The sequence below is a fragment of the Ewingella americana ATCC 33852 genome (assembly GCF_000735345.1).
In the GTDB taxonomy this organism is placed as follows: domain Bacteria; phylum Pseudomonadota; class Gammaproteobacteria; order Enterobacterales; family Enterobacteriaceae; genus Ewingella; species Ewingella americana.
The window spans coordinates 1-115,343 of the sequence record NZ_JMPJ01000065.1 but is presented as its reverse complement, the minus strand read 5'-3'; the positions used below and the strand labels follow the sequence as shown (position 1 = coordinate 115,343).

At 54.0% G+C, this 115,343-nt stretch carries 93 protein-coding genes, 3 tRNA genes and 1 pseudogene (1 of these 97 running past the window's edge); 60 read left to right on the top strand and 37 right to left on the bottom strand.

What is annotated here, in order from left to right:
• The 4 genes in view from GEAM_RS14895 to GEAM_RS14880 are tightly spaced (at most 25 nt apart) and all read left to right on the top strand, a layout consistent with a single transcriptional unit that may run on beyond the window.
• Positions 1 to 829: the 3' portion of an MdtA/MuxA family multidrug efflux RND transporter periplasmic adaptor subunit gene (locus GEAM_RS14895; RefSeq protein WP_034792919.1), read on the top strand. The gene continues 479 nt to the left of window position 1, outside the view; the window shows 829 of its 1,308 coding nt (coding positions 480–1,308); its start codon lies beyond the left edge, outside the window; its stop codon occupies positions 827 to 829.
• Positions 826 to 4,053, top strand: coding sequence for an efflux RND transporter permease subunit (locus tag GEAM_RS14890; RefSeq protein WP_034792917.1), 3,228 nt, complete (start codon positions 826 to 828; stop codon positions 4,051 to 4,053). The genes GEAM_RS14895 and GEAM_RS14890 overlap by 4 nt, the downstream gene beginning before the upstream one ends.
• A complete protein-coding gene (locus tag GEAM_RS14885) occupies positions 4,054 to 7,182 on the top strand; it encodes an efflux RND transporter permease subunit (RefSeq protein ID WP_034792916.1) in 3,129 nt (1,042 codons plus the stop codon). It abuts the gene before it with no gap.
• A 25-nt stretch (positions 7,183 to 7,207) separates the two neighbouring features.
• Positions 7,208 to 8,614 (top strand): efflux transporter outer membrane subunit, encoded by a 1,407-nt coding sequence (locus GEAM_RS14880; protein ID WP_419471240.1) that lies wholly within the window; start codon positions 7,208 to 7,210, stop codon positions 8,612 to 8,614.
• Between the two features lie 64 nt (positions 8,615 to 8,678).
• Here GEAM_RS14880 and GEAM_RS14875 read toward each other — a convergent pair whose 3' ends face one another.
• The 4 genes from GEAM_RS14875 to GEAM_RS14860 all read right to left on the bottom strand — a co-directional run bounded on the left by GEAM_RS14875 (position 8,679) and on the right by GEAM_RS14860 (position 13,744).
• Positions 8,679 to 9,857, bottom strand: a complete 1,179-nt coding sequence (locus tag GEAM_RS14875; RefSeq protein WP_034792913.1) for a cytochrome c — start codon at positions 9,855 to 9,857, stop codon at positions 8,679 to 8,681.
• Positions 9,854 to 11,764, bottom strand: a complete 1,911-nt coding sequence (locus GEAM_RS14870) for an NAD(P)-binding protein (RefSeq protein ID WP_034792912.1) — start codon at positions 11,762 to 11,764, stop codon at positions 9,854 to 9,856. Before GEAM_RS14870 ends, GEAM_RS14875 begins: the two co-directional genes overlap by 4 nt.
• A gap of 183 nt (positions 11,765 to 11,947) precedes the next feature.
• The gene (locus GEAM_RS14865; protein WP_034792910.1) at positions 11,948 to 13,456 is read right to left on the bottom strand and encodes a KAP family P-loop NTPase fold protein; all 1,509 of its coding nucleotides are present in this window, start codon (positions 13,454 to 13,456) and stop codon (positions 11,948 to 11,950) included.
• A gap of 57 nt (positions 13,457 to 13,513) precedes the next feature.
• Positions 13,514 to 13,744, bottom strand: a complete 231-nt coding sequence (locus GEAM_RS14860; protein WP_034792906.1) for a helix-turn-helix domain-containing protein — start codon at positions 13,742 to 13,744, stop codon at positions 13,514 to 13,516.
• 121 nt (positions 13,745 to 13,865) lie between these two features.
• Between GEAM_RS14860 and GEAM_RS14855 the strand changes: the two genes are divergently transcribed.
• Complete coding sequence (locus GEAM_RS14855; RefSeq protein ID WP_051899552.1) at positions 13,866 to 14,186, top strand: helix-turn-helix domain-containing protein; 321 nt, start codon at positions 13,866 to 13,868, stop codon at positions 14,184 to 14,186.
• Between the two features lie 210 nt (positions 14,187 to 14,396).
• Positions 14,397 to 15,995, top strand: a complete 1,599-nt coding sequence (locus GEAM_RS14850) for a PTS transporter subunit EIIC (RefSeq protein ID WP_034792905.1) — start codon at positions 14,397 to 14,399, stop codon at positions 15,993 to 15,995.
• 51 nt (positions 15,996 to 16,046) lie between these two features.
• Here GEAM_RS14850 and GEAM_RS14845 read toward each other — a convergent pair whose 3' ends face one another.
• Entirely contained in the window at positions 16,047 to 16,799 is a 753-nt protein-coding gene (locus tag GEAM_RS14845) for a GntR family transcriptional regulator (protein ID WP_034792904.1), read from the bottom strand.
• A 144-nt stretch (positions 16,800 to 16,943) separates the two neighbouring features.
• Positions 16,944 to 18,683: an ABC transporter ATP-binding protein/permease gene (locus GEAM_RS14840; RefSeq protein ID WP_034793519.1), complete on the bottom strand. Its 1,740-nt coding sequence runs from the start codon at positions 18,681 to 18,683 to the stop codon at positions 16,944 to 16,946.
• 142 nt (positions 18,684 to 18,825) lie between these two features.
• Between GEAM_RS14840 and GEAM_RS14835 the strand changes: the two genes are divergently transcribed.
• A complete protein-coding gene (locus GEAM_RS14835) occupies positions 18,826 to 19,542 on the top strand; it encodes a tetratricopeptide repeat protein (protein ID WP_034792903.1) in 717 nt (238 codons plus the stop codon).
• On the opposite strand, the gene GEAM_RS14830 is transcribed toward GEAM_RS14835, so the two are convergent.
• The 3 genes from GEAM_RS14830 to GEAM_RS14820 all read right to left on the bottom strand — a co-directional run bounded on the left by GEAM_RS14830 (position 19,543) and on the right by GEAM_RS14820 (position 22,434).
• Positions 19,543 to 20,238 carry an EAL domain-containing protein gene (locus GEAM_RS14830; protein WP_034792902.1) on the bottom strand — a complete coding sequence of 232 codons (696 nt, stop codon included), beginning with the start codon at positions 20,236 to 20,238 and terminating at the stop codon, positions 19,543 to 19,545.
• 58 nt (positions 20,239 to 20,296) lie between these two features.
• Positions 20,297 to 20,887 (bottom strand): helix-turn-helix domain-containing protein, encoded by a 591-nt coding sequence (locus GEAM_RS14825; protein WP_034792900.1) that lies wholly within the window; start codon positions 20,885 to 20,887, stop codon positions 20,297 to 20,299.
• A 677-nt stretch (positions 20,888 to 21,564) separates the two neighbouring features.
• Positions 21,565 to 22,434, bottom strand: coding sequence for an MBL fold metallo-hydrolase (locus GEAM_RS14820; RefSeq protein ID WP_034792898.1), 870 nt, complete (start codon positions 22,432 to 22,434; stop codon positions 21,565 to 21,567).
• Positions 22,435 to 22,561: 127 nt separating this feature from the next.
• Between GEAM_RS14820 and GEAM_RS14815 the strand changes: the two genes are divergently transcribed.
• Positions 22,562 to 23,470: a LysR family transcriptional regulator gene (locus tag GEAM_RS14815; protein ID WP_034793516.1), complete on the top strand. Its 909-nt coding sequence runs from the start codon at positions 22,562 to 22,564 to the stop codon at positions 23,468 to 23,470.
• A gap of 319 nt (positions 23,471 to 23,789) precedes the next feature.
• A complete protein-coding gene (locus tag GEAM_RS14810) occupies positions 23,790 to 24,953 on the top strand; it encodes an MFS transporter (protein WP_034792896.1) in 1,164 nt (387 codons plus the stop codon).
• 58 nt (positions 24,954 to 25,011) lie between these two features.
• On the opposite strand, the gene GEAM_RS14805 is transcribed toward GEAM_RS14810, so the two are convergent.
• On the bottom strand, positions 25,012 to 25,845 hold the full coding sequence (locus GEAM_RS14805) for a ChaN family lipoprotein (RefSeq protein WP_034792894.1): 834 nt from the start codon (positions 25,843 to 25,845) through the stop codon (positions 25,012 to 25,014).
• Between the two features lie 89 nt (positions 25,846 to 25,934).
• A complete protein-coding gene (locus tag GEAM_RS14800) occupies positions 25,935 to 26,870 on the bottom strand; it encodes a LysR family transcriptional regulator (protein WP_034792892.1) in 936 nt (311 codons plus the stop codon).
• A gap of 130 nt (positions 26,871 to 27,000) precedes the next feature.
• Between GEAM_RS14800 and lysA the strand changes: the two genes are divergently transcribed.
• Positions 27,001 to 28,263 carry a diaminopimelate decarboxylase gene (gene lysA / locus GEAM_RS14795; protein ID WP_034792890.1) on the top strand — a complete coding sequence of 421 codons (1,263 nt, stop codon included), beginning with the start codon at positions 27,001 to 27,003 and terminating at the stop codon, positions 28,261 to 28,263.
• A 3-nt stretch (positions 28,264 to 28,266) separates the two neighbouring features.
• Here lysA and galR read toward each other — a convergent pair whose 3' ends face one another.
• Positions 28,267 to 29,271: an HTH-type transcriptional regulator GalR gene (gene galR / locus GEAM_RS14790; protein WP_034792888.1), complete on the bottom strand. Its 1,005-nt coding sequence runs from the start codon at positions 29,269 to 29,271 to the stop codon at positions 28,267 to 28,269.
• 922 nt (positions 29,272 to 30,193) lie between these two features.
• Here galR and GEAM_RS14785 point away from each other — a divergent pair.
• The 3 genes from GEAM_RS14785 (at position 30,194) to lplT (ending at position 36,246) form a co-directional block, all read left to right on the top strand.
• Complete coding sequence (locus GEAM_RS14785; protein ID WP_034792886.1) at positions 30,194 to 32,455, top strand: molybdopterin guanine dinucleotide-containing S/N-oxide reductase; 2,262 nt, start codon at positions 30,194 to 30,196, stop codon at positions 32,453 to 32,455.
• 420 nt (positions 32,456 to 32,875) lie between these two features.
• A complete protein-coding gene (aas, locus tag GEAM_RS14780; protein ID WP_034792884.1) occupies positions 32,876 to 35,041 on the top strand; it encodes a bifunctional acyl-ACP--phospholipid O-acyltransferase/long-chain-fatty-acid--ACP ligase in 2,166 nt (721 codons plus the stop codon).
• A complete protein-coding gene (lplT, locus tag GEAM_RS14775; protein WP_034792882.1) occupies positions 35,038 to 36,246 on the top strand; it encodes a lysophospholipid transporter LplT in 1,209 nt (402 codons plus the stop codon). The genes aas and lplT overlap by 4 nt, the downstream gene beginning before the upstream one ends.
• A gap of 60 nt (positions 36,247 to 36,306) precedes the next feature.
• Here the strand turns inward: lplT and GEAM_RS14770 are convergent, their stop codons facing one another.
• From GEAM_RS14770 to mutH, 3 genes are all read right to left on the bottom strand, one after another.
• Positions 36,307 to 37,347: an NADP(H)-dependent aldo-keto reductase gene (locus GEAM_RS14770; RefSeq protein ID WP_034792880.1), complete on the bottom strand. Its 1,041-nt coding sequence runs from the start codon at positions 37,345 to 37,347 to the stop codon at positions 36,307 to 36,309.
• A gap of 191 nt (positions 37,348 to 37,538) precedes the next feature.
• On the bottom strand, positions 37,539 to 37,757 hold the full coding sequence (locus tag GEAM_RS14765) for a YgdI/YgdR family lipoprotein (RefSeq protein ID WP_034792877.1): 219 nt from the start codon (positions 37,755 to 37,757) through the stop codon (positions 37,539 to 37,541).
• A 113-nt stretch (positions 37,758 to 37,870) separates the two neighbouring features.
• Positions 37,871 to 38,557 carry a DNA mismatch repair endonuclease MutH gene (mutH, locus tag GEAM_RS14760; RefSeq protein ID WP_034792875.1) on the bottom strand — a complete coding sequence of 229 codons (687 nt, stop codon included), beginning with the start codon at positions 38,555 to 38,557 and terminating at the stop codon, positions 37,871 to 37,873.
• Positions 38,558 to 39,251: 694 nt separating this feature from the next.
• Here mutH and rppH point away from each other — a divergent pair.
• The 12 genes from rppH to recD all read left to right on the top strand — a co-directional run bounded on the left by rppH (position 39,252) and on the right by recD (position 58,050).
• Positions 39,252 to 39,779, top strand: coding sequence for an RNA pyrophosphohydrolase (gene rppH, locus GEAM_RS14755; RefSeq protein WP_034792872.1), 528 nt, complete (start codon positions 39,252 to 39,254; stop codon positions 39,777 to 39,779).
• A gap of 11 nt (positions 39,780 to 39,790) precedes the next feature.
• On the top strand, positions 39,791 to 42,037 hold the full coding sequence (ptsP, locus tag GEAM_RS14750; RefSeq protein ID WP_034792869.1) for a phosphoenolpyruvate--protein phosphotransferase: 2,247 nt from the start codon (positions 39,791 to 39,793) through the stop codon (positions 42,035 to 42,037).
• A gap of 245 nt (positions 42,038 to 42,282) precedes the next feature.
• Positions 42,283 to 43,149: a prolipoprotein diacylglyceryl transferase gene (gene lgt / locus GEAM_RS14745; protein WP_034792866.1), complete on the top strand. Its 867-nt coding sequence runs from the start codon at positions 42,283 to 42,285 to the stop codon at positions 43,147 to 43,149.
• A 6-nt stretch (positions 43,150 to 43,155) separates the two neighbouring features.
• Positions 43,156 to 43,950 carry a thymidylate synthase gene (gene thyA, locus GEAM_RS14740; RefSeq protein ID WP_034792863.1) on the top strand — a complete coding sequence of 265 codons (795 nt, stop codon included), beginning with the start codon at positions 43,156 to 43,158 and terminating at the stop codon, positions 43,948 to 43,950.
• A 273-nt stretch (positions 43,951 to 44,223) separates the two neighbouring features.
• Positions 44,224 to 44,721 (top strand): prepilin peptidase-dependent protein, encoded by a 498-nt coding sequence (locus GEAM_RS14735; RefSeq protein WP_172468442.1) that lies wholly within the window; start codon positions 44,224 to 44,226, stop codon positions 44,719 to 44,721.
• A complete protein-coding gene (locus GEAM_RS14730) occupies positions 44,712 to 45,290 on the top strand; it encodes a prepilin peptidase-dependent protein (protein WP_034792860.1) in 579 nt (192 codons plus the stop codon). The genes GEAM_RS14735 and GEAM_RS14730 overlap by 10 nt, the downstream gene beginning before the upstream one ends.
• Positions 45,287 to 45,808: a YgdB family protein gene (locus tag GEAM_RS14725; protein WP_084674129.1), complete on the top strand. Its 522-nt coding sequence runs from the start codon at positions 45,287 to 45,289 to the stop codon at positions 45,806 to 45,808. The genes GEAM_RS14730 and GEAM_RS14725 overlap by 4 nt, the downstream gene beginning before the upstream one ends.
• Entirely contained in the window at positions 45,792 to 46,127 is a 336-nt protein-coding gene (locus GEAM_RS14720; RefSeq protein ID WP_034792857.1) for a prepilin-type N-terminal cleavage/methylation domain-containing protein, read from the top strand. The genes GEAM_RS14725 and GEAM_RS14720 overlap by 17 nt, the downstream gene beginning before the upstream one ends.
• A 114-nt stretch (positions 46,128 to 46,241) precedes the next feature.
• The gene (gene recC / locus GEAM_RS14715; protein WP_034792854.1) at positions 46,242 to 49,616 is read left to right on the top strand and encodes an exodeoxyribonuclease V subunit gamma; all 3,375 of its coding nucleotides are present in this window, start codon (positions 46,242 to 46,244) and stop codon (positions 49,614 to 49,616) included.
• Between the two features lie 42 nt (positions 49,617 to 49,658).
• Positions 49,659 to 52,547 carry a pitrilysin gene (gene ptrA, locus GEAM_RS14710; RefSeq protein WP_034792852.1) on the top strand — a complete coding sequence of 963 codons (2,889 nt, stop codon included), beginning with the start codon at positions 49,659 to 49,661 and terminating at the stop codon, positions 52,545 to 52,547.
• Complete coding sequence (gene recB, locus GEAM_RS14705; protein WP_034792849.1) at positions 52,544 to 56,128, top strand: exodeoxyribonuclease V subunit beta; 3,585 nt, start codon at positions 52,544 to 52,546, stop codon at positions 56,126 to 56,128. The genes ptrA and recB overlap by 4 nt, the downstream gene beginning before the upstream one ends.
• Positions 56,125 to 58,050 carry an exodeoxyribonuclease V subunit alpha gene (gene recD, locus GEAM_RS14700; RefSeq protein ID WP_051899535.1) on the top strand — a complete coding sequence of 642 codons (1,926 nt, stop codon included), beginning with the start codon at positions 56,125 to 56,127 and terminating at the stop codon, positions 58,048 to 58,050. Before recB ends, recD begins: the two co-directional genes overlap by 4 nt.
• Positions 58,051 to 58,148: 98 nt before the next feature.
• Here the strand turns inward: recD and argA are convergent, their stop codons facing one another.
• Entirely contained in the window at positions 58,149 to 59,474 is a 1,326-nt protein-coding gene (gene argA, locus GEAM_RS14695) for an amino-acid N-acetyltransferase (RefSeq protein ID WP_034792846.1), read from the bottom strand.
• Between the two features lie 229 nt (positions 59,475 to 59,703).
• On the opposite strand from argA, the gene amiC reads away from it, so the two are divergent.
• Complete coding sequence (amiC, locus tag GEAM_RS14690) at positions 59,704 to 60,954, top strand: N-acetylmuramoyl-L-alanine amidase AmiC (protein WP_034792844.1); 1,251 nt, start codon at positions 59,704 to 59,706, stop codon at positions 60,952 to 60,954.
• A 141-nt stretch (positions 60,955 to 61,095) separates the two neighbouring features.
• Here the strand turns inward: amiC and GEAM_RS14685 are convergent.
• From GEAM_RS14685 to GEAM_RS14675, 3 genes are all read right to left on the bottom strand, one after another.
• Positions 61,096 to 61,172, bottom strand: a tRNA-Met gene (locus GEAM_RS14685).
• Positions 61,173 to 61,220: 48 nt separating this feature from the next.
• Positions 61,221 to 61,297, bottom strand: a tRNA-Met gene (locus tag GEAM_RS14680).
• Between the two features lie 69 nt (positions 61,298 to 61,366).
• A tRNA-Met gene (locus tag GEAM_RS14675) sits at positions 61,367 to 61,443 on the bottom strand.
• Between the two features lie 222 nt (positions 61,444 to 61,665).
• On the opposite strand from GEAM_RS14675, the gene mltA reads away from it, so the two are divergent.
• On the top strand, positions 61,666 to 62,847 hold the full coding sequence (mltA, locus tag GEAM_RS14670) for a murein transglycosylase A (RefSeq protein ID WP_034792842.1): 1,182 nt from the start codon (positions 61,666 to 61,668) through the stop codon (positions 62,845 to 62,847).
• 127 nt (positions 62,848 to 62,974) lie between these two features.
• The gene (gene tcdA / locus GEAM_RS14665) at positions 62,975 to 63,790 is read left to right on the top strand and encodes a tRNA cyclic N6-threonylcarbamoyladenosine(37) synthase TcdA (RefSeq protein WP_034792840.1); all 816 of its coding nucleotides are present in this window, start codon (positions 62,975 to 62,977) and stop codon (positions 63,788 to 63,790) included.
• A gap of 28 nt (positions 63,791 to 63,818) precedes the next feature.
• Here tcdA and csdE read toward each other — a convergent pair whose 3' ends face one another.
• Positions 63,819 to 64,253 (bottom strand): cysteine desulfurase sulfur acceptor subunit CsdE, encoded by a 435-nt coding sequence (gene csdE, locus GEAM_RS14660; RefSeq protein WP_034792838.1) that lies wholly within the window; start codon positions 64,251 to 64,253, stop codon positions 63,819 to 63,821.
• A 34-nt stretch (positions 64,254 to 64,287) separates the two neighbouring features.
• Complete coding sequence (gene csdA / locus GEAM_RS14655; RefSeq protein WP_034792836.1) at positions 64,288 to 65,493, bottom strand: cysteine desulfurase CsdA; 1,206 nt, start codon at positions 65,491 to 65,493, stop codon at positions 64,288 to 64,290.
• 251 nt (positions 65,494 to 65,744) lie between these two features.
• Here csdA and GEAM_RS14650 point away from each other — a divergent pair, with 251 nt between their 5' ends.
• The 4 genes from GEAM_RS14650 (at position 65,745) to rlmM (ending at position 68,917) form a co-directional block, all read left to right on the top strand.
• Complete coding sequence (locus tag GEAM_RS14650) at positions 65,745 to 65,966, top strand: YgdI/YgdR family lipoprotein (protein WP_034792834.1); 222 nt, start codon at positions 65,745 to 65,747, stop codon at positions 65,964 to 65,966.
• A gap of 495 nt (positions 65,967 to 66,461) precedes the next feature.
• Positions 66,462 to 67,382 carry a transcriptional regulator GcvA gene (locus GEAM_RS14645; RefSeq protein WP_034792832.1) on the top strand — a complete coding sequence of 307 codons (921 nt, stop codon included), beginning with the start codon at positions 66,462 to 66,464 and terminating at the stop codon, positions 67,380 to 67,382.
• A 40-nt stretch (positions 67,383 to 67,422) separates the two neighbouring features.
• On the top strand, positions 67,423 to 67,818 hold the full coding sequence (locus GEAM_RS14640) for a DUF423 domain-containing protein (protein ID WP_034792830.1): 396 nt from the start codon (positions 67,423 to 67,425) through the stop codon (positions 67,816 to 67,818).
• Positions 67,811 to 68,917, top strand: a complete 1,107-nt coding sequence (rlmM, locus tag GEAM_RS14635) for a 23S rRNA (cytidine(2498)-2'-O)-methyltransferase RlmM (RefSeq protein ID WP_034792828.1) — start codon at positions 67,811 to 67,813, stop codon at positions 68,915 to 68,917. The genes GEAM_RS14640 and rlmM overlap by 8 nt, the downstream gene beginning before the upstream one ends.
• Positions 68,918 to 69,004: 87 nt before the next feature.
• On the opposite strand, the gene xni is transcribed toward rlmM, so the two are convergent.
• The 3 genes from xni to queF all read right to left on the bottom strand — a co-directional run bounded on the left by xni (position 69,005) and on the right by queF (position 72,291).
• Positions 69,005 to 69,760, bottom strand: coding sequence for a flap endonuclease Xni (gene xni, locus GEAM_RS14630; RefSeq protein WP_034792826.1), 756 nt, complete (start codon positions 69,758 to 69,760; stop codon positions 69,005 to 69,007).
• A gap of 77 nt (positions 69,761 to 69,837) precedes the next feature.
• Complete coding sequence (gene ppnN, locus GEAM_RS14625) at positions 69,838 to 71,202, bottom strand: nucleotide 5'-monophosphate nucleosidase PpnN (RefSeq protein ID WP_034792824.1); 1,365 nt, start codon at positions 71,200 to 71,202, stop codon at positions 69,838 to 69,840.
• Positions 71,203 to 71,445: 243 nt separating this feature from the next.
• Positions 71,446 to 72,291, bottom strand: coding sequence for an NADPH-dependent 7-cyano-7-deazaguanine reductase QueF (gene queF, locus GEAM_RS14620; protein ID WP_034792822.1), 846 nt, complete (start codon positions 72,289 to 72,291; stop codon positions 71,446 to 71,448).
• A gap of 93 nt (positions 72,292 to 72,384) precedes the next feature.
• On the opposite strand from queF, the gene syd reads away from it, so the two are divergent.
• Positions 72,385 to 72,936 (top strand): SecY-interacting protein, encoded by a 552-nt coding sequence (gene syd, locus GEAM_RS14615; RefSeq protein WP_034792819.1) that lies wholly within the window; start codon positions 72,385 to 72,387, stop codon positions 72,934 to 72,936.
• Positions 72,937 to 73,648: 712 nt separating this feature from the next.
• On the opposite strand, the gene GEAM_RS14610 is transcribed toward syd, so the two are convergent.
• Positions 73,649 to 74,887 carry an MFS transporter gene (locus tag GEAM_RS14610; protein WP_034793512.1) on the bottom strand — a complete coding sequence of 413 codons (1,239 nt, stop codon included), beginning with the start codon at positions 74,885 to 74,887 and terminating at the stop codon, positions 73,649 to 73,651.
• A 204-nt stretch (positions 74,888 to 75,091) separates the two neighbouring features.
• On the opposite strand from GEAM_RS14610, the gene GEAM_RS14605 reads away from it, so the two are divergent.
• The 3 genes from GEAM_RS14605 to GEAM_RS14595 are packed head-to-tail and all read left to right on the top strand — an operon-like array spanning position 75,092 to position 76,678.
• A complete protein-coding gene (locus GEAM_RS14605) occupies positions 75,092 to 75,415 on the top strand; it encodes a YqcC family protein (protein WP_034792816.1) in 324 nt (107 codons plus the stop codon).
• 1 nt (position 75,416) lies between these two features.
• The gene (gene truC / locus GEAM_RS14600) at positions 75,417 to 76,187 is read left to right on the top strand and encodes a tRNA pseudouridine(65) synthase TruC (protein WP_034792815.1); all 771 of its coding nucleotides are present in this window, start codon (positions 75,417 to 75,419) and stop codon (positions 76,185 to 76,187) included.
• Positions 76,188 to 76,228: 41 nt separating this feature from the next.
• The gene (locus GEAM_RS14595; protein ID WP_034792813.1) at positions 76,229 to 76,678 is read left to right on the top strand and encodes a flavodoxin; all 450 of its coding nucleotides are present in this window, start codon (positions 76,229 to 76,231) and stop codon (positions 76,676 to 76,678) included.
• An 87-nt stretch (positions 76,679 to 76,765) separates the two neighbouring features.
• On the opposite strand, the gene GEAM_RS14590 is transcribed toward GEAM_RS14595, so the two are convergent.
• The 4 genes from GEAM_RS14590 to map all read right to left on the bottom strand — a co-directional run bounded on the left by GEAM_RS14590 (position 76,766) and on the right by map (position 81,782).
• Positions 76,766 to 77,155, bottom strand: coding sequence for a DUF3461 family protein (locus tag GEAM_RS14590; RefSeq protein ID WP_034792811.1), 390 nt, complete (start codon positions 77,153 to 77,155; stop codon positions 76,766 to 76,768).
• Positions 77,156 to 77,314: 159 nt separating this feature from the next.
• Complete coding sequence (dapD, locus tag GEAM_RS14585; protein WP_034792809.1) at positions 77,315 to 78,139, bottom strand: 2,3,4,5-tetrahydropyridine-2,6-dicarboxylate N-succinyltransferase; 825 nt, start codon at positions 78,137 to 78,139, stop codon at positions 77,315 to 77,317.
• 48 nt (positions 78,140 to 78,187) lie between these two features.
• On the bottom strand, positions 78,188 to 80,893 hold the full coding sequence (glnD, locus tag GEAM_RS14580; protein WP_034792807.1) for a bifunctional uridylyltransferase/uridylyl-removing protein GlnD: 2,706 nt from the start codon (positions 80,891 to 80,893) through the stop codon (positions 78,188 to 78,190).
• Positions 80,894 to 80,984: 91 nt separating this feature from the next.
• Positions 80,985 to 81,782 (bottom strand): type I methionyl aminopeptidase, encoded by a 798-nt coding sequence (gene map / locus GEAM_RS14575; RefSeq protein WP_034792806.1) that lies wholly within the window; start codon positions 81,780 to 81,782, stop codon positions 80,985 to 80,987.
• 371 nt (positions 81,783 to 82,153) lie between these two features.
• Here map and rpsB point away from each other — a divergent pair, with 371 nt between their 5' ends.
• The 20 genes and pseudogenes from rpsB to tilS all read left to right on the top strand — a co-directional run bounded on the left by rpsB (position 82,154) and on the right by tilS (position 106,193).
• On the top strand, positions 82,154 to 82,879 hold the full coding sequence (rpsB, locus tag GEAM_RS14570) for a 30S ribosomal protein S2 (protein WP_013574193.1): 726 nt from the start codon (positions 82,154 to 82,156) through the stop codon (positions 82,877 to 82,879).
• Between the two features lie 274 nt (positions 82,880 to 83,153).
• A complete protein-coding gene (tsf, locus tag GEAM_RS14565) occupies positions 83,154 to 84,005 on the top strand; it encodes a translation elongation factor Ts (RefSeq protein ID WP_034792803.1) in 852 nt (283 codons plus the stop codon).
• A gap of 157 nt (positions 84,006 to 84,162) precedes the next feature.
• The gene (gene pyrH / locus GEAM_RS14560) at positions 84,163 to 84,894 is read left to right on the top strand and encodes a UMP kinase (protein WP_034792800.1); all 732 of its coding nucleotides are present in this window, start codon (positions 84,163 to 84,165) and stop codon (positions 84,892 to 84,894) included.
• 124 nt (positions 84,895 to 85,018) lie between these two features.
• Positions 85,019 to 85,576, top strand: coding sequence for a ribosome recycling factor (gene frr, locus GEAM_RS14555; RefSeq protein ID WP_034792796.1), 558 nt, complete (start codon positions 85,019 to 85,021; stop codon positions 85,574 to 85,576).
• A 159-nt stretch (positions 85,577 to 85,735) separates the two neighbouring features.
• Positions 85,736 to 86,932: a 1-deoxy-D-xylulose-5-phosphate reductoisomerase gene (gene ispC / locus GEAM_RS14550; protein ID WP_034792794.1), complete on the top strand. Its 1,197-nt coding sequence runs from the start codon at positions 85,736 to 85,738 to the stop codon at positions 86,930 to 86,932.
• 228 nt (positions 86,933 to 87,160) lie between these two features.
• A complete protein-coding gene (gene ispU / locus GEAM_RS14545) occupies positions 87,161 to 87,919 on the top strand; it encodes a (2E,6E)-farnesyl-diphosphate-specific ditrans,polycis-undecaprenyl-diphosphate synthase (protein WP_034792792.1) in 759 nt (252 codons plus the stop codon).
• 9 nt (positions 87,920 to 87,928) lie between these two features.
• A complete protein-coding gene (gene cdsA / locus GEAM_RS14540) occupies positions 87,929 to 88,777 on the top strand; it encodes a phosphatidate cytidylyltransferase (protein ID WP_034792790.1) in 849 nt (282 codons plus the stop codon).
• Between the two features lie 41 nt (positions 88,778 to 88,818).
• A complete protein-coding gene (gene rseP / locus GEAM_RS14535; RefSeq protein WP_034792788.1) occupies positions 88,819 to 90,174 on the top strand; it encodes a sigma E protease regulator RseP in 1,356 nt (451 codons plus the stop codon).
• Positions 90,175 to 90,210: 36 nt separating this feature from the next.
• Positions 90,211 to 92,637 carry an outer membrane protein assembly factor BamA gene (gene bamA / locus GEAM_RS14530; RefSeq protein ID WP_034792786.1) on the top strand — a complete coding sequence of 809 codons (2,427 nt, stop codon included), beginning with the start codon at positions 90,211 to 90,213 and terminating at the stop codon, positions 92,635 to 92,637.
• Positions 92,638 to 92,787: 150 nt separating this feature from the next.
• Complete coding sequence (gene skp, locus GEAM_RS14525; protein WP_034792784.1) at positions 92,788 to 93,285, top strand: molecular chaperone Skp; 498 nt, start codon at positions 92,788 to 92,790, stop codon at positions 93,283 to 93,285.
• 2 nt (positions 93,286 to 93,287) lie between these two features.
• Entirely contained in the window at positions 93,288 to 94,310 is a 1,023-nt protein-coding gene (gene lpxD, locus GEAM_RS14520) for a UDP-3-O-(3-hydroxymyristoyl)glucosamine N-acyltransferase (protein ID WP_034792781.1), read from the top strand.
• A 150-nt stretch (positions 94,311 to 94,460) separates the two neighbouring features.
• Positions 94,461 to 94,916 (top strand): 3-hydroxyacyl-ACP dehydratase FabZ, encoded by a 456-nt coding sequence (gene fabZ / locus GEAM_RS14515; RefSeq protein WP_034792780.1) that lies wholly within the window; start codon positions 94,461 to 94,463, stop codon positions 94,914 to 94,916.
• A 3-nt stretch (positions 94,917 to 94,919) separates the two neighbouring features.
• Positions 94,920 to 95,708: an acyl-ACP--UDP-N-acetylglucosamine O-acyltransferase gene (lpxA, locus tag GEAM_RS14510; protein WP_034792778.1), complete on the top strand. Its 789-nt coding sequence runs from the start codon at positions 94,920 to 94,922 to the stop codon at positions 95,706 to 95,708.
• Positions 95,709 to 95,757: 49 nt separating this feature from the next.
• Complete coding sequence (gene lpxB, locus GEAM_RS14505; RefSeq protein WP_034792776.1) at positions 95,758 to 96,906, top strand: lipid-A-disaccharide synthase; 1,149 nt, start codon at positions 95,758 to 95,760, stop codon at positions 96,904 to 96,906.
• A complete protein-coding gene (gene rnhB / locus GEAM_RS14500) occupies positions 96,903 to 97,496 on the top strand; it encodes a ribonuclease HII (protein WP_034792774.1) in 594 nt (197 codons plus the stop codon). The genes lpxB and rnhB overlap by 4 nt, the downstream gene beginning before the upstream one ends.
• 71 nt (positions 97,497 to 97,567) lie before the next feature.
• Positions 97,568 to 101,050 (top strand): DNA polymerase III subunit alpha, encoded by a 3,483-nt coding sequence (gene dnaE / locus GEAM_RS14495; protein WP_034792773.1) that lies wholly within the window; start codon positions 97,568 to 97,570, stop codon positions 101,048 to 101,050.
• 12 nt (positions 101,051 to 101,062) lie between these two features.
• Positions 101,063 to 102,021 (top strand): annotated as a pseudogene (gene accA / locus GEAM_RS23155) (acetyl-CoA carboxylase carboxyl transferase subunit alpha).
• A 187-nt stretch (positions 102,022 to 102,208) separates the two neighbouring features.
• Complete coding sequence (locus GEAM_RS14485; protein ID WP_034792771.1) at positions 102,209 to 104,353, top strand: lysine decarboxylase LdcC; 2,145 nt, start codon at positions 102,209 to 102,211, stop codon at positions 104,351 to 104,353.
• An 89-nt stretch (positions 104,354 to 104,442) separates the two neighbouring features.
• Positions 104,443 to 104,835 carry a VOC family protein gene (locus GEAM_RS14480; RefSeq protein WP_034792770.1) on the top strand — a complete coding sequence of 131 codons (393 nt, stop codon included), beginning with the start codon at positions 104,443 to 104,445 and terminating at the stop codon, positions 104,833 to 104,835.
• Between the two features lie 8 nt (positions 104,836 to 104,843).
• Positions 104,844 to 106,193 carry a tRNA lysidine(34) synthetase TilS gene (gene tilS, locus GEAM_RS14475; protein WP_034792767.1) on the top strand — a complete coding sequence of 450 codons (1,350 nt, stop codon included), beginning with the start codon at positions 104,844 to 104,846 and terminating at the stop codon, positions 106,191 to 106,193.
• Between the two features lie 59 nt (positions 106,194 to 106,252).
• On the opposite strand, the gene rof is transcribed toward tilS, so the two are convergent.
• Positions 106,253 to 106,513, bottom strand: coding sequence for a Rho-binding antiterminator (rof, locus tag GEAM_RS14470; protein ID WP_034792766.1), 261 nt, complete (start codon positions 106,511 to 106,513; stop codon positions 106,253 to 106,255).
• Positions 106,500 to 106,700, bottom strand: a complete 201-nt coding sequence (locus GEAM_RS14465) for a YaeP family protein (RefSeq protein WP_034792765.1) — start codon at positions 106,698 to 106,700, stop codon at positions 106,500 to 106,502. The genes rof and GEAM_RS14465 overlap by 14 nt, the downstream gene beginning before the upstream one ends.
• Positions 106,701 to 106,919: 219 nt before the next feature.
• Between GEAM_RS14465 and GEAM_RS14460 the strand changes: the two genes are divergently transcribed.
• From GEAM_RS14460 to nlpE, 3 genes are all read left to right on the top strand, one after another.
• A complete protein-coding gene (locus GEAM_RS14460) occupies positions 106,920 to 107,468 on the top strand; it encodes a YaeQ family protein (protein WP_034792764.1) in 549 nt (182 codons plus the stop codon).
• Positions 107,469 to 107,485: 17 nt separating this feature from the next.
• Complete coding sequence (arfB, locus tag GEAM_RS14455) at positions 107,486 to 107,902, top strand: alternative ribosome rescue aminoacyl-tRNA hydrolase ArfB (RefSeq protein WP_034792763.1); 417 nt, start codon at positions 107,486 to 107,488, stop codon at positions 107,900 to 107,902.
• Positions 107,903 to 107,964: 62 nt separating this feature from the next.
• Positions 107,965 to 108,642, top strand: coding sequence for an envelope stress response activation lipoprotein NlpE (nlpE, locus tag GEAM_RS14450; RefSeq protein WP_034792762.1), 678 nt, complete (start codon positions 107,965 to 107,967; stop codon positions 108,640 to 108,642).
• Positions 108,643 to 108,750: 108 nt separating this feature from the next.
• Here the strand turns inward: nlpE and proS are convergent, their stop codons facing one another.
• The 6 genes from proS to metN all read right to left on the bottom strand — a co-directional run bounded on the left by proS (position 108,751) and on the right by metN (position 114,409).
• Positions 108,751 to 110,469 carry a proline--tRNA ligase gene (proS, locus tag GEAM_RS14445; protein WP_034792761.1) on the bottom strand — a complete coding sequence of 573 codons (1,719 nt, stop codon included), beginning with the start codon at positions 110,467 to 110,469 and terminating at the stop codon, positions 108,751 to 108,753.
• Between the two features lie 120 nt (positions 110,470 to 110,589).
• Positions 110,590 to 111,297, bottom strand: a complete 708-nt coding sequence (tsaA, locus tag GEAM_RS14440) for a tRNA (N6-threonylcarbamoyladenosine(37)-N6)-methyltransferase TrmO (protein ID WP_034792760.1) — start codon at positions 111,295 to 111,297, stop codon at positions 110,590 to 110,592.
• Entirely contained in the window at positions 111,294 to 111,701 is a 408-nt protein-coding gene (gene rcsF, locus GEAM_RS14435) for an Rcs stress response system protein RcsF (RefSeq protein WP_034792758.1), read from the bottom strand. The genes tsaA and rcsF overlap by 4 nt, the downstream gene beginning before the upstream one ends.
• Positions 111,702 to 111,853: 152 nt before the next feature.
• Positions 111,854 to 112,669, bottom strand: coding sequence for a MetQ/NlpA family lipoprotein (locus GEAM_RS14430; RefSeq protein ID WP_034792756.1), 816 nt, complete (start codon positions 112,667 to 112,669; stop codon positions 111,854 to 111,856).
• 62 nt (positions 112,670 to 112,731) lie between these two features.
• Positions 112,732 to 113,385: a methionine ABC transporter permease MetI gene (locus GEAM_RS14425; protein WP_034792754.1), complete on the bottom strand. Its 654-nt coding sequence runs from the start codon at positions 113,383 to 113,385 to the stop codon at positions 112,732 to 112,734.
• Positions 113,378 to 114,409: a methionine ABC transporter ATP-binding protein MetN gene (gene metN, locus GEAM_RS14420; RefSeq protein WP_034792752.1), complete on the bottom strand. Its 1,032-nt coding sequence runs from the start codon at positions 114,407 to 114,409 to the stop codon at positions 113,378 to 113,380. Before metN ends, GEAM_RS14425 begins: the two co-directional genes overlap by 8 nt.
• 176 nt (positions 114,410 to 114,585) lie before the next feature.
• Between metN and gmhB the strand changes: the two genes are divergently transcribed.
• On the top strand, positions 114,586 to 115,152 hold the full coding sequence (gene gmhB, locus GEAM_RS14415) for a D-glycero-beta-D-manno-heptose 1,7-bisphosphate 7-phosphatase (protein ID WP_034792750.1): 567 nt from the start codon (positions 114,586 to 114,588) through the stop codon (positions 115,150 to 115,152).
• The last annotated feature ends 191 nt before the right edge of the window (positions 115,153 to 115,343 follow it).

Below are 115,343 nucleotides of genomic sequence, written 5' to 3'. Positions count from 1 at the left end.
CTACGCGCAAGACTCCTTAGCTCGACAAGATTTAGAGAGCCAAATGGCGACCGCAGGCCAGTACGCCGGCGCGGTGAAGGCCGATCAGGCGCAAATCGCCGCCGCCAAGCTCAATCTCGAATTCGCCAAAATCACCGCCCCGGTTAGCGGCCACGTCGGCCTGCGTCTGGTTGACCCGGGCAATATGGTCACCAGCGGCAGCACCACGGGCATCGTCACCATCACCCAAACTCAGCCGATTGCCGTCACCTTCAGCGTGCCGCAAAGCAATCTACAAACTCTGCTTAAAGCCCTGCGTGGCGGGCAGCAGCTGCCGACCACTGCTTTTGACCAAGACGGCAGCGAGGTGCTCGGGCAGGGTAAGTTGCAGTTCATCAGCAATGAAATCGACACCAGCACCGGCAGCATCAAGCTGAAAGCCCTGTTTGATAATCAGGACGAAAAGCTCTATCCGAATCAGTTTGTTAACGCGCGTCTGCAAGTCGGCACGCTGGAGAAAGCCACGGTTATTCCGGCGGCGGCCTTGCAGCTCAGTGGCAACGGTGACTTCGTCTATGTGGTGAAAGCCGACAACTCCGTCGAGCGCCGCGAAGTGAAAGCAGGCCCGGCCTTCGGCGACGACAAAGTGGCGATTCTGTCCGGCATTCAGCTCGGTGAGCAGGTGGTGACCACCGGTATTGATCACCTGAACAATGGCAGCAAGGTGCAGGTGGTGACCGCCAGCGCCGAGGATGAAGCCGCAGCCAGCAAGGCCGGAAGCTCAAAACAGCGCGCTGAACAAGGCGGTGTTGATAAGGCCACTACCGGCAAAGACAGCGGGTCGAAATGAATCCATCACGCCTCTTTATCCAAAGGCCGGTCGCTACCATCCTGCTGATGGTGGCGGTGATGCTGTCGGGCATTTTCGCCTACAACATGCTCTCTACCTCGGCCTTGCCGCAGGTGGATTACCCGACCATTCAGGTGACCACGCTCTACCCGGGCGCCAGTCCGGACGTGATGGCGTCGGGCATTACCGCGCCGCTTGAGCGCCAGCTTGGGCAAATGGCCGGGCTGAGCCAGATGTATTCCACCAGCGCCAGCGGCTCGTCGATTATTACTCTGAAGTTCTCGCTAGACCTCTCTCTCGACGTTGCCGAGCAGGAAGTGCAGGCGGCAATCAACGCGGCGGACAACCTGCTGCCGAAGGATTTGCCGAACCCGCCAACCTACAAAAAGGTTAACCCGGCTGACAGCGCCGTGCTGACCATGGCGGTGACCTCTGAGTCGCTGCCGCTGACCAAAGTGCAGGATCTGGTGAATACCCGTGTGGCGCTGAAGCTGTCGCAGATTTCCGGTGTCGGCATGGTGACGCTGGCCGGGGGCAATCAACCGGCGATTCGCGTGCAGGTCAATCCGCGCGCGCTGGCGGCTCACAACCTGACGCTGGAAGACATCAACACGCTGATTGGCAACAGTAATGTTAACGGCTCGAAGGGCGGTTTCGACGGCAAACACCACTCCATCACCATTGACGCCAACGACCAGCTGCGCACCGCGGCGGAGTACGGCAACCTGATTGTCACCTATCAAAACGGTGCGGCGCTGCGCCTGCGGGACATCGCCACGCTCTCCGAAGCGCCGGAAAACCAATATTTATCGGCTTGGGCCAACAAACAGCCAGCAATTATCATCAGCGTTCAGCGCCAGCCGGGGGCCAACGTGATTGCGGTGGTGGATGGCATCAAGCGCCAACTGCCGACTTTGCAGGCCGCGCTGCCGGACTCGGTCAAAGTCACCATTTTGTCCGACCGAACCCAGACCATTCGCGCTTCAATCAGCGACGTGCAGTTCGAGCTGATGCTCTCTATCGCGTTGGTGGTGATGGTCACCTTCCTGTTCCTGCGCAACGTGGCGGCCACGCTTATCCCGAGCGTCGCGGTGCCGCTGTCGCTGATTGGCACCTTTGGCGTGATGTACCTGTGCGGTTTTAGCCTCAATAACCTGTCGCTGATGGCGCTGACCGTCGCCACCGGCTTTGTTATCGATGACGCCATCGTGGTGGTGGAAAACATTACCCGGCGGCTGGAAGAGGGTGAAACGCCGATGCAGGCGGCGCTCAAAGGCTCGGCGCAAATCGGCTTCACCATTATCTCTCTGACCTTCTCTCTGATCGCGGTGCTGATCCCGCTGCTGTTTATGGGGGACGTGGTCGGGCGGCTGTTCCGCGAATTTGCTATCACGCTGGCGGTGTCGATATTGGTGTCGATGGTGGTCTCCTTGACCCTGACGCCAATGCTCTGCGCCTATTTGCTGCGCCACATTCCGGAAGAGAAACAGAGCCGTTTCTACCGCAAAGGCGGCCAAATTTTTGACCGACTGATTGCCGGTTACGACCGTCTGCTGATCGTGGTGTTGAACCATCAGCGCATCACTCTGCTGGTGGCGGCGGCGACTTTGGTGTTCACCGCGCTGCTCTATCTGGTGGTGCCGAAGGGCTTCTTCCCGTCGCAAGATACCGGCATGATCCAAGGCATCACTCAGGCGTCGCAGGATGTCTCTTTCGGCGAAATGGGGCGTCGCCAGCAGATGCTGACGGCGGCTATTTTGCAGGATCCGGCGGTGGACAGCGTCTCCTCCACCATTGGCGTGGACGGCAATAACACCAGCCTGAACAGCGGCCGTCTGCAAATTAACCTTAAATCCTTCGATCAGCGTGACGAGCGCGCTCCGGCGATTATTGCCCGCCTGAAGCAAGAAACCGCCTCAGTGCCGGGCATTTCGCTCTACATGCAGGCCTCGCAGGATTTGACCGTGGACGATCAGGTCACGCCAAGCCAGTACCAGTTCACCCTCGACGATGCCGACAGTGAAAATCTGGTGACCTGGACGCCGAAGCTGACCGAAAAACTCAGCCAACTGCCGGAATTCAGCGACGTGGTCAGCAACCTGCAAAATCAGGGGCAGGTGGCCTATGTCGAGCTGGACCGCGACGCCGCGGCGCGTTTCGGCATTACGGCGTCGGATGTCGACACCGCGCTGTATAACGCCTTCGGCCAGCGTCTGGTGTCCACCATCTTTACCCAGTCGAACCAGTACCGCGTGGTGCTGGAAGTTGCGCCGCAGTATCAGCAGTCTCCGGCGTCGTTCGACGACATCTATCTGGCGACCAGCAATACCAATTCGTCCTCGTCGGCCTCTACCGATGCCAATAGCACCACGACCACCAGCGCGTCGGGGTCGACCACCTCGGCGTCTGACACCGGCACTTCCACCAGCTCGGCCACGGGCATGGTGAAGCTGACTTCGATTGCCAAAATCCATATGCGCACCGGCGCGCTGTTGCAGGCGCGGTTAAACCAGTTCCCGACGGTGACGGTTTCCTTCAACGTCAAAGACGGCTATTCGCTGGAGCAGGCGCAGGCCGCCGTCAAGCAGAGCATGGCCGAGCTAAAGGTGCCGGACAGCATCACGTTGCGCTATCAGGGGGCCGCCGCCTCGTTTGAAAGCGCCACCGGCAACACCCTGTGGCTGATCCTCGCCGCGCTGCTGACCATGTACGTGGTGCTGGGCATTCTGTATGAAAGCTTTATTCACCCGGTGACCATCCTGTCGACGCTGCCGTCGGCGGCGGTGGGGGCGCTGCTTTCGCTGCTGTTTGCCGATACCGAGTTCAGCCTGATCGCGCTGATTGGCGTTATCTTGCTGATTGGTATCGTGAAAAAGAATGCCATTATGATGATCGACTTCGCGCTGGAGGCCGAAACCAAACACGGCATGTCGCCGCGTGAAGCAATTCATCAAGCCTGTTTGCTGCGATTCCGGCCGATTTTGATGACCACCATGGCGGCGCTGCTCGGCGCACTGCCGCTGATGCTCGCCAGTGGCTCCGGTGCTGAACTGCGCCAGCCGCTGGGCTTGGTGATTGTCGGCGGGCTGATTTTCAGCCAGGTGCTGACCCTGTTCTCCACGCCGGTGATTTACCTGATGTTTGACCGTCTGGCGACCCGCTGGAACCCGCGCCTGAAGCGCAAACGCGCCGCTAAGCTCAACCACCAGCAGGCTGGCGAATAGATGAATATCTCGCGCTTTTTCATCTTCCGGCCAGTCACCACGCTGCTGTTAACCAGCGCGGTGCTGCTGCTCGGGCTGCTGGGCTATCGCCTGCTGCCGGTGGCTCCGCTGCCGCAGTTAGACCTGCCGGTGATTCTGGTGAGCGCCAGCCTGCCGGGGGCCAGCCCTGAAACCATGGCGGCCACGGTAGCAACGCCGCTGGAGCGCGCGCTGGGGCAGATTGCGGGCGTCACTGAGATGACCTCCAGCAGCTCGCAGGGCACCACCAGCGTGGTGTTGCAGTTCGACCTCGACCGTGAAATCAACGGCGCGGCGCGCGACGTACAGGCGGCAATTAATGCCTCGCGGGCGCTGCTGCCGAGCAGCATGCCGTCGCTGCCGACCTACCGCAAAGCCAACCCGTCCGACGCGCCGATCATCATGCTCTCCCTGACCTCGGCCACGCGCAGTAAAGGCGAGCTGTATGACATCGCGTCCAGCCAGTTGCAGCAAAAAATCGCGCAGGTGAACGGCGTGGGGCAGGTTTCGATTGTCGGCTCGGCGCTTCCCGGCGTGCGTATTGACCTGCGCCCGGAGGCGATCAGCCATTACGGCATCTCGCTCGACACCATTCGCGCCGCCATCGCCAACAGCACCACCAACCTGCCGAAGGGCGTGCTGCAAGGCTCGAACCAGTCGTGGATGATTGAAGGCAACGGCCAGCAGAGCACGGCGGCGCAGTACAAAACCCTGATTGTGACTTACATTCAGGGTTCGGCCATTCGCCTGAGCGACGTCGCCAATGTCTATGATTCGGTTGAAGATAAGTACAACGTTGGCTACTACAACAGTACGCCGTCGGTGATGCTGGGCGTGACGCGGCAGGCTGGGGCCAACATGCTGGAAACTATTCAGGCGATTAAAAATGCTTTGCCGCAGATGGAAGAGAACCTGCCGGGCGACGTCGAACTGCACATCGCGCTGGACCGCTCAGGCACCATTTCCGGCTCGCTGCGCGCCACCGAAGTGACCCTGCTGGAAGCCACGGTGCTGGTGATCGCGGTGGTGTTCGTCTTCCTGCGCAACCTGCAGGCGGTGATCATTCCGGCGCTGGCGCTGCCCGTCTCGCTTATCGGCACCTGCTCGGTGATGTACCTGCTGGGCTACAGTCTGGATAATTTGTCGCTGATGGCGCTGATCATCGCTACCGGCTTTGTGGTGGATGACGCCATTGTGGTGCTGGAGAACATTACCCGGCATATCGAAGAGGGGCTGGGACCAGTGCGCGCGGCAATCAAAGGCGCGCAGGAAGTGAGCTTTACCGTGCTGTCGATGACCCTTTCGCTGGTGGCGGTGTTTATCCCGCTGTTGCTGATGGGCGGCATCCTCGGGCGGCTGTTCCGCGAATTCGCCGTCACCCTCACCGTCTCGCTGGTGATTTCGATGCTGGTTTCTCTCAGCCTGACCCCGATGCTGTGCGCCCGTTTTCTGCGACGTAAACCGGCGGTGGAAAAGCGCCAGCCGCGCATTTATCGCCTGATCGAGCGCTGGCTTAATCGCCTGCTGGCGGGCTATGCGGCGGCACTTGGCTGGGTGATGCGCCACCAGTTGATCACTATGTTCGGCCTGCTGCTGACCATTATGCTCAACTTCTACTTGTACACCGTGGTGGAGAAGGGCTTCTTCCCCGAGCAGGATACCGGCATGTTGATGGGCATGATGCGCGCGGATCAAAACACCTCATTCCAGACGATTCAGCCGAAGCTGCTGGAGTACAGCAAGATCATTCAAGACGATCCGGCGGTGGACGCGGTGATGAGTTCGGCGGGCAGCGGCGGCTTTGGTTCGCGCAACACCGCGCTGTTCTTCGTTCGCCTGAAAGACATTAAAGACCGCACCGCCACCGCCAGCCAAGTGGCAAACCGCCTGATGGCCAAAACCAGCAAACTGGCCGGGGCGCAGCTGTTTATGCAAGCCGCGCAGGACCTGCGAGTCGGCGCGCGCAGTGCTAACGCGCAGTACCAGTACAGCCTACAGGCTGATGACCTTTCGCTGCTGCGCGAGTGGGGGCCTAAGGTTAAAGCCGCGCTGGAGAAGCTGCCGCAGCTGACCGGTGTGGATTCCGACTCGCAAACCGGCGGGCAGGAAGTCTATCTGAACATTGACCGCGACAAGGCCACCCGGCTGGGGGTTAACGTCAAGATGATCGACACGCTGCTCAATAACGCCTTCAGCCAGCGGCAGATCGCCACCATCTACAAGACCCTCAACCAGTACCACGTGGTGATGAACCTGACGGACGACTACACCAGCAATCCTGACGTGCTGAACCAGCTGTATGTGGTCACGGACAGTGGCGCGCAGGTGCCGCTGTCGGCCTTCACTACGTTTAGTGGGGCCAATGCGCCGCTGTCGGTGGCGCATCAGGGGCAGTCGGCAACCACCACGCTGGCGTTTAACTTATCCGACGGCGTGGCGCTGGGCGATGCCCAACAGTTGATCAAAACTACTATGGCGAAAATCGGCCTGCCGGACACGGTTCAGGCCGGGTTTGCCGGCACGGCTCAGGCTTTCGACTCGTCGGTAAGCATGATGCCGTGGCTGATTCTGGCGGCGCTGGCGGCGGTGTATATCGTGCTCGGCATGCTCTATGAGAGTTACATTCATCCGCTGACCATTCTTTCCACGCTGCCCTCCGCCGGGCTGGGCGCGCTGCTGCTGATGCTGCTGACCAATACCCAACTGACGGTGATCGCGCTGATCGGCATCTTGCTGCTGATTGGGATTGTGAAGAAGAATGCGATCATGATGATCGACTTCGCGCTGGACGCCGAGCGACGCCTCGGGCTGACGCCGCAGCAGGCGATCACCCAAGCCTGCCTGATGCGTTTTCGCCCGATCCTGATGACCACGCTGGCGGCTTTCTTCGGTGCTTTGCCTTTGGCGCTGGGCAGCGGCGGTGACGCCGATCTGCGTAGCCCGCTAGGCTTGGCGATCGCCGGTGGTCTGGCCCTGAGTCAGATTCTGACCCTGTTCACCACGCCGGTGGTCTATCTCTACATGGACCGTTCGAGCCGCGCGACCCGCCGTTTATGGCATCGCCTGCGCCCGCACCATGAGCCATCGCCATCGGCAGGTTCACATGACTAATTCATTGAAAAGCGAAACGACTTTGATGACATTGCGTAATTCCGGCCCCACCGTTTTCCGTCTCGCCCCACTGGCGTTGGCTCTGCTGCTGGTGGGTTGTACCGTCGGGCCTGACTATCAGCGGCCTTCGGCTCCTCTCTCCTTGGAATTTAAAGAGGCTAAGGGCTGGACGGCGGCGATCCCGAAGGATAACCAAACCAAGGGAGACTGGTGGGCGGTGTATCAGGACCCTGAGCTGTCCTCTTTGCTGAGTCAGGTGCAGATTTCCAACCAGAACGTCGCTCAGTACGCCGCGCAGTATCGTCAGGCGCAGGCGCTGGTTTCTGAGGCGCGCGCTGGGCTGTTCCCGACCATTAGCGCCACTGGAGACAGCACGCGCAGCGGCACGGCGCAGGCGGTGACCAAGCAGCAGTCGGCCAAGCTCAGCGCCAGTTGGGAGCTGGATCTCTGGGGCAAACTGCGTCGCACCGAGGAGCAGGATCGGGCCAGCGCGCAGGCCAGCAAGGCCGAGCTGGCGAACGCCACGCTGAGCGCCCAGTCTGAGCTGGCGCAGGACTACTTCCAACTGCGGGTGATGGATGAGCAAATCGCGCTCTATCAGCGCAGCATTGCCGCCTACGAGCGCTACCTGACGGTGATCCAGAACCAGTATGAAGGCGGCAACACCTCGCGCGCCACGCTGGCTCAGGCACAAACTCAGCTGGAAAGCACCCGCGCCTCGGCGCTGGAAGCCCAGTGGCAGCGTGCCCAGTTGGAGCACGCCATCGCGGTGCTGATTGGCAAGCCTCCGGCACAGTTCACCCTGACCGCGCGGGAGATCAAATTCACCCTGCCGTCGATCCCGCCGGGCCTGCCGTCACAGCTGTTGCAGCGCCGTCCTGATATCGCCATTGCCGAGCGCAATATGGCCTCGGCCAATGCGGCGGTGGGTGTGGCGACTGCGGCCTACTACCCGGATCTGACCCTCAGCGCCAGCGGCGGTTTTGCCAGCGACGCCTTCCACAACTTGTTCTCCCTGCCGAACCGCGTCTGGTCGTTGGGGCCGGAACTGAGCCAGACGGTGCTCGATTTCGGCGCAACCAGCAGCCGCGTGGCGCAGGCCGAGGCGGCCTATGACGCGCAGGTGGCGGCCTATCGCCAGAGCGTGTTAGGGGCGTTGCAAGAGGTGGAAGATTATCTGGTCGAGCTGCGCACGCTGGATGCCCAGACGCTGGCCCAGCAGCGCGCCGCCGATGCTGCCAAGGAGTCGGCGCGAGTGACTTACAACCAGTATCAGGCGGGGATGATCGACTATCTCGACGTCGCCACCACCGAGAACACCAGCCTCAGCCAGCAGCAGAACGTTCTGTCACTGCTCAGCACCCAGATGGTGACCAGCGTTAAGCTGATTGCCGCGCTGGGTGGCGGCTGGAATGGCGATGTAGGCCAGTAACGGGCTAGATTCAGCCAAAGAAAAGGCCAGCACTGAGCTGGCCTTTTTGCTTTTATTACTCGGCTTATTTAGCAGCGTCGCGTGCCGCTTTCACCTGTTCGGTGGTAACCGCTTCGGCCTGATTGCCAAAGCTGCCGCGCAGCGTATTGGTCAGCTCCGCCACCTGCTGGTCGTTCAGCGCCCAGCCATATCCTGGCATGGTTTTCGACATATGCTCGGCGGTCACCGGCGTCTGCCCGCCATTGAGGATAACCCGCAGCAGGGTTTGTGGATTTGGCGAGGTGACCGTCACATTGCCCGCCAGCGCGGGAATGTTGAAGTCTTGACCTTCGCCCTGCGTGCCGTGACAGGTCGAGCAGTAGCGGGCATAGGTCTGCTGGCCGTTGGCGGTGACAGTTGCCGGTTTCGCCGGGGACCCAGCTGGCTCCGCTTTTAGACTCAACAGATAAATCGCCATGCTGTTGAGGTCGGCGTCGGTCATGAACTGCGTGCTGTTGGTGATCACTTCGCCCATCGGCCCGCTGACCGCCGCGTGGGTGTTGCGGCCCGTTTTCAGCAGGGTGACCAGCTCTTGCTGGCTGCCTTTTATGCCGCGCAGGGAAGGGGCGTACCAGCCGTCCAGCTCGCCACCGCTGAGGAATTTAGCGTCGCTTTCATCCTCGGCTTTCTCCTGCTGCGCCCAGCCACGTGGTGTGTGGCAGGCACCGCAGTGCCCCGCGCCCTGCACCAAGTACGCGCCGCGATTCCACTCCGAGCTCTGGTCGGCCCGTGGCTTGAACTCACCTGAGGAGAGGAACAGCGAGTTCCACACCCGCAGCGGCCAGCGCATCGACAGTGGCCAGCTGATTGGATTCTCGCGATTGGCGTCTGGCTGCGGTTTCACCTCATCCATCAAATAGGCGTAGAGTGCACGCATGTCCTTGTCGCTCATTTTGGCGTAGGAGGTGTAAGGCATGGCCGGGTAGAGCGGATGGCCGTCTTTGGCAATGCCTTTACGCATGGCCTTATCGAAATCGTCAAAGCTGTAATTGCCGATACCGGCGGCTTTGTCTGGCGTGATATTGGTGGAGTAGATATCACCAATCGGCGTGGCAAAGCGCAGCCCACCCGCCATGTCGCGGCCCTGCGGCGTAGTGTGGCAGGCGGCGCAGTCGGCAGCTTTGGCGACATATTCCCCATCGGACATCGCCAGCGCCGAGGAGCTAGCCAGCATTAGCGCGGTAAACATCATCAACTTTTTCATGCGTTCACCTTCTTCATAGCGGTCAGTTCGTTGACCGCGCGCCATGCCTGATCGATGGCCGAGTTGGCGTACGGACTCCAGTCTGCGTCGGAGTTGGCAATGGTGATGCGACCGACCGGCTGGCGGGCGCGCTGAATGGTTTTCTGCGCTTCGGCTTCATCATCAAACATGCCGCTGAGGAAGTAGGAGTAGCCGTGGGACCAGCGATTGACGGTGATCGCCATGATGTCGCGCTGATGGTCAAAACCGGCTTCGCCGAACATTCCTTGCAGCTGCTCGCGGATCATCTTCTCGTGGGCGTCAAACGAGGTGCCCAGCAATAAAGCCCGGCCCTTGCGCGACTGCTCGCGTGGGCTGAGGCCGCTGCCCGGCAGGGTCGGCACGTAAACCATGTGCAGGCCAATCGGCTGGTTCGGGTCGCGCGGGTGCTGGTAGCCGCCCATATTGACCGGATAGTCGAGCTTGACGCGGCTGTAGGGCGCGGCGGGGGAGTAAATCTCATGCACCCCGAGCTTGATGAACGGCTGCCAGTTGCGGATCACCACTTTGGAATAGACCAGCGGCGCTTTGACGTTCTCCTTCAGCGCGGCCTTTTGCTCTTCCGCCATTTCCGGCACGAGATAAGGGATCATCATGTTGTAACCGGCCATCACCGCCTGCCCGGCGCGCACGCGGTGCAGCTTGCTGCCGGTCATGTAGGTCACTTCCACCGCTGGCTTGCCCTGATGCTCAATGTTTTCGACGTGCATGCCGGTGCTGTTCAGGCGCAGGCGAACCGGCGCGCCTTCGCGGTCGAGCTGGCTGTAATCAAATTTCGCCAACACCACGTCGTCCATGGTGCTGCCCGGCGCTACTTCGGGGATCAGATGGCGCACCATCAGCCGCGCCAGACCGGCGTTGCCGTCCGGGAAGTGGAAGATGTAAGGCTCGTCGAGGTCGGCGAGGGATTCGGCATCCAGCGGCGGCAAGCCCATGCCTTCCAGACCCGGCAGGGCGCAGATCCGCGCGTCGCTGCACGAGGTGGCGTCAATGCCCACGGCCTGAAAATCGTTGGTCCGCTGCTGGAAGTAGCGAATGGCGATTTCGCTCAAGCCCACCTTTTCACGCAGGAACTGGGTATAGCTGTGGCTATCAACCCACTCGATTTTCTGCTCTTTGCTCATGCCCGCCAGATAATCTTTCGACTCCGTATGCAGCGCAATCAAGGTTTTACGGTCAGCTTCCGACAGCGGGAAGTCGCTGATAAAGTCGCTGATATCTCGGCCGTTGAGGCGCTCTGGTGGGATATCATCGGCCACGGCGCGGCCCGGATCGCCACTGACGATTTTATCCACGCCGAAGTTTTTGCGGTCGAAATAGACGCCACGGCTAAGGTGCAGGTCCGGGTAGAAGGTCTGGTCGAAGTCTTTCGCCATGCGCTCGATATCAACGTCCAGCGTCTTCAGCAGGCCCATCGCCACCGGGCTGAAATTGGTGCGCGGCGACTGGAAAGACTCACTGCCGCCATAGCCGAGAATAGTTTTATCTTCGACATGGAACTCATTGCGCTTGGCGTGGCCGCCAAAGTCATCGTGGTTGTCCAGCAGCAGGATCCGCTGCTGCTTGCCATGCTGCTCCTGCCAGAAGCACGCCGCCGCCAGCCCGCTAATGCCCGCGCCGACAATCACCAAGTCAAACTCACCCTCAATCGGCAAGCTTGAAGGATCCACTTTTTTACCTTCGCGCCCAAGCAGGTGCGCCGCCTCATAAGAGCCCTGATGGTTGCCACGCAGGCCGGTCAATGAAGGCGGGTAATAGAGAGTTTGCGTCGCAGTTTGCGGCGAGGCTTGCAGCGCCTGCCACGGCGTCATGCCGGCAGTGACGGTAATAGCCACACCGTTGAGAAAATCGCGGCGAGAGATAGCCATAGTGCTTCCTTAAAGAGTCTTGATTAACCCGCGCTGGGAGAGGCGCGGTAAAAGTAGGGCTTTTATGGGTAGTAATATTTTTAACAATTTTAACATAAGGAGATGAAGCGCAGCGTGTAGTCGTTGAAGCAGGAGGCGATGTACTAGGCACAGTATTCTGCGCCTAGTTTAATATATTGTTGCCTAATTCAATATTGTTGATAGCTCAACTAGATCAAAGTAGTCATCAAATTTAAGATCTAGTGAGTTATCTTTTCTAAAAGCCCAACTCAATTTTAAAAACATGTCAACACTATTGTCATTCTCAATTTCACCTGACATCCATCTTTCAGTTACATTATTTCCATACTCATCGATATATTCACTTGTTGCATTTTCTGCTTTTGCTATGCTTAAGGATGTTATTAAATATTCTCTTAGCTCGAACGATCTATTAACGACGCCGTTGTTGTTTGGTATGTTGTATTTATATCCATTTCCTTCACTTCGATCATAAAGAGACATTACACCTGTTGATTCTTCAGAAATGTCTATTTTTAGAGTGAGCTCTTTATTAAAGGAATATGATAATTTATTGGGGTACGCTAATAAATCGTTTGCTTTGAAATTGTCTTCATTTTTGCTCTTTATTTTTAAATATAAATCCGTTTCTTTATCATAAATAAACATCAAAAGTAATAATAGATATGGGTCATAATATCTTTCCTCGGTGATTATTATGTCGCATAACTTATCATAATATTTTATTGAATCTCTGAGGTTTACTTCAAGACCTTCAAATATATTAGAAAGTGTTGTGATGAAGTTTTCAATACTTAATGGTTTTGGTGTGAGCTTCTCCGTTTTTATTGAAAATTCATTAATGAAATTGCTGGCTGTTTTTTGCATCAAAAGTTTATTTATTTTTGGTGCTGCCAAGATAAACCTTCGATCAAAGAATCTGCCTAAATAGTGTTGTGCATCAAATCCTTGTCCGTAAACAACTTTTATCGAATGCTGTAATTGTGCGGTGTCAGTTGATATGAAGAAAACCATTCCTTTAACATCAAATATATGTTTTACAATCTCAAGAAGGTCAATGGCATAGCTCGGCCTGCATCTATCTAATTCATCAATAAATATAAAAATAGGGAGGTCCTTTTTCATTGCATCTTTTTGTTTTATAAATTGAACCCATTCGGATAAATCTTTTTTTATATCCTCGATTACAGCACTTTTTTCTTTATGCAGTTCAATCATATTTTCTGTTAAACTTTTTGCTATCTCAGAAATATCATCAATACCGGTGGTTTTTTTGATTATTCCTTGAACCACAGCCGGTGCTACACCTTTTAAAAGTATTCCTACTTTTTTTTCAGTTTTCTTCATTAGTGAAATGAATTTATCAGATTGATTTCCGAGTTGTTCTGAAATACAAGAAAATATAGCGAGTAAAGGATCATCAGAAAAATCCTGCTTCCAGGCATCAACATATACTGTTGGATGTTTTTCTTGAATGGTTTGTGCCAATCGACGAGTAAAATGCGTTTTACCAGCGCCCCATTCGGCATTGATATTAATAACTAAGTTCGAAGTTTCTCCTCGCTTCGCCGCAACTTCGTAAAGGAATTTGGCATATTTTGCACGGTCTAGATTATCGGGAGGTAATGTTTCATTTAAATATTGAACTTCTTCACTCCAATCCCAATTCATAGAATTTCCTTGTAGAGATAATGTGTAGTTAAAAATTAATAGAAAATCACTGAGCTTTTATTTAAAGATTTTATTAAGTGTTTCCAGTGCGCTCACATCTAACAACTTTGCAATGCGAGCGAATTCAACAACATCTAACCTGCGTTCGCCACTTTCGAATTTAGCGACAAAAGATTGCGGTTTTCCGAGCAGTTCCGCCAGTTGAACTTGTGTGATCCCTTTGTCCTGTCTTGCTTTCTTCAGCAGACCAATCACTTCCTGATAATCACTGTTATAAATCGAAGCCATCAAAAATACTCGTTATAAAAAAATCCCAAAAACGAATATCATCGCTTTACTGTAATATCCCAAAACAGGATAATCATTGGGTTGGTGCTCGATGAGCAACTTAACTGAAAAGGACATCACTATGAAAAGAAAGATAACTGCTTGCGACTGGCATCAGGCTGACATTATTGCTGCGTTACGAAAAAGTGGTACCACACTTGCGGCAGTATCTAGAGCTTCGGGGCTAAGTTCTTCGACATTGGCTAATGCACTCTCTAGGTCATGGCCTAAAGGCGAGAAAATCATTGCTGATGCTTTGAAATTACCTCCTAGCGTCATTTGGCCGAGCCGATATTTTGATGAACAGGGAAGGCTTATCGTCAAAATTATGCGTAGGAAAAAAGTTGCAGTGGAGATTGAAGCTCACGAAAAAGAACATTTCAACGCAACGGCTGAAGTCTAAAAATAAGGTCAGCTCTTGGCGTACTTTCAGCCGGAAACCCTCTAAGACCTTCACGCAGTTTCCGGCTTAACCCTGTTTCATCCTTGTTTTACTCATTCCCCCCAAACTGTGATCCCATTCATACTCTCGGCCATTATGTCTATACAACTATACATTATGGTCTTTACTCAATAGGTGGTTCTTTTTTCGCCAACTGATTGAGGGAAACGGATGATCAAATTAGGCAGCAAAATCCATGATCTGGGTAAAGCGCTGATGACGCCGATCTCGGTGATCGCGGCAGCCGGGATATTTTTGGGGCTGGCGGCGGCGTTGCAGAACCCGGCGGTAACGGGCGAAGCTTTCGCTGAAATAAAATCTTTGCAGCTGGTGATCGGCTTTATTCGTCAGGTTTCCGGAGCGCTGTTCGCCAACCTGCCACTGTTTTTTGCCGTTGCGACGGCAATGGGGCTGGCCAATGCAGAGAAAGCCACCGCGGCTTTCTCCGCAGTGATCGGCTTTGTGGGGCTGCACGTTGGGGTTAATTATAGCTTACTGGCGCAGAACATTACGCCGGACACCATCAGCGTGGCGCACCTTACTGCGCAGGGAATGTCGCAAAGTGAGGCGATGATCTACGCCGCCGAGTTCACCCAAACGCTGGGTATTTTCACCTATAACATGAGCGTGCTGGGCGGGGTGCTGGTCGGTTTGATCACCATGTGGCTGCACAATCGCTTCTACACCATAACCTTACCGACGGCCATCGCCTTCTTCGGCGGGCGGCGCTTTGTGCCGATTATTACCGTGCTGGTGCTGCCAATTGTCGGCGTGCTGATGTCGCTGGTTTGGCCGACCATCGCCGAGGGCATTCAGTGGGTGGGGGAGTTGATCGGGCGCACCGGCGAGATTGGCACCTTTATTTATGCCACTTCCGAACGGCTGCTGATCCCCACCGGCTTGCACCATATCATCAATGAAACCGTGCGTTTTACGCCAATTGGTGGTGTGACGACGGTGGACAACCAGAGCATCGTTGGCGCGCTGAATATCTTCAACGCCTCGCTCGCCAATCCCGGCGCTATTACCGATACCGTGACCCAGCAGGCCACGCGCTTCCTGGCTCAAGGGAAAATCCCGGTGATGATGTTTGGGCTGCCTGCGGCGGCGCTGGCGATGTATCACTGCGCGCGGCCAGAGCATAAAGGGCGGGTGAAAGCCTTGATGCTGGCCGGGGCGCTGGCCTCCTTCACCACGGGGATCACCGAGCCGCTGGAGTTCTGCTTTATCTTTGTTTCGCCGGTGCTCTACGTGCTGCACGCCGTGCTGACCGGGGTTTCATTTGTGCTGATGCAGATGTTCCACGTGATGATCGGCAACGTGCAGGGCGGGGCGATCGACTTCCTGATCTTCGGCGTGCTCGGTGGGGCGAAAACCCACTGGTGGTACCCGCTGATCCTCGGGATCATCTACGCGCCGATCTACTACTTCAGCTTCCGCTGGGTGATCTTACGCATGCAGATCAAAACGCCGGGGCGTGAAGATGAGAATGATGCCGAAGAGCGCGCCAAGCCTGCCGAAGGCAATCAGAAGACCAAAGAGATCATTCTGGGGCTGGGCGGCGAAGGCAATATCTCTCAGGTGGATTGCTGCTTCACCCGCCTGCGCGTGAAGGTCAAAGATATGTCGCAAGTGCAAGATGACAAGTTGCTGAAAACTGGCGCGATGGGGGTGAAGCGGGTGACTGACAATGACGTACACGTGATTTATGGCCCGCAGGTCGAGCAGGTGGCGAATCTGGTGAAAGCCGAGCTGTCAGGGATTAGCTAACGCCCGCTGAAGGAAGCGTGGAAGGAAGAAGGCTGGCTCTCGGGTCAGCCTTTATTTTTGCTCTTTGCCTTTGACTCTGGCCCGAATACTGAAGCTGTAGTGCTTCTGGTTGTAATACACGTCCGAGACTTCAAACAGCGTGCCATCGGTGAACTCGGAGATGGCGTGGGCGTGCAGCACGGGTTCATCGCGCGACAGGTGCAGGGCCAGACGGATTTCATTGGCGGGAAGTTCTGCCGATATCTGCTTATTGCTGCCCGCCGGTTCATAGCCTTTGGAGCGCAAATAAGCGTATTTCGAGGTTTGCAGATGCTGCGGCGTGAGGTCGGGGAACAGGTCCGCCAGCAGCCAGCACTGCTCGTAAACAAAAGGTTCCTCCCCCAGCAGGCGCAGGCGCACCATATAGTGCAGGGCGGTGCCGACAGGCACTTGTAGCGCGTTAGCGACGTCTGGCGTGGCTAAAACGCGTTCGAAAGCCAGCACGCGGTTTTCAATCGGCGCGTTGATTTCGACCGCCAGCTCGCTCGACGTCAGATGCCTGTCCAGAGGCAGATTCACCTTGCGGGTCAGGGCTTTTTTCACCACGAAGGTGCCACGCCCGCGAAAACGTTCGACTCGACCTTGGCGCACCAGATAGTCCACCGCCTTGCGCGCGGTCATGCGCGAGACGCCATAAATGTCACACAGCGCGGCTTCGGTGGGGATCGGGTCACCGGGTTTAATCTCTCCAGCGCTGATCCGTTCAGTAAGCTGCTGTTCTATTTGTAGATAAAGCGGTACGAACGAGGTTTTGTCGATTTTCATCAGCCCTCCGGTTGTCAAAATTAATTGTATAGCGGGGTATACAATTGAACAAATTTGAGGCGGAGATTTGTGCGCTAGGATGGGTTTTGACTTGCCTCTCCCCGCGTTGGAGCGGAAAGAGGCAAGGAAGGCGAGTGTTAAAGCTTATTCAGGCAGTAATGCGGACGCCGAGAAGTGGCTGCCGCCCTCTTCGCTGCGTTTGAAGCGCCAGCAGTGCTGGTGGTACTTGGCGACGGTGTTGCGGTGCGCCACGCTGACCACCGAGGTGTCCGGCAATTCGCTGACTAACAGGCTGTACATGCGCTGCTCGGTTTCGTCATCCAGCGCGCTGGTGGCTTCGTCGAGGAACAGGATGGCAGGCTTAATCAGCAGCGCGCGAGCAAACGACAGGCGCTGTTGCTCACCCGGCGACAGGCGCTGGCTCCAGTTGGCATAGTCATCCAACACGCTTTGCAGATGCGGCAGGCAGCACTGCTCCAGCACGGTATTCAGCTGGTCGTCAGTGTATTCACGGTCCGATTGCGGATAGCTCAGGGCTTCGCGCAAGGTGCCAATCGGAATATAGCTGCGCTGCGGCAGGAACAGATAACTCTTGCCTGCGGCGAGGTGAATGCTGCCCGCGCCGTAAGGCCAGATACCGGCGATAGCGCGCAGCAGGGTGGACTTACCACAGCCAGACGGGCCAGCAACCAGCACGCGCTCACCGGCTTGCAGGCTGGCGGAAACATTGCTGAACAGCGCGGTGCCGTTTGGCAGCTTGAGGGTCAAATCGTCGAGTTGCAGATCCACTTTATCGGACTCGCGCACGTCAATGCCGCGCGGCTGGGCGTTCACCTGATCGATGGCGGCGTTGAAACCGGCCAGACGGTTAACACAGGCTTTCCAGCTGGCTAAATCGGTGAAGGCGCCGATAAACCACGACAGTGCGCCCTGCACTTGACCAAAGGCCGAGGAGATTTGCATCAAAGAACCCATCTGGATTGCGCCGGAGAAGTAACGCGGCGAAGCCACCAGAATCGGGAAGATGTTGGCGAACTGGGCATAGAAAGTGGAGGCCACGTTGAGGCGACGGGTCACTTTCATGATCGACCACCAGTTGGTTTTGATGGATTCAAACTTGCTGCTCAGCTGGTCGCGTTCACTCTTCTCACCGTGATAAAGCGCGATAGCATCGCTGTTTTCGCGGATACGGATCAGGCCAAAACGGAAGTTCGCTTCGAACCATTCTTGGTTGAACCCTAAACGAACCAATGGCTTACCCACCCACCAGACAATCACCGAGCCGACCACCGCGTAGAGCAGGGCGAACCAGACCATATAGCCCGGAATGGTGAATTCATGGGAGGAGAACATAAAGGTCAGCGGGCCGCTGATGGACCACAGAATAAACACAAAGGAGAACAGGGTGACCACGCTGGATAGCAGGCCAAGCACCAGCGAAAGGGTGCCGCTGGTCAGCGCGTTGAGGTCTTCAGCAATACGCTGGTCGGGGTTATCGACCTGATGCTGATACTCCGTGTAATAATAGGCGTGATTGCCCAGCCACTTGTCCATATACTCTTCGGTCATCCAGCGACGCCAGCTCATTTGCAGGCCTTGGGTCAGATAGACTTTGTAGATGGCAATGACGATAAAAATCAGTGCAAGCCAGGTGAATTTAAACAGCTGGGCTTTGAAAACGGGGTAATTGCGGTTTTGCAGCGCGTCGTAAAAGACTCTGTTCCATTCATTGAGTTGGACGCTCAGATAGACGCCGGCTAAAGAGAGGATAACGATGGCGGATAACATGCCCCAGGCACGCCACTTCTCTTCGGAAAGCCAATAAGGCTTAATTAACTGCCAGACAGCACGCCAAGGTGCCGATTTCCCAGGTTTATTAGTCATAAATAGCCATGTTTCAATGTTTTCATGTTGTGAATGCGTAATCATCCCAGAATGGGTCAGCCAGCGCGAGAGGGCAATGGCACACATGTAAGGATGTTTTTCCTGCAAAAAGTTCCATTTGGTTATAAGAAAAAGGTGTTTGATGAAATTGGGGTTGAGTTTGCTGCTGGTGGCGGGCTGTTCTGTCAGTCTTCAGGCGTTGGCGAAAATCGATGAGCCGGATATTGAGAAAGATTGCCTCAAAGCCGGAATTTACGCGGCGGCGGGGAAAGTCTCTTATCAGCAAGGCGCTTATGACAAAGCGCGCGAGCTGTTCCGCGATCAGGTGGCATGGAGCGAATTCTGCCACAAGCCGCAGGACACCATCGCCACGGCCTACAACAACATCGCGCTGACTTATATTCGTCAGGGGCAATTTCGCAAAGCCAAAGCCTGGCTGATGCTGGCGCCGGATGACAAAAAATCACAATTTAACCTCAGCCAGATCCAACCTCAGCTTGATGCCTTGCCCGCCGCACCAAGCGTTGCCGGGCAGTATTGGCAATATGCCGGATACGGCAGTTGGAATGAAGTGGATGTCAAAGCTGAAGAAGCTCAATTCAAAATCGATTTCAGCGGCATGTACATGGGGCTGATGTCGCTCTATTACGGCCCGAATACCGGCGAATTCTCGGTAGTGACCGCCGTGAAAGACGGCAAGGCTGTATACAATCAGGCTGATGATCAGAACGCGGGCGGCGGCGAGTGCAAGGTGAGCATGGAATTCGCACCAGAAGCCGTCAGGCTGCATACCGACGGAGACTGCGGCTTTGGCATGAACGTACAGGCTGCCGGAACTTTCGTCCGCGTGCAGCCTTAGTTAGCTGATACTGACGTGACTTTCTAAGTTATGTTGGAATCGGGCGGGCCACAAATAACCCTGCATCCCCTTGATATTCATCGATTTCAAACCTCTGAGCTGCTCGGAGGTTTCCACCCCTTCGACAATCACGCCCTGACAGCTGCGGCCAAGCTGCTGAACCACTGACTTCAGCTCCTCGCTGCCTTGGTGCTGCCAAAAGAAATGTTTATCCACCTTAATGCACTCGAATTGCTTGAGCGTGGCGGGCAGCAAACGCTGGTGGTCGGCGCTGAAGTCGTCTAGCCAAAGTGGGCAGCAGGCAGCCAGGTGGTTGAGCAGGGGCTGGGGGCGAGGGTGAAAGAGTTCGGCGAAGTGCTCGTTGATTTCCAAACGAATAAAACCCATGCGTTTGAGTCTGTTGGTTAAGGCCACCGAGCGAATAATGCCTTCGGCAATCTCAATATCGACATTCAAAGAGACACTCAAGCCGTGTTCCAAAAAGTACTCGGCTTGATGGCTGAGCGTATTCAATTGCGTGTAAAAAATATCGAACTTATGTTCGGCGTGCAGCTGAGAAAATAGATGCTCAATGCTGGCGCAGGGCCCATTGAGCGAATTTTGCCGCGTGAGCATTTCAAACCCCAGCACATTACCGGCTGGGCTGATGATAGGCTCGTAAACAAAATAGAACTCTGACGCCGAAGCTGGATCCATTCTTCTTTTCTCTATATTTATGACGGCTCGTTTTTGCCGCGTTGCAAGACTGTTCGCCCTAAAGCGCGGTCATATCTGCAACGCTATGGTTAAAGAGAAAGAATAGTTCCTGATTATTCGTTATGCCTATTTTTTTAAATAGATTGCATTTATGCGCACTGACCGTTTTGATGCTTCTTTTTAATATCATCGAGATATCGCGGATAGAAACACCTGAGACCAGCATGGAAAGAATTTTTATTTCCATTTTAGTGATCAACAAGAAGTGCTGATCGCATAAATCTGAAATATCCTTCAGCAAGATAAACTTGGTAATTAAGTTGCTTGTCTCTTGTAAGTTATTGTTTTTAGAAAAAGAACGAATGCCTCTTTTGAGCAAGGTGGACATGATGGTGGCGTCAAGCGACTCCGAATAAAAAATCATCCGGTTATCATCCATTCTCTCGTGATGCTGTAATAAAAACTCATAGCATCGGGAAAAACTTTTATCTGCGGGATCGAGAATGAAATAATCGGAAGAGTCGAAAGTAATACTGTTTTTATTTTGTGGGAGAGTTAAAACATCAACGTGGAAAGGCAACTTTAGAATAAGCGTTTCTAGCGCCAGTTTAGTATATTGACATTCACTCCAGATAATAACTCTTGGCATGATAGCCTTCCATGTAACACAAATAATCCACTCGAAAAGGCGATTCACACAGAGAAAAACCACCTTTCGGAAAGCATAAAGCTCACGCACAGAAAATAGTTTTCTGTACAAAAGGGCGGTTAGTTTTTTATGAATAATTAACAATCAATATAAATTATATAAAGTTCTAAACAAATCGTTTAACCCGATGCTTGGGATCGTTTTCAATAGGTTTTAACGATTAAAAGTCTTTCAATGATCGTTTGAAGTGATTGCGAACTAAGATAATACTGAACATAATTAATTAAATGTGCAGAATAAACAACAAGATAATTGCATTCTGATTTTTTAATGGCTGGAAGTAAGAGTTTTCTGAGCCTGTTGCTGTTGGAAGTCTCACTCGGGGCTAAAACAACATTATCTCTCTTTGATGAGCACTATTTGCCTTACTGCCGGAAATTTATGGAGAAATAACCCTGCAAACTCCATTTTTTCGAAATTTGAAGATTTAGCAATTTGAGATAATTGAGCGGGAAAATTCCTAAGAAGGGTGGCAAGGCAGGATAAAGGGGTATTTTCCAAGGCGTATTCTTATCTGGCAGCTAATTATTGTGCATTAAAGCGGTTATGTTTTTAGTTAAAAAAGTGGGCCCGACTTCGCGGACCCATCAAATGATTTTATCCTAAATAATCTTATTTTACTGCGGCCACTTCATTTCGCCTTTCAGTACTTTGGCGCTCATTTCTAATGACTCATCCCCTTTTAATGCCGGGTAATGTCCTTTCATGGCTTTAACCAGCGCCTGCGCATTCTTGGCTTTTGGCAGTTCTTTCTCCAGCGTCTGCAAGTACTGCTTGGTGAACTCAACGGATTTCAGCGTCTGTGCCGCGCCGGGCAGGAAGTGGCCCGGTACTACGGTTGTCGGTTTCAGTGCCGCGATTTGGTCGAGCGTGGCAATCCAGGCCTTACGTGATTCCGGCGTTTGGGTATCTGCCACCCATAGGTGTTCGGTGTTGCCATCGACAATAACGCCGCCAACGACGGCCTTCAGCGTTGGGATCCAAACAAAGGTGCGGGCAGGAGTTTGCCCTTTGATTTCAAACTTTTTGCCTTCCAGCTCGAAATAATTGCCTGTCAGCGGCTCAGGCACAATCACCGCTTTTGGCGCGTTGTCTTTCAACTGCGGACCCCAAAATGCCACTTTGCCCGCTTTGGTGGCGTTGATTTCATCGATAGTGGCCTGAGTTGCGACTATCTTGGCATTAGGGAAGGCGGCGTGCAGGGTATCCAGACCGAAATAGAAATCAGGGTCAGCCTGACTAATATAGATAGTGGTCAGGTTCTTTCCGCTGGCTTTGATCATCTCCACCAGCTTTTGCGCATCATTGCGCTGGAATTGGGCATCAATCAGCACCGCGTCTTTTTCGCCGGTGACTATCTCTGACGAAACGGCAAAAATGCTGTTTTGCCCCGGATTGTAGACGTCTAATTTCAGGTCTGCGGCGCGAGCGGTCAGGCTGGTGCCCAGTAAGAGTGCGGCGGTAATTGCCAATTTTTTCAGGCGCATAATGTGTCCTCAGAGGTTGGGCGATGTCGCCAAATAACGCGGGTTAATTCGGTTACTTTACGTTGCATAAATCGAGAGAAAAACCGGATAATGCGCAACTGTTTATTGCGTAAATCGGATGAATAATATGGACAGGATCACCGCAGCAGAAGTCTTTGTCGCCATTGTCGAGCGTGGAAGTATGGTCAGCGCCGCCGAGTCGCTGAATATGTCTCGCGCCATGGTCACGCGCTATTTATCAGAGATGGAGAAGTGGTCCGGCGCGCGGCTGCTGCACCGAACGACGCGTAAACTCAGCCTGACCGATGCCGGAGAGAACACGCTGGCGCGCTGCCGGAAAATGCTGTCGGTGGCGGCGGAAATGGCTTGCGCGGGGGAGAGCGAAGACGACGCGCTGCGCGGCCTGCTGCGCCTGAGCTGCTCTCAGTCCTTCGGGCAGGGGGCGGTGGCGATTGCCGTGACCGAGTTCTTGCGGCTGCATCCGCAGGTGAGTATTGATCTGCAACTCGAAAGTAAGGCGATCAATCTGGTGGAGGATCGTATCGATCTGGCGCTGCGTATCACCAATGATCTCGACCCGAACCTGATTGCCCGTCCGCTGGCCGAGTGTGCCTCGGTGATTTGCGCCTCTCCGGCCTATCTGGCGGCCCACGGCACGCCGCAAAAGCCGGAGGATTTGGCGCTGCATAACTGCCTGACCTACAGCTATTTCGGCAAAAGCCTGTGGCAGTTGGAGCGTCAGGGAGAAAAGCTGGCGATACCGGTGAGTGGCAATCTCAGCGCCAATGAGTCGCAAGTGCTGCTGAGTGGGGCTGTAGAAGGGGCGGGGATTGTGATGCAGCCTGCTTACTCCGCCGCGCCGCTGATTTCCAGCGGGCAGCTGGTCGCGCTGTTGCCGCAATGGCAGCCGCAGACCTTGGGGATTTATGCCATTTATGCTTCGCGCCGCCAGATGCCAGCGGCTTTGCGCGCCTTGCTCGATTTTCTGGTGGCGTGGTTTGCCGGTAATCCGCGCTGGGTGATGACCGGGGGATAATGCTAATTTTTGAAACATTTCCACACATCTTCTAACTTATTGTTTATCAGTGGGTTAAGGAAATCCTCATAGCATTTTGTGCCGTCGATCCGGCCTCTAACTGGTCAAAAGTGTGATCTGCGTGGTATTTCTGTTGGCAAGATACAACATTGCGCTAACAAATGAATTAACGCAGCAATGTACTTTGCGACGGGTTTAGCGGCCCGTTTCACCATCCTGATGTCTTGATCTCTTGCTTACTTTTCGCGGACTGACTGCACGAGTCAGCCCGCTTTAGTGGTGTTCGTTGGGTAAATAATTAATTAATGGGGAGTTTCCTATGCCTGTTTCGTTACTGGCACTGGCGCTGAGCGCATTCGCGATCGGCACGACTGAGTTTGTTATCATGGGGCTGTTGCCCAATGTGGCCAACGATCTACAGGTAACCATTCCGCTGGCGGGCTGGCTTATCAGTGGCTACGCGCTGGGCGTGGCTATCGGCGCGCCTATCATGGCCGTGCTGACTGCCAAACTGCCGCGTAAGAAAACGCTGTTGCTGCTGATGATTATCTTCATCGTCGGCAACCTGATGTGCGCGCTGTCCTACAGCTACGGCTTCCTGATGCTGGCGCGCGTTATCACCGCGCTGTGTCACGGTGCCTTCTTCGGCATCGGTGCCGTGGTGGCGGCCAATCTGGTGGCACCAAACCGCCGTGCCTCAGCCGTGGCCCTGATGTTTACCGGCCTGACGCTGGCTAACGTCCTTGGCGTGCCTTTGGGTACCGCGCTGGGTCAGGCCCTTGGCTGGCGCTCGACCTTCTGGGCGGTGGCGATTATCGGCGTGGCGTCGCTGTTCGCGCTTTATAAAAAGCTGCCGGACACTAAAGACGAAGAGCCGACCGACCTGCGCAAAGAGATGGGCGCGCTGCGCGGTTTAGGCCTGTGGCTGTCGCTGTCGATCACCGTGTTCTTCTCCGCCGCGATGTTTGCGCTGTTCACCTATATTGCGCCGATGCTGACGGAGATCACCGGCGTGTCTGAGCACGGCGTGAGCTGGACCCTGCTGCTGATTGGTCTCGGTCTGACCATCGGCAACGTGCTGGGCGGGCGTCTTGCCGACTGGCGTTTGGGTGCCACCCTGACTCTGATTTTCCTGCTGATTGCCATCTTCTCGGCGCTGTTTAGCTGGACCAGCGTGAACCTGCTGGCGGCGGAAGTGACGCTGTTCTTCTGGGCGATGGTCAGCTTTGCCGCCGTGCCCGCGTTGCAGATTAACGTGGTGACCTATGGCAAGAATGCGCCAAATCTGGTGTCGACCTTAAACATCGCCGCCTTTAACGTCGGTAATGCCTTGGGTGCCTGGGTTGGCGGCGCGGTTATCGCTCGCGGTCTGGGGCTGACGGCGGTTCCGCTGGCGGCTGGGGCGTTGGGACTGGTTGGCTTCGTGCTCTGTGTTATCACTTTCCGCCGCGCGGCGAAGAAAGCCGAAAAGGCGCTGGCCTAAGTTATTCGCCGCCCTCTGGCTCAGGCCGGGGGCGGCTTCCTGCTACTTCTTCTTATTATTACTTCTTACCCGCCGCCGCGGTTATCCACAGATAATCGGCCTGCCGTTTATCCACTTCCGCTCCCTGTTCCGCCAGCATTAATACCGTCACCTGCGCCTCAGGCTGCAAATCGCGAACATGCACCGGCACCCCCACGTTGCGTTTGGCATGATACCCACCGACGATCAGCAAAGCCGGCGTTGGCGCGGCTAGTAGCCGTTCTGCCATACGGCGGTCGCGCTGTTGTTGAATGGCCAGCATGGCGTGGAGCTGTTCCGGCTCGATATTCTGCTGATGAGAAACCTTAATGGTGTCGGCAATCGCCTCTCTGACCTGTGGATCAGCGCTGTTGGCTCCCGCTGGGAAGGCCGGTTTCTGGTAGAAAGCCATGATTTCACTGCGATCCAGATTCGCCGCCAGCAACGGATAAGGGGCTTGGATAGCGGGCATCACCACTTGGCTGTACATCGACCAGTCCCAGCTTTTCTGCCATTTAAGCTGCTCTGCCACTTTCGTCGCAGAGAGCTCCGGCTGGGTTTGCATCAGCCGTTTAGTGCTCTCAACGGCGGGCTGCTGGCTCGGCGTCAACATCTCCATTAGCACGCTGCCCTGCGGGCGCTGGGTAGGGAGGCTCTCCACCAGCCAAGCTTCAATCTGATGATGCGCCGGGTTGTCGTGCTTCTCGCCGACAATCACCCGTGGCTGCTTCGCCAGTCGGGCCAAAAGCTGCTCAGGCGTGAGGCTTTCCCCGGTATGCAGATCTTTAATGCTGCTGGAGGTCAGGCTGGGCGGCGTGGGGTGCTGGGCGCAGGCGGCCAGCAGCAAGGAGGCTACTATCAGTAACTTTTTCATGACGATCCTCATCATTCCATAACGGGCTAAATCACAAGTTGCCAGCATGTTATGGATAATGATTATCATTTACAAGTTGCTATGACGCCTTATTCGTTCGCCACGGCCGCCTGAAGACGCTGAGGGAAGCGCTGGGCCTGCTGATGACAGTGCTCGATGAAGGTCGACACCAGCGCCGAGGCGGGGCGATGCAGCGGGCGGATCAGGCTGACGGTGAAGGGCACCGGCAGGCTGAACGCTCTGATCACCATGCCGCTGTTGCCGCGCTCCACATAGTCCAGCGCGGTCAGCGGGTTGACTATCGACACCCCGACTCCTTCGCGCACCATGCTGCACACCGAGGCGGCGCTGTGAGTTTCCAGCACCAGTCGGCGCGCCACCTGATGCTCGGCAAACAGCGCGTCGAGCAGTTGGCGGTAGCTGTCGGTCGCCGACAGGCTGATGAAGTTCTGCCCGGCGAAATCCTGCGGTGTCAGGCGCTTTTTCGCCGCCAGCGGGTGGTTGGCGGGCAGCACGCACACTTCGTTTAAGGTCAGCAGAGGCTGGCGCTCGGTGCCCGCAGGCGTATGAGTATTCTCGGTCAACCCAAGGTCGTGGCGCTGGGCGGAAAGCCACTCCTCCAGCAGCGGCGACTCCTGCGGCACGATATTGAAACTGACGTCAGGATAGCGGTCCAGAAACGGCTTACACACGGCGGGCAGCAGAGACTGGCTGAACACCGGCAGGCAGGCGATAGAGAGCTGCGCCTGCTCGAACTGGCGAATGCCCTCCGCCGCGCTGACAATGCGATCCAGCCCGTAATAGGAACGCTGAACCTCCTCGAACAGCCGCAGCCCCTGCACCGTCGGGTAGAGGCGGCCGCGCAAACGTTCGAAAAGTTGTAGATTCAGCAGCTTTTCGCAGCGCGCCAACTCCCGGCTCACCGTCGGCTGCGAGGTGTTGAGCAGCGCGGCGGCCTCGGTCAAATTGCCGGTGGTCATCACGGCGTGAAAGATTTCGATATGACGCAGGGAAATGGCGGCCATGGGCGTCTCCGCTGGAGAGTAATTCCCATATCATAAATGAATAGACTGGTGCGAAATAGATATTTTTCAGCAAGTGCCGAGTGCGGGATACTCAGGCTAACTTTCGCTTCTTCAGACTTCAGGATCTTGTATGCCACGCGCCTTAAACGACACCTCTACTGCTCTGAACGCCGCTAATTTACTGGCGCTGACTCAAGAATTTGGCTGCCCGGTATGGGCCTATGATGCAGAGATAATTACTCAGCGCATCAGCCAGCTGCGCCAGTTCGACGTGATTCGTTTTGCTCAGAAGGCGTGCTCCAATATCCATATTCTGCGCCTGATGCGCGAGCAGGGCGTAAAAGTTGACTCAGTTTCTCTGGGTGAAATCGAGCGCGCGCTGCTGGCCGGTTTCAAGCCGGGCCGCGAAGCCAGCGAAATAGTCTTCACCGCCGACGTGCTGGACCAGCCGACGCTGGACCGCGTCACCGAGCTGGATATTCCGGTCAACGCCGGTTCTATCGATATGCTGGGGCAAATTGGCCGCCAGAAAGCCGGGCACCCGGTGTGGCTGCGCGTCAACCCGGGCTTTGGTCACGGCCACAGCCAGAAAACCAACACCGGCGGCGAGAACAGCAAGCACGGTATCTGGTACGGCGACTTGCCGCAGGCGCTGGCCGAGATTGAACGTTATGAGCTGAAGCTGGTGGGCATCCATATGCACATTGGTTCAGGCGTGGATTACGGCCATCTGGAGCAGGTGTGCGATGCGATGGTGCGCCAAGTGATTGAAACTGGTCATGATATTGAGGCGATTTCTGCCGGGGGCGGCCTGTCGATCCCTTACCATTTCGGCGAAGAAGCGATTAATACCGAGCACTATTACGGTTTATGGAACCGCGCCCGCGAGCAGATTGCCGCTCACTTGGGTCATGCCGTTCATCTGGAAATCGAGCCGGGTCGCTTCTTGGTTGCCGAATCTGGCGTGTTGGTGGCGCAGGTGCGTGCCGCCAAAAACATGGGCAGCCGCCACTTCGTCCTCTGCGATGCCGGTTTCAACGACTTAATGCGCCCGGCGATGTACGGCAGCTACCACCACATTTCCCTGCTGCCCGCCGATGGTCGCGACGTCAGCAATGCGCCACTGATTGACTCAGTGATCGCCGGTCCGCTGTGTGAGTCCGGCGACGTGTTCACCCAGCAGGCGGGAGGCGGGGTAGAAACCTTCTCGCTGCCGCAGGTGGAAATCGGCGACTATCTGGTGTTCCACGACACCGGCGCTTACGGCGCGTCGATGTCTTCCAACTACAACAGCCGCCCGCTGTTACCAGAAGTGTTGTTTGAAAATGGCGTGCCGCGCTTGATCCGCCGCCGCCAGACCATTGAAGAGCTGCTGGCACTGGAGCTGATCTAAGGCTTAGCCCGCCGGACCTGTCACGGAATGGCGACGCACCAGCGTCGGGCTAAACATATGGGTAGTTTCCGGCAGCGGCTGGTTGTTAGCTAAGGCTAATGCCAGCTGTGCCGCCTGATTGGCCATCGCCACCACCGGATATCTCACCGTGGTTAAGCGCGGGCGCAGGTAACGGGAAATCAGCACGTCGTCGAAGCCGACCAGTGAAATATCGGTCGGCACATCAATGCTGTTGTCACTCAGCACCGACAGCGCGCCTGCCGCCATCGAGTCATTGTAGCAAGTCACCGCCGTGAAGCTGCGGCCCAACCCCAGCAAGTCCGCCATCGCCTGCTCGCCGCCAATTTCGTCCGGCTCGGCGTAGGCAATCAGTTTGTCATCCACCGGAATGTTGTGCTCTTGCAGCGCGTCCAGATAGCCCTGTAGACGATCGCTGGCGTCCGAAATCCCGTGATTTGAGCAGAGAATGGCAATGCGTTGATGGCCGCTTTGAATCAGATGACGAGTCGCCAGCCACGCCCCGTAGCGGTCGTCCAACGCCACGCAGCGCTGCTCGAAACCAGCCAGAGTCCGGTTAATCAGCACCATGCCGGGGATCTGTTTCATCAAGCTTTGCAGTTCGTCGTCCGGCAGCATCTTGGCGTGAACCACCAATGCCGCGCAGCGATGGCGAATCAGTTGCTCAATCGCCTGACGCTCTTTGTCGACATTATGGTAACCGTTACCAATCAGCAAAAAGTTGCCCGTGGCATAAGCCACCTGCTCGACGGCTTTCACCATCGCGCCAAAGAAGGGGTCAGAAACATCGGCCACGATCAGGCCAAGCGTTTCAGTAGACTGCTGCGCAAGCGCGCGTGCATTGGCGTTCGGATGATATTGCAGATGCTGCATGGCGCTCAGCACCGCTTCCCGCGAGCTGTCACTCGCCTTCGGCGAATGGTTTATCACGCGAGAAACCGTGGCGACGGAAACACCCGCCAGTCTTGCAACATCTTTGATGGTAGCCATTACACGTCCAAATTTTGTGTGAGGGTAAACGCTTACACTACCAGTTTTACGGAAAATGGCTCGGGTCGCAAGGAGGTGGGATGGTGAGCATGTGATCTGGGTCAAATGTTTGGGGGCGGCAGCCCTTAGCCCGCTTTTAAATTCAACTTCAAGGTCAAGACCGTGGGCGTCGGCCCACACCGACCAAGGGAGGCGTAAACGCGCCTCCCTTGGAACCCTGCGTTTTTTATTGCTGGAAGATCGAGGCTGCGCAGGGTTGGGATGGACGTGTTTCAGGCACCTTGGTGACAGCCGCGAAATGCCGCCGCTTAGGCGGTTTCCTCAGTTCGGGCTTCGAGCCATAGGTCTCGAACCACTCCCTCGGCGTCATTTCTGAACGCGGCCTACTGGCTTTTACGCCGTGCCGTTTCAGGTGGTTTTGGTTTGCTCCCTCTCCTTTTTAAGGAGAGGGCAGGGGTGAGGTTTGCCACATTCAACACAATTCAAACCACTCCTCATCCCTGCCTTCTCCTCTGAGAGGAGAAGAAGTAAAAATATTGAAACGGCACGATTGAAATGTCAGTAAGCCGCGTTCAGAAGTGACGCCGAGCAAGAGGTGGAAAACCGCGAGTCTTTTTTCGCGGGTTGGAATCCCGCCGCGAGGGAACCGCCTAAGCGGCGGCACTTCGCGGCGAACAGCGGGGCTGCTGAAACATGTCCATCCCGACCCTGCGCAGCCTCGATCCTCCAGCAGCAAAAAAACGCAGGATTCCAAAGGGTTTCGTTTAAAACCCTTTGGGCCAGTGTGGGCGGCGAGCCCACGACCTTGAATTTGAAGTTAGCAGGCTTGGGCAGCCGCCCAAAAAAGTTCCCAGCGTTGAACTGAACGCCAAACTAGTGCATGTTTCCCCTGAAACTCCTACTCCCGAGACAGATACCCTTAATGACTATTCGTCGATTCCCACAGCTGGCCCACTGGGGGGCTTACACCGCCGTTGTTGAAGATGGACGCCTGATCCGCTGCGAGCCTCATGCGGCGGACAGCGATCCTTCGCCGATGCTGGACTCCATCATCCCTCTGGTCTATTCCGACAAACGCATTCGCAAACCGGCGGTGCGGCGCTCTTGGCTACAAAAGCGTGAGCACAGCAACCGGGCGCTGCGGGGCAAGGAGGATTTTGTCGAGGTTGATTGGGACGTGGCGCTGGATCTGGTGGCGGAAGAGAATCGCCGGGTGCGCGACAAATATGGCGCGGCGGGGATTTTTACTGGCTCCTACGGCTGGTCGTCGGCGGGGCGTTTGCACCACGCTCGCTCGCTGGTGCGGCGCTTCTACTTTACCGGCGGCGGCGGGGTGGATCAGGAGGGGAACTACAGCTGGGGGACGGCGCAATTCTTCCTGCCGTACATTATCGGCACCTTCACGCCGCTGACTGGTCGGGTGACGACTTGGCCGAGCGTGGTGGATAATGCCGAGATCCTGCTGGCATTTGGCGGCTTAGCGCTGAAAAATGCCCAAGTGGCGTCGGGCGGGGCGGTGGCCCATACCCTCAAACCGGCGCTGGAACAGCTGGCGAAGAAAGGCACGCCGATCGTTAATATCAGCCCAATGCGCGACGACTGCCCGGAGTTTGCGAATGCCGAGTGGATCCCTATTCGGCCCAACACTGACGCCGCGCTGATGATGGCGCTGGCTTTTGAAATTCAAAGAGTTGGCGCACAGGATGACGCCTTCCTTGCTTCTCACTGCGTGGGTTATCCCCAGTTGGCGGCTTACCTACAGGGCAAAACCGACGGCGTGGAGAAGACGCCGGAGTGGGCCAGCCAGATCACCGGCATCCCGGCTGCGCGCATCGCCCGGCTGGCGCAACAGCTGATTGGCGTGCGCAGCTTTATTACCTGTGCTTACTCGGTGCAGCGCGCCCATCGCGGCGAGCAGCCTTACTGGATGATGATTGCCCTGTCGGCGATGCTCGGGCAGGTGGGGCTGCCGGGCGGCGGTTTCTCCTTCGGTCACGGCTCGATGAACGGCGTCGGCAACCCGCGTTTTGACACGCCGGGGCCCGCCGTTAGCACTGGCCCGAACCCTTCGGGCTTATCCATTCCCGTGGCGCGCATCAGCGACATGTTGCTCAATCCCGGCCAGCCTTATGAATTTCAAGGCAAAACCTCTCACTATCCGGATATCCATCTGGTGCATTGGGCGGGCGGCAATCCTTTTCACCATCATCAACAGCTCAACCGGCTGGTGGAAGGCTGGCAGCGGCCGGACACCATCATCGTGCAGGACAACGTCTGGACCGCGGCGGCGCGCATGGCCGATATCGTCCTTCCGGCCACCACTTCCCTTGAGCGCAATGACATTGGCGGATCCTCGCGTGATCGCTATGTGTTGGCGATGCATCAGGCGATTGCGCCGCAGCATCAGGCGCGCAATGACATCGACATTTTTGCCGATTTGGCTGAACGTTTGGGCTATCGCGAGCAATTTACATTGGGGCGCGATGAGAATGCTTGGCTGAGGCAGATTTACCAGCAGTGCGGCGTGGCGCAGCAGGGGACGGGGGCGGAATGGCCTGATTTCGACACCTTCTGGCAGCGCGGCTCGGTCGAGCTGCCTATGCCAGAGCAGGATTATGTGTTTTTCGAAGAGTTTCGCAAAAGCCCGCGCGCCAACCCGCTGGCGACGCAAAGTGGCAAGATTGAGCTTTTCTCCGAGAAAATTGCCGGGTATGGCTATGACGACTTCGCAGGGCATCCTGAGTGGCAGCCGCCGGTGGAGTGGCTAGGGGCCGAGACGGCAAAAACTTGGCCGCTGCATCTGATCTCCATTCAACCCAAGGATCGTCTGCACAGCCAGATGGATCACTCTCCGTTGGCCCAGAGCAACAAAACCGCTGGCAAAGAGACGCTGCTGATGCACCCCGCCGATGCTGCTGCAAGGCAGTTGGAAAGCGGCAATCAGGTCAAAATTTCTAACGCACGGGGCAGCTGTCTGGCGGGCGTGGAGCTAAATGACGGGATTGCACGCGGCGTGGTGCTGATGGCGACCGGCGCTTGGTTTGATCCGGGATTTGGCGGCCCGTGGCAAGAAACCGAGCAGGCGGGAAATCCCAACGTGCTGACCTTAGATATTGGCACTTCGCGGCTGACTCAGGGGCCAAATGCCATGAGTTGTCTGGTCGAAGTGGCGCGATTTGAGTGAGTTCGAAACGTCGGCTTCGTGCACCGAAATGGTGAGATAAATGTTCAAAAACTGAGGTAACTGCCTGATGTTTCATGAATGGCAAAACTCAGGCTGTTTTTCACCACTGGTTACACTTTGCGTGATTATGTTGCGATTGGCTGCTGGCTGTTGATCCGCCAAAGCAGATAAATTGAACGTCCCAGAGGTATTGATTGGTGAATCATCAACGTACACTGTATGTTGATACCGATTAAATTTGCACCAACCTACGCGGATGCGTAGGTTTTTTTTTGCCAAAATTTGGACATAACATGGGTGCACCTCGCAAAGTCTTAAACTTCTTGCCTTCCTTCGTCAAATCTCTGTCTCCTATAGTATGCTGTTTCTATAACCTTTTTTTTCTTAGAATCAGGGATGGCTCATAAGGAGGTGGCACTGATGTACCGATTTCTTTTTTCTCTTTTCCGCATCGTTTTCCGTCTGGCGTTTCGCGTGACGGTGACCCCGGCTCAGCCCAATTTCAACTACCCCAAGTTATTGATCACCCCTAACCACGTGTCGTTTATCGATGGCGTGCTGCTGGTGCTGTTTCTGCCGGTGAAGCCGGTGTTTGCGGTCTATTCGAATATCACTGAAAGCTGGTATATGCAGTGGTTGAAGCGCTACGTGGACTTCGTGCCGCTCGACCCGACCAAGCCGATGGCGATTAAGCGGCTGGTGCGCGAAGTGGAGAAAGGCCGCCCGGTGGTAGTGTTCCCCGAGGGGCGCATTACGGTCACCGGCTCCTTGATGAAAATTTATGACGGCGCGGCCTTTGTGGCGGCGAAGTCGCAGGCCACGGTGTTGCCGGTGCGCATTGATGGCGCGGAGTACACCCCCTTTGGCCGCCTGTTCGGCAGCTTTAAAATCCGCTGGTTCCCGAAAGTCACTATCAACATTTTGCCGCCGCAGCAGGTGCCAATGCCTGAGGCCCCGCGCGCTCGTGAACGCCGTGTTTTGGCCGGGCAGAGGCTGCACGACATCATGATGGACGCGCGGATGAACACCCGCGAGCCGCAAACGCTCTATCAGGCGCTGCTTTCAGCTCAAACTCGCTACGGCCGCCGTAAGCCTTGCATCGCTGATATCGCCTTTAAAGAAGATAGCTACCAAGGGTTGCTGAAAAAATCCCTTGGCGTGAGCCGAATCTTGCAGCGCTTCACCCGCGAGGGCGAGCACGTCGGCATGCTGCTGCCTAACGCCACTATCATGGCCGCCGCGCTGTTTGGGGCATCGATGCGCAACCGAATTCCGGCGTTGCTCAACTACACCTCCGGCGCGAAAGGCATCAAGTGCGCCATGAAGGCGGCGAATATCGAGACTATCATTACCTCGCGCCAGTTCTTGGAGAAGGGCAAGCTGACCCATCTGCCTGAGAACGTGCCGGAAGCTAAATGGGTCTATCTTGAAGATTTAAAAGATACTGTCACCAAAGAAGACAAACTGTGGATCCTGTTCCACCTGATCTTCCCTAGCCGGGCAATGCTGCCGCAGAAACCCGACGACGCCGCGCTGGTGCTGTTCACTTCCGGCTCCGAGGGCAACCCGAAAGGCGTGGTGCATTCCCATGCCAGCTTGCTGGCCAACGTCGAGCAGATCCGCACCATTGCTGACTTCACGCCGCGTGACCGTTTTATGTCGTCGCTGCCGCTGTTCCACGCCTTCGGCCTGACCGTCGGCCTGTTAACGCCGCTGATCACCGGCGCGCGCGTCTTCCTTTACCCAAGCCCGCTGCACTATCGTATCGTGCCGGAGCTGGTTTATGACCAGAACTGCACCGTGCTGTTCGGCACCTCGACCTTCCTCGGCAACTATGCCCGCTTCGCTCATCCTTATGATTTTGCACGCCTGCGCTACGTGGTGGCGGGAGCTGAAAAGCTGTCTGAAGGCACCAAGCAAATCTGGCAGGACAAGTTCGGCATTCGCATTCTTGAAGGCTATGGCGTGACCGAGTGCGCGCCGGTGGTGTCGATCAACGTGCCGATGGCGACCAAGATTAAGACCGTGGGCCGTATTCTGCCGGGCATGGAATCGCGACTGATTAAGGTGCCGGGCATCGAAGAGGGCGGCCGCTTGCAGCTGCGCGGGCCAAATATCATGAAAGGCTACCTGCGAGTAGAAAATCCGGGCGTGCTGGAGAAGCCACAGGCTGAAAATGCCGACGGCGAGCTTCAGTCCGGCTGGTATGACACCGGCGACATTGTCACCTTGGATGAGCAGGGCTTCTGCACCATCAAGGGCCGGGTTAAGCGTTTTGCCAAGTTGGCCGGTGAAATGGTCTCTTTGGAAAGTGTGGAGCAGTTGGCGCTGAAAGCGTCACCTGATGGGCAGCATGCGGCGACCTCGCGCAACGATAGCAGTAAGGGCGAGGCGCTGGTGCTGTTCACAACGGATGCAGAATTACGTCGTGACGCCTTATCCAAAGCCGCCCGTGAACTTGGGCTGCCGGAACTTACCGTGCCGCGCGATATCCGCGTGGTCAAAGCCTTGCCGCTGCTCGGCAGCGGAAAACCTGATTTTGTCACTCTGCGAGAGATGGCAGAAAAACCGGAGCCCCAAGAATGAACCAGCCTTTAGCCGCCAAATCTCCGCTGATGTCGCGCAGTATGGTCGCGGTAATTGTCGCTCAGTTTTTGTCAGCCTTTGGCGATAACGCGCTGCTGTTTGCCGCGTTGGCGCTGATTAAACAACAGCTTTATCCCGACTGGAGCCAGCCTATTCTGCAAATGGCTTTTGTCGCCACTTATATCATTCTCGCGCCTTTTGTCGGTCAGTTCGCCGACAGTTTTGCTAAAGGCCGGGTAATGATGTTCGCTAATATCCTCAAACTGGCGGGCGCGGCGGTGATCTGCGTCGGGCTAAATCCTTTCTTGGGTTACACCTTGGTGGGCATCGGCGCGGCGGCTTACTCACCAGCCAAATACGGCATTTTGGGCGAAATCACTGAAGGCGAGCAACTGGTGAAAGCTAACGGCCTGATGGAAGGCTCGACGATTGCCGCTATCTTGCTGGGTTCCGTGGCGGGTGGGGCATTGGCCGACTGGAACGTGCTGGCCGCCTTGGGCGTTTGTGTGCTGACTTACGGCTTAGCCGTGGTGGCTAACTGGTTCATTCCAAAGCTGGCTGCGGCGCGTCCGGGTCAGTCATGGCGCTTATCGGCGATGACCGGCACCTTCTTCCGCGCTTGCCGTATCCTGTGGAAAGATGCTGAAACGCGCTTCTCGTTAGTCGGCACCAGCCTGTTCTGGGGCGCTGGCGTGACGCTGCGCTTCCTGCTGGTGCTGTGGGTGCCAGTGGCGCTGGGCATCACGGACAACAAAACGCCGACCCTGCTGAACGCCATGGTGGCGATTGGTATTGTGTTCGGTGCCGGTGCGGCGGCCAAGCTCATCACGCTCAAAACGGTGAAACGCTGCCTGCCTGCGGGTATCGCCATTGGCGTGGCGGTGGTGGTGTTCACGCTGCAAACCAAAATGCTTAATGCTTACATCGTGCTGGTGCTGGTGGGGATTTTGGGCGGCTTCTTCGTGGTGCCGCTGAATGCCTTATTGCAGCATCTCGGCAAAGAGTCTGTCGGCGCGGGTAACGCGATTGCGGTGCAGAACCTCGGCGAGAATACCGCGATGCTGCTGATGCTCGGCCTGTATTCGCTGGCGGTGATGGCCGGTGCGCCAGTGCTCGCCATCGGTGTCGGCTTCGGCGTGGTGTTTGCTCTGGCGATTATTGCTCTGTGGGCGTGGCAGATTGCGCAAAAGCGCCGCTCGGCTTAATGAGCCACAGATAAAAGAAAAGGGCGCCTCGGCGCCCTTTTTTGTGCCCGCGATTCAGGCTTAAGGTGCAGGAATGGTGAAACGTTTGTGGATCTCTTCCAGCGCGCTAAGCACTTCTTGGTCCAGCGTCAGGTTCTGGCTGTCGATGTTAGTCTTCAGCTGCTCCAGCGTGGTAGCACCAATCAGGGTGCTGGCAACAAACGGCTGTTGGCGAACAAAGGCCAGCGCCATCTGTGACGGGTCGAGATTGTGCTTCTTGGCCAGCGCAACGTATTCGGCAATCGCCAGTTCAGACTGCGGCGAAGAGTAGCGAGTAAAGCGGCTGAACAGCGTGTTACGCGCGTTGGCAGGCTTAGCGCCGTTGAGGTATTTGCCGCTCAGGGTGCCGAATGCCAAGCTTGAATAGGCCAGCAGCTCAACGCCTTCGTGCTGGCTGATTTCTGCCAGACCAATCTCAAAGCTGCGGTTCAGCAGGCTGTACGGGTTTTGAATCGACACAATGCGCGGCAAATCATGCTTTTCAGCCAATTGCAGATAGCGCATCACGCCCCAAGGGGTTTCGTTGGATACGCCGATATAGCGAATTTTCCCGGCACGAACCTGCTCGTTCAAGGCTTCAAGAGTTTCCAGAATGGTGACCGGGGTGCTGTCGTCATTGTACTGATAACCCAATTTGCCGAAGAAGTTCGCCGGGCGCTGCGGCCAGTGAACCTGATACAGATCGATATAGTCGGTGTTCAAACGTTGCAGGCTGGCATCCACCGCGGCGCGGATGTTTTTGCGATCCAGCATCTGGGCCGGGCGAATGGCGTTATCGTTATTACGTGACGGCCCGGAGACTTTGCTGGCGAGAATGATCTTCTCGCGGTTGCCGCGCGCTTTCAGCCAGCTACCAATATAAGACTCGGTCAGCCCCTGAGTTTCAGGGCGCGGTGGCACGGGGTACATCTCGGCGGTATCAATGAAGTTAATTCCCGCCGCCAAGGCGTAATCCAGTTGTTGGTGGGCGTCGGCTTCGCTGTTTTGTTCACCAAAGGTCATGGTGCCGAGTCCCAGTAGACTCACTTCTAAAGAACTATGGGGTATACGGTGATATTGCATTGCCGGTGTTCCTTACTTTCTGAGAATGTCAGGCCGATAAAAGCGCCTCAACTGACTTATCTTCATAAAACGGACGATAACTGACTATATACAAGCGGTGCGGGTGGGGGAAGTGCGGCAGCGGAGATAGGCAGAAAATGGCAAGAGAGGTTGAAAGGCCAGCGGACAAGACCGCTGGCAATGCGCTTTACTTAGCGTTTCATAACCTGACTAACGTCATCATTGTTGATCTGACGCTCATTGCCTTGTTCATCGGTGTAGCTCAGCAGGCCGGTGGATTTATCTAGTTTCGGTTTGCCATCGGTCAGGATCATGTTGCCGTCTTTGGTGGAAATTACATAGTCGCTGGCGCACCCTGCCAGACCGACAACCATCAGCGCTGCGCTGATTATCATTAAGCCTTTTTTCATGATTATTCCTCTCAGTAATGGGCTGTAAATAAAGATAGTCAACAGCCTAGCAAAAGGGCCAGACAACCGTTGAAAAAAACGCGTTTTATTTCGTATAGATCAATAAGGCAGATTTACAGCAGGAAATGTCGCGCCAGCAGGGGGCCGGTGAAGCTTTTCTTCAAATAAAAGCCGCGAGGAAGCGTCATGATCGGCTGCCCAAACTCGCCAATCGCTTCGGTCAGGGCTTTGCTGTTGGCACCTTTGGGGCGAAGTTGTAGAAATTCGCCTTTGCGCGCAGTAATAGTTTCGACCTTGCCCAAAACAATCAAATCCATCAGCTCTTCCCAGTCTTCGCGCAGCTGCTGCTCCTCCTCTTCTGAAGGACTCCAGATCAGAGGCGCACCGATACGGCGCTCTGCCAGCGGGATCTGCCGCTCACCTTCGACCGGTATCCACAGCACTCGTGCCAGTTTATGCCTGACATGGCTATTTTCCCACGTCACGCCGCTGTTGCCGGTCAGAGGAGCCACGCAGACGAAGGTCGTCTCCAATGGCTTACCATTGGCATCAATGGGGATGGTTTTTAGCTCGACGCCGATTTCCGCGAAGTCCTGCTCCGGCTTACTGCCCGCCATCGCGCCTAAATAGACCTCAAGCAGCATGCCGACCCAGCCCTTCTCACGCTTGAGATTAGGAGGAATAGGCAAAGAAGCCCGAGCAGCCAGCTCACCCAGTGAGTAACCCGCCAAAGACTGAGCGCGCGCCAGCAGGCTCTGTTCATCTTTTGGAGGTTCAGTCATAGGAAATGGAATCGACATACAGCAAGTCTCAGATTTGTTGGTTAATTTTCATACGCGTGTTTAATCATATCGGGATTTAAAAGTTATACCCGTGGATAGGTCGAATAATAGCATGATTTATTGCGCTTTTTTTTCCGCATACCCGCGATGACCCAGCGTCGATTTTAAAGTTGATCCACAGTTGCGGGTGACAATGAACAGGATCTTCCCCCTACTTATCCACAGATTTTCTGGATAACCTCGGCTTATTCCGATCACTGGTTCGATTTACAGGCTTGACGGAGGGGGTATTTTGTCTTTTTGTCCCATAATTAGACAAACTAGTGACTTTCTCTGTGGATAAAAACGGCGTTGGTGGATCTTTCGCCAATGACGATCTCGATAACTTATTAGGGCATAAGCAAACCCAGTGAAGAAGCTGTGAATTACTTTTAATTAGCTGAATTTAATCATTTTAATTTAACTGTCATCTGAGGGTAAGAAAAAGCTAAAAATAGTTTCACCCCTCTTACTATGAAGTTCTTCACACATCTATCCACAGAAAAAGTGAATAAAATCGCATGGCAGCCTGAGCTTCTGTTTATAACTTTGCCATTCTCTGTGAGTTATCCCATTTTTATTCGTGAAGATAGGGGGTAAGCAGTGGTTTACCGCCTGTTGGTAGTATGAAACAATCAAGACATCTATGATTTGAAGTTATTGAGGTAGTCCGGTGATCGATGATGATGGCTACCGCCCGAATGTTGGTATCGTAATCTGCGACAAGCAGGGCCAAGTTTTATGGGCCAGACGATACGGCCAGCACTCCTGGCAGTTTCCGCAAGGGGGCATCAACCCAGGCGAAACAGCCGAACAGGCCATGTACCGTGAACTGTTTGAAGAGGTAGGTCTCAGCAGAAAAGACGTACGTATTCTGGCTTCGACCCGCAACTGGTTGCGCTATAAATTGCCAAAACGTTTGGTGCGTTGGGATACAAAGCCGGTGTGTATCGGCCAAAAGCAAAAATGGTTCTTGCTGCAATTGATGTGCAATGATGCGGACATCAACATGCAGCGCAGCAGTACGCCAGAATTCGATGGCTGGCGCTGGGTGAGCTTCTGGTATCCGGTGCGTCAGGTCGTGTCCTTCAAACGTGATGTTTACCGCCGCGTAATGAAAGAGTTTTCCACGACTGTGATGCCAATACAGGAAACGCCCGTGCCCCGGACATCGCCCGCTTACCGTCGGAAAAGAGGCTAAGTCGCAAAGAGATGCTCACGCGTTTGCGAGAAATTGTTGAAAAGGTAGCAATGGCGTCCAGCCTGAATGATGCGTTGGACGTTTTGGTCAATGAAACCTGCCTGGCGATGGACACAGAAGTCTGTTCCGTTTATCTCGCTGATAATGACCGCCGTTGTTACTACCTGATGGCGACGCGAGGTTTGAAAAAACCTCGCGGGCGCACTATCACGCTAGCCTTTGACGAAGGGATCGTCGGGTTGGTAGGGCGGCTTGCCGAACCCATCAACCTCGCCGACGCTCAGAGCCATCCTAGTTTCAAATATATCCCTCAAGTAAAAGAAGATCTCTTCAGATCCTTCCTCGGTGTGCCGATCATTCATCGTCGTCAGCTACTTGGCGTGTTGGTTATCCAGCAGCGTGAGCATCGGCAGTTCGACGAAGGTGAAGAGTCCTTCATGGTCACGCTGGCTAACCAGCTGGCGGGGATACTTTCGCAGGCGCAGCTCAACGTTCTCTATGGCCGCTTTCGCCAGACTCGCGTCAAAGCGCTGGCCGCCTCGCCGGGTGTGGCTATCGGCATTGGCTGGCAGGACAGCACTCAGCCTTCGCTCGACCAAGTCTACATGGCGTCCACGCTGGACACCGTGCGTGAACGCGAACGCCTGACCCGCGCACTGGAAGAAGCCGGTGCCGAGTTCCGCCGCTTCAGTAAGCGTTTCACCGCCAGTGCGCAAAAAGAGAGCGCGGCTATTTTCGACCTCTACTCGCACCTGCTCAACGACGCGCGCCTCAAACGTGATTTATTCACTGAGATCGACAAGGGCGCGGTGGCCGAGTGGGCGGTTAAGAAAGTGGTCGAGCAGTTCGCCGCGCAGTTCGCCAGCTTGCAAGATACTTATATGCGCGAACGCGGCAGCGATTTGCGCGCGCTCGGCCAGCGGCTGGTGTTCCACCTTGATGACACCATTCAGGGCAATACGACGTGGCCAGAGCGTTTCATTCTGGTGGCCGACGAGCTGACCGCCACGCTGTTGGCGGAGATGCCGCAAGATCGCCTGGCTGGCGTGGTGGTGCGCGACGGCGCGGCTAACTCGCACGCCGCGATCTTGGTTCGCGCCATGGGCGTGCCGACCATCATGGGGGCGGATATTCAGCCTTCGCTGCTCAGCCAACGCCAGTTAATCGTCGATGGCTATCGCGGCGAGTTGTTGATTGACCCCGAGCCGGTGCTGGTCAACGAGTATAAGCGCCTGATTAGCGAAGAGATGGAGCTAAGCCAGCGCGCTGAATATGACGTAGAACAGCCCGCGGCGATGAAAACCGGCGAGCGCGTTCAGGTGATGCTGAATGCGGGCCTGAGCGCCGACCACGAGAAGCTATTCGGTAGCCGCGTCGATGGCGTGGGTCTCTACCGTACTGAAATTCCGTTTATGCTCCAGAGCGGCTTCCCCTCTGAAGAGGAGCAGGTGGCGCAGTATCAGGGCATGCTCCAGCTATTCCCGAGCAAGCCGGTGACGCTGCGTACGCTGGACATTGGTTCAGATAAACAGCTGCCTTATATGCCAATCAGCGAGGAGAACCCTTGCCTCGGCTGGCGCGGTATCCGCATTACCCTCGACCAGCCTGAGATCTTCCTGATACAGGTGCGTGCCATGCTGCGCGCCAATGCCGCCACCGGCAACCTTGGCATCTTGCTACCGATGATCACCAGTCTGGAAGAGATTGACGAAGCGCGTCGCCTGATTGACCGCGCCGGCCGCGAAGTGCAGGAGCAGCTGGGTTACGATTTACCGAAAACCCGTATTGGCGTGATGATTGAAGTGCCTTCCATGATTTTCATGCTGCCGTCGCTGGCAGGGCGGGTGGACTTCATTTCGGTCGGCACCAACGACCTGACTCAGTACCTGTTAGCCGTAGATCGCAACAACACGCGGGTTGCGGGCCTGTATGACAGCCTGCATCCGGCGATGCTGCGTGTCTTGAAGCAGATTGTGACCGAAGGCGAAGCGGCGGGTTTACAAATCAGCCTCTGTGGTGAGATGGCGGGCGACCCGATGGGCGCGCTGCTGTTGACCGGTATGGGCTATCGCAATCTCAGTATGAACGGCCGCAGCGTGGCAAGAATTAAATATTTACTGCGCAGCATTGAGCTGGCGGATGCCCAAGAATTGGCGCGCCGCGTGCTGGAAGCCCAGTTCACCACTGACGTGCGACATATGACCGCCGCCTTTATGGAGCGCCGAGGTTTAGGCGGTTTAATTCGCGGCGGCAAGTAGCGCCAAGGCGCTAAACCACTGCTTTCCCAGCCGCCAGTGTGCATTAAGCTGGCGGTAATGAGACGTTTTTTTACAGAACTTTTCCAGCCCTGTTTGTCCGTGGCTCGTATTGCCTGTGCTATGATCCGCGACCTGCTGACCCCTAACCGGGCGATATCTGTGTACGTCGTGTTGCAGGAAGGCAACGAGCACACCTGCACCCGAAGTATGAAGGGTATAAAACAATAAACTACTTGTGGTGATAGATGAGCAATAGCTATCTGGCGTTTCCCCAGTTTGATCCGGTCATTTTCTCGCTAGGTCCGGTTTCACTTCACTGGTATGGCTTGATGTATCTGGTCGGTTTCGTGTTCGCAATGTGGCTGGCCGTGCGCCGTGCCAACAAGCCGGGCAGTGGCTGGAAAAAAGAAGAAGTTGAGAACCTGCTTTACGCTGGGTTCTTAGGCGTATTCCTCGGCGGCCGCATCGGCTATGTGTTGTTCTACAACCTGCCACTGTTCCTCGATAATCCACTTTACCTGTTCAAAGTCTGGGATGGCGGTATGTCCTTCCACGGCGGTTTGATTGGCGTGATCGTGGTAATGCTGTGGTTCGCTCGTCGCACAAAACGCACTTTCTTCCAGGTTTCTGACTTTATTGCTCCGCTGATCCCATTTGGCCTCGGTGCAGGGCGCTTGGGTAACTTTATTAATGGCGAGCTGTGGGGCCGCGTGACCACCGTGCCTTGGGCGATGCTGTTCCCTGGCTCGCGTCAGGAAGATATCGCGATTGCCTCTGCTGACCCACAATGGCAGCCGCTGCTCAACCAATACGGCGTTCTGCCGCGTCACCCTTCGCAGGTCTATGAGCTGCTGCTGGAAGGCGTAGTGCTGTTTATTATTCTCAACTTGTTCATCCGTAAGCCACGCCCAATGGGTGCTGTTTCAGGTCTATTCCTGATTGGTTACGGCGCATTCCGCAGCATCGTTGAGCACTTCCGCCAGCCGGACGCTCAGCTGGGGCTGTTTGACGGCTTCATCAGCATGGGACAGATCCTTTCGCTGCCGATGGTTATCGCTGGCGTCATCATGATGATCTGGGCCTACCGTCGCCCGCAGAAACAATTATCTTGAGGTAACATGAAACAGTATCTGGATTTAATGCAGAAGGTGCTCGATGAGGGCACACCTAAAGCTGACCGTACCGGTACGGGTACGGTGTCAATTTTTGGTCATCAGATGCGTTTCAATCTGCAAGATGGCTTTCCACTGGTAACCACCAAGAAGTGCCACTTACGCTCTATCATTCATGAGCTGCTGTGGTTCCTCAAAGGTGAAACCAACATTGCTTATCTGCGTGAAAACAACGTCACCATTTGGGACGAGTGGGCAGATGAGAATGGCGATCTCGGTCCGGTCTATGGCAAGCAATGGCGTGCCTGGGGCGCGGCCGACGGTAAGCAGATCGACCAGTTAAGCAACGTCATCAAGCAGTTGAAACAAGATCCAGACTCTCGTCGCATCATTGTTTCTTCATGGAACGTCGGCGAATTGGATCAGATGGCGCTGGCCCCTTGCCACGCTTTCTTCCAGTTCTACGTGGCTAACGGCAAGCTCTCCTGCCAGCTTTATCAGCGTTCATGCGACGTGTTCCTTGGTCTGCCATTTAACATTGCCAGCTACGCTCTGCTGGTGCATATGGTGGCCCAGCAGTGCGACCTTGAAGTCGGTGACTTCGTCTGGACAGGCGGTGATACTCACCTCTATAGCAACCACATGGAACAGACTCATTTGCAACTGAGCCGTGAACCTCGTGCCTTGCCGAAACTGGTTATCAAACGCAAGCCGGCTTCGCTGTTTGATTACGAGTTCGACGATTTTGCTATCGAGGGCTATGACCCTCACCCGCCAATTAAAGCGCCGGTCGCTATCTAACCTCGCGTTACTCCCGCCAGCCCCCGCTGGCGGGAAACTCCTTCTTTCTTCTCCTTTTATCCGTTTCCTCTCTCTGTTCACCAACTCCCCACAACTCTTTTCTACACCTTTCCTTGTGCTTTTATCCGCCATTTTTCCGCCCACTTTTCGAGTTTGCGAGGCATTACGCAAAAACTTTGTCACTGCCGTTTGTTGCAAGAAATCATTACGAGGTTTCTTGGAAATCAAAGGGTTACTGCTAGCATCAAGAAGGCGTCTGGCTACACTCGCTCCATGGAAATGACCAACCAAGTAAAAGAGCGTGGCATGACGTTGATTGAAATACTGCTGGTGATAGCGCTTATCGCGATGTGCAGCTTATGGGGGCTACAGGGCTGGCGGGCTTACCAACAATCGCTGGTGCTGGAGCAACACGCCCAGAAATTGCGTTCATACCTGACCGAGCTACAAGCCGAGGCTAATGCTTATAACCGCTCTATTGTTTTATGGGTTATCAACGGTGTCGGAGGCTGCGTGGGGCAAGGGAGCAGACCAGAAGGTTGTGGCGCTGAGAACGACTTGCCGCACTTTCGCGTTGCAAATGCTGACGTGGAAATTATCGACTTTACCAACAAGGTGATGGGTTTTTATGGCATCCGCAATGCGGCTCAAGCAGGGCACATCACCCTGCGTAATTCGGCCGGAAGCCTACGCATTATTCTTTCTGCCAGAGGGCGGCTGCGCATATGCAGTGAAGGTAAACCAATGCTTGGGGTACTGGTATGTGGCTGAAGCAGCGCGGTTTTACTCTGCCGGAAGTGCTAATGGCCTTGGGAATTGGCAGCATGTTGATGCTCAGCTCGGCGCAGCTTTACCCTTTACTGCGCCAGCGTAGCCAAAACCTTGCTCATCACTTCCAATTAGACCAATTGCTCAGAAGCACGGTTTCTAATATTGAGAAAGATCTGCGTCGCGCCGGTTTTTGTAATGGTGAGTGCAGTGGAAGGGCCACGGTTATGGGGCAAAGCATGGGAGAACCTTCACACTCCTGCGTCATCATCGCCTATGACCTTAATCGCAATGGGCGCTGGGAGCCTGCTGGCAATGACGAAGCCGAGTATTTCGCTTATCGCTTACGCGCGGGAGCCATTGAAACACAGCGAGGTGCCGTGAGCTGCGAGGGGAGTGGCTGGGAAAAGCTACTTGATCCTGCTGAAGTTAAAGTGACTGATTTTAAAGTCACCAAACTGCTGACTCCGCGCGGTAAGTCATTGTTTACGATTAATATCGCGGCCCACTGGCGCGGGGCGTCGACGGTTCATCGCCGGGTGGAAACCCACGTAGCGGGGCGGGCGAGATGACGACTTCAGCTTGGTGCATTCAGCGGCAGAGAGGCAGCGCCATGATGCTCAGCGTCATGATGATGATGTCTTTGGGGGTTATTCTGCTGACCAACCTCGGGCAGCAACTCGCGGATAGTCTGGCGTTGACGGCCCATGAGCACCGCTATTTAACGGCGCGGGAGCAGGCCGAATCTTCACTGAACTGGGGGCTGAGTCAAACATGGCAAGCTTCAGCGAGCAAGCAGTGGCAGTGCCAGCAAGCTGAGATCCCAATTCCCGGCCAGCCATCGCAGAGCCTGCACAGCTGTATTAGGCCATCACTGCGCGAAGGTGTTTTTCTGCTTAAAGGGCAGAGTGTCGTAGATAAACATACGCGACCGCTGGTGGTGTATCAGCAGGCCAAGTTGCTGGGTTCGCCAGACGGCAGCCGCAGATTTACCGCAATTGCGCAGGGATGGTTGGACTTCTGCCCGGAGTCCGACCCCAATTATTGTGATGCCGAGGAAAGGGAGTTGAACCATGCAAAAGGGATTTAGCCTGCCAGAAGCACTGATAGCGACTCTGCTACTTTCCGTCTCTCTGTTGGCGCTATTGCAGTACTACCAGTCACTGAGTGACGGGTTTATCCGCCAGTGGCAGTTTAAACAGGCAAAGTCGGAGGCGCACGGTCAGCTTGAGGTCTACGCGGCGAGTAGCAAAGGTTACCCGCTGGCTGCAGGCTGGCAAAGCCAGATAACAAGAACCAATCGGCTCGGCGGATGCCAAACAGTGGTGGCTCAGGTGCAAGCGCCTGCGGGATATCTCGCCCGTGGCGCAAGAATATTGTGTGATTCAGATAGCGAACCGGCCCTATGAAGACCTTCAGCCTAGGTCACGGGTTTTCATTAGGTTCTAAGCTGGTTTAGAGTAGTCTGCTGAATCTTCAAAATAGCTCATATAAATTCGTCTTTTTTCCCCAAGGAAGCGCCAATGTTTACGGTTTATCACTCAAACCAATTAGATATTCTGAAAACGCTGACCACGGCGCTGATCGAGGGGCGTCCACTCGACGATCCTTTCAGTCAGGAAGTGATTCTGGTGCAAAGCCCCGGCATGGCGCAGTGGCTGCAAATGGAGTTGGCGCAGACATTTGGTATTGCAGCGAATATCGCATTCCCGCTGCCCGCGACCTTTATCTGGGATATGTTCACCAAGGTCTTGCCGGGCATTCCCAAAGAGAGCGCCTTCAGCAAAGACGCGATGACGTGGAAACTCATGTGGCTATTGCCGCAGAAACTGGGTGAAGAGGACTTTGCCTCGCTGCGCCACTATTTAGATGACGATGAAGACAAACGTAAAATCCATCAGCTCGCCGCGCGCGTGGCTGATCTGTTTGACCAATATCTGGTTTATCGCCCTGAGTGGCTAAAGGCCTGGGAGAGCGAGCGTCAAATTTACGGGCTTGATGACGCGCAGCGCTGGCAATCTTCCCTGTGGCGCGCGCTTTGTGCTTATACCCAAGAGCTGCAGCAGCCGGAATGGCACCGCGCCAATCTTTATCAGAACTTTATTTCCCAGTTGGAAAACGCCAAAGTCACTCCGCCGGGCTTACCTTCCCGGGTGTTTATTTGCGGTATTTCGGCACTGCCGCCGGTTTATTTGCAGGCGTTACAGGCATTGGGTAAGCACATTGATATTCACCTGATGTTCACCAATCCGTGCAAATATTATTGGGGTGATATTCAGAACTACGCCTTTCTCGCCCGGCTGCAAAGCCGCAAGCGCCGCCACTATCTTGAAAAGTTGGAAGAGGCTTCGCTGTTCCGCGAGCCGGATCAAGCCGCACAGCTATTTAACGATGAGGGCATGCAGAACCTGAGTAATCCGCTGCTGGCTTCTTGGGGCAAGCTGGGGCGTGACCACATGTTCCTGTTGTCGCAGGTGGATGATATTCAGGAAGTTCATGCTTTTGTTGACGTCGGCGATGGCTCCCTGCTCCACGCCGTTCAGCAAGATATGTTGGAGTTAGAGGACCATGCCATTATTGGTATGACGCCAGAAACCTTACTTAGCAGCGACCAAAAAAGGGTGCTCAACCCTAATGATCGCTCCTTGAGTCTGCATGTCTGCCACAGCCCACAGCGCGAAGTGGAGATTCTGTATGACAATCTGCTCGCGCTGATGGCCGAAAACCCAACGCTCACCCCGCGCGACATTATTGTCATGGTGGCGGATATCGACAGCTACGCGCCTTATATTCAGGCAGTATTTGGCAATGCGCCAGCAGAGCGCTATCTGCCATTTGCTTTGTCTGACCGTAAGGCCAGTCAGGCCCACCCCGCGCTGCAAGCCTTTATCTCTCTGCTCGATTTACCGCAAAGTCGCTTTACTGCTGAGCAAGTGCTCGGGCTGTTGGAAGTCCCCGCGCTGGCTTCTCGCTTCTCCATTGATGAAGACGGTCTGCGACTGCTGCGCCAGTGGGTGGGGGAATCAGGCATTCGCTGGGGGCTGGATGATGACAACGTGCGTGAGCTAGCGCTGCCTGCTACCGGCCAGCACACGTGGCACTTTGGTTTGACCCGCATGCTGTTGGGCTACGCCATGGACAGCCAGTCAGGGGAGTGGCAGGGCGTCTTGCCTTATGACGAATCAACCGGGCTGGCCGCCGAATTGGCCGGGCATTTAGCCGAATTGCTGATGCAGCTTAGCCAGTGGCGTATCACCTTATCCAAGCCGCGCAGCGTCAGTGAGTGGCTGCCGCTATGTCAGGAGCTGCTCACCACATTTTTCTCCGCCGAAGGGGAAACCGAAGTGGCGCTGGCACTGATTGAGCAGCAGTGGCAAAAAGTTCTGAGCCACGGCGTTGCGGCGCAATACCCAGATTTGGTGCCACTGTCTATCCTGCGTGACGAGCTAGCGTCAAAACTTGATCAGGAGCGAATCAGCCAGCGTTTTCTGGCCGGGCCGATTAACTTCTGTACCCTGATGCCAATGCGTTCGATTCCCTTCAAAGTGGTGTGCCTGCTGGGAATGAACGATGGTGTTTACCCACGAACGCTGCCGCCGCTGGGTTTTGACCTGATGGCGCAGAAAGTGGAAAGAGGCGACCGTAGTCGCCGCGATGACGACCGTTACCTGTTCCTCGAAGCGTTGCTCTCAGCTCAGGAGCATCTCTATATCAGCTATATTGGCCGCTCGATTCAGGATAACAGCGAGCGATATCCTTCCGTGCTGGTGACCGAGCTGCTGGAGTACATTAGCCAAAGCTACTGTCTTAAGGGCGATGAGAGCTTAACGGCGGACCAAAGCGCGGAGCGCGTGACTAAGCATCTGCTGTGCTGGCATCCGCGCACGCCTTTCGATGCCAATAATTTCGAAGCAGGCAATGAGCACCAAAGCTTTGCGGCAGAATGGCTGCCTGCGGCCAGCCGACAGGGCGATGAAGTGTTGGACTTCAACCAGCCTTTGGAGCCGGTGGCGATGACCGAGGTCACGCTGGAAAACCTGCTGCGTTTTTATCGTCATCCCATCAAGGCATTTTTCCAGATGCGGCTGAATGTGAGTTTCGTATTGGAAGAGACCGAACTGTCGGATGAAGAGCCCTTTATTCTCGATAATCTGGACCGCTACCAGTTCAATACCCAACTGCTCAACACGCTGATTGAAGAGCAGGATCCTGCCCAGCTCTTTACTCGAGTTCGCGCGTCGGGCGGTCTGCCTTATGGCCCGTTTGGCGAGATTTACTGGCAGAAGCAGCTTGAGGAGATGACCGAGCTAGCCGACAGCGTGCGCAGCGAGCGTCAGGAGCACGGCAGCGTTGAGCTGGACTTGTCCGTGGGCGATATCAAATTGACGGGGTGGTTGCATCAGGTGCAGGACAATGGGCTGCTGCGCTGGCGTCCTGCGGCCTTGCTGGCGAGAGACGGTCTACTATTGTGGATTGAACACTTGGCCTATTGCGCCTCGGGTGGCAAGGGAGACAGCCGAATGTATGGTCGCGGTGCGACGGCGTGGCGCTTTGCCACAATGCCTGCGGAGCGTGCAACGCAGCATCTACAAGACTTGATTAATGGCTATCTGGAGGGGATGTCTGAGCCTCTGATTTTACTCAATAAAAGCGGCTGGGCATGGTTATCCCAGTGTTTTGATAAAGATACTGGCGCGGTAAGCCATGATGAGGAAAAGCTCGAGAAAGCGCGCAACAAGTTACTTCAGGCATGGCAGGGGGATATTCGCGTTCCCGGAGAAGGGGCCGATCCTTATATTCAGCGGGTATTCCGCCAGTTAGACACGCAAAAATTACAAACTATTATCCGCGAAGCGGAACGTTTCCTTTTGCCCCTAGCCCGACACAATCTGGCATAGTGGCATGAGTTCGCAAATTTACCTTATTGGGGGAGAGTGGCAATGTTAAAACAGCTTACCCGTGTTTCCGGGTTACTGTTGTTATCAGTCTTTTGGATACCGGCAGCGTGGTGTGCAACTGACTGGCAGCCGTATGCACAAGCAATCAATAAGAGTCAGAACGATCCGCGTCAGTATCAGGCTATCACGCTAAATAACGGCATGACCGTGCTGTTAGTTTCCGATAGCGAAGCCAGCAAGTCTCTGGCGGCGTTAGCGATTCCCGTGGGATCTTTAGAAGATCCCAACTCCCAATTAGGGTTGGCGCACTACACCGAACACATGCTGCTGATGGGCTCAAAAAAGTATCCCGAGCCGGAAAGCCTGTCGGAGTTTTTGAAAAAGCACGGCGGCAGCCACAATGGCAGCACCGCCTCTTATCGCACGGCTTTCTACCTCGAGGTGGAGAATGATGCACTGCAACCCGCGGTTGATAGATTAGCGGACGCCATCGCCGAGCCATTGCTCGACCCACTAAATGCTGACCGTGAACGTAACGCGGTCAATGCCGAGCTAACGATGGCGCGTTCCCGAGACGGCATGCGTATGGCGCAAGTTCGCGCTGAAACCCTCAACCCAGCCCACCCAAGCGCCCGTTTCTCTGGCGGCAACCTTGATACGCTAAAAGATAAACCGAGCAGTAAACTACATGATGAACTTACCGCGTTTTATCATCGTTATTACTCTGCAAATCTGATGGTTGCGGTGATTTACAGCAATAAGCCGCTGCCAGAGCTTGCCCAGCTAGCCGCCGAGACCTTTGGTAAAATTGGCAACCATAATGCCAGCGTTCCGGCCATCACGGTGCCAACGCTTACCGAGGCGCAAAAGGGTGAGATTATCCATTTCATCCCGGCGCAGCCGCGTAAGCAACTGCGTATTGAGTTCGCCATTGATAACAACAGCGCGGCTTTTCGCAGTAAAACTGATACCTACATCAGCTACTTAATTGGAAACCGGAGCCCTAATACCTTATCGGACTGGTTACAGAAAGAGGGGCTGGCCGATGGGATTAACGCCGGAGCTGATCCGATGGTGGATCGCAATCAGGGCGTGTTCAATATCTCCATTTCCCTTACTGACAAAGGTCTAGCCCAGCGCGACCGAGTGATTGCGGCGGTGTTTAGCTATCTGAATGAGATGCGCCAGCAGGGAATCAAAAAGGAGTATTTCGACGAAATTGCCCACGTAATGGCGTTGGATTATCGCTATCCGGCCTTAACTCGCGATATGGACTATGTCGAATGGCTGGTTGATACCATGCTGCGAGTGCCGGTCGAGCACGTTCTGGATTCGCCCTATCTGACCGACCAGTTTGACCCTGCGGCTATCACTGCCCGCCTTGAGCAACTTACGCCGCAGAATGCTCGCTACTGGTACATCAGCCCTGACGAGCCTCACAACAAAGTGGCTTATTTTGTGAATGCGCCATATCAGGTGGATAAAGTCCCGGCCGCGACCTTTGATCAGTGGAAGCAGCAGAGCCAGCAAATTTCCCTCTCTCTGCCTGCGCTGAATCCATACATTCCAGACTCACTCGCTATAGTGAATAAGAAGAGCGACCAGACCAAGCCCGAGCTGGTGGTGGAGAAAAATGGCCTGCGCGTCTTCTATATGCCAAGCCGCTACTTCTCGCAAGAACCTAAAGCCAACGTGATGGTGTCGTTCCGCAATGCTCAGGCGCTGGATAACGCTAAGAATCAAGTGCTGTATGGCCTGACGGATTATCTGACTGGCGTGGCCTTTGACCAACTGAGCTATCAGGCTTCTATTGGTGGCATCAGCTTCTCCACCTCGCCGGACAATGGATTGCAGTTTGCCGCCACGGGTTTCACCGAGCGTTTGCCGGTATTGCTCAGCAAGCTGGTGGATAGCTATCCGGATTTCAAACCGACCCAAGAGCAGCTTGATCAGGCTAAATCTTGGTATCTGGAGCGTTTAGCGTCGGCGGATAAAGGCAAGGCCTTCGAGCTGGCGCTTCAGCCCGTCCAACTGGTGTCACGCATCCCTTATACCGAGCGAGAAGAGCGCGAAAAGCTGGTTGCTGGCATCACTCTTGAGCAAATCAATACCTATCGTGAAAGCCTGATCCATAACGCAGCGGTAGAGATCATGGTGATCGGCAACATGACCGAGCCTGAAGTGAAGGCCATGTCAGAAGCTATCGTCAATAAGGTTGGGGTGCATGGCTCTCAGTGGTGGCGTGGAAGCCACGTTGAAATCAAAAAGCCGCAGAAGGTGAATATTCAGCGTCAGGGCAGCAGTACCGACTGCGCGCTGGCGGCGGTCTATATTCCGACAGGCTATGATGAAGTGCAGAGCATGGCCTACAGTTCGCTGCTCGGCCAGATTATCCAACCTTGGTTCTACAGTCAGTTGCGTACTCAGGAGCAGCTGGGGTATGCGGTGTTTGCCTTCCCAATCCCGGTCGGTAAGCAGTGGGGGATTGGCTTCTTGCTGCAAAGCAACAACAAGCAGCCTCAGTACCTCTATCAGCGCTATCTGGCATTTTACCCTCAGGCAGAAAAACGCCTGCGTGCCATGAAACCTGACGAGTTTGCTCAGTACAAACAGGCGCTGATTAACGAAATGCAGCAGCGGCCGCAGACCCTTGATGAAGAAGCCGATCGTTTTGGCAATGATTTCAGCCGTGGAGAGAGTCGTTTCAATACGCGCGATAAAGTGCTGGCGGTTATCCAATCACTGACCCAGGAGGAACTGGCTGATTACTTCCATAAAGCAGTGATCAAAATGAACGGGCTGGCGATGCTTTCGCAAGTATCAGGCAATGACGCGAAAACGGCTGACTACGCCAAGCCGGCTGGGTTCAAAACGTACCCGAATACCTCTTCGATTCAGAAAACATTTCCTCATCAGGTAAACAGTAAATGACTGAGATTATCCCGCAGAAGCTTGAACCGCTGACGCTGCCTCTCACCGGAGCACGGTTGATTGAGGCCTCTGCGGGCACGGGTAAAACCTTCACGCTGGCCGTGCTCTACCTGCGGCTATTGCTCGGGTTGGGCAAGGAGGCGGCCTTCCCCCGCAGTTTGACGGTGGAAGAGATTCTGGTGGTGACCTTCACCGAAGCCGCCACCGAAGAGCTTCGTGGCCGTATCCGCAGCAATATTCACGAGCTAAGAATTGCCTGCGTGCGCGGTCAGAGTGGCAACCCGATGATGGTATCGCTGATGGCGCAAATCGAGGATCTAGCCTCGGCGGCCCACATTTTGCTGGCAGCAGAGCGGCAGATGGATGAGGCGGCGATCTACACCATCCACGGTTTTTGCCAGCGAATGCTCACTCACAACGCATTCGAGTCAGGCATTCTGTTTGAGCAGACGCTAGTGCAGGATGAGCTCCCCCTGCGCCGTCAAGCCTGTGCTGACTTCTGGCGTCGTCACTGCTATCCGCTGCCTCTGGACATCGCGCGCGTGATCTCGCAGGAATGGAGCGGGCCGGAAGCCTTGCTCAGTGACTTATCGCCTTATTTACATGGTGAAATGCCCCAGCTGCGTCAGCCTCCGGCTGAAGACGAAACCATTGAGACGCGTCACCAGCAAATACTCGAACGCATCAATGGCATCAAGCAGCAGTGGCTGGCCGCGTCGGCTGATATTGCCGCCATCATCAATGATTCCGGCGTCGATAAACGCAGTTACAGCTCGCGATATCTGCCGGTATGGCTGGAAACAGTGGGGTTATGGGCAGCGCAAGCCACTGAAGACTATCAATTGCCGAAGGAGCTTGAGCGTTTCAGGCAGTCAGTGCTGCTGGAGAAAACCAAGAAGGGCAATGCTCCGCAGCACAGCGTTTTCGACAGCATAGACGCCATCTTCACCGAGCCGCTGACGCTGCGTGATTTGATTATTGCGCGGGCTCTCAGCGAGATTCGTTTCACCATTCAGAAAGAGAAACGCCAGCGCGCCGAGCTAGGCTTTGATGACCTTTTGAGTCGCCTTGACGCCGCGCTGCACCAGCCCGGTGGAGAGCTGTTGGCACAGGCGATTCGCAGCCGCTATCCGTTGGCGATGATCGACGAATTCCAAGATACGGACCCCCAGCAGTACCGTATCTTCCAGCGTCTTTACGTCAACCAACCCCAGTGCGGCTTGCTGCTTATCGGCGACCCTAAGCAGGCGATTTATGCGTTTCGCGGCGCTGACATCTTCACCTATATGCGTGCTCGCTCGGAAGTTAGCGCTCACTACACCATGGACACTAACTGGCGTTCATCCGTCAGTATGGTGAAAGGCGTTAACCATCTGTTTTCCCAGCTTAATAACCCGTTCGTGTTCTCCCAAATTCCTTTTATTCAGGTCTCTCCGGCAGAGAAAAATGCTCAGCTCGACTTTGAACTGGATGGGGTGAGCCAACCTGCTTTGCATTTCTGGTTGCAGCAGGGGGAAGGGGTTGGAGTAAGTGATTACCAACAGCTTATGGCGCGCCAGTGCGCGGCGCAGATTCGCGACTGGCTGACGGCCGGGCAAAATGAGCAGGCGTGGCTGGTGAATGCCAAAGGGGAACGCGCATTAGTTCAGGCGTCCGATATTACCGTTCTGGTGCGCAGCCGCGCAGAAGCGGCCTTGATCCGCGACGCCTTGAGCGCCCTTGAGATCCCTTCGGTTTATCTCTCCAACCGCGACAGCGTTTTCGAAACGGCGGAAGCTAAAGATGTTCTATGGCTGTTACAGGCGGTGCTGACGCCTGAACACGAGCGCACGCTGCGCAGTGCTATGGCGACCGGCATCATTGGCCTTGATGCCCTGACACTCGATAACTTAAGTAAAGATGAGCGGGCTTGGGATGCCTTAGTTGAAGAGTTTGACGGCTACCGCCAACGCTGGGCGCGGCGCGGAGTGCTGCCGATGCTGAAATCCCTGATGGGGCATCGCCACATAGCCGAGAACCTGCTGGCCGCCACTGGCGGAGAAAGGCGACTTACCGATTTACTGCATCTAGGCGAGTTATTGCAGGAAGCCGCGGCCCAGCTTGATAGTGAGCACGCACTGGTGCGCTGGTTGGCGCAGCAAATATCCTCGCCTGACCGCCAATCGCAAAGCCAACAATTAAGGTTAGAAAGCGATAAACACTTGGTGCAGGTGGTGACCATTCATAAGTCCAAGGGGCTGGAGTATCCACTGGTCTGGCTGCCGTTTATCAGTAATTTCCGCCAACAGCAGCAAGGCTTGTACCACGACCGCAGCACCTTCTCGGCCATGCTTGACCTCAACAGTGATGAGCAAAGCAAAGAGTTGGCCGAAGAGGAGCGTCTGGCGGAAGACCTCCGCCTGCTGTATGTGGCGCTAACGCGTTCGGTTTACCACTGTAGCGTGGGCATCGCGCCGCTGATGCAGGGAAATCGCAAAAAGCAGGGTGATACCGACTTACACCTTGGGGCGATGGGCTATTTGGTGCAGAAGGCTGAGGCTGCCGATGCCGCTGGTTTGATTGCCTGCCTGAGTAACCTTAGCAATGAGGATGTGGTGTTCTCTGCAATTGAATCGCCAGAGCAAGCGCCGTGGGCCGCGCCAAGCGATGAGCTAAAAGCGCTCTCCGCGCGCCAGATGACGCGCCAAATTCAGGATAGCTGGCGCATCACCAGTTACTCCGGCCTTCAGCAGCACGGCACGGCATTGGCGCAAGACCTGCTGCCAAAGCTGGATGTAGAAGCCGCTGGTGAGCAGCAAGAGGCCGTCGAGCCACAAATGAACGCCCACACCTTCCCACGTGGCGCTTCGCCGGGGACCTTCCTGCACAGCATTTTCGAAGAAATTGCCTTTGACGCAGAAGTTGAAGACGCATGGCTGATGGAGAAGTTAACTGCTCAGGGACTTGAGGCCGAGTGGCTGCCGGTGCTTAAGGCTTGGATTGAAGCCATCTTAAACACGCCGCTCGGTGAGCCTGAGATGAAACTCAGCGCCATTGACCAAGGTAAATTGCAGTCTGAACTGCAGTTCTACTTGCCGATCGACAGCATGTTACAGGCTTCGCAGCTCAACGCGGTGGTGAAACATTTCGACAGCTTATCTGCTCGCTGCCCGTCGCTTAATTTCCAGCAGGTTCAGGGGATGCTTAAAGGCTTTATTGACTTGGTATTCTTCTGGGAAGGGCGTTTTTACTTGCTGGACTACAAGTCCAACTGGCTGGGTGATGACAGCAGCGCCTATACCGAGCAGGCGATGGAAAGCGCGATGGCGGAACACCGCTATGACCTGCAATACCAGCTCTACACGCTGGCACTCCACCGCTATTTGGGCCACCGGCTGGCTGATTATGACTATGAGCGCCATTTTGGCGGCGTAATTTACCTGTTCCTACGCGGCGTCGACCCGGAGCATCCGGGCAACGGTGTTTTCCGCCGCCGTCCGTCGCAGGAGTTCGTCGAATGCCTCGACCAACTATTTAGAGGTGAGTTTGTCCCTGATGAAGCCATGCTAGAACAAGCCAGAATGCTGGAGGGGCAGCTATGAACACCTCGGTGACAGTAAAAAATGGTTTGGCAGTTGATGCTCTGTTTGAGCAAGCCTTGCTGCAAGGCGCGTTCAGGTCACTGGACGTGCAGTTTGCCCGCATGATAGCTGGCGGGACGCAGGCAGAGACTGAATATGCCGCGCTCATGCTGGCAGCCGCCTGCCTGAGCAGTGAGGCGGGGAGTGGTCACGTGTGTTTGCATTTGGACCAGCTCAGCCCGGATTCTCTGTTTGACGGGCGTTACCCGCAGATTGCCATTGAACTGTGGAAAATGGCTGGTGAGCCGGACAGCGAGCAGTGGCTGGCGCTATTAAGTCGTCATCCTGCGGTCAGCGACGGCAGCCAGCCGACGCCGATGGTGTTGCAAGAAAACCGCCTGTATCTCCAGCGGATGTGGCAAAGCGAGGGCGAGGTCGCCGATTTCTTCAGTGCTGAAAAACGGCTGGATACCTCGCTCATTTCGCCACTGACCGTGGACGAAGCCCGGCTAAAAACGATTCTGGATGACCTGTTTGGTCACACGGACTCGGCCGAGATTGATTGGCAGAAAGTCGCGGCGGCGGTGGCGGCTACGCGGCGGATTTCGATTATTTCTGGCGGTCCCGGCACTGGCAAAACGACTACCGTGGCTAAACTTCTGGCCGCGCTGGTTCAGCTCTATCCCCAGCAGAAGCTGCGTATTCAGTTGGCCGCGCCCACTGGCAAGGCGGCTGCGCGTCTCACCGATTCTCTCGGGCAGGCCAGCCTGCGCTTGCCTCTTACTGAAGCCGAGCGGGCCGCGTTCCCGGCGGAAGCCTCGACATTACACCGATTGCTGGGCGCACAGCCTGGCAGCCAGCGTATGCGTTACCACCGTGGGAATCCGCTGCACCTTGACGTGCTGGTGGTTGATGAAGCCTCAATGGTCGACCTGCCGATGATGGCAAGGCTGATTGAAGCACTGCCAGCGCAGGCGCGAGTGATTTTCCTCGGTGACCGTGACCAGTTGGCTTCGGTGGAGGCGGGGGCAGTGTTGGGAGATATCTGCCGGTTTGCAGAGCAGGGGTATAGCGCAGAGCGCGCCACTCAACTGAGCTATTTGACGGGTTGCCCTGTCGCACCAACAGAGGTGGTGAATGCCGCCAGTGTTCGCGATAGCTTGTGCTTACTGCGCCGCAGCTACCGGTTCGATTCTGCTTCCGGTATTGGGCAGTTGGCGAAAGTCGTCAATGCAGGTGAGAGTGCGGCTGCATCTGCCGTGCTGGCGCAGGGCTTGCCGGACGTCACAGGGTATCCGCTCAACGAAACGGAGGATTTCCAGCCGCTGCTCGATGCCTGCGTTGCGGGCTATCTTCCTTATCTTCAAGGTGTTAGGCAAAGCGCGTCGCCTGACAGCATTTTGCAGGATTTTGGCCGTTTTCAGGTGCTTTGCGCGCTGCGCGAAGGGCCGTTTGGAGTGAAAGGGCTGAATGAGCGCATCGAACAACTGCTAAACCGCAAAGGGCTGATCCGCCGACCTGCGGTACTGGCGGGGAAATGGTATCCCGGAAGGCCAGTGATGATCAGCCGTAATGATAGCGCGCTGGGGTTGTTTAATGGCGATATCGGCATTGCCTTGCATAACGAAAGTGGCGAGCTGAGAGTCTACTTCCAGCTTCCCGGTGGTGAAGTGAAATCCGTGCAGCCGAGCCGTTTGCCAGCTCATGAAACGGCTTACGCCATGACCGTTCACAAGTCTCAAGGCTCTGAGTTTGACCATACGCTGCTGGTGCTGCCTAACCACTTCCTGCCGGTACTAACCCGCGAACTGGTGTATACCGCTATCACCCGAGCTAAGAAGCAGCTGTCGCTTTATGCCAGTGAGAAGGTGTTTAGCATCGCGACCCGCACCCGAACGCGACGCCGCAGCGGGCTGGCAGAAAGGCTTAGCGAGCAGCACTAGTACTCATCCACGCTCCTGATAAATGAAAACAAAACGGGGCTTCTCCACGCGTGAGAAGCCCCGTTATGTTTTATCTCTAACCTCGCATTAACCCTGCTTTAAAGCTCAGTCAGCAGGATTTTAGAGCGACGCTGATAGTTGTACATTTCCTGTTTCTGGATTGGCAGGACGTCTACTTCTGCTGGCTGGAAACCACGCTCCTGGAACCAGTGGATGCTGCGAGTGGTCAGCACAAACAGGCGATCCAGCCCCATTTGCTTCGCCTGACTGGCAACGCGTTTCAGCAGCATTTCGCCGCGTGACGAGCTGCGATAGTCAGGATGCACCGCCACGCAAGCCATCTCACCAATGCGTTCTTCAGGGAATGGATAGAGCGCGGCGCAGGCGATGGTCAGGTTATCGCGTTCGATAATGGTGAATTTGTCGATTTCCATCTCTAGCTGCTCGCGGGAGCGGCGCACCAAGATACCCTGCTGCTCCAGCGGGCGAATCAGCTCAAGAATGCCGCCGATATCGTTGATGGTGGCGCGGCGCACCTGCTCGGCACTCTCCATCACGATTTGCGTGCCGATACCGTCGCGGGAGAACAGCTCCTGAACCAGCGCGCCGTCTTCCTGATAGCTGATTAAGTGGCTGCGACGCACGCCGCTGCGGCAGGCTTTGACTGCACCACGCAGGAAACGCACGGTGCCTGACTGGTAGTCGCCACGGGCTTCCATGGTGTCGATTCGAGCCTGCGCATCGTTGGGGAACAGCTCGGAAATAATATTATCGTCTTCGTCGATCACGCCCTGAGACGAGCAGAAACCAATCATTTTTTCGGCTTTCAGCTTGATTGCCAGCTGGGTTGCCACCTCTTCGGAGGTCAGGTTGAAGCTCTCTCCGGTGACGGACACGGCAACCGGCCCGAGCAGCACAATGGCGTTGCTGTCGAGTTGGCGGTGGATAGCTTCTTCATCAATACGGCGAATACGGCCGGTGTGGCAGTAGTCGATACCGTCGTCGACGCCTAAAGGCTGAGCGATGATGAAGTTACCGCTGACCACATTAATATGTGCACCCTGAAGTGGCGTATTATTCAGGCTCATGGAGAGGCGAGCGGTGATGTCGAGCTGCAATAAGCCCGCCGCTTGCTTGACTAATTCGAGAGTGCGGGCGTCGGTGACGCGGGTATTTTTGTGGTAGATGGGTTCATAATTATGCTCCGCCAGATTCTCATCTATCTGCGGGCGAGCACCATAAACCACCACCAAACGGATGCCCAAACTGTGTAACAGCCCGATATCATTGACGATATTGGTAAAGTTCTCATGCTCAATAGCTTCGCCGCCCAGCATGACAACGAACGTTTTGCCACGGTGTGCATTAATGTAGGGAACCGAGTGGCGAAAACCCTGAACCAATTCAGTACTACGTTCCTTCACGGCAAAACCTCATTTGAATTTTTATTCGTAATTTCTGTATTTTTATTCTTTTGTGCCGATGTGGCAAGTAAGAAATCTCTCTTTTTGTTCACAAAGCATCAACAAGCTTAAAATTTAGCCAATCCCGTTTGTGAATGACAGGGCAGGGTCGATTCGTTAGAATTTTCCTATTGAGCCTTTTGGCTGTTCTGTTTTTTGCTCATTTTCGAGCCCTTACCTTTGAGACTGCATGACTGACGATAATCACAATTTGGGCCGAAGACGCCTGTTACAAAGCGTAGCTGCTTCGTGGATGCTCAGCGTCAGCCGGGTGGGTTTCGCCGCCAGTTCACAAGTGGTTGCCGTGCGCGTTTGGCCCGCTTCTTCCTATACTCGCCTGACGCTAGAATCCAGTACCCCGCTGAAATATAAGCATTTCACCCTTACCAACCCCCATCGTTTGGTTATCGATATTGAAGGTGTACACCTTAATAGCGTGCTTAACGGCGTGGGTAAGCAGATCCAGCAAAATGATCCTTTTATCAAACAGGCCCGCGTAGGCCAGTTTGATAAAACGACGGTCAGGCTGGTGATGGAGCTGAAAAAACAGATTAACCCGCACGTTTTCACCCTCAAGCCAGTTGCTGGGATCCACAATCGCTTAGTGGTAGATCTCTACCCACAAGAAGGGGCCGTGAGCGCGGAGGATGATCCGCTATTGGCATTGCTGGAAGATTACAACAAGGGCGATGTGGCGCGAACTCTGCCGCCAGAGACCGCCAAAGATGGCAAGGCGGGGCGCGAGCGGCCGCTGATTATCATGCTCGATCCGGGACATGGCGGGGAAGACCCGGGAGCCATCGGCAAATATAAGACGCGTGAGAAAGATATCGTTCTGCTGATCGCCCGCAAGTTGCAAAAACTGATCCAGCGCGAGCCGAACATGAAGGTGTTTATGACGCGCAATGAAGACGTGTTCATCCCGCTAAAAGTCCGTGTCGCTAAGGCGAGGAAGCTGCGGGCTGACCTTTTTGTCTCGATTCACGCCGATGCTTTCACCAACCGCGCCGCCCGTGGCTCTTCGGTTTTCGCCTTATCGACCAAAGGGGCGACCAGCGCCGCAGCGCGTTTTCTGGCGCAGACGCAGAATGAGTCTGACCAAATCGGCGGCGTCGGCAAAAGCGGCGACCGCTATCTGGACCACACCATGTTCGACTTAGTACAGACCGCGACCATCAGCGACAGCCTGAAGTTTGGCAAAGAGGTGCTAACGCGGATGGGCAAAATCAACCATCTGCATAAGAACAAGGTGGATCAGGCCGGTTTTGCCGTGCTGAAAGCGCCCGATATTCCTTCCATTCTGGTGGAAACGGCGTTTATCAGTAATGTGGAAGAGGAGCGAAAGCTCAAGACCAGCCACTTCCAGCAAAAGGTGGCGGAATCAATACTGGCGGGCATCAAGGCTTATTTTGCCGATGGCGGCATGTCGGTCAGAAGGTAATGGGCCGAGGCTTGGAGAGAAGAAGGTCAGCGGTGAAGGTCGCTGGCCTTTTTTGATCGGCGGATAAAATTCTCAGACGCCAGAAACAAAAAAACACCCGTTAAGGTGTCTGTTGTTCTTTCTTTTATGCTGATTTGTAGTTGGTTGCGGAGGCCGGATTTGAACCGACGACCTTCGGGTTATGAGCCCGACGAGCTACCAGGCTGCTCCACCCCGCGTCCGTCACTACAATGTACTGCTTTTTTACTACCCATCCATACTGCAATTGGTTGCGGAGGCCGGATTTGAACCGACGACCTTCGGGTTATGAGCCCGACGAGCTACCAGGCTGCTCCACCCCGCGTCCGTCATTGCTGTACTGCTTCATCGGTAAGTCTTTCATTCCACTTAAGCTTTTACTTCAGCATTAAGTTGGTTGCGGAGGCCGGATTTGAACCGACGACCTTCGGGTTATGAGCCCGACGAGCTACCAGGCTGCTCCACCCCGCGTCCGATGAGGGCGAACTATACGCTGCATGAGATTTCGTGCAACCCTTTTTTCCAAATTAATGTGATAAACCGCCTGTTTAACTGCTTTTTATACACTCTGCTGCGTTTTTAAACAGCTTGACCGAATTCATTTTTTTCGAAGGTGACAATTCCTTTCTGATAGGGCGTTTGTTATCGTTTTGCCGGTGGTTTCCCCCCTGAAAGCAAGAGAGCGCGGCAATAATGAAAGGACGTTGGAGTAAATATCTGCTGAGTGGTCTGGTCATCGCGATATTGGCGGGCTGTTCATCCAGACCGACCGATCGCGGGCAGCAGTATAAAGATGGTCGACTGGAGAATGCGCTCGAGTATGTGAATGAGCCGAACGCCACGGGCAAACCGGTAAATGCCAAAGATTACGCCAATCAGGTGATGGAAGTGCAATATGCCTCTTCCGCGCTTTATGGCAGAAATAACACGACATTCCAAGCCGTGGAGCAGTGGCTCCGCGCCGGTGCCGATACCCGTACCCTCAGCCAGTACGGCATCAGCGCCTATCAGATGGAGGGCGCTGATAACTTCGGTAATGTGCAGCTGACCGGCTACTACACGCCGGTGCTTCAGGCGCGCTACACCCGTCAGGGCGAGTTCCAATATCCTTTATATCGCATGCCGCCAAAACGCGGCCGCCTGCCGGATCGCGCTTCAATTTACTCCGGCGCGCTGAGCGATAACTACGTCATTGCCTACACCAACTCGCTGATGGACAACTTCATGATGGAAGTTCAGGGCAGTGGTTATGTGGATTATGGCGATGGCCGCCCATTAACCTTCTTTGGCTATGCGGGCAAAAACGGCCACGCATACCGCAGTATCGGCAAAGTGCTGATTGACCGGGGCGAAGTGGCGCGTGAAAACATGTCGATGCAGGCGATTCGCCAGTGGGCTGATACTCACAGCGAAGCACAAGTGCGTGAGCTGCTTGAGCAGAACCCGTCTTTCGTGTTCTTCAAGCCAGAACCTTTCACTCCGGTGCGCGGTGCGAGCGGTATCCCGTTGATTGCTAAAGCTTCTGTGGCTTCTGACCGTTCGCTTATTCCGGCCGGTTCTACCTTGTTGGCGGAAGTGCCTGAGTTAGACAATAAGGGTAAATTCACCGGCAAATATCACATGCGCCTGATGGTAGCGCTGGATGTCGGCGGGGCAATCAAAGGCCAGCATTTCGATATGTATCAAGGGATTGGCTCTGATGCAGGCCACTCGGCGGGCTTCTATAATCACTATGGTCGCGTCTGGGTGCTGAAATCAGCACAGAGCGGACAGCCGCTGTTTACTGCTTATAACGCGGCTGGCGGGTCATCTGGCCCAACCACCACGTTAGCTCCGGCGGCGAGCAGCAACGGCGGTTCCTTCCTGCTGAAGTAGCATTATTTCGGCTTCGCGCCTAATTGAGTTAAAATAGTCCATCAAAAGCAGCCTCCGGGCTGCTTTGTTTTTCCAATCTAGAAGCTATTCCCTTGAATTTTAAAGCAAGTACAGAGGTTAATCCGTCATGACAGCAGCTTACTCCGATGCCTATTTACAGCGTTTTGGCGGCACCGCGCGCCTTTACGGCCAGCAGGCATTGACGCTGTTCTCACAGGCTCACGTCTGCGTTATCGGTATTGGCGGGGTGGGTTCATGGGCCGCCGAAGCATTGGCGCGTACCGGTATCGGCGCTATCACCTTGATTGATATGGACGATGTCTGCGTGACCAACACCAACCGCCAAATTCACGCGCTGCGTGAGAATGTCGGGCAGGCGAAAACCGAAGTCATGGCCGAGCGCATTTTGGCGATTAACCCTGAGTGCAAAGTCACCTGCATTGATGATTTCATTACGCCAGAAAACGTGGCGGAAATGCTGAACCGCGATTACAGCTATGTCATTGATGCCATTGACAGTGTGCGCCCCAAAGCCGCGCTTTTGGCTTACTGCCGCCGCTACAAAATCCCGGTTGTCACCACCGGCGGGGCAGGCGGTCAAATCGACCCAACCCAAATCGCGGTCGTCGATCTGGCGAAAACCATTCAAGACCCGCTGGCGGCAAAACTGCGCGAGCGCCTGAAGAACGATTTTGGCGTGGTGAAAAACAGTAAAGGTAAGCTGGGAATTGACTGCGTGTTCTCGAGTGAGCCGCTGATGTACCCGCAGGCCGACGGAAGCGTCTGTGCGTCACGGGCCACGGCAGAAGGGCCGAAGCGGATGGACTGTGCGTCCGGATTTGGCGCAGCCACCATGGTGACCGCCACCTTCGGCTTTGTTGCCGTGTCGCACGTGTTGAAGAAGATGATGGCTAAGGCGCAGCGCCAGCAGGCCGCCGCGTAAGTCTGTTTTATGGCGTAAAGCCAGTCAGTCAGGCGTATTGGCGAGCGAGAGCCAAGACGCCAGCGGCGAGGGCGGAAAGGCCACTGGCCCGGCTGGTGCTCAGTTGCTCGCGCAGCCCTAAGGTGTCGAACAGCGCCAGAGGGTCAGTCTGCAAGATCTCCTTTGGCGTCTTGCCTTCCACCGTGGTCAGTATCACCGCCAGCAGGCCCTTGACGATGCGGCCTTCGCTGTCGCCGTAGAAGTGCATTCCACCGTTTTCCTCCAGCTCGCCCCCAAGCCATACCCGATTTTCACAACCCGAAAGCTCGATGTCGGCAGTTTTCAGCTGGGGATCTAAGGCCGGAACCTTCTTCGCCAATAGGATCAACTGGCGATAACGGTCTTCCCACTGGCGCAGGCCGGAAAAGGTCTCAGACAGCGACTGGGAAGTTATCTCATGTCCAAAAGGGTGGGGCGCTAACATGTTAATTCTCTTTATTCAGCTTAATATCAACGGGTTAATCGGCGAGAAGCTCAAGGGCGTATTTCACCGCAGCAATCAGGCGCTCCACATCATTTTGCGTATTATAAGGCGCAAATGAGACGCGTAATGTGCCACTGACCCCCATGGCATCCATCAACGGCTGTGCGCAGTGCTGCCCGGCGCGCAGCGCGATACCCTGCTCGGCCAGCAGTGCGACCAAGTCGCTGTGGTGTACGTCGGCAATATCAAAAGCCAATATAGAGGCGTTTTGGCAGCGGAAACTGCGAAAGCCCGGCAGCTGCGCCAGTTGCTGTTCCGCCAGCGTAGCCAAGTGCTGTGCGTACTTTTCGCCGCCAGCCGTATCAATAGTTTCTAGCCATTCAAGCGCGGCGTCAAAGCCGATAACGCCCGCAATATTCGGCGTGCCAGCTTCGAAACGCTGGGGAACCTTCTGCGGCGTAAAGCCCTGCATCGAGGCTTGAGTCAGCATCTTCCCGCCGCCGTGCCAAGGCTGCATCGCCTCAAGCAGCTCGGTTTTGCCATACAGCACGCCAATGCCGGTCGGGCCATAAAGCTTGTGGGCGGAGAAAGCATAGAAGTCGATGTCCAGCGCCTGCACGTCTGCCGGGCTGTGAACCACGCCCTGCGCGCCATCTACCACCACCAGAGCGCCACTGGCATGGGCCAAACTGATAATGCGCTCGAGCTGGGGCATGCCTCCGGTAACGTTGGACATCTGCCCAATCGCCACCAAACGCGTTTTGCTGTTGAGCAGCGCCGGCAGAGCTTCGGCATCAGGCATGAATTGTGCATCAAGGGGGAGAGTCACCACTTTGGCTTGGTAGCGCTCGGCCAGCATCAGCCATGGGATCAGGTTGGCGTGATGCTCAGCCTGACTGACAATAATCTCATCGCCCGGCTGTAAGCGCGGGGCAAAATAGCTCTGCGCCAGCAGATTAATCGACTCGGTGGTGCCACGGGTCCAGACGATATTTTCTGCTGTTGGCGCATTGATCAGCCGTGCGACGCGCGACCGCGCCTGCTCATATTTTTCGGTTAAAGATTGCGCAGCGCGGTGCTGACTGCGATGAACCGTCGCACCTTCTTGAGAATAAAATTCTAAAGTTGCATTAATTACAGTTTGCGGCTTCAGCGCGGTTGCGGCGCTATCGAGATAGCACTGGTCGTTGGTAAGTGACGGAAAATTCTCACGAAAAGCGGCAAAGTCGAAATCGGTCATAGTGAAGTAAATCTCTTGGATCGGCTGACAAACATGAAAATTCTCCCCGCTGGTACTCCGCATTTATTCATTTTAGGAATGGTTACCGTGGAAATATACCAGAAGCTTGTTATGCTGAATTACGAAGGCTAGAAGAATTAGTCAGATGACTTATCTGGCAACTAAAGCATTTTAATCTATCCCCTTCGTACTTGGCACTGTAACGTGACTTTCAGCAGTGCCAAAACTTTGGGTATAACAAGGAGTCTATGATGAAAAAGATCGCCGCCGTTGTTTCAGCTGTACTGCTGACTTGTACTCTTGCTGCGTGTTCAAGCAACTATGTTATGCACACCAATGATGGTCGTACAATTGTTGCAGAAGGGAAGCCAAGTACCGATGACGATACCGGTATGATCAGCTATACCGATGCTTATGGCAACAAACAGCAGATCAATAAAGCTGAAGTGAAAGAGATGGCTAAAGGTAACTAATCCTTAGTCGAGTCTTTCCACTGCGGGAAGCGCTCTTACTGAATGTGGCATGAGAATGCCCATCGACAGAACCGGCCATCTTCGGATGTTGCCGGTTTTGTTCTTTTATAGGCTAGGTAAAGCCTGAGCGTTCTGTAAAGGTTGTGGGTTCACGCAGAATGCTATCGACAGGCAAAAAAAAGCACCGCAAAATGCGGTGCTAAAAAATCACTTTGGACAGACAGGGTAATGTACAGGAAGTGAAAATTTGTAGCATTCAAGCTACGCGTCTGGATTGCCAGACAATTGCAAACACAACATCACAACCACAAGCCAAAAGTATTTCAGCATCCTCATACCAATCTACTTTTCGTTCCGGCCTAGGAAGTGGCGCCACTATAGGTTTTTGCCTGTACATCCTCAACGGACAATTTATAATGTCTCGGATTAAAAAAACTAATAGTAAAATCCACGGTGAAGCGCTTTGCTGACCGGCGAATAATAAGTATCCACTCAATGTCAAAACGTTTACCACCTCTCAACTCTCTGCGCGTTTTTGACGCAGCGGCACGCCACCTTAGTTTTACTAAAGCGGCGGAAGAGCTATTCGTGACGCAAGCGGCAGTAAGCCACCAGATCAAGTCACTTGAGGACTTTTTAGGCTTAAAACTGTTTCGTCGCCGCAACCGCTCACTGCTCTTGACCGAGGAAGGGCAGAGTTATTATCTGGATATCAAAGAGATATTCTCTGCTCTCAATGAGGCAACGCGTAAGCTTCAGGCACGAAGTGCTAAAGGCGCGTTGACCGTCAGTTTGCCGCCAAGTTTTGCTATTCAGTGGCTGGTTCCGCGTTTGTCTGGCTTTAACTCAGCTTATCCGGGAATTGACGTTCGTATTCAAGCCGTTGACCGAGAAGAGGATAAACTGGCCGACGACGTGGATGTGGCGATTTTCCACGGTCGCGGAAACTGGCCGGGGCTGCGCGCCGAGCGTTTATATGCTGAATATCTGCTGCCGGTCTGTGCGCCTTCGCTGCTGCTCGGCGATAAGCCGCTGAAGCTGCCGGAAGATTTGGCTCATCACACGCTGTTGCATGATGCTTCGCGCCGCGACTGGCTGGCTTACACCAAACAGCTCGGCTTGCAGCATATTAATGTGCAGCAAGGGCCGATTTTCAGCCATAGCGCCATGGTGGTTCAGGCCGCGGTTCACGGGCAGGGCATCGCTCTGGCCAACAACGTGATGGCGCAAACCGAGATTGAAGCAGGGCGTCTGGTTTGCCCCTTCAACGAGGTGTTAATCAGTAAAAATGCTTTTTATCTGGTTTGTCATGACAGTCAGGCAGAACTGGGTAAAATAGCCGCCTTTCGTCAGTGGATACTGGCGCGGGCGGCCAGTGAACAAGAAAAACTACGCTTTCGATACGATCAGGCTTGAACGTGAATCACCCACTAACAACGAGAACAGGTAACGTCCCATGACCAGTCGTTCAATGTTGATTTTTGCCGCCATCAGCGGCTTTGTCTATGTTGCCTTTGGTGCGTTCGGCGCACACATATTGAGTAAATCTTTGGGGCCAGCCGAAATGGCTTGGATCCAAACCGGTTTGACCTACCAGAGTGTCCACACTCTGGCGGTGTTAGTGCTTGGCGTCGCGATGCAGCGCCAGCGCAACCTGTGGTTCTACTGGAGCAGCGCCTGTCTGGCGCTGGGTACGGTGCTGTTTAGTGGCAGCCTCTACTGTCTGGCACTCTCCCACTTAAGATTATTTGTATTTGTCACTCCGATCGGCGGGACCTTCTTCCTGATCGGCTGGATACTGATGTTGATCGGCGCTTTGCGTCTGAATAATAAGGCAAAACGCCATGAATAAAGTTGCTCTCTACTGCCGCTCTGGGTTCGAAAAAGAGTGCGCAGCCGAAATTACCGCCAAAGCCGCCCAGATGGAAATCTTCGGCTTTGCCCGCGTGAAAGAAGACAGTGGTTATGTGCTGTTTGAATGCTATCAGCCGGAAGACGCCGACCGTCTGGCACGCGACTTGCCGTTCCGCGAGCTGATTTTTGCTCGCCAGCTGATTGTGGTAGGTGAGCTGCTGAAAGACTTGCCGCCGGAAGATCGCGTTTCGCCAATCGTCGGCATGCTGCACGGGGTTATCACTAACGGCGGTGAGCTGCGCGTCGAAGTGCCTGACACCAATGAAAGCAAAGAGCTGACCAAGTTCTGCCGTAAGCTCACCGTGCCGCTGCGCTCTGCCATGCGCGAACAGCGCATCTTGGGCAAGAAAGAGAACCCTCTGCGCCCGGTGGTCCACGTCTTCTTTATTGCATCGGGCTGCTGCTATGTCGGCTACTCCTACAGCAACAACAACTCGCCGTTCTACATGGGTATTCCGCGTTTGAAATTCCCATCCGAAGCGCCAAGCCGTTCAACCCTCAAGCTGGAAGAGGCGTTTCACGTCTTTATTCCTGCCGACGAGTGGGATGAGCGTCTCGCCAGCGGCATGTACGCGGTAGACCTCGGGGCCTGCCCCGGCGGTTGGACTTACCAGCTCGTGCAGCGCAGCATGATGGTGACGGCGATTGATAACGGCCCGATGGCGCCAAGCCTGATGGAAACCGGGCAGGTTATTCATTTGCGTGAAGACGGCTTCCGCTACAAATCGACCAGTACCAAAAACTACTGGCTGGTGTGTGACATGGTTGAGAAGCCAGCGAAAGTGGCTTCTTTAATGGGTGACTGGCTGATTAACGGCTGGTGCCGCGAAACCATTTTCAACCTGAAGCTGCCGATGAAAAAGCGTTATGAGGAAGTGTCGAACATTCTCGAACGCATGAAAGAGCGTCTGCAAGAAAACGGCATTAACGCCGAGATCTTCGCCAAGCAGCTCTACCACGACCGCGAAGAAGTCACGGTACACGTGCGCCGTTTCTGGGCTGCCGTGGGTGGGCGTCGCGACGAGCGCGACCATTGATGAGTGCTCCGGCCTAAGTCTGGTTTAGGGCCATAATGATAAAAACGCCGGTGTTGACGCAGCCCGGCGTTTTTTATGGGCGCGACATCAGCCAGGCAAACGCAGCTGTTGCAGGTTGCCGCTGAGGGCTAAATCGGTTTGCAGCGTGGAAACGCGCTTGCAGGCGTAAGCCAAATCGCGATGCTCGAGCAGCTTGGCTCGCCACTTCTCTGGTACAGCCTCGAGGTTGTCATACAGCGCGTCCAGACTGCCAGCTTGGGAGAGCAGGGTGACTGCCGCCTTGGGGCCGATGCCGGGAATGCCGGGGATCTTACTGCTGCTGATGCCCGCCAGCCCCCAATAGTCGGTCAGCTGCTGCGGCAATACGCCAAACGTCTCTTGCACGAAAGGCATATCAAGCCAGCGCTTTTGGAAGTAATCGCGGATTTGCACATTAGGTGCCAGCAGCTGGCAGTAGCCTTTGTCGGTCGACACGATGGTCACCTGATGCCCACTGCCCGCCACTTTTGCGGTGAGTGTGGCGGCCAAATCATCGGCTTCATTGCCCGCCGAGTGCCAGCAGGCCACGCCGCGCGCGACAAAGCCCTCTTTCAGGCTCGGCATCTCGGCAAACAGGTTATCCGGCATGGGCGAGCGCCCGGCCTTATAGTCAGGAAGACACTGGTGACGCCAGCTGTCGTTGCGATCGTCTTCATCAAACACGGCTACGGCATGGGTTGGCTGCACGTGTTGAATCAGCTGGCCCACGGCGTTTTGGCAGGTCAGTAAGCAGGGGGAGCCTTGAACTGCATGGATGCGGCGAATGAGATTCAGCGCGTCAATAATTAGCAGATGTATAGCCATAGTCAGATTGATTCCATCAATAAATAGGGCGACTCGCGCCGCCCTACGTTTCCCTTAAATCTGAGCCTCACTTGGCGTCAGGCGCAGATTTCATAGCAAGGAATATAGGCGCTGCCCGGCAGTTTCATACGGTGCTGGGCGACGAAACCTTGCAGCAGGCTGTCCATTTTCTTCATTAATGCCGGGTCGCCGTGCAGCTTGAAGCGACCATGTTTCTCGATTTCGCGGATGCCGAACTCTTTCACGTTACCCGCAACAATCCCCGAGAAGGCACGGCGCAGCGCGGCTGCTAGCTCTTCTGGCGGCTGATCCGGGTAGAGATTCAGCGCGGCCATATTTTCATGGTTTGGCTCAAACGGCATTTGCAGGTCTGGCGCGATACGAATCGACCAGTTGAAGCTGTAAGCATCACCACTGTTGCGACGGTTTTCTTTCACCAAAGGCATCGCGCGTTTCATTTGGCGAGCCACTTCCACCGGATCGTCAATGATGATGGTGTAGTGCTTGCGGGCTTCTTCACCCAGCGTGTCTTTAATGAAGGCGTCGAGCACGGTGAAGTAGTCGGCGCTCTCTTTCGGCCCGGTCAGGATCAGTGGCAGCACTTGGTCGCTGTTTTCCGGATTCATCAAAATACCTAGCAAATACAGCAGCTCTTCGGCCGTGCCGACGCCGCCAGGGAAGATGATGATGCCATGCGCGATACGAACAAAAGCCTCAAGGCGTTTTTCGATATCTGGCATGATGATCAATTCATTGACCAGTGGGTTAGGTGGCTCTGCCGCGATGATGGAAGGCTCGGTCATGCCGATAAAGCGGCCAAGTTTATAGCGCTGCTGCGCGTGGCCAACGGCCGCGCCTTTCATCGGTGCTTCCATCGCGCCCGGACCACAGCCGGTGCAGATGTTCAGTTCGCGCAGCCCTAATTGGCTGCCGACGTTGCGCGCATACTGGTATTCCACTTCATTAATAGAGTGGCCGCCCCAGCAAACCACCATGTTTGGGTCTTCATCCAGATGCAGCGCGCGGGCGTTGCGCAGGATGGAAAACACCATGTTGGTCAGGTGAACGGAGTTCTCTTTGTCGAAGTTTTCGAAGCGATTATTGTTGGCGATCTGCGCGTTTACAAACAGGATATCGCGCAGCACGGCGAACAGGTTGGCTTGCAGGGAGCGAATGATCCGGCCATCGACAAAGGCATCTTCCGGTGGGTTCACTAACTCCAGTTTCACGCCGCGCTCGCGGCGTAACACATTGATATCGAAGCTTTCGTAGCGATCGAGCAGCTCTTTACTGCTATCAGTCTGGCTGCCGCTGTTAAGCACGGCGAGTGAGCAATTACGGAACAGGCGGTACAGGTCGCTGCTCGCAGTGCGCTTGAGCATGTCGACTTCCAACTGCGACAACAAATCCATTGAGCCTAATGGGCTGATATGTGTGATCAAAGTTGCTCCTTTACGCCCGATGGGCGGTATTCACTTCTGCCGGCAGAAAGGCTGCACATGATTTTTGGGATCTCGCTTTTTGCGGCGTGCCGGATCCTGATGGCAGGAATATTTAGCTGATTCTGAAAGCGCCGCGACGATGAGATACGCCGCGTAACGCCTTCAGAATTAACAGTAACCTCGTCCTCCGGCTTTTACCAACTCAAGCTGACTGTTAGCTCAGTTCTTGAGCGGCATCTCGCATTATTGTCTGACAAGGCGAGCAGTTGCAGGCGTGAACGGGAAGTTAGATCGCCACGGGTTAATGTCTAAACCGCCGCGACGGGTGTAACGAGCATAAACCGCTAATGTTTCAGGCGCGCAGAAATGCATGATGTCGTTGAAGATACGTTCAACACACTGCTCGTGAAATTCATTGTGATTGCGGAAGGAAACCAGATAGCGCAGCAAGGCTTCACGGTTGATCTTCGGCCCACGGTATTGGATTTGCACCGAACCCCAGTCGGGCTGATGGGTGATCAGGCAGTTGGATTTCAGCAAGTGGCTGACCAGCGACTCTTCAACAATTTCATCACCAGCGGCATTTGCCAGATAGTCGGTGCTGAATTCGTAGTTGTCGATGGTGATGTCTTGGTTGTCGATGCACTCGCCGGTAAAGCGGCCAACCGGACTGCCTTCCACTTCTTCAAGGCGAGTAAGGGTGACGCTGACATCTCCTTCGGCGCAGGCGCTGAGGTCATGCGTTAGTGTCTCTAAAACCTTATCCCAGCTAGCGAATTTGGTCTGGTTGAAGCTGTTCAGATAGAGCTTGAAGCTTTTGGATTCGATCAGATTAATGCTATTGGCATTCAGACTGATTTCGCCCACCGCCACCTGTGGCAGGCCTTTATCGTTGAGCCAGGACAATTCGTAGAGTGTCCAGATATCCGCGCCGTGAAATGGCAGAGTGTCGGGGAACAGCCCCAATGGCTCACGGTTCATGCTGCGCGGAACGGCTTGCAGCAGCGACGCGTCATACTGGTCGCGATAAGGCGTCGATTTGCCCAATGTAAGCTGCGAGAGGGCGGGGTTATCCTGATATAAGGACATGCTGTCACCTTAGTCTAAGTTCTGGGTACAATAGAATTTGAGAAAACCTTTCACGCTAGTTTAACTTAGCCCGGTATGAAGATGAGAGAATTTATGGCTTCAGATGTTTCTGTAGCATTACGAGAGTTTACCCAGCGTTATGTGGATTTTTGGCAACAAGAGACGGGTTTCCCGCCGTCGAGCGAGGATTTGCTGGGCGTTGACTCCCCGTGCGTTGTGAAAAGCAGCGACACTGCCGTCTACTGGCTGACGCAGGTTTTCAGCCCTGAGGAGACCTTAGCTAACGTCGAGCGTGCGCTGGAGTTGCAGCTGCGCCCCGAGGCTCACGCGTTTTACACCACGCAGTTTGCTGGAGATATGTCGGCAAAGTGGCAGGATCAGCGCCTGACTCTGCTTCAAGTTTGGAGCCCGGAAGACTTCACTCGTCTGCAAGAAAACCTGATTGGCCATCTGGTGACCCAGAAGCGTCTTAAGCTTACGCCGACCATTTTCCTTGCGACCACTGACTCCGAAATGAGCATGGTTTCGCTGTGCAATGTCAGTGGTGAAGTGGTGCTGGAACAGTTCGGCAGTAAGAAGCGAACTCTACTGGCGCCTACGCTGTCTGAGTTTTTAGCAGGGCTTTCTCCTGCTTTTCCGGATTAAGTCAGCGAGTTGATTCAAGCAAATTGGCTCACACGCGTGTGAGAGATCTCTCACACGGCCTGTAAGATATGTCGTTTAATCGTTCGCGCTATTTCTTCAGCCCATTATCACAATCTTTAAATAACAAAGGGTTAGGGTGTGGTTACCCGTGAGTGATAGTTACTTAGCTACCATTTGTCTCACAAGCTACCTTGTTCGGCGTCACAAAATAGACGATTCTAACTGTGTCGAAGGATGACATGAGACAGAACATTAGGATGATGGCTGTTTCATAAAGTAGGGGATAGGCTCAGGAAGAGTCAGGACAGCATCGGAGCATGCTAGGATGTTTCAGGACGAAACAAGGGACACCTCCAGGACGGAGATTGAGAGCTCGGAAAGGATAACGAGTGGGTCAGGAAGACTAAAGGATCAATATCAGGAAGATATTAGGAAGACTCGTCAGGATGAAAGTTGGACGATGCAAAGGATGGCTGGTTAGGATAACCAAAGGAAAAGTTTTCAGGGATTGAGCAGGGAGCACTTAGGTAGCTGGATTGCTATAAAACGAACCGGGGGCACTGTGCAAACAGTGCCCCCAACTTTTTGTATCAATCTTCTGCTTTCACATTTTCTGCTTTCAACATCTTCTACTTTCAATCGCGCATTTCTCTGCCCAAGCCCTGTTCAGCGGCTCAGGCAGTTCCCTTTTCAATATCTGTTTGCCAATACCTTACCCAATAGCGCCTAAAGCATCTTCTTTACCTTGGCGCTTTGGCAGTAAGAATAAAGTGGCATAGATATCCAGCAGGTAGATTGCTGCCAGCAAGCTAATGGCGGCGGTGAAGGAGACTTGCGACACCAGCATGCCAATCACCAGTGGTCCGAACCCGCCCACGCCGCGCCCGACGTTAAACAAGATATTTTGCGCCGTGGCGCGGACATTGACTGGATAAGTGTCTGATATCAAACCGCCATAGCCGCCAATCATGCCATTCACGAACATCCCCATTACCGCCCCGGCGAACAGCATCGCCGTAGGATCGGTAAGCTGGGCGTAACAGACCACCATGAGTACCGCGCCGATTTGGTAAATCAGGAAGATTTTCCAGCGTGGGAAACGGTCCGCCAGCATGCCGAACAGCCAGATACCAAAGGTCATGCCAATGACCGTCACGGCGGTCCACAGGCCCGATTTAGTCAGCGAGAAGCCGAAGTTCTTCGACAGATAGCTCGGCATCCAGATCATCAGCCCGTAATAGCCAAAATTCTGCACCGAGCAGAGGATCAGAATGCCAATGCTGGCTTTGGTGGTCGGCAGGTCTTTAAACAGCAATTTGACCCGGCTGAACAGCGATTCCGTTGGCGCTTTGCTGGCATGTTTGACGAACTCTTCTGGCTCGCCCATGGTGCGGCGAATCAAGAAGGAGGCGAGGGCAGGCAGTAAGCCGACCAAGAACATGCCGCGCCAGCCAATAACGCCCAGCAGCAGCGGTGTCAGGAAGGCCGCAAGCAAGACGCCAAGCTGCCAGCCCATGCCGACGTAAGCCGAAGCCCGGTTTCGCTTCTCAGCAGGCCACGCCTCGGCGATTAACGCCATGCCAATGCCAAACTCGCCGCCTAGGCCAACGCCCGCCAGCGTGCGGTATGCCAGCAAATCCCAGTACCCCTGAGCGATAGCGCACAGGCCGGTAAATAGGGAAAACATCAAAATAGTGAAGGTGAGAACCCGAATGCGGCCAAAGCGATCGCTGATTGGCCCGAAAATCACGCCGCCGAGCACGGCACCAATCAGGGTCCAAGTGACCAGCGAGCCGCTTTGCGAGGAGGTTAAACCCAGCTCTGTGGCGATAGCGGGCAGCATGAATCCGAGAATTAACAGGTCGAAACCGTCCATGGCATAGCCAGTGACGGAGGCAATCATCGCTTTTGCCGGAGTGGCGTGGGCTTTTTTGGAGTGATGGGCAGGCATAGTCAGCGTCAAGTTATGTAAAGTTGGATTATTTTGCCCGCAGAGCACACTAAGTACCAGTATGAAAAACGAATAGATAAGAATTAGCGTTTAAGCTTAGAAGGGGGCACAGCTGGCAGTTGGGGGCTTACGGCTTCAATGCTATGCTTTGCCACTTTGTGAGAGCCTTTGACGCCCACGAATAATGAATGCAGAGAGAGTGCGATGAGTTCAGAAAGTACAGAAAATCAGGTTCGCCAAATTTTACATGATATTGAACAGGCTATGCGTCAGCTCGACCTGTGGAGCGAAGTGCCACCCGAGGCGGAAGCCTTTGAAAGCGTTGAGCCTTTCTCCGTTGACACCATGAATGCCGAGCAGTGGCTGCAATGGGTGCTGGTGCCAAGAATGTTTGCGTTATTGGCCGCAGAAGCCGATTTGCCGACGCGCTTTGCCATTACGCCATATTTTGAAGTTGCCCTGCCTGATGCTTCCCGCTTGCTGGCCGAACTGCAACGCTTAGACGATTTGCTGAATATAGAAGACTGACATGCTGGAAATTTTGTACCGGGACGAGCATCTGGTGGCGGTGAATAAGCCCGCTGGCATGTTGGTTCATCGTAGTTGGCTGGACAAACATGAAACCGTTTTTGCGATGCAAACGTTGCGCGATCAAATTGGTCAGCATGTGTTTACCGTGCATCGACTGGATAAGCCGACCTCGGGTGTGCTGTTGTTCGCGCTGTCCAGCGAGGTCGCCCGGCTGCTGTCGCAGCAGCTCGAAACTCGCCAAATGAATAAGACTTACCACGCGGTGGTGCGCGGCTATGTGGCTGAAGACGCCACGCTGGATTATCCTCTGACCGAAGAGCTGGACAAGATTGCTGACAAGTTCGCCAACCCTGACAAAGCCCCTCAACCTGCGGTGACGCATTATCGCGTGCTGGCGCAGGTGGAAATGCCCGTGCCGGTTGGGCGTTACGACACGGCGCGCTACAGCTTGGTTGAGCTTAAACCGGAGACCGGCCGCAAGCACCAGCTGCGTCGCCACATGACTCACCTTCGCCATCCGATTTTGGGCGACAGCGCCCACGGCGACCTGAAGCAAAATCGTGGCATGGTCGAGCACTTTGGCTGCCCCGGCTTAATGCTGCATGCCAGCCATCTGCAATTGCCTCATCCGGTGACTGGCGACATGCTGGAGATCACCGCCAAGTGGGATAGTCGCTGGCAAAATCTGGTGGAGCGTTTCGGGTGGCAGGCGCGTGTCCCTGCACTTGAAAGGGTTGAGTTTGCTGCCGACTGCGGTCAGGATAGCTAACCATTTTTCAATGACTTTTAGATTAACGAGGGAATTACACCATGGCTGAGATTGGTATTTTTGTCGGCACCGTTTACGGCAATGCGCTGCTGGTAGCAGAAGAGGCTGAAACTGTTCTTAAGAAGCAGGGGCATCAGGTGAAACTGTTCGAAGAAGGCACATTGGAAGCCTGGCAATATTATCGTCACCATTTTGCCTTGGTAATTACCTCCACCACTGGTCAGGGTGACCTGCCAGACAGCATCGCGCCGCTGTTTGCGGCTATTCGCGATACCGTCGGTTACCAGCCTGAATTACGCTATGGCGTGATTGCTCTGGGCGACAGCAGCTACGACCACTTCTGCGGCGGCGGCCATAAAATGGATGATTTGCTGCAAGAGCAGGGCGCATCGCGTCTTGGCGATTTGCTGGAAATTGACGCCATGGAGACCGCCGAGCCGGAAAGCGTGGCTCTGCCTTGGGTTGAGAAATGGGGTCAGCTGCTGAAGTAAGTTTGTCTTTCGCAGCGGCAATAAAAAAGGTCAGGTTAATCACCTGACCTTTTTTTATATCAACCGAACTCGGCGGGCGTCGAAAACTTATCGGCCGCTGGTCAGTTTTTCCAGATCAGATTCGATCTCGGTGATCTTGTTTGCCACCACGGATTCCAGATGACGCAGGTCATCAAGAATTTTACGTTTCAGATCGACTTCAACCTGATCGCGCTGACAGATTTGATCTAACTCATCAATGACATAGCGAAGATTCGGGCTGATTTCGTGAATTTCTTTATAGCCTTGGCCCGCATTGTCGGCCACGATGGTTTTACGCTGGCGTGGGTACTTAAACTTCACGCTTTTAGCAAAAAACTCGCCTTTATCTTTGCGGAAGTAGATCTTCAGAATGTCGTTATTGGCCTCCTGACGCAGGCTGTAACGATCGATGTCGTCAGGATTCGTAATACCCAAGCTTTTCAGGTTGTCATACATAGCGCCACCTTTATTAGATTCTACTAGGAAGTTGTCATAATGAGCGAAACGACGGCCATTATCATTGATTTAAGGCACAGTTTCCCATGATAAAAAGGGCCGTCATAAAAGGGAATCACATCAATAAAATAGCGGGTAAATTAACCCGCCAAATTGAGTTTAGTCGATGGAACGCAATAACTCATTAAGACCGGTTTTGCCCAAGGTTTTGGCATCCACTTTCTTAACAATCACCGCGCAGTACAGGCTGTATTTGCCATCTTTAGAAGGCAGGTTGCCAGAAACCACGACCGAGCCTGCTGGCACGCGGCCATAATGCACTTCGCCAGTTTCGCGGTCATAAATCTTGGTGCTTTGACCGATGTAAACGCCCATGGAGATCACTGAGCCTTCTTCAACGATCACGCCTTCCACGATTTCAGAGCGCGCGCCGATGAAGCAGTTGTCTTCGATGATCGTTGGGTTAGCTTGCAGTGGCTCGAGAACGCCGCCGATGCCCACGCCGCCGGACAGGTGAACGTTTTTACCGATCTGCGCACATGAACCTACGGTCGCCCAAGTATCAACCATGGTGCCTTCATCAACGAAAGCGCCGATGTTGACGTAAGAAGGCATTAGCACCACGTTACGGGCGATAAACGCACCTTTACGCACTGCCGCTGGTGGCACGACGCGGAAGCCTTCGCGTTTGAAGCGAGCTTCGTCGTATTCAGCGAATTTCATTGGGACTTTGTCATAGAAGCGGTTTTCTGCGCCTTCCATCACTTCGTTATCATTGATTCTGAAAGAGAGCAGCACTGCCTTCTTTAGCCACTGATGCGTTACCCACTGACCATCAATTTTTTCTGCAACGCGCAGTTCGCCGCTGTCGATCTTATTGATCACTTGAGTCACGGCATCGCGGGTTACGCTGTCTACGTTTGTCGGCGTAATGTCGGCGCGACGTTCGAAGGCTTCTTCAATTAGGGTTTGTAGTTGCTGCATCCTGTTCTCTTTCCTGATAGTGGTGTTAAAAAGTTAATATTCTTTGTATCACATTTTATCGTTAGGGTTGAGCGCCTCGGTGAGACGACGCTGAATTTCCTGACGGGTTTTTTTGTCCAGCGCGCGGCGTTCGCCATTTGCCAGAATGAATAAGTCCTCAACGCGCTCGCCGATGGTGGAGATGCGCGCGCCGTGCAGCGACAGCCCCAAATCTGAGAACACTTCCCCCACGCGAGCCAACAGGCCGGGCTGATCGAGCGCGACCAGCTCCATATAGCTGCGTCTGTCGGTATGGGTCGGCAGGAAGCTGACCTCGGTCGGCACGCTGAAGTGGCGCAGTTTTGGCGAAGGGCGGCGCGCACGCGGCGGCTGATAAGCCTGCGTCATGGACTGCTCCAAGGCGTGGCGAATCACTTCGTGGCGATCCAGCGCCAGCGGGCTGCCGTCCGGCTCAAGCACGATAAAGGTGTCCATCGCCATGCCGTCGCGGTTAGTGAAAATCTGCGCGTCGTGAATGCTCAGGTTGCGGCGATCCAGCTCCCCGGCCACGGTGGCAAACAGGTAAGGACGGTCTGGGCTCCAGATGAAAATCTCCGTGCCGCCGCGCGTCGCCTGTCGGCTGACCAGCACCAGTGGCTTGGTGGAGTCGTGCTCCAGCAGGTGACGGGCGTGCCACGCTAGCTGGTTCGGCGAGTGGCGCAGGAAGTAGTCGGCACGGCAGCGGCTCCAGATGCGGTGCAGCGCCTCTTCGTCGATATTGTCCATGCGCAGCAGGGCCAGAGCCTGAAGGCGGTGATGACGCACGCGTTCGCGCAGGTCCGGCGTGTTCTGCATGCCACGGCGCAGCTGCTTCTCGGTAGCAAAATAGAGCTCGCGTATCAGGCTCTGCTTCCAGCTGTTCCACAGGGTTTCGTTGGTGGCACAAATATCCGCCACCGTCAGGTTTACCAGATAGCGCAGGCGGTTTTCGCTCTGCACTTCGGCGGCAAACTGCTGAATTTCGGCCGGATCTTGAATATCACGGCGCTGCGCGGTGACTGACATTAATAGGTGACAACGCACCAGCCAAGCGACCAGCTGGGTTTCGCGTGAATTCAGCCCGTGCAGCTCGGCGAACTCCAAGACATCTTGCGCGCCAAGAATGGAGTGGTCGCCGCCACGGCCCTTGGCGATGTCATGGAACAGCGCTGCCATCAGCAGTAATTCAGGCTGTGGAAGGCGTGGGTAAAGCTCGACGCACAGCGGATGGCGCGGGCGAGTGGCCTCGTCGGCGAAGCTTTCCAGCTTTTGCAGCACGCGAATGGTGTGTTCATCCACGGTGTAGGCGTGGAACAGGTCAAACTGCATCTGGCCGACAATCAGCCCCCACTGTGGCATATAGGCCCACAGCACGCTGTGGCGGTGCATTGGCACCAGCGCGCGGGAGACGGCACCCGGATGGCGCAGAATCGACATAAACAGGCTGCGCGCTTCGGGGATCATGCACAGCGGCGTTTTCAGATGGCGACGCGCGTGGCGCAGCAGGCGAACGGTGGTGGAGTAAATCCCCTTGATTTCGCGGTGGCGCACCATCAGGTAGAACATGCTGATGATGGTTTCCGGGCGTTGGGTAAACAGCGACTCGTCGCGCAGGTCGATCAGGTCGCCGCGCAGTTGGAAATGCTCATCGAGCGGGCGCGGTTTTTCATTCGGCCCGATAGCCAAAATAGCTTCGTCAAACAGCTGAAGCAGCATCTGGTTAAGCTCGCCGACCCGGCGGGTCATGCGATAGAAATCCTTCATCATCCGCTCGACCGGCTCGTTGCCTTCCCCCTGATATTGCAGCAGTTGGGCAACATTCAGCTGGCGGTCGAACAGCAGACGGTTGTCATAGCGCGGCAGCACCAGATGCAGCGCAAAGCGAATGCGCCACAGGAAGCTCTGGCATTCAATAAGCTCGTTGCGCTCGGCCTTGGTCAGGAAGCCGAAGGCCACCATCTCGTCGAGTGAAGTCGCGCCAAAGTGGCGGCGAGCTACCCATAAAATGGTGTGGATATCACGCAGGCCGCCGGGGCTGCTTTTGATGTCAGGCTCGAGGTTGTAGCTGGTGCCGTGGTAGCGCTGGTGGCGCTCATTCTGCTCGTCAATCTTGGCGCGGAAGAAGGTTGGCGAAGGCCAGAAGCCGTCGCTAAAGACGTGTTTTTGCATGCTGAGGAACAGCGCCACGTCGCCGCAAATCAGCCGAGATTCAATCATGTTGGTGGCGACGGTGAGGTCAGCCAAGCCTTCCAGCAGGCACTCTTCGAGGGTGCGCACGCTGTGGCCAACTTCCAGCTTTAAGTCCCACAGTAGGGTGATGAGTTCACCAATGCGCTGCGCCTGCTCGTCGTTGAGGCGGCGCTGGCTGAGGACTAAAACGTCAATGTCGGAAAGTGGGTGCAGCTCGCCGCGCCCGTAGCCACCGACCGCCACCATCGCGGTTTCCGGCACATCGTCGAAGCCGTAAAAGGTCCACAGGCGCTGTAGCAGATGGTCAATGAACAGGGATCGCGCGTCGACCAGCTCTTCCGCGCGCTGCCCGGCATTAAAAGCATCGGCCAGCCACAGCTGGAACTGCTCCATGTGCTGTTTCAAGCTCTGGCGAGTTAAGTCGTCGTCAGGATAGGTGATAGGGGAGGCGGGCTGCGGGGGAATAGCGCGAAGAGCTTCCGAAGATGGCGGAGTTGTAAGACCTTGTTCAGCTGGTCGTTGTCCAGCAGGTGAATGTTCAATCATATGTGCGCAGCCCATTCTTACAGTAAGAGACAAAAAAGCCGACTTGCGTCGGCTTGATCACCAGATTTAAACCGCCTTCTTCAGAAGGGGATCACTGCTGGTCGTGCGTAATGATATTGGGGATGGTGTCATCTTTACGCAGCGTCATAATTTCACAACCGTTCTCGGTGACCACAATAGTATGCTCGTATTGCGCCGACAAGCTGCGATCTTTAGTTTTTACTGTCCAGCCATCTTTCATGGTGCGAATGCGGTAATCACCGGCGTTAACCATAGGCTCGATGGTGAATGCCATGCCAGCTTGCAGCACCACGCCGCCGTCATCGGCATCATAGTGCAACACCTGTGGCTCTTCGTGGAACACTTCGCCAATGCCGTGGCCGCAGTACTCGCGAACGACGGAGAAGTTTTCCGCTTCGACGAATTTCTGGATCTCTTTACCCAGCGTGCGCAGGCGAATGCCCGGCTTAACCATTTTCAGCGCCAAATAAAGGCTTTCTTGGGTGATGCGGCACAGGCGCTCGCCCAGAATGGTCGGTTTACCGGCGATGAACATCTTGGAAGTGTCGCCGTGGAAACCGTCTTTAATCACGGTCACGTCGATGTTCACGATATCGCCGTCTTTCAGAATCTTGTCTTCGCTTGGGATCCCGTGGCAAACCACTTCGTTAATCGAGATGCAGACTGATTTCGGGAAGCCATGATAATTCAGACAGGCGGAAACGGCCTGCTGCTTATTATTAATGTGATCAGCACAGATGCGGTCTAATTCGCCAGTGCTCACGCCGGGCTTAACGTAAGGTTCGATCATTTCCAGCACTTCAGCAGCCAGACGGCCAGCAACGCGCATTTTTTCGATGTCTTGAGGGGTTTTGATTGAAATTGCCATGGGTGATCCTGCGGGTATCCTGTGTTGACGCCTTTCATTCTGCTAAAACGTCGTCAATAATTAGCTTAGACTTATGGTATCAGCCCTGATATTGCCTGCCAAACTATCATTTTCCGCGAACTAAAGTTCCCAACAAAAGTTGCCGTCAGGTCGTGAATTATGGTATAAAGCGCGCCGGCAATCCGCTACAGCTCTTCGGAACTGAGCGAGATTAAAGCCGAACACTCACTCATATGTGTACTTATTAACGTAAGTAATAACACACACGTATCGACACATTCGCCGGGGTGCTCTGGGAATTCGTTCTACAGGGTCGGCGTTATGGGATACGTGGAGGCATAACCCCAGCATCTACTTATAGAGGTTTTATCATGGCAACTGTTTCCATGCGCGACATGCTCAAGGCCGGTGTACACTTCGGTCACCAGACCCGTTACTGGAACCCGAAAATGAAGCCATTCATCTTCGGCGCTCGTAACAAGGTTCACATCATCAACCTTGAGAAAACTGTTCCAATGTTCAACGAAGCTCTGGCTGAGTTGCAGAAGATCTCCTCCCGTAAAGGAAAGATCCTGTTCGTTGGTACTAAACGCGCTGCAAGCGAAGCGGTAAAAGAAGCTGCACACAACTGCGACCAGTTCTTCGTGAACCATCGCTGGTTGGGCGGCATGCTGACCAACTGGAAAACAGTTCGTCAGTCAATCAAACGTTTGAAAGACCTGGAAATTCAGTCTCAAGACGGCACTTTCGAAAAGCTGACCAAGAAAGAAGCGCTGATGCGCACTCGTGAGCTTGCGAAGCTGGAAAATAGCCTGGGTGGTATCAAGGATATGGGTGGTCTTCCTGATGCTCTGTTCGTCATCGACGCCGATCACGAACACATCGCAATCAAAGAAGCTAACAACCTGGGTATCCCGGTATTCTCCATTGTTGATACCAACTCCGATCCGGATGGCGTTGACTTTGTTATCCCAGGTAACGATGACGCAATCCGTGCAGTTAATCTGTACCTGAGCGCTGTTGCTGCCACTGTCCGTGAAGGCCGTTCGCAAGATCTGGCTGTTCAGGCAGAAGAAAGCTTCGTAGAAGCTGAATAATAAGACAGGCTCCCATATATACCCTAAAGAGTTCGAGTTGTAGGAAGGCGGCAAGAGAGAGAATCCTTGGGAACATAGATAACTATGTGACTAGGGTGAACGAACGTAGCCAACGCACAAACAATTCGAACTATGATGGGTATAGAGCCCTTATTAACCAGGTATTGAATATGTTGGTTAGGGGGCCTTTATTGGCCCCCTTTGCTTATCTTAAATGCGAGAAATATCTCACCGCAAAAGTCTCTTTTGCAGCGAGATAACCGAGGAAAATACAATGGCTGATATTACCGCTGCCCTGGTAAAAGAACTGCGCGAACGTACGGGCGCTGGCATGATGGATTGTAAGAAAGCTCTGGTTGAAGCTGAAGGCGACATCGAGCTGGCAATCGAAAACATGCGTAAATCTGGCGCGATCAAAGCTGCTAAGAAAGCAGGCAACGTTGCTGCTGACGGCGTGATCAAAACTAAGATCGAAGGCAACTACGGTGTGATTCTGGAAGTTAACTGCCAGACTGACTTCGTTGCTAAAGATGCTGGTTTCCAAGCGTTTGCTGACAAAGTGTTGGACGCCGCTGTTGCTGGCAAAATCACTGACGTTGACGTTCTGAAAGCTCAGTTCGAAGAAGAGCGTATCGCTCTGGTTGCTAAAATCGGTGAAAACATCAATATTCGCCGCGTTGCTTCTCTGGAAGGCGAAGTTCTGGGTAGCTACCTGCACGGTGCTCGCATCGGCGTTCTGGTTGCTGCTAAAGGCGCTGACGACGAGCTGGTTAAGCAAGTTGCTATGCACATCGCTGCAAGCAAGCCAGAATTCGTTAAACCAGAAGACGTGTCTGCTGAAGTGGTAGAGAAAGAGTACCAAGTTCAGCTCGACATCGCGATGCAGTCTGGCAAGCCGAAAGAAATCGCAGAGAAAATGGTTGAAGGCCGCATGAAGAAATTCACCGGCGAAGTTTCTCTGACTGGTCAGCCTTTCGTTATCGACCCAAGCAAATCTGTTGGCGAAGTGCTGAAAGAGCACAAAGCTGACGTTATCAACTTCATCCGTTTCGAAGTTGGTGAAGGTATCGCTAAAGTTGAGACTGACTTTGCTGCTGAAGTTGCAGCAATGACTAAACAGTCTTAATTCGTAGTTGATGCTCTGAAATGGAACCGCTGAACACTGGCGGTTCCGTTTTATCCAGCCCCAAATTCCAATAACATTGTGCGCTGTCTCTTTATAACAACGCTATGATGTATAGATTGATTCCCATTACGACTTATTGCTTCTTAGGACAGACACCATGGCTACCAATGCGAAACCCGTTTATCAGCGTATCCTGCTAAAACTCAGTGGCGAAGCCCTGCAAGGCAGCGAAGGATTTGGTATCGATGCAAGCGTTTTGGATCGCATGGCTCAGGAAGTCAAAGAGCTGGTTGAGCTCGGCATTCAGGTCGGTGTGGTAATTGGCGGTGGGAACCTGTTCCGTGGTGCAGGTCTGGCACAAGCCGGTATGAACCGCGTTGTGGGCGACCACATGGGTATGCTGGCTACGGTTATGAATGGTCTGGCAATGCGGGATGCATTACACCGTGCCTATGTGAACGCTCGCCTGATGTCCGCTATTCCGCTGAACGGCGTGTGTGACAACTACAGCTGGGCCGAGGCTATCAGCCTGCTGCGTCACAACCGCGTGGTGATTTTCTCTGCGGGTACCGGCAATCCTTTCTTCACTACTGACTCAGCAGCCTGCCTGCGCGGTATCGAAATCGAAGCCGACGTCGTGTTGAAAGCGACCAAAGTTGATGGCGTTTACTCTGCTGATCCAGTGAAAAACCCAGACGCCACGCTGTACGAACAACTGACTTACCAAGAAGTGCTTGAGCAAGAATTGAAAGTGATGGACCTGGCAGCCTTTACGCTGGCTCGCGATCACAACTTGCCAATTCGCGTCTTCAATATGAATAAGCCGGGCGCACTGCGCCGCGTAGTGATGGGTGAAAACGAAGGTACGCTGATTTCTCGCGGCGAATAATCTTCCCCTGCCACTGCTGGCAAGAGATTCATAAGCAAGTTTGCCAGCCTTGGCTGGCATGAGTATTCACGGACTATACTAATGCTATGGTCTGCCAAGTAACCAGTTCTTAAGGGTTCGCAACGTGATTAACGACATTAAAAAAGATGCTGAAATCCGCATGGAAAAATGCGTTGAAGCATTCAAAAACCATATCAGCAAAATCCGTACTGGCCGTGCTTCACCGGGTATCCTCGATGGCATCATGGTCGACTACTACGGCTCTTCTACGCCACTGCGTCAGTTAGCTCAGGTAACGGTTGAAGATTCCCGTACTCTGGCTATCTCCGTGTTTGACCGCACCGTGAGCGCTGCTGTTGAAAAAGCCATCATGACCTCTGATTTGGGTCTTAACCCATCTTCTGCTGGCGCAACTATCCGCGTTCCACTGCCAGCGCTGACTGAAGAACGTCGTAAAGACTTGATCAAAGTTGTGCGTTCAGAAGCTGAGCAAGGCCGCGTTTCCGTGCGAAACGTGCGCCGTGATGCTAACGACAAAACCAAAGCTTTGCTGAAAGATAAAGAGATCAGCGAAGACGAAGATCGTCGTTCTCAAGACGAAATTCAGAAAATGACTGACATGTTCATCAAGAAAGTTGATGCAGCATTAGCCGAGAAAGAAACCGAGTTGATGGATTTCTAATCCGCAATTTGTTTTCCTCCAAGCGCCGCCTTTGCGGCGCTTTATTTTTTGTGGTCGCTCTCTTTTTTCACCTGCCGTTTAAATCTCATAGACAAGCCGTTAAAGAGGTTTCAGACTAATGCGCATTGCGATCATGCACTGGTTCTTCCGGGTATTTTCATGAAACAACTTACCATCCTTGGTTCGACAGGCTCTGTCGGCAGCAGTACCCTCGCGGTCGTTCGCGCTAACCCACAAGATTTCAAGGTAACTGCACTGGTTGCCGGTAAAAACGTGGAAGTCATGGCGCAGCAATGTATTGAATTCCAACCTCGTTTTGCCTCAATGGCTGATGAAACTTCTGCCAAAGCATTGCGGATCCTACTTGCCGAGCAAGGAATCAAAACCGAGGTGCTGTCTGGCGAGAAAGCGTCTTGTGAGCTTTCTGCTCTGGATGAAGTTGATCAGGTCATGTCCGCCATTGTTGGCGCAGCCGGTCTGTTGCCTACTCTTGCCGCGGTCAAAGCGCGCAAACAGGTTTTGCTGGCCAATAAAGAGTCGCTGATCACCTGCGGGCGCATCTTCATGGATGCCGTGCGTCAAAGCCGTACTCAGCTTCTGCCAATTGATAGCGAGCACAATGCGATTTTCCAGAGCCTGCCAGAGCGTGTTCAGCAGCAGCTTGGCTACGCCTCGTTGGAAGAGAATGGCGTATCGCGCATTATCCTCACCGGCTCCGGTGGCCCGTTCCGCGAATTGCCGTTAGCGGATTTTGCTCAGGTCACGCCAGACCAAGCCTGTGCGCACCCGAACTGGTCGATGGGGCGTAAGATTTCTGTCGATTCCGCCACCATGATGAACAAGGGTCTTGAGTACATCGAAGCCCGCTGGCTGTTTAACGCCTCTGCCGAGCAGATGGAAGTGATTATCCATCCGCAATCGGTGATCCACTCGATGGTCCGCTACCACGATGGCAGCGTTCTGGCGCAGCTCGGCTCGCCGGACATGCGCACGCCAATCTCCCACGCCATGGCTTATCCAAATCGTGTCGATTCCGGCGTAGAAGCCTTAGATTTCTGCCGAATCGGTGCCTTGACCTTCTGCGAGCCTGATTTTACCCGCTATCCGTGTCTGCAACTGGCGATTGAAGCCAGCCGGACGGGGCAGGCTGCCACCACGGCATTGAACGCGGCCAATGAAGTTTCGGTCGCCGCATTCCTCGCCGGGCACATCCGCTTTACCGACATTGCCAACATAAATCGCGAAGTTATGCAGCAATCGGTGGCGAACGAACCGCAATCTGTTGAAGAAGTATTAGAAATTGACCGCGCGGCGCGTGCGTCAGCTCACCAGAAATTGCAAACTTTTGCGTTATGATGTTGCCAGTAGGGCCGTGCGGTAATTTGTTCGCATCACATTGAAATGATATAGTCTGCGCCACCTGACTGCGCCTTCAGTGCTGATACCTGAATCCGCTTACTCGATAAAAACGGTAAACAGTCAGGGCAAGCCGTGCCTGAACAGGAACACGGCTTTTTTGCGCATAGAAATACGCTGGCGGTCAGTTAACATAGTTCTGTCCTAATAAGGAAATGAGTACGCGTTATGTCCCTCGAAAAGCAACAGATATCTGACGCGCCTTGCGCAATGCCACGCCATGTTGCCATTATTATGGATGGCAATGGTCGCTGGGCGAAACTTCAGGGGAAAATGCGCGTTTTCGGCCATAAAGCTGGGGTGAAATCTGTCCGTAAAGCAGTAAGCTTTGCGGCTAATCACCAGCTTAACGCGCTGACGCTTTATGCCTTTAGTAGTGAGAACTGGAACCGACCTGCTCAGGAAGTTTCAGCCTTGATGGAGCTGTTCGTACGTGCACTGGACAGTGAAGTTAAAAGCCTGCACAAGCATAACGTCAGGCTAAAAATCATAGGTGATGTCAGCCGCTTTAGTGCGCGTCTGCAAGAAAGGATCCGTCGTTCAGAAACACTTACAGAAAATAACGACGGCCTTACGCTTAACATCGCTGCTAATTACGGCGGTCGATGGGATATTATCCAGGGCGTGAAAAAACTGGCGAGTCAGGTTGAAGCTGGTTCTTTGCAGGTAGAGCAGATCACAGAAGAAGCCTTAAACAGCACTATCTGTATGAGCGAGTTGGCACCCGTCGATTTGGTGATCAGAACCGGTGGGGAACACCGTATTAGTAACTTTTTGCTGTGGCAAATCGCCTATGCAGAACTTTATTTTACCGATGTCCTCTGGCCTGATTTTGATGAAAACACCTTTGAAGGCGCGCTGAATGCTTTTGCACAACGCGAGCGTCGCTTCGGGGGCACTACACCTATTGGCGCCAATGCGTCCTAGGGAGAACTTTTGCTGAAGTATCGCATCGCCACGGCGTTGATTTTGATCCCCATTGTTATCGCTGCACTGTTTATGCTGCCGCCTCTTGGTTTTGCCATTGTGGCGTTAGTCATCTGTATGTTGGCCGCGTGGGAGTGGGGGCAACTTTCAGGCTTTAAGACGCGCAGTCAGCGTATCTGGCTAGCTGTGCTCTGTGGCTTTGTCCTTATTGCTATGATGCTAAGCATGCCAGCTTATCGTCAGCCAATTTACCTTCCTCAAGTGAGCGGCTCCTTGTGGGCTTCGCTGATATGGTGGATTGCGGCCTTTGTTCTGGTTATTTTCTACCCTAAATCTGCCTCATTTTGGCGCGGATCGCGCATATTGCGCTTGGCCTTCGGTTTATTGACCATTGTTCCTTTCTTTTGGGGTATGGTGGCGCTGCGCCAGTACGGCTACGCGGAAAATCATCACACTGGAGCATGGTGGCTACTGTATGTCATGCTGCTGGTCTGGGGAGCCGACTCCGGCGCTTACCTGTTCGGCAAGTTGTTCGGCAAGCACAAGCTGGCTCCTAAAGTTTCCCCTGGTAAAACATGGGAAGGCGTTATCGGCGGTCTGGTCACTTCGGCCCTGATTTCTTGGTTGTTCGGGCGTTATGCGCCGTTAAATGTTGTTCCTGTCACGCTGTTGGTGTGTTCGGTGATTGCTGCTCTGGCTTCGGTGCTGGGCGACCTAACTGAAAGCATGTTCAAGCGCGAGGCGGGGATTAAAGACAGTGGCAACTTGATACCGGGTCATGGTGGGATACTGGATCGTATCGACAGCCTGACTGCGGCAGTGCCAGTGTTTGCATGCTTAATGCTGCTGGTTTATTAATCCGTCCGAGACGGGATGTCTTCTAAGGGATCGTTAGGAATATGATGAACATACTCTGGAGTTTGGCCGCCTTTATCGTTGCACTGGGGGTGCTAATCACCGTGCACGAATTTGGCCATTTCTGGGTTGCTCGTCGTTGTGGCGTTTACGTTCAGCGTTTCTCCGTGGGTTTTGGCCGCACGTTATGGCGCCGCACCGATAAACACGGGACCGAGTACGTTCTCGCCGTCATTCCCCTTGGCGGTTACGTTAAAATGCTCGATGAGCGTAACGAAACCGTTCCTGACGAACTGCGTCATCAGTCATTCAATAGCAAAACCGTTTGGCAGCGCGCCGCCATCATCAGCGCAGGGCCGATTGCTAACTTCATTTTCGCCGTATTCGCCTACTGGCTGGTGTTTATTATCGGCGTCCCAGCCGTGCGTCCGGTGGTGGGTGAAGTCACCCCACAATCGATTGCGGCACAATCGAATATTTCTCCTGGCATGGAACTTAAGTCAATCGATGGCATCGAAACGCCTGATTGGGATTCAGTTCGTTTGTCTTTAATTGGTGAAATCGGAAACAATCAGACAACTTTAGGTGTCTCACAATTCGGTGCATCTGAAGTCGTTGAGAAAAAGTTAGATTTAACACAATGGCGGTTTGACCCCGAAAAGCAAGATCCCGTTGTCGCGCTGGGTATTATTCCTCGCGGCCCACAGATAGAATCTGTGCTCGCAGAAGTGCAAACCGATTCGGCAGCTCAGAAAGCCGGTTTGCAAGCTGGTGACAGGATCGTTAAAGTCGATGGTCAAGTTTTGGCGAATTGGCGTACTTTTGCCATGCAGGTTCGTGATAACCCGGGCAAGCCTATCGCGTTAGAAGTCGAGCGCGCAGGTTCATCGGTTGATATCACACTGACTCCGGACACTAAGTCGGTGGGCAAGGGTAAGGAACAAGGATTTGCCGGAGTGGTGCCCAAAGTTATACCACTGCCTGATGAGTACAAGACTATCCGTCAGTATGGGCCGTTTGTTGCATTCTATGAGGCCGGGGATAAAACCTGGCAGCTGATGAAGCTCACGGTAAACATGCTGGGTAAGTTAATAACTGGCGACGTTAAGCTGAATAACCTGAGTGGTCCAATTTCAATCGCACAGGGAGCAGGAATGTCGGCGGAATATGGTTTAGTGTACTACCTGATGTTTTTGGCACTTATCAGTGTCAATCTCGGTATCGTGAACCTTTTTCCGTTGCCAGTGTTAGATGGTGGACACCTGGTGTTCTTGGCTATCGAGAAGCTAAAGGGTGGGCCAGTTTCCGAGCGAGTTCAAAACTTCAGTTACCGTATCGGCGCGATAGTGCTGGTGATGGTAATGGGGCTTGCACTTTTCAATGATTTCTCCCGTCTTTAAGGCTGGGGATTAGGTTAGGAAGAACGCATAACAACGATGGCGATCAAAAAGTTGCTCATAGCGTCGCTGCTGTTTGGCAGCGCCACCGTATACGGTGCAGATGGTTTCGTGGTGAAGGACATTCATTTCGAAGGCCTGCAGCGAGTTGCCGTCGGTGCGGCGTTACTCAATATGCCGGTTCGCGTTGGTGATACCATCACTGACGACGACATCAGTAATACTATTCGCGCATTGTTTGCCACTGGCAACTTTGAGGACGTTCGCGTTCTGCGTGATGGTGACACCTTGATTGTTCAGGTCAAAGAGCGTCCTACAATCGCCAGCATCACTTTCTCAGGCAACAAGTCTGTGAAAGATGACATGCTGAAAGAGAACCTGGAGGCTTCTGGCGTCCGGGTTGGCGAAGCGCTTGATCGAACAACTCTTACCAGCATCGAGAAAGGTCTCGAAGATTTCTACTACAGCGTCGGTAAATACAGCGCGTCAGTGAAGGCCGTTGTTACGCCTTTGCCGCGTAACCGCGTCGATTTGAAATTGGTCTTCACCGAAGGTGTGTCTGCAAAAATTCAGCAGATCAACATCGTCGGTAACCACGCGTTCAGCACGGATGAGCTGATTGCTCGATTCCAGCTGCGTGACGAAGTGCCATGGTGGAACGTGGTCGGCGATCGCAAATACCAGAAGCAAAAACTGGCGGGTGACCTTGAAACCCTGCGCAGCTTCTATCTGGATCGCGGTTACGCCCGTTTCAACATCGATTCGACTCAGGTCAGCCTGACGCCAGATAAGAAAGGCATTTATATTACCCTTAACATCACTGAAGGCGATCAGTACAAGCTTTCAGGCGTTGAAGTTAACGGCAATATGGCCGGTCACTCTGCCGAAGTTGAAAGCCTGACTAAGATCGACAAAGGCGAGCTGTATAACGGCGCTAAAGTCACCAAAATGGAAAACGACATCAAACAGATGTTGGGCCGTTATGGTTACGCTTACCCGCGCGTTCAAACTCAGCCTGAAATCAATGACGCGGATAAAACCGTTAAGCTGCACGTCAGCGTAGATGCGGGTAACCGTTTCTATGTGCGTCACATTCGCTTCGAAGGTAACGACACCAGTAAAGACAGCGTCTTGCGCCGTGAAATGCGTCAGATGGAAGGTGCGTGGCTGGGTAATGATCTGGTTGATAAAGGCAAAGAGCGTCTTAACCGTCTAGGCTATTTCGATACCGTTGATGTTGATACTCAACGCGTACCGGGTACCCCAGATCAGGTCGACGTGGTCTATAAAGTTAAAGAGCGTAACACCGGTACCTTTAACTTTGGCGTAGGTTACGGCACCGAGAGTGGCGTGAGCTTCCAGGTTGGTGTCCAACAAGATAACTGGTTAGGTTCTGGTTATTCCGTAGGCATTAGCGGAACTAAAAACGATTATCAGACGTATACAGAATTCACGGTTACCGACCCTTACTTCACCGTCGACGGTGTGAGCTTGGGCGGTCGTATCTTCTATAACGACTTTAAAGCTGATAACGCAGACCTGTCTGACTATACCAACAAGAGCTATGGTGTAGGCAGTACGCTCGGCTTCCCAATCAATGAAAACAACTCATTGCGCTTGGGCCTGGATTACGTCCATAACGACCTGTCCAATATGGAACCGCAGGTAAGTATGTTCCGCTACCTGAACTCTGTGGGTATCAACCCGCCAGTCACCGTGGGTACTGATACCACGTCTGATGCAGACTTCAGCGCGAACGACTTCTTTGCGAACCTGGGTTGGGGTTATAACGACCTTGACCGTGGTTACTTCCCGACCTCTGGTACTAAAGCTAGCCTGAACGGCAAAGTGACAGTCCCAGGTTCGGACAACGAGTACTACAAAATTACGTTCGACTCCACGACGTACTTCCCTCTGAGTGAAGACCGTCAGTGGGTGTTACTGGGTCGTGCTCGTGCGGGTTATGCAGATGGCTTAGGCGGGAAAGAAGTACCGTTCTACGACAACTTCTACGCGGGTGGCTCAAGCAGCGTTCGTGGTTTCCGTTCGAACACCATCGGTCCTAAAGCGGCATACTATAACTGTGCTGCGGGTACTACCTCGTACAGCAATTGCGCTGTTAACAACTCTGACGATGCAGTCGGCGGTAACGCCATGGCCGTGTTGAGTGCTGAGTTGGTAGTACCGACGCCGTTTATCAGTGAGAAATACTCAAACTCAGTACGTACTTCTGTGTTTGTTGATGGTGGTACTGTTTGGGATACTAACTGGAAGAACACTGCGCAAACTGAAGCAGCAGGCGTTCCTGACTACAGTGATCCGAACAACTTCCGTGTTTCTTCCGGTCTGGCGTTGCAATGGCAGTCTCCATTAGGGCCATTGGTGTTCTCGTACGCACGTCCGATTAAAGATTACGATGGTGATAAAGCGGAACAGTTCCAATTTAACATCGGTAAAACGTGGTAACACATTCGCGGCTCTCAATGCTATGAGGGCTGCAATGTTTGAGTTTTTATCAGCTCACGGGCACATCGCCCGTGAAGTTGTTTTATAAGCTCATTCTTATTGTGTAATTATCGTGCCATATGGCACAACGGGTGATGGAAGGAGTTTATAGTGAAAAAGTGGTTATATGCCGCCGGCCTCGGTTTAGTTATGGCTTCTTCAGTAAGCGTCCAAGCTGCTGACAAAATTGCTGTTGTTAACGTCCAGAGCATCTTCCAACAAATGCCAGCACGTGATGCTGTAGCAAAACAGTTGGAAAACGAGTTCAAAGGCCGTGCAACTCAGTTGCAAGCTCAAGAACGTGATCTGCAAACTAAGATGCAGAAATTGCAGCGCGATGGCTCTACCATGAAAGCCAGCGATCGCAGCAAGCTTGAGAAAGACGTAATGGCTCAGCGCGAAGATTTCTCTACAAAAGCTCAGGCTTTTGAACAAGATAACCGTCGCCGTCAGGCTGAAGAACGTAACAAGATCCTGAGCCGTATCCAGGATGCAGTGAAGTCTGTTGCTAGCAAACAAGGTTATGACATCGTTGTTGATGCTAACGCTGTTGCTTACGCAAGCAATGAAAAAGACATTACTGCTGATGTGCTGAAACAGGTTAAATAAACATGTCTTCAATTCGACTGGCTGATCTCGCACAGCAGTTGGATGCACAATTGCACGGTGATGGCGATCTCGTCATCACCGGCATTGCTTCAATGCATTCCGCGCACTCTGAGCAAATCACGTTTTTATCAAACAGCCGTTACCGTGAACAGTTAGCTACCTGCGCCGCAGGGGCTGTAGTGTTGACGGAAGCGGATCTGCCGTTTTGCCGCACTGCGGCATTAGTGGTTAAAAACCCATACCTGACTTATGCCCGTATGGCGCAATTGTTAGATACCACTCCAGCGCCAGCTTCGGACATTGCCGCCAGCGCGGTTATCTCCGACACCGCGACCTTGGGCACCAACGTCTCCATTGGTGCTAACGCGGTTATCGAGTCAGGTGTTGTGCTTGGTGACAATGTTGTCATTGGGGCTGGCTGTTTCATTGGTAAGAATGCAAAATTAGGCGCTGGCACCAAAATTTGGGCCAACGTCTCTATTTACCATCGTGTCGAAATTGGCGAATCGTGCTTGATTCAGTCTGGTACCGTGATTGGTGCTGACGGCTTCGGCTATGCTAATGACCGTGGTAACTGGGTTAAAATCCCTCAGCTAGGTACCGTGCTGATTGGCGATCGCGTAGAGATCGGGGCTTGCACCACGATTGACCGCGGCGCTCTGGATGACACCATCATTGGCAACGGCGTTATCATTGATAACCAATGTCAGATTGCGCACAACGTCGTGATTGGAGACAATACGGCTGTTGCAGGTGGAGTCATTATGGCCGGTAGTCTGAAAATTGGCCGTTACTGCCAAATTGGCGGCGCCAGTGTTATCAACGGCCATATGGAAATTTGTGATAAGGCTGTAGTGACTGGAATGGGAATGGTGATGCGACCAATCACCGAACCTGGGGTATACTCCTCCGGTATTCCGTTACAGCCCAATAAAGTGTGGCGTAAAACCGCTGCGTTGGTAATGAATATCGATGAGATGAATAAGCGCTTAAAAGCTGTCGAGCGTAAAATCGAAGAAGACTAAATTACCGACTACTGTGTTGCTGGAAATTGGCAGTGGATGCCACCTTCCGGCGGCACTCGTTTCTATTTGCGGCCTGCCTAATGATCTTCTTTGGGGATCAAGCAGGCCGTGTTATTGATGCCATCAGTTTTTTTAGACAGGAAGAGTATTTTGACAACTGACACTCATACTCTGCGTATTGAAGAGATATTGGATCTGCTGCCACACCGTTATCCGTTCTTGCTGGTTGACCGCGTGTTGGATTTTGAAAAAGGGAAGTTTTTGCGTGCAGTGAAAAACGTTTCTTTCAACGAACCGTTCTTCCAGGGCCATTTCCCGGGTAAGCCTATCTTCCCTGGCGTATTGATTCTTGAAGCGATGGCGCAGGCCACCGGCATTCTTGCCTTCAAAAGCGTAGGTAAATTAGAGCCAGGCGAGCTGTATTATTTTGCTGCTATTGATGACGCACGCTTCAAACGTCCAGTGTTGCCAGGCGACCAGATGATTCTGGAAGTTGAATTCATTAAAGAGCGTCGTGGCGTTGCTCGTTTTAAAGGTGTCGCAAAGGTAGATGGCGAGATTGCTTGCGAGGCATCAATGATGTGCGCCCGTCGCCGGGAGTCTTAATTAATGATTGATAAAACCGCCTTTATTCACCCAAGCTCTGTTGTCGAAGACGGTGCCGTTATTGGTGCTGGTGTTCGAATCGGTCCTTTCTGTTATGTCGGTTCTCAAGTTGAGATCGGCGAAGGCACCGAGCTTAAATCACACGTTGTGGTCAATGGCGTGACCAAAATTGGTCGCGACAACCGCATTTTTCAGTTCGTCACCATTGGTGAGATTAACCAAGACCTGAAATATGCGGGAGAGCCAACACGTGTTGAAGTTGGCGATCGCAACAGCATTCGTGAGAGCGTGACCATACACCGTGGTACCGTTCAGGGCGGTGGATTAACAAAAGTGGGTAACGATAACCTGTTGATGGTTAACGCGCATATTGCCCACGATTGCGTTATCGGTAATCGCGTTATTCTGGCGAATAATGCGACGCTGGGCGGCCATGTCGAGATTGATGATCACGCCATCATTGGTGGTATGACTGCAATTCATCAGTTCTGCGTCATTGGTGCTCACGTGATGGTTGGCGGCTGTTCTGGCGTTGCTCAGGACGTTCCACCTTTCGTGATTGCTCAGGGAAACCACGCCACGCCATTTGGTATTAATATCGAAGGCCTGAAGCGTCGTGGTTTTGATAAATCTTCATTGCATGCTATCCGTAATGCCTACAAGTTATTGTATCGCAGCGGGAAAACGCTGGAAGAAGCGCAACCTGAAATCGCCGAAATTGCAGCAGAGTTCCCGGCGGTTAAACCGTTCAGCGACTTCTTCGCGCGCTCTACGCGCGGTATCATTCGCTGAGGGGCTAACCCTCTGGTAAACCTGTAATTTGGCAAATAAGCGGTAAAAAATGCAAAAGCCTGTTCTGACTATTGGCCTGGTGGCCGGTGAAACATCCGGCGATATTCTTGGTGCTGGTTTAATTCGAGCCCTGAGAAAACGCCATCCTGATGCTCGCTTCGTGGGAGTTGCTGGCCCACTGATGCAGGCCGAAGGGTGTGAAGCCTGGTACGAAATGGAAGAATTGGCTGTCATGGGCGTGGTGGAAGTTCTCGAACGTCTGCCACGCCTGTTGAAAATCCGCAAAGACCTGACTCAGCGCTTTAGCGAGTTGCAGCCCGATGTCTTCGTGGGCATTGACGCGCCTGACTTCAATATCACGCTTGAAGGTCGCCTCAAGCAGCGCGGTATCCGCACTATTCACTATGTCAGCCCTTCAGTCTGGGCTTGGCGTCAAAAACGCGTTTTCAAAATAGGTAAAGCCACCGACATGGTGCTGGCTTTCCTGCCTTTTGAAAAAGCGTTTTACGATAAATTCAACGTTCCTTGCCGGTTTATCGGCCATACCATGGCTGATTCCATGCCGCTGCATCCGGACAAACCGGCGGCGCGCGCGCGGCTGGGCATTCCCGAAGGCGTTCATTGTCTGGCTTTGCTGCCGGGCAGTCGCCATGCGGAAGTCGAAATGCTGAGTGCCGATTTCCTGAAAACCGCACTCCAGCTGCGACAGACTTACCCTGATTTGCACATCGTGGTTCCCTTGGTCAATGCCAAGCGCCGTGAGCAGTTCGAACGCATCAAGGCGGAGATTGCCCCTGACTTGCCGGCTCACCTGCTCGACGGTCAGGCGCGAGACGCGATGATCGCCAGCGACGCGGCATTGCTGGCCTCCGGCACGGCGGCGCTCGAATGCATGCTGGCGAAATGCCCGATGGTGGTTGGCTATCGCATGAAATCTTTCACATTCTGGCTAGCCGAGCGTCTGGTTAAAACGCCTTATGTCTCTTTGCCAAACCTGCTGGCAGGGCGCGAAATCGTCAAAGAGCTGCTGCAAACCGAATGTGTGCCGGAAAAGCTTTCAGCCGCGCTGCTGCCTTTACTGGCTGGCGGAGCAGAGAGCCATCAGTTGCAGGAAACCTTCCTCACGCTGCATGAAAGCATTCGTTGGGATGCCGACGAACAGGCCGCACAGGCGGTGATGGAGTTGGCAAATCGATGAGTGATATCTTCGTTTATCCTCAGGCGCTGTGTATCGCCGGGGTTGATGAGGTAGGGCGCGGGCCTTTGGTGGGCGCCGTGGTCACTGCCGCCGTGATTCTGGATCCTGCCAAGCCGATCCTCGGGCTGGCGGACTCCAAAAAACTCACTGAAAAACGCCGCGAAGCTCTTTATATTGAGATCAAAGAGAAAGCCTTGTCGTGGAGTCTTGGCCGCGCTGAGCCTGACGAAATTGACCAGTTAAACATTCTGCATGCCACCATGCTGGCGATGCAGCGCGCGGTGGCCGGGCTGCATATCACGCCCGACATGGTGTTGATTGACGGTAATCGCTGCCCCAAATTGCCTATGGCTTCTCAAGCCGTGGTGAAGGGTGACAGCAAAGTGGCAGAAATCAGCGCCGCGTCAATCTTAGCTAAAGTGACCCGTGACCGTGAGATGGTTGAGCTAGACCTTCAGTTCCCTGATTACGGCTTTGCCAAACACAAAGGCTACCCAACGCCGGTGCATCTCGAAAGCCTGGCCAAGCTGGGTGCCACGCCGCACCATAGGCGCAGCTTCGCACCCGTCAGGCGGGCGCTGGGGCAGTAAGTCTGTAAGCGTTTTAGTCAGTTTGTCATTCCGACAAGCGTTCATTCAATCTTCATCTCTGGACTCTGGATATGGCCGAACCTCGTTTTATTCATCTTCGAACTCACAGTGACTACTCCATGGTGGATGGATTAGCCAAGGTGGGGCCGTTGGTGAAGTGCGCGGCGTCCCTCGGCATGCCAGCCTTAGCCATTACCGATTTCACCAACCTTTGCGGACTGGTGAAGTTCTACGGCTCGGCGCACGGTGCCGGTATTAAGCCGATCATCGGGGCCGACTTTAACGTTCAGAGTGAAATTCTGGGTGACGAACTGGCACAGCTCACCGTGCTGGCCATGAATAATCAGGGCTATCAGAACCTGACCCTGCTCATCTCCCGCGCTTATCAGCGTGGCTACGGTGCCGCTGGCCCAATCATTGACCGCGACTGGCTGGCCGAGCTGAATGAAGGGCTGATTTTGCTCTCCGGCGCGAAAATGGGCGACGTGGGCAAGTTCCTGATGCGTGGCAACCAGCTTCAGGTCGAGCAATGTCTGGAGTTCTACCAGCAATACTTCCCTGACCGTTACTACCTTGAGCTGATCCGCACCGGCCGCGCCGAAGAGGAGAACTACCTCCACGCCGCCGTCGCGCTGGCGACTGAGCGCGATTTGCCGGTGGTTGCCACCAATGATGTGCGTTTTCTGGTGCAGGGCGACTTCGATGCCCATGAAATCCGCGTGGCTATCCACGACGGTTTCACCCTCGATGACCCAAAACGCCCGCGCAACTACACCCCGCAGCAGTACATGCGCAGCGAAGATGAGATGTGCGAGCTGTTCGAGGATATCCCCGAAGCCCTGCTCAACACGGTGGAAATCGCCAAACGCTGTAACGTGACCATTCGCCTTGGCGAATACTTCCTGCCGCAATTCCCGACCGGTGACATGACCACCGAAGACTTCCTGGTCGCCAAATCGAAGGAAGGCCTTGAGGAGCGTCTGGAGTTTTTATTCCCCGATCCTGAAGTAAGAGCAGAGAAGCGCCCGGAATATGACGAGCGTCTCGACGTAGAACTTCGGGTTATCAACCAGATGGGCTTCCCCGGTTACTTCTTGATCGTAATGGAATTTATCCAATGGTCGAAAGATAACGACGTGCCGGTAGGGCCGGGGCGTGGCTCCGGTGCTGGCTCGCTGGTCGCCTACGCTTTGAAAATTACCGATCTGGATCCGCTGGAGTTCGACCTGCTGTTCGAACGCTTCTTGAACCCAGAGCGTGTCTCCATGCCCGACTTCGACGTCGACTTCTGCATGGAAAAACGCGACTTGGTTATCGACCACGTGGCCGAAATGTATGGCCGAGAAGCGGTTTCGCAGATCATCACCTTCGGTACAATGGCGGCCAAAGCGGTTATCCGCGACGTGGGCCGCGTGCTCGGCCACCCTTATGGGTTCGTCGATCGTATCTCCAAACTGGTACCACCCGATCCGGGCATGACGCTCGAAAAAGCCTTTGCTGCTGAACCCCAGCTGCCAGAAATTTATGAAGCAGATGAAGAGGTTAAAGCGCTGATCGACATGGCGCGTAAGCTCGAAGGTGTCACCCGTAACGCCGGTAAACATGCTGGGGGCGTGGTGATCGCGCCGACCAAAATTACTGATTTTGCGCCATTGTACTGCGACGCCGAGGGTAACCATCCGGTCACCCAATTCGACAAAAACGACGTCGAATATGCCGGTCTGGTGAAGTTCGACTTCCTCGGCCTGCGTACGCTGACCATCATTGACTGGGCGTTGGGCATGATTAACGCCCGCCGCGCGAAATCCGGACTTGAGCCAATCGACATCGCTGCCATCCCGCTCGAAGATAAGAAAAGCTTCGACATGTTGCAGCGCTCTGAAACCACGGCGGTATTCCAGCTCGAATCCCGTGGTATGAAAGATTTGATTAAACGCCTGAAGCCCGACTGCTTCGAAGATATGATCGCACTGGTGGCTCTGTTCCGTCCGGGGCCGTTGCAGTCAGGCATGGTAGATAACTTCATCGACCGTAAACACGGCCGTGAAGAGCTCTCTTACCCCGACATTCAATGGCAGCACGAGTCTCTGAAGCCCGTGCTGGAGCCGACCTACGGCATCATCCTGTACCAAGAACAGGTGATGCAGATTGCACAGGTGCTGGCGGGATACTCGCTGGGCGGCGCGGACATGCTGCGTCGCGCAATGGGTAAAAAGAACCCGGTCGAAATGGCCAAGCAGCGCGGCGGTTTTGAAGACGGTGCAAAAGCTCGTGGCGTTGATGGCGAATTGGCGGTTAAAATCTTCGATCTGGTAGAGAAATTTGCCGGATATGGCTTTAACAAGTCTCACTCCGCTGCTTACGCGCTGGTTTCCTATCAGACCTTATGGCTGAAGGCACACTATCCGGCTGAGTTTATGGCGGCGGTAATGACTGCCGATATGGATAACACCGAGAAGGTCGTTGGTCTGGTTGACGAATGCTGGCGCATGGGGTTAAAAATCCTGCCGCCAGACATCAACAGCGGCCTGTACCATTTCCACGTAAATGACGAAGGTGAGATCGTTTACGGCATTGGCGCGATAAAAGGCGTGGGCGAAGGCCCAATCGAAGCCATTATCGAAGCGCGAAACGAGGGCGGCTACTTCAAAGAGCTGTTTGACCTCTGCGCCCGCGCCGATGTGAAAAAGCTCAATAAACGCATTCTTGAAAAGCTGATCATGTCCGGTGCCTTTGACCGTCTCGGCCCGCACCGCGCCGCGTTGATGAGCTCTTTGGGCGATGCATTAAAGGCCGCCGATCAGCACGCGAAAGCCGAGGCTATCGGGCAGGTGGACATGTTCGGCGTACTGGCCGAGGCCCCTGAACAGGTCGAAAAGTCTTATGCCAACGTCACACCGTGGCCAGAACAGACGGTGCTGGACGGCGAACGCGAAACGCTCGGGCTGTACCTCACCGGTCACCCGATAACGCAATATCTGAAAGAGATTGAGCGTTACGGCGGCGGCCAGCGCCTAAAAGATATGCACCCGACCGACCGGGGCAAAATGACTATCGCAGTGGGCTTGGTTATCGCTGCGAGGGTAATGGTTACCAAACGGGGAAACCGTATTGGTATCTGTACGTTGGACGACCGTTCCGGGCGTCTGGAAGTAATGTTGTTCACCGAAGCGTTAGAAAAATTCCAGCATTTATTGGAAAAAGACCGTATCCTTATCGCCACTGGACAGGTCAGCTTTGATGACTTCAGCGGCGGGCTTAAAATGATGGCCCGCGACGTTATGGACATCAGTGAAGCACGTGAAAAATATGCTCGTGGTCTTGCTATCTCGCTGACTGACAGGCAAATTGATGACCAGCTTTTAAACCGTCTCCGCCAATCGTTGGAACCTCACCGATCGGGGACGATACCAGTACATCTGTACTACCAACGAGAAAATGCGCGTGCCCGGCTACGATTCGGTGCAACGTGGCGTGTAACGCCGACCGATAAACTGTTGCTGGATCTGCGAACGCTTGTAGGTACCGAGCAGGTGGAACTGGAATTTGACTAAAATAGGAATGCTATGAGTCTGAATTTTCTGGATTTTGAACAGCCGATTGCGGAGCTGGAAGCGAAAATTGACTCGCTGACTGCAGTCAGCCGTCAAGACGAAAAATTGGATATTAATCTGGACGAAGAAGTTGAGCGCCTGCGTGAAAAAAGCGTTGAACTGACTCGCAAGATTTTCTCTGATCTGGGTGCCTGGCAGATTGCCCAACTGGCGCGCCACCCGCGTCGCCCTTACACCTTGGATTACATCAAACATATCTTCACCGATTTTGATGAACTGGCCGGTGACCGCGCTTATGCTGACGATAAAGCTATCGTTGGTGGTATCGCGCGTTTAGGCGAGCGTCCTGTGATGATCATTGGTCATCAAAAAGGTCGTGAAACCAAAGAAAAATCCGCCGTAACTTCGGTATGCCAGCACCAGAAGGCTATCGCAAAGCATTACGTCTGATGGAAATGGCCGAGCGCTTCAAGCTGCCGATCATCACCTTCATCGACACCCCGGGTGCTTACCCTGGCGTGGGCGCGGAAGAGCGTGGTCAGTCCGAAGCTATCGCCCGTAACCTGCGCGAAATGTCCCGTCTGAACGTGCCGGTTATCTGTACCGTTATTGGTGAAGGCGGCTCCGGTGGTGCATTGGCCATCGGCGTTGGCGACAAAGTTAACATGCTGCAATACAGCACCTATTCAGTGATTTCACCGGAAGGCTGTGCGTCTATCCTGTGGAAAAGCGCCGATAAAGCGCCACTGGCTGCGGAAGCAATGGGTATCATTGCGCCACGCCTGAAAGAGCTGAAGCTGATTGACTCTGTTATCCCTGAACCTCTGGGCGGCGCGCATCGCGACGTTCCTGCTATGGCCGCGTCTCTGCGTGCCCAGTTGGAAGCTGACCTGAGCGATCTGGATGTTCTGAATAATGAAGAACTGCGCAACCGTCGCTACCAGCGTCTGATGACTTACGGTTACTGCTAAGTCATACAGCTCAATTCGTTTTCAAAGGCCGTGCTTGCACGGCCTTTTTCGTTTCTGCCATCCAGCCACTGCCGCCGCGAACGCCATCATTCTGATTTTTCATTTCTTATTCGCGAAAAGGTACACATGCGAAGTTAACCATGTTTCTATAATTATCTGAGATATAAAAACCAGAAGGATTTGTCAGATGAATATTATCGCCATCCTGCGCCCCGAGGGCGTCTATTACAAAGATGAGCCGATCCGCGAATTGGATCTCGCCCTGACGAACCTGGGCTTCAAAATCATTTATCCACGGGATCCGAGCGATCTCCTCAAGCTGATCGAGCACAATGCACGGATCTGCGGCGCGATTTTCGATTGGGATCAGCATAGCGAAGAGCTCTGCTTAGAAATCAACGAATTAAATGAATATCTGCCGCTGTACGGCTTCATCAATACCCACTCGTCGCTCGACGTCACCGTCAACGACATGCGCATGGTGATCTATTTCTTCGAATATGCCCTGAACGCCGCCGAGGACATTGCCCATCGCATTCGCCAATACACTGATGAATACATTGATGCCATCACGCCGCCGCTGACCAAGGCGCTGTTTCGCTATGTAGAAGAGGGGAAATACACCTTCTGTACGCCGGGCCACATGGCCGGGACGGCATTTCTGAAAAGCCCGGTTGGTACGCTGTTTTATGATTTCTTTGGGGCGAAAACCCTGAAGGCAGACGTTTCCATCTCAGTGACTGAGCTAGGCTCGCTGCTCGACCACACCGGCCCGCACCTTGAGGCAGAAGAGTACATTGCCCGCACCTTTGGCTCGGAGCAGAGCTACATCGTGACCAACGGCACCTCGACGGCGAATAAAATTGTCGGCATGTACGCCGCCCCGGCGGGAAGCACCGTGCTGATTGACCGCAACTGCCATAAGTCATTGGCCCATCTGATGATGATGACCAACGTGATCCCGATTTATCTACGGCCAAATCGCAATGCCTATGGGATTTTGGGCGGCATTCCGCAGCGCGAGTTCACGCGGGAGAACATTGAGCAGAAGGTGGCTGTTACCCAGAACGCCACGTGGCCGGTTCACGCGGTGATCACCAACTCGACCTACGACGGCCTGCTTTACAATACTGATTATATTAAGAAAACCTTGGATGTACCTTCCATTCACTTCGACTCAGCATGGGTGCCTTACACTAATTTTCATCCGATTTACGAAGGCAAAAGCGGCATGAGCGGCGAGCGCATCGCGGGGAAAGTTATCTATGAAACCCAGTCAACTCACAAACTCTTGGCGGCGTTTTCTCAGGCTTCAATGATCCACATTAAAGGCGATTATGACGAAAACACCTTTAATGAAGCCTACATGATGCACACCACTACCTCGCCGAATTACGGCATTGTGGCCTCGGCAGAAACCGCCGCCGCCATGCTGCGCGGTAATCCGGGGCGGCGATTGATCAACCGTTCGGTGGAAAGGGCGCTGCATTTCCGCAAAGAGATCCAACGCCTGCGTGAAGAAACCGAGGGCTGGTTCTACGATATTTGGCAGCCTGAAGAGATTGATGAGGCCGAGTGTTGGCCGCTCAATCCAGACCAGAACTGGCACGGCTTCGCCAATGCCGACAGTGACCACATGTATCTCGATCCGATTAAGGTCACAATCCTGACGCCGGGAATGGATGAGCAGGGGCAGTTAGCCGAAGAGGGCATCCCGGCCGCGCTGGTGGCGAAGTTCCTCGACGAGCGCGGCGTGGTGGTAGAGAAGACCGGCCCTTATAATCTGCTATTCCTGTTCAGCATCGGCATCGACAAAACCAAGGCGATGAGCCTGATGCGCGGGCTGACCGACTTCAAGCGCTCTTACGATCTCAACCTGCGGGTGAAGAATATGCTGCCGGATCTCTATGCTGAAGATCCGGATTTTTACCGCCACATGCGCATTCAGGATCTGGCGCAGGGCATTCACAAGCTGATTCGCCACCACGATCTGCCGAGTTTAATGATCAAAGCCTTTGATGTGTTGCCGGAGATGATGCTGACGCCGTATGAGATGTTCCAGCATCAGGTGCGTGGCCATATTGAAGAGTGCGAAATTGATGATTTGATCGGTAGAGTTTCGGCCAATATGATCTTGCCTTATCCGCCGGGTGTTCCGGTGGTGATGCCCGGCGAGATGATCACGCAGGAGAGCCGCGCGGTGCTGGATTTCCTGATCATGCTCTGCTCGATTGGCGAACATTATCCGGGCTTCGAAACCGACATTCACGGCGCGAAACTGACGGAAGATGGCCGCTATCTGGTGAAAGTGCTTAAGCTTCCGGCGCAATAATCGTTTTGGCTAGCCCTCGCGTGAGGGCTTTTATTGACGAAGCCGGGCAGCCTGAGTAACGTGCATCCAAAATTTTACAGGACCGTTTTATGCTTAACTTACGCCAGATCCACCACATTGCGATCATCGCTTCCGACTACGCGCGCAGTAAAGCTTTCTATTGCGACGTTTTGGGCTTCAGCCTGATGTCCGAGGTATATCGTGAAGAGCGCGACTCATGGAAAGCGGATTTGGCGCTCAATGGCAATTACACCATTGAGCTATTTAGCTTCCCGAATCCGCCTGCGCGCGGCAGCCGCCCAGAGTCGTGCGGGTTGCGCCATTTAGCCTTCGCGGTGGATGACATTGAGCTGGCGATCGCCGAGCTTAATCGCGCCGGGGTAGAGTGTGAGCCGGTGCGCGTCGACCCTTACACCGACAAGCGTTTCACCTTCTTCGCCGACCCGGACGATTTACCACTGGAGCTGTACGAACTCAGTTGAGCACGCTTATGAACTCTCCCGCGCCAAACCCAGTTCTCGCCGAGCTAATCAAGCATATCGGCAGCGAGCGCAAGCTCTGCGTCGCTTTTAGCGGCGGGCTGGACTCATCGGTACTGCTGGCCGCGCTGGTAACACTGCGCGACAGCCAGTGGCCGGAACTGTCGCTGCGGGCGATCCATGTTCATCACGGATTGAGCCAGTTTGCTGATAGCTGGGTTAGCCACTGTCAGACGTTTTGCCAGCAGCAGGGCGTGCCGTTGGAGGTCATTCGGGTCAAGGTGGATAGCCAGCAAGATGGCATAGAAGCCGCGGCTCGCAAGGCGCGCTATCAGGCTTTCGCCAACAGCCTTGCTAGGGATGAATGCCTGCTGACGGCCCAGCATCTTAATGACCAGTGCGAAACCTTTATACTGGCATTAAAGCGCGGCAGCGGGCCTGCGGGGCTGTCATCCATGGCGGTGGACGGGGTTCGTCAGCACTACCGGTTGTTGCGCCCCTTGCTCTCACTTTCACGCGATCAGCTTGAAGAATTTGCCTCAGCGGCCCAACTCAGTTGGATCGAAGATGACAGCAACCGCGATGCGCGATTCGACCGCAACTTCCTGCGGCTGGACGTGCTTCCCGCGCTGTATCAGCGTTGGCCGCATTTCCCCGATGCCGTAGCGCGAAGCGCTGCGCTCTGCGCCGAGCAAGAGTCACTGCTGGATGAGCTGCTGGCCGAGTCATTGCAGGCTTTGCAGAGCAGCGACGGCGGTTTGCAGATTGAGCCGATACAGGCGATGTCCTCTCCGCGCCGTCAGGCTCTGTTACGCCGCTGGCTGGCACAGCAGGGGGCGAAAATGCCTTCACGGGAGCAGCTCCAGCGTATTTGGGATGAAGTGGCAATGTGCCGCGACGACGCCGAGCCGCAGTTCAGGCTTAATACCCTGAGTATCAGGCGTTTTCGCCAGCGGCTCTACTTGCTGCCGGCCAAGCTGCCTTCACTGTGTGAGGTGGTTGTGCCTTGGGATATCGCCAACAAGCTAATTCTGCCCGAGGGGCTTGGCAGTTTAACTGTCGAACGGCTTGCTGACTCTTCGCAACAAGGCTTACGGCTGCCCGCGTCTGACGAAGTGGTAACAATTCGTTTTACGGCGCAGGGGAGGGTGGAAAAAGTGGGGCGGCAGCACGGGCGTAGCTTGAAGAAGCTGTGGCCAGAGCTTGGCGTTGCGCCGTGGGAACGCGAGCGCACGCCGCTGATGTTCTACAATGAGCAGTTGGTGGCAGCGCCGGGCCTGTTTATCACCCAACAGGGCGTAGCAGAGCAGGGCCAGCCGCACTACCAGATGGTATGGCACAGAGGCGTTGCAGACGGCTGAAATACAAACGGGCAATCCGAAGATTGCCCGTTAAGCGTTTAACTAAATAATAGTAAACGTTATTCGATGCTAACAGTCACAGTGCCGATTTTTGGATGGCTGAAGCTTTCGATATAATCGAGACGTAAATCGCGTTGCTCACCGGCCACGTCGATAATCAGATATTCTACTTTTTTACGCATCAACAGATCGCGAGCTTTACCTTCAATAGTCTCTCCGCTACGCAACTTCAACGTCAAAACGAGGCTTTCCTGGCAGGCGATCTCGAGATTATCGTAATCATCGCAATTGATGGCTTGGTACTCATCATTCATCGACATAATCGCTCACCAATAAGTTAGCGGCGGCATAGGCCGCCTGTTCCCGGATAGAAGACGGCAGTTCGGCATTCGCCGCGACATCGTCCAATGCTTTCAACACACAGCCCAACGCATCGGGCACATAGCCAAGATCACCACTGGCAATCTCAGCATATTTACGCCGTATAGACTCACAGTACTCTTGCATAGGTCCTCCTTCAAAAGCGTATCCCGCTGGGGTAGTAACCCTAATGAAAGCCCAGAAAGATAAACTCTCAGTATTAAACGACTATAGCACAGGAGAATGCCAGTTATTAACGAGCAGATAGAGGTTTCTCTACACCCGAGACAGAGTTAATCCAGCGTTAAACTGGCTGCTAAGGCCCGCTTTACAGTACACTGTGCGTCTAATATCAAGAGGTTTTCCATGGCATTAAAAGCGACGATCTACAAAGCGGCGATTAACATTGCAGATATGGACCGCAATTTCTTCTACGATGCCAACCTGACATTGGCTCAGCATCCCTCCGAAACAGAACAACGCATGATGCTGCGCCTGCTGGCATGGATTTGCCACGCCGATGAGCGTTTGAGCTTTACCCGTGGCCTGAGCGCCGAAGATGAGCCGGAAATCTGGCGTAAGAACGATCACAATGGCATTGAGCTATGGGTTGAACTTGGCCTGCCAGATGAGAAACGCCTGAAGAAAGGGTGTAACCAGTCGCGTGAGGTGGTGCTCTATGTTTATAGCGAACGCGCGGCAAAAGTTTGGTGGTCGGCGATTGAAAGTAAAATCAGCGGTTTCGGCAATTTAAGCGTGCGCTTCATTGATGACGAACTGTTAGCCAAGCTCACCGCCTTTGCCAATCGCAACATGAACTTGCAAGCCACGTTGCAGGACGGAACTATTTGGCTTTCTGATGCTCAGAATAATTTGGAAATACAATTTTCTGAATGGAAAACGCCCGCAGAGTAGGATGTAAGGTAGCAGACGTGCAAATTCTTTCCGGAAAGCTTGAACTCCCAGACAGTGAAATAGAATTAACCGCCATCCGCGCTCAAGGTGCGGGTGGGCAAAACGTCAATAAGACGTCGACCGCCATTCACTTACGCTTTGATATTAAAGCCTCAAGTTTGCCTGATTATTACAAACAGCGGCTTCTGGCATTTAATCACCACTTAATTACCGCAGAGGGCGTGGTGGTGATTAAAGCGCAGGAGTATCGCAGTCAGGAGATGAATCGCGAAGCCGCGTTAGCTCGTCTCAATAGCCTGATTTCACAGGCGATGGTGGTTGAAAAGATTAGAAAAGCGACGAAACCCACCAGAGGGTCTAAAATTCGTCGTGTAGAAGGAAAAGTTAAAAAAGGCGCAACCAAAGCATTGCGTGGAAAGATTCGGCAGCCGTAATCGGCTCAACTGTGGAATGGGTCCTTTTGCCACAGTGACATGGGATGTAAAGGGAGATAAGGGTGAAGAAATTAATTATTGGCGCAGTGCTGGCGCTGGGTTCGTTATCATTGTTTGGCTGCCATACGCTGGCCAGCAACCACGAACAGCCTTTTGAGGCAATGCAGCAGAGCTTCAGCGGCGTAGTGCCTTGCGCTGATTGCAGCGGGATTAAAACCTCCCTGTTCCTGCAACAGGATGGGACATACATTTTACAGGAAACCTACCAAGGCGCGCGCGACGGCGATTTGGCCACGGCCAGCTACGGTAAGTGGGCGCGTACCGCCGACAAACTGGTGCTGACTGACGGCAAAGGGGAGAAACGCTACTTCCGTCCGCAAGGTGAAAATCTGGAAATGCTGGATATTCACGGCGAGCCGATTGTCTCGCAGTTTAATTATCAGCTGACCCCGACCAAGCAAGACATGCCGAAAACGCCAATGGCGCTAACCGGTATGGTGCAGTTCAGCGAAGATATCGCCACCTTTAGCGATTGTGCGACTGGCAAGGTTTTCCCCGTTTCCAATAACAAAGCTTTCGAGCAGGGCTATCTTGCGGCGCACAAAAAGCCGAACGAGCTGGTGTTTGTTTCAATGGACGGTCACTTCATCGTTGAGCCATCCAGTGAGCAGGGCGTGATGCAGAAGTCCGTCGTGGCTGATAACAAAGTTAAATTCGACGCCAGCAAAGGCTGTCCGTAATTTCACTGCTCAGTTCTCACGGCTAAATGCCTGTTAGACGCAAAGCATAAAAAAACGCCCGTTTTAGACGGGCGTTTTTATTGCTGCTAATGGCTCAAATAGCGTGGATTAACGCGCGATTTGGCTCAGCAGGTGCTCGACGATGTCGCTTTGCTTAATCATCAGCTTCTCACCGGTACGGCGATTTTTGTATTCCAGCTCTTCCGCGTCCAGATTACGGTCGCCGATAACCACCTGATAAGGCACGCCAATCAGCTCCATATCAGCAAACATCACGCCCGGACGCTCTTTACGGTCATCCAGAATCACATCAATGCCTTTGGCACGCAGCGTGTCGTACAGGGTTTCTGCGGCTTCTTTCACGCGGAAAGATTTCTGCATGTTCATTGGCAAGATGGCGACTTGGAAAGGTGCGATGGCGTCTGGCCAGATGATCCCGCGATCGTCGTGGTTCTGCTCGATAGCAGCCGCCACCACGCGAGTCACCCCAATACCGTAACAACCCATGGTCATCACTTGGTTGCGGCCATCTTCGCCCTGCACGGTGGCATTCATCGCCTGAGAATACTTGGTGCCGAGTTGGAAGATGTGACCCACTTCGATACCGCGTTTAATCAGCAGAGTACCTTTGCCGTCTGGGCTGATATCGCCTTCAACCACGTTACGGATATCCGCAACCTGTGGCAGCGGAAAATCGCGATCCCAGTTGATGCCGAACAGGTGTTGACCGTCGATGTTAGCGCCAGCGCTGAAGTCGCTCATCACGGCAACGGTGCGGTCTACCACGATTGGCATTGGCAGATTAACCGGGCCTAAAGAACCTGGACCTGCATTGACTACTGCGCGGATCTCAGCTTCGGTGGCGAAAGTCAGTGGCGAAGCAACCTGTGGCAGCTTCTCGGCTTTCACTTCATTCAGCTCATGGTCGCCGCGAACCAGCAGCGCAACCAGCTTGTGGCCGCTCTCTTCAGTAGCGTGAACCATCAGCGTTTTAACGGTTTTCTCAACCGGTACTTGGAATTGCTCAACCAGCTCGGCGATGGTTTTGGCGTTTGGCGTAGCAACCTGACGCATCTCTTCGGTTGCCGCTGCGCGCGGAGTCGCCGGAGCCACGGCTTCTGCCAGCTCAATGTTAGCCGCGAAGTCAGAGTCAGTTGAGAAGATGATGTCATCTTCGCCGCTTGAGGCCAGAACTTGGAACTCGTGAGACGCGCTCCCGCCAATTGACCCGGTATCAGCCTGCACAGCGCGGAAATCCAGACCCATACGACTGAAGATTTTGCTGTAAGCGGCATACATCGCGTCGTAGGTTTCCTGCAAGGATTCCTGCGTGGTGTGGAAGGAGTAAGCATCCTTCATGATGAATTCGCGCGAACGCATCACGCCAAAGCGCGGACGAACTTCGTCACGGAATTTGGTCTGAATTTGGAAGAAGTTCAGTGGCAGCTGCTTATAAGAGCTGAGCTCGTTACGGATCAAGTCAGTAATGACTTCTTCATGCGTTGGGCCGAGCACAAATGAGCGATCGCCGCGATCGACGAAACGCAGCAACTCAGGGCCGTACTGCTCCCAGCGACCACTCTCCTGCCACAAGTCTGCGGGCTGAACCACCGGCATTGATACTTCGATGGCGTGTGCGTTGTTCATCTCTTCACGCACGATATTTTCAACTTTACGCAGGACACGCAGACCGGTCGGCAACCAGGTGTATAAACCTGAAGCCAATTTGCGGATCATCCCGGCGCGCAGCATCAGCTGGTGGCTGATCACTTCGGCGTCGGCTGGCGTCTCTTTTAGTGTGGAGAGCAGATATTGAGTTGTACGCATGTTGTGTTGATTCCGTTAGCACTGCTAATTGCAATCGAGCTGCCAGTGGGCAGCCAAAACGTGAAAAAGTGGTTTAGTTTACCAGCGACTGCGGGTTGTCAAAAGAGAAGGGATGGAAATTTAGTTTTTGTCCAAAGACAAGACGTGGTTCACATCGTCAATCACCCGCCAGCGGACGTTAAATTCCAGCAGATGGACGGCGTAATCTCGTTCATCTTCCTCACCTTTACGGTAAGCAGGGCGGGGATCCTGACCTAAAACCTGCGTGATAAAACGGCGCAGGTGAGGGTACTTGGCACCATTAACCAGCAGCTGCTGCTCTGCGCTGGCAGAGAAGGTTACCGGCATAGTGGCAACCGGCGCTGACTGGGCGAAGCCAGCCCGTGCCTCAGGATGGCTCTCGGCGAAAGGCAGATAAGGTTTGATGTCGACAATAGGCGTGCCGTCGACCAAGTCCAGACTGCCTAGCTCTAGCACCACATGTTGCCCCTGACAGCGGATGCCTTTCAGTTCAACCAGCGACATGCCCAAAGGGTTAGGTCGAAAGGTTGAGCGAGTCGCAAACACGCCGACTCGCGCATTGCCGCCCAAACGAGGCGGTCGCACCGTCGGGCGCCAGCCGCCTTCCATCGTTTGGTGGAAAATGAACATCACCCAAATATGGCTAAAATCTTCCAGCCCTCTTACCGCTTCGGCCTGATTGTAAGGAGGCAGCAAGTGCAGTTCTCCGCCGCCGTCTTCAATCAAACCGGGCTGACGCGGGACTGCGAATTTCTCTTTATAGGGAGAGTGAATGGTCCCTATTTGGGCGAACGAAAATGATGTCATTTAAAGGTAACGTTAAGCGCCGAACCCTGACAAATAGCTTGCTGGTGGCAACCTGGAACGCCAGTCACAATCTCGCACTGGTGCAGCAATACGGCATTGGCTTTCATATAAGACGCGCGAGTAAGCATGCGCTTACGGGCTGTGGCTAAGCTCGGCGGTGAATCCTGAGTATCGGCCTGACATGATTCGCCAGAGACTTCGCCCAGATCGCGGAACGGTGTGCCTACCAAAGCTTCAGCATCTTTATAGAGTTTCACCGGTGCAGGGCGAACTGGCGCTGGTTTTGGTTTTACAGGTTTTGGTTCTACCGGAGTTGGCTTTTCAGGCGTGGGTGGCAGCGGTTTGTGAGTCGCAGAACAACCAGCTAGCAAGAGAGCTAACAAACAGAGAGGTAAAGCACGCATGGTATATCCTCTGCTTTGTACTATGTTGTTGGGAATAATGTGGCGTTATTGAAGCAAGGTATGAGGAAAATAACAAGGCGAGCATATGCCCGCCTTGTTATTTATTTAGCAAGAGTTTGCCTCATCAGGGGCAATTTATCGTCTGATGAAACTTACCAACCCTTAACTGCGCCACCGTTGAAGATTTTATTCGCTGCGGCGTTAACTTCGTCAGACTGGTAAGCCTGAACAAATTTCTTAACGTTCTCAGCGTCTTTGTTGTCTTCGCGAGAAACGATCAGGTTAACGTATGGAGACTCTTTGTCTTCTACGAAGATACCGTCTTTCTCAGGCGTCAGACCAATTTGGCTGGCGTAAGTGGTGTTGATCACTGCCAGAGCAATTTTGTCATCATCCAGTGAACGTGGCAGTTGTGGTGCTTCCAGCTCAACCAGTTTCAGGTTTTTCGGGTTCTCAGTCACATCAAGAACGGTTGGCAGCAGGCCCACGCCGTCTTTCAGTTTGATCAAACCTTCTTTCTGCAACAGCAACAGGGAACGGCCAAGGTTAGTTGGGTCGTTCGGCAGAGCAATCTGGTCGCCCGCTTTCAGCTCAGAGATAGATTTGATTTTCTTAGAGTAACCAGCGATTGGGTACACGAAGGTGTTGCCGACTGGCACCAGTTTGTAGCCGCGATCTTTGATTTGCTGATCCAGATAAGGCTTGTGCTGGAAGGCGTTAACGTCGATGTCGCCTTTGCTCAGTGCTTCGTTCGGCAGAACGTAGTCATTGAAGGTCACCAGTTCAACGTCCAGACCATATTTCTCTTTAGCCACTTTCTGTGCAACTTCAGCTACTTGCTGCTCAGAACCCACGATCACGCCCACTTTGATATGGTTTGGATCTTGTTCTTTCGGCCCGCATCCTACCAGAGCCAGCGTTCCCAAAAGCGCGCCGACAACTGCAATCGATTTGAATTTTGTAGACATATCCTTTCCTCTATAAGGGAGATAAATTATTCGCAATGTTTTTTAGGTAGAACCGTGCTGCTTTACTTGTGGGTTACCGCTTTCACAATGCGGTCGCCACAAAACTGAATCAGATAAACCAATACGACTAACAAAATCAATACGGTATTCATTACGGTGGCATCATATCCGATGTAACCATACTGATAACCAATCTGACCTAAACCGCCAGCACCTACTGCGCCACCCATGGCGGAATAACCAACCAGCGTGATGAGCGTGATAGTCGCGGCGTTGACCAAGCCCGGCAGTGCCTCAGGCAGCAGGACTTTGCGGATAATTTGCATCGGCGTTGCACCCATGGCGCGAGCCGCTTCAACCAGACCGCTAGGAATTTCCAACAGTGCGTTCTCAACCATACGCGCGATGAATGGCGCGGCGCCCACGGTTAAAGGCACGATGGCTGCCTGAAGGCCGATTGATGTCCCAACAATCATCCGCGTGAATGGAATCATCCACACTAAGAGAATAATGAAAGGAATCGAGCGGAAAATATTCACCACCGCCGACATCACGCGGTAGACCTTCTTATTCTCAGCGATTTGCCCCGGACGAGTGACATACAGCAGCACCCCGAACGGTAAGCCAAGTACAAAACCAAAGAAGCCAGAGGTCAGCGTCATCACAACGGTTTCCCAAATGCCTCGGCCCATTAACCACATCATTGCCTCAGACATAACCGAGCACCTCTACTTTCACTTGATTCTGCTGCAAGAACTCAATCGCAGCCTGCGTACTCGCTTCTTCACCGTGCATTTCGGTCAGCATGATGCCGAACTTAACGCCACCGGCGTAATCCATCTGAGCACTAATAATATTGTTGTTAATGTTGAAGCGGCGAACCACCTCAGATAACAGCGGAGCATCTACCGACTGGCCGGTAAATTCCAGACGCAATAAAGGAACCAGATCGGCAGCTGGCTGAGCAACCAGACGATCGGCGTAGTCATCGGGAATATCGAGATGCAGCGTTGACTGAATAAACTGCTGCGCCAGCGGCGTCTTCGGATGAGAGAACATCTCGCTAACTTTATCTTGCTCAATAAGCTGGCCATTGCTGATAACCGCCACCTGATCACAGATGCGCTTCACCACGTCCATTTCATGGGTGATCAAAAGAATGGTCAGGCCCAGACGACGGTTGATGTCTTTCAGCAGTTCTAAAATCGAACGAGTGGTTGCCGGGTCAAGGGCGCTGGTGGCTTCATCGCACAGCAGCACCTTCGGATTGCTGGCTAAAGCACGGGCGATAGCCACACGCTGTTTTTGGCCGCCAGACAGGTTGGCCGGGTAAGCATCATGCTTATCTTCCAAGCCGACTAATTTCAGCAATTCGCTAACGCGCTTTTGGATCTCGCCAGAGGAGAGGTTATCCAGCTCCAACGGCAAAGCCACGTTGCCGAAGACAGTACGAGAAGAGAGCAGGTTAAAGTGCTGAAAAATCATGCCAATCTGCCGGCGAGCGCGAGTCAGCGCTTTCTCAGAGAATGCCATCAGATCTTGGCCATCGACGATAACCTGACCCTTAGTTGGGCGTTCCAGCAAATTAACACAGCGGATTAGGGTGCTTTTCCCTGCACCAGAAGCTCCAATCACGCCGTAAATCTGCCCAGCAGGAACGTGAAGATTCACGTCCGACAGCGCGACGATTGAACGCGTGCCTTGCTGGAACACCTTGGTGATATTAGAAAGTTTAATCATATTCTTCTTATTCTATCTTTTGTGCCGTGACTTTAATGAGTAACTCTCTGGTTAAACCAGAAGTATGCGGTGGATGCTAAGGCGTCTAGACGTCTAAGTCAACCAGCGGAGCACTCTCACTGTGGGCTAAAACATGCGATACTGCACCTATATATGTTGTTATCAGGAGCAAACACGTGGCACAGACAGTCCCAGCAATTTTTTTAGACCGTGATGGCACAATTAATGTCGATCATGGTTACGTTCATGAAATAGACCAATTCCAATTTATAGACGGTGTTATCGAAGCCTGCCTGCAATTAAAGGAAATGGGGTTTGCTCTGGTGCTGGTAACCAATCAGTCTGGTATTGCCCGTGGCAAATTCACCGAAGCTCAGTTTATGACGCTGACCGAGTGGATGGATTGGTCCCTCGCCGATCGCGGCGTGGATTTGGACGGCATCTATTTCTGCCCTCATCACCCTGAGGGTTCAGTAAAAGAGTTCGCTCAAGTTTGTGATTGCCGCAAGCCGATGCCGGGCATGTTCCTGACCGCCAAAGACGAGTTAAACATCGATATGGCTGCTTCTTATATAGTAGGAGACAAAATCGAAGATCTTCAGGCCGGTATTGCCGCAGGCGTTGGGCACAAAATCCTGGTGAGAAGCGGCAAACCTGTCACTGCCGAAGGTGAGAATTTGGCGGATGCAGTGCTCGATACCCTTGCAGAGCTGCCTGTTTTCATCAAAAAAGCTCAGAAATAAGGCTTTGTGAATAAAAAAACGGCAAGCAGAATAAAAGTGATTTTATTTGCTTGCCATTCCATCCCAACTCCCTATAATGCCGCTCCATCGACAGGGAACAACGTGAACAACATCACGAAGTGAACGAGTCGGAAAGATTAAAAACAGCGGCAACCGAGTGAAATAAACGGTTGACACTGAAAGAGGAAAGT

Bases quoted from the DNA above. Each gene is read 5' to 3' on its own strand.
- GEAM_RS14855 (WP_051899552.1), top strand. From the start codon at position 13,866: ATGAAAAGAAAGATAACTGCTTGCGACTGGCATCAGGCTGACATTATT.
- thyA (WP_034792863.1), top strand. From the start codon at position 43,156: ATGAAACAGTATCTGGATTTAATGCAGAAGGTGCTCGATGAGGGCACA.
- pyrH (WP_034792800.1), top strand. From the start codon at position 84,163: ATGGCTACCAATGCGAAACCCGTTTATCAGCGTATCCTGCTAAAACTC.
- GEAM_RS14485 (WP_034792771.1), top strand. From the start codon at position 102,209: ATGAATATTATCGCCATCCTGCGCCCCGAGGGCGTCTATTACAAAGAT.
- lysA (WP_034792890.1), top strand. From the start codon at position 27,001: ATGCCACGCGCCTTAAACGACACCTCTACTGCTCTGAACGCCGCTAAT.
- rof (WP_034792766.1), bottom strand. From the start codon at position 106,513: ATGTCGATGAATGATGAGTACCAAGCCATCAATTGCGATGATTACGAT.
- tsf (WP_034792803.1), top strand. From the start codon at position 83,154: ATGGCTGATATTACCGCTGCCCTGGTAAAAGAACTGCGCGAACGTACG.
- GEAM_RS14830 (WP_034792902.1), bottom strand. From the start codon at position 20,238: ATGGATCCAGCTTCGGCGTCAGAGTTCTATTTTGTTTACGAGCCTATC.
- csdE (WP_034792838.1), bottom strand. From the start codon at position 64,253: ATGTTAGCGCCCCACCCTTTTGGACATGAGATAACTTCCCAGTCGCTG.
- GEAM_RS14840 (WP_034793519.1), bottom strand. From the start codon at position 18,683: ATGACTAATAAACCTGGGAAATCGGCACCTTGGCGTGCTGTCTGGCAG.
- rlmM (WP_034792828.1), top strand. From the start codon at position 67,811: ATGAATAAAGTTGCTCTCTACTGCCGCTCTGGGTTCGAAAAAGAGTGC.
- tcdA (WP_034792840.1), top strand. From the start codon at position 62,975: ATGACAGCAGCTTACTCCGATGCCTATTTACAGCGTTTTGGCGGCACC.
- amiC (WP_034792844.1), top strand. From the start codon at position 59,704: ATGACTGACGATAATCACAATTTGGGCCGAAGACGCCTGTTACAAAGC.
- GEAM_RS14425 (WP_034792754.1), bottom strand. From the start codon at position 113,385: ATGTCTGAGGCAATGATGTGGTTAATGGGCCGAGGCATTTGGGAAACC.
- lpxB (WP_034792776.1), top strand. From the start codon at position 95,758: ATGCAAAAGCCTGTTCTGACTATTGGCCTGGTGGCCGGTGAAACATCC.
- GEAM_RS14735 (WP_172468442.1), top strand. From the start codon at position 44,224: ATGGAAATGACCAACCAAGTAAAAGAGCGTGGCATGACGTTGATTGAA.
- mutH (WP_034792875.1), bottom strand. From the start codon at position 38,557: ATGTCGATTCCATTTCCTATGACTGAACCTCCAAAAGATGAACAGAGC.
- GEAM_RS14815 (WP_034793516.1), top strand. From the start codon at position 22,562: ATGGACAGGATCACCGCAGCAGAAGTCTTTGTCGCCATTGTCGAGCGT.
- lgt (WP_034792866.1), top strand. From the start codon at position 42,283: ATGAGCAATAGCTATCTGGCGTTTCCCCAGTTTGATCCGGTCATTTTC.
- GEAM_RS14640 (WP_034792830.1), top strand. From the start codon at position 67,423: ATGACCAGTCGTTCAATGTTGATTTTTGCCGCCATCAGCGGCTTTGTC.
- GEAM_RS14820 (WP_034792898.1), bottom strand. From the start codon at position 22,434: ATGCGCCTGAAAAAATTGGCAATTACCGCCGCACTCTTACTGGGCACC.
- rseP (WP_034792788.1), top strand. From the start codon at position 88,819: ATGATGAACATACTCTGGAGTTTGGCCGCCTTTATCGTTGCACTGGGG.
- GEAM_RS14850 (WP_034792905.1), top strand. From the start codon at position 14,397: ATGATCAAATTAGGCAGCAAAATCCATGATCTGGGTAAAGCGCTGATG.
- GEAM_RS14860 (WP_034792906.1), bottom strand. From the start codon at position 13,744: ATGGCTTCGATTTATAACAGTGATTATCAGGAAGTGATTGGTCTGCTG.
- GEAM_RS14835 (WP_034792903.1), top strand. From the start codon at position 18,826: ATGAAATTGGGGTTGAGTTTGCTGCTGGTGGCGGGCTGTTCTGTCAGT.
- GEAM_RS14720 (WP_034792857.1), top strand. From the start codon at position 45,792: ATGCAAAAGGGATTTAGCCTGCCAGAAGCACTGATAGCGACTCTGCTA.
- syd (WP_034792819.1), top strand. From the start codon at position 72,385: ATGGCTTCAGATGTTTCTGTAGCATTACGAGAGTTTACCCAGCGTTAT.
- lplT (WP_034792882.1), top strand. From the start codon at position 35,038: ATGAACCAGCCTTTAGCCGCCAAATCTCCGCTGATGTCGCGCAGTATG.
- queF (WP_034792822.1), bottom strand. From the start codon at position 72,291: ATGTCCTTATATCAGGATAACCCCGCCCTCTCGCAGCTTACATTGGGC.
- ptsP (WP_034792869.1), top strand. From the start codon at position 39,791: ATGCTCACGCGTTTGCGAGAAATTGTTGAAAAGGTAGCAATGGCGTCC.
- rpsB (WP_013574193.1), top strand. From the start codon at position 82,154: ATGGCAACTGTTTCCATGCGCGACATGCTCAAGGCCGGTGTACACTTC.
- GEAM_RS14880 (WP_419471240.1), top strand. From the start codon at position 7,208: ATGACATTGCGTAATTCCGGCCCCACCGTTTTCCGTCTCGCCCCACTG.
- recB (WP_034792849.1), top strand. From the start codon at position 52,544: ATGACTGAGATTATCCCGCAGAAGCTTGAACCGCTGACGCTGCCTCTC.
- lpxA (WP_034792778.1), top strand. From the start codon at position 94,920: ATGATTGATAAAACCGCCTTTATTCACCCAAGCTCTGTTGTCGAAGAC.
- glnD (WP_034792807.1), bottom strand. From the start codon at position 80,893: ATGATTGAACATTCACCTGCTGGACAACGACCAGCTGAACAAGGTCTT.
- GEAM_RS14460 (WP_034792764.1), top strand. From the start codon at position 106,920: ATGGCATTAAAAGCGACGATCTACAAAGCGGCGATTAACATTGCAGAT.
- GEAM_RS14845 (WP_034792904.1), bottom strand. From the start codon at position 16,799: ATGAAAATCGACAAAACCTCGTTCGTACCGCTTTATCTACAAATAGAA.
- recD (WP_051899535.1), top strand. From the start codon at position 56,125: ATGAACACCTCGGTGACAGTAAAAAATGGTTTGGCAGTTGATGCTCTG.
- GEAM_RS14595 (WP_034792813.1), top strand. From the start codon at position 76,229: ATGGCTGAGATTGGTATTTTTGTCGGCACCGTTTACGGCAATGCGCTG.
- GEAM_RS14810 (WP_034792896.1), top strand. From the start codon at position 23,790: ATGCCTGTTTCGTTACTGGCACTGGCGCTGAGCGCATTCGCGATCGGC.
- GEAM_RS14770 (WP_034792880.1), bottom strand. From the start codon at position 37,347: ATGCAATATCACCGTATACCCCATAGTTCTTTAGAAGTGAGTCTACTG.
- csdA (WP_034792836.1), bottom strand. From the start codon at position 65,493: ATGACCGATTTCGACTTTGCCGCTTTTCGTGAGAATTTTCCGTCACTT.
- dnaE (WP_034792773.1), top strand. From the start codon at position 97,568: ATGGCCGAACCTCGTTTTATTCATCTTCGAACTCACAGTGACTACTCC.
- metN (WP_034792752.1), bottom strand. From the start codon at position 114,409: ATGATTAAACTTTCTAATATCACCAAGGTGTTCCAGCAAGGCACGCGT.
- aas (WP_034792884.1), top strand. From the start codon at position 32,876: ATGTACCGATTTCTTTTTTCTCTTTTCCGCATCGTTTTCCGTCTGGCG.
- GEAM_RS14465 (WP_034792765.1), bottom strand. From the start codon at position 106,700: ATGCAAGAGTACTGTGAGTCTATACGGCGTAAATATGCTGAGATTGCC.
- GEAM_RS14875 (WP_034792913.1), bottom strand. From the start codon at position 9,857: ATGAAAAAGTTGATGATGTTTACCGCGCTAATGCTGGCTAGCTCCTCG.
- dapD (WP_034792809.1), bottom strand. From the start codon at position 78,139: ATGCAGCAACTACAAACCCTAATTGAAGAAGCCTTCGAACGTCGCGCC.
- GEAM_RS14480 (WP_034792770.1), top strand. From the start codon at position 104,443: ATGCTTAACTTACGCCAGATCCACCACATTGCGATCATCGCTTCCGAC.
- GEAM_RS14870 (WP_034792912.1), bottom strand. From the start codon at position 11,764: ATGGCTATCTCTCGCCGCGATTTTCTCAACGGTGTGGCTATTACCGTC.
- bamA (WP_034792786.1), top strand. From the start codon at position 90,211: ATGGCGATCAAAAAGTTGCTCATAGCGTCGCTGCTGTTTGGCAGCGCC.
- lpxD (WP_034792781.1), top strand. From the start codon at position 93,288: ATGTCTTCAATTCGACTGGCTGATCTCGCACAGCAGTTGGATGCACAA.
- rcsF (WP_034792758.1), bottom strand. From the start codon at position 111,701: ATGCGTGCTTTACCTCTCTGTTTGTTAGCTCTCTTGCTAGCTGGTTGT.
- tsaA (WP_034792760.1), bottom strand. From the start codon at position 111,297: ATGACATCATTTTCGTTCGCCCAAATAGGGACCATTCACTCTCCCTAT.
- GEAM_RS14885 (WP_034792916.1), top strand. From the start codon at position 4,054: ATGAATATCTCGCGCTTTTTCATCTTCCGGCCAGTCACCACGCTGCTG.
- GEAM_RS14785 (WP_034792886.1), top strand. From the start codon at position 30,194: ATGACTATTCGTCGATTCCCACAGCTGGCCCACTGGGGGGCTTACACC.
- GEAM_RS14430 (WP_034792756.1), bottom strand. From the start codon at position 112,669: ATGTCTACAAAATTCAAATCGATTGCAGTTGTCGGCGCGCTTTTGGGA.
- rnhB (WP_034792774.1), top strand. From the start codon at position 96,903: ATGAGTGATATCTTCGTTTATCCTCAGGCGCTGTGTATCGCCGGGGTT.
- galR (WP_034792888.1), bottom strand. From the start codon at position 29,271: ATGGCTACCATCAAAGATGTTGCAAGACTGGCGGGTGTTTCCGTCGCC.
- ptrA (WP_034792852.1), top strand. From the start codon at position 49,659: ATGTTAAAACAGCTTACCCGTGTTTCCGGGTTACTGTTGTTATCAGTC.
- GEAM_RS14590 (WP_034792811.1), bottom strand. From the start codon at position 77,155: ATGTATGACAACCTGAAAAGCTTGGGTATTACGAATCCTGACGACATC.
- ispC (WP_034792794.1), top strand. From the start codon at position 85,736: ATGAAACAACTTACCATCCTTGGTTCGACAGGCTCTGTCGGCAGCAGT.
- xni (WP_034792826.1), bottom strand. From the start codon at position 69,760: ATGGCTATACATCTGCTAATTATTGACGCGCTGAATCTCATTCGCCGC.
- GEAM_RS14890 (WP_034792917.1), top strand. From the start codon at position 826: ATGAATCCATCACGCCTCTTTATCCAAAGGCCGGTCGCTACCATCCTG.
- mltA (WP_034792842.1), top strand. From the start codon at position 61,666: ATGAAAGGACGTTGGAGTAAATATCTGCTGAGTGGTCTGGTCATCGCG.
- GEAM_RS14805 (WP_034792894.1), bottom strand. From the start codon at position 25,845: ATGAAAAAGTTACTGATAGTAGCCTCCTTGCTGCTGGCCGCCTGCGCC.
- GEAM_RS14765 (WP_034792877.1), bottom strand. From the start codon at position 37,757: ATGAAAAAAGGCTTAATGATAATCAGCGCAGCGCTGATGGTTGTCGGT.
- GEAM_RS14725 (WP_084674129.1), top strand. From the start codon at position 45,287: ATGACGACTTCAGCTTGGTGCATTCAGCGGCAGAGAGGCAGCGCCATG.
- GEAM_RS14610 (WP_034793512.1), bottom strand. From the start codon at position 74,887: ATGCCTGCCCATCACTCCAAAAAAGCCCACGCCACTCCGGCAAAAGCG.
- ispU (WP_034792792.1), top strand. From the start codon at position 87,161: ATGTCCCTCGAAAAGCAACAGATATCTGACGCGCCTTGCGCAATGCCA.
- GEAM_RS14645 (WP_034792832.1), top strand. From the start codon at position 66,462: ATGTCAAAACGTTTACCACCTCTCAACTCTCTGCGCGTTTTTGACGCA.
- GEAM_RS14605 (WP_034792816.1), top strand. From the start codon at position 75,092: ATGAGTTCAGAAAGTACAGAAAATCAGGTTCGCCAAATTTTACATGAT.
- recC (WP_034792854.1), top strand. From the start codon at position 46,242: ATGTTTACGGTTTATCACTCAAACCAATTAGATATTCTGAAAACGCTG.
- GEAM_RS14825 (WP_034792900.1), bottom strand. From the start codon at position 20,887: ATGCCAAGAGTTATTATCTGGAGTGAATGTCAATATACTAAACTGGCG.
- GEAM_RS14865 (WP_034792910.1), bottom strand. From the start codon at position 13,456: ATGAATTGGGATTGGAGTGAAGAAGTTCAATATTTAAATGAAACATTA.
- GEAM_RS14730 (WP_034792860.1), top strand. From the start codon at position 44,712: ATGTGGCTGAAGCAGCGCGGTTTTACTCTGCCGGAAGTGCTAATGGCC.
- proS (WP_034792761.1), bottom strand. From the start codon at position 110,469: ATGCGTACAACTCAATATCTGCTCTCCACACTAAAAGAGACGCCAGCC.
- truC (WP_034792815.1), top strand. From the start codon at position 75,417: ATGCTGGAAATTTTGTACCGGGACGAGCATCTGGTGGCGGTGAATAAG.
- tilS (WP_034792767.1), top strand. From the start codon at position 104,844: ATGAACTCTCCCGCGCCAAACCCAGTTCTCGCCGAGCTAATCAAGCAT.
- map (WP_034792806.1), bottom strand. From the start codon at position 81,782: ATGGCAATTTCAATCAAAACCCCTCAAGACATCGAAAAAATGCGCGTT.
- GEAM_RS14800 (WP_034792892.1), bottom strand. From the start codon at position 26,870: ATGGCCGCCATTTCCCTGCGTCATATCGAAATCTTTCACGCCGTGATG.
- GEAM_RS14650 (WP_034792834.1), top strand. From the start codon at position 65,745: ATGAAAAAGATCGCCGCCGTTGTTTCAGCTGTACTGCTGACTTGTACT.